123 protein-coding genes and 2 pseudogenes (2 of these 125 cut by a window edge) are annotated in these 109380 nt (G+C 67.9%); 58 read left to right on the top strand and 67 right to left on the bottom strand.

Features of this window, described 5'->3' with window-relative positions; genetic code table 11:
- A protein-coding gene (locus ABZ412_RS15915) for a nitroreductase family deazaflavin-dependent oxidoreductase (RefSeq protein WP_357281293.1) crosses the window boundary here: on the top strand, nt 1-401 show its 3' portion. Its footprint begins 208 nt before the window's first position; the window shows 401 of its 609 coding nt (coding positions 209-609); the start codon falls outside the window, past its left edge; the stop codon is at nt 399-401.
- 713 nt (nt 402-1114) lie between these two features.
- Nucleotides 1115-2623, top strand: a complete 1509-nt coding sequence (locus ABZ412_RS15910; protein ID WP_357281290.1) for an MATE family efflux transporter — start codon at nt 1115-1117, stop codon at nt 2621-2623.
- Between the two features lie 18 nt (nt 2624-2641).
- Here the strand turns inward: ABZ412_RS15910 and ABZ412_RS15905 are convergent, their stop codons facing one another.
- Both ABZ412_RS15905 and grpE read right to left on the bottom strand, forming a co-directional pair.
- Nucleotides 2642-3787 (bottom strand): Rieske 2Fe-2S domain-containing protein, encoded by a 1146-nt coding sequence (locus ABZ412_RS15905; protein ID WP_357281287.1) that lies wholly within the window; start codon nt 3785-3787, stop codon nt 2642-2644.
- A gap of 71 nt (nt 3788-3858) precedes the next feature.
- Entirely contained in the window at nt 3859-4377 is a 519-nt protein-coding gene (gene grpE, locus ABZ412_RS15900) for a nucleotide exchange factor GrpE (protein ID WP_357281285.1), read from the bottom strand.
- 49 nt (nt 4378-4426) lie between these two features.
- Between grpE and ABZ412_RS15895 the strand changes: the two genes are divergently transcribed.
- The 10 genes from ABZ412_RS15895 (at nt 4427) to ABZ412_RS15850 (ending at nt 15136) form a co-directional block, all read left to right on the top strand.
- Entirely contained in the window at nt 4427-6109 is a 1683-nt protein-coding gene (locus ABZ412_RS15895; protein WP_357281283.1) for an Hsp70 family protein, read from the top strand.
- A 27-nt stretch (nt 6110-6136) separates the two neighbouring features.
- Nucleotides 6137-8518, top strand: a complete 2382-nt coding sequence (locus ABZ412_RS15890; protein ID WP_357281280.1) for an Ig-like domain repeat protein — start codon at nt 6137-6139, stop codon at nt 8516-8518.
- Nucleotides 8519-8602: 84 nt separating this feature from the next.
- Nucleotides 8603-9559 carry a metallophosphoesterase gene (locus ABZ412_RS15885; RefSeq protein ID WP_357281277.1) on the top strand — a complete coding sequence of 319 codons (957 nt, stop codon included), beginning with the start codon at nt 8603-8605 and terminating at the stop codon, nt 9557-9559.
- A gap of 151 nt (nt 9560-9710) precedes the next feature.
- A complete protein-coding gene (gene npt, locus ABZ412_RS15880; protein ID WP_357281635.1) occupies nt 9711-10385 on the top strand; it encodes a 4'-phosphopantetheinyl transferase Npt in 675 nt (224 codons plus the stop codon).
- Nucleotides 10385-11518 carry a tRNA pseudouridine(55) synthase TruB gene (truB, locus tag ABZ412_RS15875; protein WP_357281275.1) on the top strand — a complete coding sequence of 378 codons (1134 nt, stop codon included), beginning with the start codon at nt 10385-10387 and terminating at the stop codon, nt 11516-11518. The genes npt and truB overlap by 1 nt, the downstream gene beginning before the upstream one ends.
- Before the next feature lie 100 nt (nt 11519-11618).
- Nucleotides 11619-12014, top strand: coding sequence for an ester cyclase (locus tag ABZ412_RS15870; RefSeq protein WP_357281272.1), 396 nt, complete (start codon nt 11619-11621; stop codon nt 12012-12014).
- A 98-nt stretch (nt 12015-12112) separates the two neighbouring features.
- Entirely contained in the window at nt 12113-13030 is a 918-nt protein-coding gene (locus tag ABZ412_RS15865) for a LysR family transcriptional regulator (RefSeq protein WP_357281269.1), read from the top strand.
- Between the two features lie 86 nt (nt 13031-13116).
- A complete protein-coding gene (locus tag ABZ412_RS15860) occupies nt 13117-13743 on the top strand; it encodes a TetR/AcrR family transcriptional regulator (RefSeq protein WP_357281267.1) in 627 nt (208 codons plus the stop codon).
- A gap of 8 nt (nt 13744-13751) precedes the next feature.
- Complete coding sequence (locus tag ABZ412_RS15855; protein WP_357281264.1) at nt 13752-14534, top strand: maleylpyruvate isomerase family mycothiol-dependent enzyme; 783 nt, start codon at nt 13752-13754, stop codon at nt 14532-14534.
- Nucleotides 14535-14719: 185 nt separating this feature from the next.
- Complete coding sequence (locus tag ABZ412_RS15850) at nt 14720-15136, top strand: hypothetical protein (protein ID WP_357281261.1); 417 nt, start codon at nt 14720-14722, stop codon at nt 15134-15136.
- Nucleotides 15137-15837: 701 nt separating this feature from the next.
- On the opposite strand, the gene ABZ412_RS15845 is transcribed toward ABZ412_RS15850, so the two are convergent.
- The 4 genes from ABZ412_RS15845 to ABZ412_RS15830 all read right to left on the bottom strand — a co-directional run bounded on the left by ABZ412_RS15845 (nt 15838) and on the right by ABZ412_RS15830 (nt 18002).
- Entirely contained in the window at nt 15838-16134 is a 297-nt protein-coding gene (locus tag ABZ412_RS15845) for a helix-turn-helix domain-containing protein (RefSeq protein ID WP_357281259.1), read from the bottom strand.
- A gap of 65 nt (nt 16135-16199) precedes the next feature.
- On the bottom strand, nt 16200-16583 hold the full coding sequence (locus ABZ412_RS15840) for a hypothetical protein (RefSeq protein WP_357281256.1): 384 nt from the start codon (nt 16581-16583) through the stop codon (nt 16200-16202).
- A gap of 40 nt (nt 16584-16623) precedes the next feature.
- Nucleotides 16624-17523: a class I SAM-dependent methyltransferase gene (locus tag ABZ412_RS15835; protein ID WP_357281254.1), complete on the bottom strand. Its 900-nt coding sequence runs from the start codon at nt 17521-17523 to the stop codon at nt 16624-16626.
- A 161-nt stretch (nt 17524-17684) separates the two neighbouring features.
- Nucleotides 17685-18002 (bottom strand): DUF222 domain-containing protein, encoded by a 318-nt coding sequence (locus tag ABZ412_RS15830; RefSeq protein WP_357281251.1) that lies wholly within the window; start codon nt 18000-18002, stop codon nt 17685-17687.
- 282 nt (nt 18003-18284) lie between these two features.
- Here ABZ412_RS15830 and ABZ412_RS15825 point away from each other — a divergent pair, with 282 nt between their 5' ends.
- Both ABZ412_RS15825 and ABZ412_RS15820 read left to right on the top strand, forming a co-directional pair.
- Nucleotides 18285-18716, top strand: coding sequence for a nitroreductase/quinone reductase family protein (locus ABZ412_RS15825; protein WP_357281249.1), 432 nt, complete (start codon nt 18285-18287; stop codon nt 18714-18716).
- A 682-nt stretch (nt 18717-19398) separates the two neighbouring features.
- Nucleotides 19399-19608 (top strand): hypothetical protein, encoded by a 210-nt coding sequence (locus ABZ412_RS15820; protein ID WP_357281246.1) that lies wholly within the window; start codon nt 19399-19401, stop codon nt 19606-19608.
- 41 nt (nt 19609-19649) lie between these two features.
- On the opposite strand, the gene ABZ412_RS15815 is transcribed toward ABZ412_RS15820, so the two are convergent.
- The gene (locus ABZ412_RS15815; RefSeq protein ID WP_357281244.1) at nt 19650-19958 is read right to left on the bottom strand and encodes a putative quinol monooxygenase; all 309 of its coding nucleotides are present in this window, start codon (nt 19956-19958) and stop codon (nt 19650-19652) included.
- 132 nt (nt 19959-20090) lie between these two features.
- On the opposite strand from ABZ412_RS15815, the gene ABZ412_RS15810 reads away from it, so the two are divergent.
- Together ABZ412_RS15810 and ABZ412_RS15805 are read left to right on the top strand one after the other, a co-directional pair.
- Nucleotides 20091-20759 (top strand): hypothetical protein, encoded by a 669-nt coding sequence (locus ABZ412_RS15810; RefSeq protein WP_357281241.1) that lies wholly within the window; start codon nt 20091-20093, stop codon nt 20757-20759.
- 187 nt (nt 20760-20946) lie between these two features.
- On the top strand, nt 20947-22254 hold the full coding sequence (locus ABZ412_RS15805; protein ID WP_357281239.1) for a nitric oxide synthase oxygenase: 1308 nt from the start codon (nt 20947-20949) through the stop codon (nt 22252-22254).
- 235 nt (nt 22255-22489) lie between these two features.
- Here ABZ412_RS15805 and ABZ412_RS15800 read toward each other — a convergent pair whose 3' ends face one another.
- Nucleotides 22490-23074 carry a hypothetical protein gene (locus ABZ412_RS15800; protein ID WP_357281236.1) on the bottom strand — a complete coding sequence of 195 codons (585 nt, stop codon included), beginning with the start codon at nt 23072-23074 and terminating at the stop codon, nt 22490-22492.
- 345 nt (nt 23075-23419) lie between these two features.
- On the opposite strand from ABZ412_RS15800, the gene ABZ412_RS15795 reads away from it, so the two are divergent.
- The 3 genes from ABZ412_RS15795 to ABZ412_RS15785 all read left to right on the top strand — a co-directional run bounded on the left by ABZ412_RS15795 (nt 23420) and on the right by ABZ412_RS15785 (nt 25497).
- A complete protein-coding gene (locus ABZ412_RS15795; protein ID WP_357281233.1) occupies nt 23420-23839 on the top strand; it encodes a DUF6463 family protein in 420 nt (139 codons plus the stop codon).
- A 712-nt stretch (nt 23840-24551) separates the two neighbouring features.
- On the top strand, nt 24552-25013 hold the full coding sequence (locus tag ABZ412_RS15790; RefSeq protein WP_357281231.1) for a nitroreductase/quinone reductase family protein: 462 nt from the start codon (nt 24552-24554) through the stop codon (nt 25011-25013).
- Between the two features lie 52 nt (nt 25014-25065).
- Nucleotides 25066-25497 (top strand): PPOX class F420-dependent oxidoreductase, encoded by a 432-nt coding sequence (locus tag ABZ412_RS15785; RefSeq protein ID WP_357281229.1) that lies wholly within the window; start codon nt 25066-25068, stop codon nt 25495-25497.
- A gap of 434 nt (nt 25498-25931) precedes the next feature.
- Here the strand turns inward: ABZ412_RS15785 and ABZ412_RS15780 are convergent, their stop codons facing one another.
- Nucleotides 25932-26321 (bottom strand): hypothetical protein, encoded by a 390-nt coding sequence (locus ABZ412_RS15780; RefSeq protein ID WP_357281227.1) that lies wholly within the window; start codon nt 26319-26321, stop codon nt 25932-25934.
- A gap of 478 nt (nt 26322-26799) precedes the next feature.
- Between ABZ412_RS15780 and ABZ412_RS15775 the strand changes: the two genes are divergently transcribed.
- Nucleotides 26800-27738, top strand: a complete 939-nt coding sequence (locus tag ABZ412_RS15775; protein ID WP_357281225.1) for a hypothetical protein — start codon at nt 26800-26802, stop codon at nt 27736-27738.
- Between the two features lie 85 nt (nt 27739-27823).
- Here ABZ412_RS15775 and ABZ412_RS15770 read toward each other — a convergent pair whose 3' ends face one another.
- From ABZ412_RS15770 to ABZ412_RS15735, 8 genes and pseudogenes are all read right to left on the bottom strand, one after another.
- Entirely contained in the window at nt 27824-28519 is a 696-nt protein-coding gene (locus ABZ412_RS15770) for a PAS and ANTAR domain-containing protein (protein ID WP_357281223.1), read from the bottom strand.
- A 1021-nt stretch (nt 28520-29540) separates the two neighbouring features.
- Nucleotides 29541-29804: a hypothetical protein gene (locus ABZ412_RS15765; protein WP_357281633.1), complete on the bottom strand. Its 264-nt coding sequence runs from the start codon at nt 29802-29804 to the stop codon at nt 29541-29543.
- Between the two features lie 127 nt (nt 29805-29931).
- Nucleotides 29932-30483 (bottom strand): annotated as a pseudogene (locus ABZ412_RS15760) (RNA ligase family protein); the annotation flags it as partial.
- Between the two features lie 131 nt (nt 30484-30614).
- Nucleotides 30615-30836, bottom strand: a complete 222-nt coding sequence (locus ABZ412_RS15755) for a hypothetical protein (RefSeq protein WP_357281222.1) — start codon at nt 30834-30836, stop codon at nt 30615-30617.
- 169 nt (nt 30837-31005) lie between these two features.
- A complete protein-coding gene (locus ABZ412_RS15750; RefSeq protein ID WP_357281220.1) occupies nt 31006-31419 on the bottom strand; it encodes an STAS domain-containing protein in 414 nt (137 codons plus the stop codon).
- Between the two features lie 343 nt (nt 31420-31762).
- Nucleotides 31763-32059, bottom strand: coding sequence for a hypothetical protein (locus ABZ412_RS15745; protein ID WP_357281218.1), 297 nt, complete (start codon nt 32057-32059; stop codon nt 31763-31765).
- A gap of 210 nt (nt 32060-32269) precedes the next feature.
- On the bottom strand, nt 32270-32683 hold the full coding sequence (locus tag ABZ412_RS15740) for a hypothetical protein (RefSeq protein ID WP_357281216.1): 414 nt from the start codon (nt 32681-32683) through the stop codon (nt 32270-32272).
- Nucleotides 32684-32867: 184 nt separating this feature from the next.
- Nucleotides 32868-33293: a hypothetical protein gene (locus ABZ412_RS15735; RefSeq protein ID WP_357281214.1), complete on the bottom strand. Its 426-nt coding sequence runs from the start codon at nt 33291-33293 to the stop codon at nt 32868-32870.
- Nucleotides 33294-33612: 319 nt separating this feature from the next.
- On the opposite strand from ABZ412_RS15735, the gene ABZ412_RS15730 reads away from it, so the two are divergent.
- Nucleotides 33613-33786 carry a hypothetical protein gene (locus tag ABZ412_RS15730; protein ID WP_357281212.1) on the top strand — a complete coding sequence of 58 codons (174 nt, stop codon included), beginning with the start codon at nt 33613-33615 and terminating at the stop codon, nt 33784-33786.
- A 102-nt stretch (nt 33787-33888) separates the two neighbouring features.
- On the opposite strand, the gene ABZ412_RS15725 is transcribed toward ABZ412_RS15730, so the two are convergent.
- Both ABZ412_RS15725 and ABZ412_RS15720 read right to left on the bottom strand, forming a co-directional pair.
- Complete coding sequence (locus ABZ412_RS15725; RefSeq protein WP_357281210.1) at nt 33889-34422, bottom strand: dihydrofolate reductase family protein; 534 nt, start codon at nt 34420-34422, stop codon at nt 33889-33891.
- A gap of 1 nt (nt 34423) precedes the next feature.
- Nucleotides 34424-35347: a helix-turn-helix domain-containing protein gene (locus ABZ412_RS15720; RefSeq protein ID WP_357281208.1), complete on the bottom strand. Its 924-nt coding sequence runs from the start codon at nt 35345-35347 to the stop codon at nt 34424-34426.
- Between the two features lie 181 nt (nt 35348-35528).
- Between ABZ412_RS15720 and ABZ412_RS15715 the strand changes: the two genes are divergently transcribed.
- Entirely contained in the window at nt 35529-35807 is a 279-nt protein-coding gene (locus ABZ412_RS15715; RefSeq protein ID WP_357281206.1) for a hypothetical protein, read from the top strand.
- Between the two features lie 86 nt (nt 35808-35893).
- Here the strand turns inward: ABZ412_RS15715 and ABZ412_RS15710 are convergent, their stop codons facing one another.
- Nucleotides 35894-36538: a hypothetical protein gene (locus tag ABZ412_RS15710; protein WP_357281204.1), complete on the bottom strand. Its 645-nt coding sequence runs from the start codon at nt 36536-36538 to the stop codon at nt 35894-35896.
- Between the two features lie 812 nt (nt 36539-37350).
- On the bottom strand, nt 37351-37665 hold the full coding sequence (locus ABZ412_RS15705) for a hypothetical protein (RefSeq protein WP_357281202.1): 315 nt from the start codon (nt 37663-37665) through the stop codon (nt 37351-37353).
- A gap of 147 nt (nt 37666-37812) precedes the next feature.
- On the opposite strand from ABZ412_RS15705, the gene ABZ412_RS15700 reads away from it, so the two are divergent.
- Nucleotides 37813-38115 (top strand): hypothetical protein, encoded by a 303-nt coding sequence (locus ABZ412_RS15700; RefSeq protein ID WP_357281200.1) that lies wholly within the window; start codon nt 37813-37815, stop codon nt 38113-38115.
- 95 nt (nt 38116-38210) lie between these two features.
- Here ABZ412_RS15700 and ABZ412_RS15695 read toward each other — a convergent pair whose 3' ends face one another.
- From ABZ412_RS15695 to ABZ412_RS15680, 4 genes are all read right to left on the bottom strand, one after another.
- Entirely contained in the window at nt 38211-38519 is a 309-nt protein-coding gene (locus tag ABZ412_RS15695) for a hypothetical protein (RefSeq protein ID WP_357281198.1), read from the bottom strand.
- 1258 nt (nt 38520-39777) lie between these two features.
- Nucleotides 39778-40251, bottom strand: coding sequence for a hypothetical protein (locus tag ABZ412_RS15690; RefSeq protein ID WP_357281195.1), 474 nt, complete (start codon nt 40249-40251; stop codon nt 39778-39780).
- Nucleotides 40252-40625: 374 nt separating this feature from the next.
- The gene (locus ABZ412_RS15685) at nt 40626-41000 is read right to left on the bottom strand and encodes an STAS domain-containing protein (protein ID WP_357281631.1); all 375 of its coding nucleotides are present in this window, start codon (nt 40998-41000) and stop codon (nt 40626-40628) included.
- 230 nt (nt 41001-41230) lie between these two features.
- On the bottom strand, nt 41231-41587 hold the full coding sequence (locus ABZ412_RS15680) for a MerR family transcriptional regulator (protein ID WP_357281193.1): 357 nt from the start codon (nt 41585-41587) through the stop codon (nt 41231-41233).
- Nucleotides 41588-41733: 146 nt separating this feature from the next.
- Between ABZ412_RS15680 and ABZ412_RS15675 the strand changes: the two genes are divergently transcribed.
- From ABZ412_RS15675 to ABZ412_RS15655, 5 genes are all read left to right on the top strand, one after another.
- Nucleotides 41734-42156: an HSP20 family small heat-shock protein gene (locus ABZ412_RS15675; RefSeq protein ID WP_357281191.1), complete on the top strand. Its 423-nt coding sequence runs from the start codon at nt 41734-41736 to the stop codon at nt 42154-42156.
- A 630-nt stretch (nt 42157-42786) separates the two neighbouring features.
- The gene (locus ABZ412_RS15670; protein WP_357281189.1) at nt 42787-43008 is read left to right on the top strand and encodes a hypothetical protein; all 222 of its coding nucleotides are present in this window, start codon (nt 42787-42789) and stop codon (nt 43006-43008) included.
- Nucleotides 42989-43360: a cold shock domain-containing protein gene (locus tag ABZ412_RS15665; RefSeq protein ID WP_357281187.1), complete on the top strand. Its 372-nt coding sequence runs from the start codon at nt 42989-42991 to the stop codon at nt 43358-43360. The genes ABZ412_RS15670 and ABZ412_RS15665 overlap by 20 nt, the downstream gene beginning before the upstream one ends.
- 62 nt (nt 43361-43422) lie before the next feature.
- Nucleotides 43423-43608, top strand: coding sequence for a hypothetical protein (locus ABZ412_RS15660; protein WP_357281185.1), 186 nt, complete (start codon nt 43423-43425; stop codon nt 43606-43608).
- Nucleotides 43605-44339, top strand: a complete 735-nt coding sequence (locus ABZ412_RS15655) for a PAS and ANTAR domain-containing protein (RefSeq protein WP_357281183.1) — start codon at nt 43605-43607, stop codon at nt 44337-44339. The genes ABZ412_RS15660 and ABZ412_RS15655 overlap by 4 nt, the downstream gene beginning before the upstream one ends.
- Nucleotides 44340-44775: 436 nt before the next feature.
- Here the strand turns inward: ABZ412_RS15655 and ABZ412_RS15650 are convergent, their stop codons facing one another.
- On the bottom strand, nt 44776-45228 hold the full coding sequence (locus ABZ412_RS15650; protein WP_357281180.1) for a hypothetical protein: 453 nt from the start codon (nt 45226-45228) through the stop codon (nt 44776-44778).
- A 147-nt stretch (nt 45229-45375) separates the two neighbouring features.
- Here ABZ412_RS15650 and ABZ412_RS15645 point away from each other — a divergent pair, with 147 nt between their 5' ends.
- Complete coding sequence (locus tag ABZ412_RS15645) at nt 45376-45855, top strand: hypothetical protein (protein WP_357281178.1); 480 nt, start codon at nt 45376-45378, stop codon at nt 45853-45855.
- Nucleotides 45856-46346: 491 nt separating this feature from the next.
- On the opposite strand, the gene ABZ412_RS15640 is transcribed toward ABZ412_RS15645, so the two are convergent.
- The 4 genes from ABZ412_RS15640 to ABZ412_RS15625 form a co-directional block, all read right to left on the bottom strand.
- On the bottom strand, nt 46347-47585 hold the full coding sequence (locus ABZ412_RS15640) for a thiolase family protein (RefSeq protein ID WP_357281175.1): 1239 nt from the start codon (nt 47583-47585) through the stop codon (nt 46347-46349).
- 131 nt (nt 47586-47716) lie between these two features.
- A complete protein-coding gene (locus ABZ412_RS15635) occupies nt 47717-48382 on the bottom strand; it encodes an isochorismatase family protein (protein WP_357281172.1) in 666 nt (221 codons plus the stop codon).
- A 63-nt stretch (nt 48383-48445) separates the two neighbouring features.
- Entirely contained in the window at nt 48446-49270 is an 825-nt protein-coding gene (locus ABZ412_RS15630) for an alpha/beta hydrolase (RefSeq protein WP_357281170.1), read from the bottom strand.
- A 203-nt stretch (nt 49271-49473) separates the two neighbouring features.
- Entirely contained in the window at nt 49474-50223 is a 750-nt protein-coding gene (locus tag ABZ412_RS15625; RefSeq protein WP_357281167.1) for an SDR family oxidoreductase, read from the bottom strand.
- Between ABZ412_RS15625 and ABZ412_RS15620 the strand changes: the two genes are divergently transcribed.
- Entirely contained in the window at nt 50113-50691 is a 579-nt protein-coding gene (locus ABZ412_RS15620) for a TetR/AcrR family transcriptional regulator (RefSeq protein WP_357281165.1), read from the top strand. The two genes, ABZ412_RS15625 and ABZ412_RS15620, sit on opposite strands and share 111 nt — an antisense overlap.
- A gap of 14 nt (nt 50692-50705) precedes the next feature.
- Here the strand turns inward: ABZ412_RS15620 and ABZ412_RS15615 are convergent, their stop codons facing one another.
- From ABZ412_RS15615 to ABZ412_RS15605, 3 genes are all read right to left on the bottom strand, one after another.
- Nucleotides 50706-51152: a response regulator gene (locus tag ABZ412_RS15615; protein WP_357281162.1), complete on the bottom strand. Its 447-nt coding sequence runs from the start codon at nt 51150-51152 to the stop codon at nt 50706-50708.
- A gap of 380 nt (nt 51153-51532) precedes the next feature.
- Nucleotides 51533-51763, bottom strand: a complete 231-nt coding sequence (locus tag ABZ412_RS15610) for a hypothetical protein (protein WP_357281160.1) — start codon at nt 51761-51763, stop codon at nt 51533-51535.
- Between the two features lie 60 nt (nt 51764-51823).
- Nucleotides 51824-52843 (bottom strand): alpha/beta hydrolase, encoded by a 1020-nt coding sequence (locus ABZ412_RS15605; RefSeq protein ID WP_357281158.1) that lies wholly within the window; start codon nt 52841-52843, stop codon nt 51824-51826.
- Nucleotides 52844-52906: 63 nt separating this feature from the next.
- Here ABZ412_RS15605 and ABZ412_RS15600 point away from each other — a divergent pair, with 63 nt between their 5' ends.
- Both ABZ412_RS15600 and ABZ412_RS15595 read left to right on the top strand, forming a co-directional pair.
- The gene (locus ABZ412_RS15600) at nt 52907-53086 is read left to right on the top strand and encodes a hypothetical protein (protein ID WP_357281155.1); all 180 of its coding nucleotides are present in this window, start codon (nt 52907-52909) and stop codon (nt 53084-53086) included.
- A 93-nt stretch (nt 53087-53179) separates the two neighbouring features.
- Complete coding sequence (locus ABZ412_RS15595) at nt 53180-53401, top strand: hypothetical protein (protein WP_357281153.1); 222 nt, start codon at nt 53180-53182, stop codon at nt 53399-53401.
- Between the two features lie 314 nt (nt 53402-53715).
- Here ABZ412_RS15595 and ABZ412_RS15590 read toward each other — a convergent pair whose 3' ends face one another.
- Complete coding sequence (locus tag ABZ412_RS15590) at nt 53716-54228, bottom strand: alpha/beta hydrolase (protein WP_357281151.1); 513 nt, start codon at nt 54226-54228, stop codon at nt 53716-53718.
- Between the two features lie 158 nt (nt 54229-54386).
- A complete protein-coding gene (locus ABZ412_RS15585; protein ID WP_357281148.1) occupies nt 54387-55082 on the bottom strand; it encodes an alpha/beta hydrolase in 696 nt (231 codons plus the stop codon).
- A gap of 228 nt (nt 55083-55310) precedes the next feature.
- On the opposite strand from ABZ412_RS15585, the gene ABZ412_RS15580 reads away from it, so the two are divergent.
- Both ABZ412_RS15580 and ABZ412_RS15575 read left to right on the top strand, forming a co-directional pair.
- The gene (locus ABZ412_RS15580; protein ID WP_357281146.1) at nt 55311-55733 is read left to right on the top strand and encodes a VOC family protein; all 423 of its coding nucleotides are present in this window, start codon (nt 55311-55313) and stop codon (nt 55731-55733) included.
- A 99-nt stretch (nt 55734-55832) separates the two neighbouring features.
- The gene (locus ABZ412_RS15575) at nt 55833-56204 is read left to right on the top strand and encodes a nuclear transport factor 2 family protein (RefSeq protein ID WP_357281143.1); all 372 of its coding nucleotides are present in this window, start codon (nt 55833-55835) and stop codon (nt 56202-56204) included.
- A gap of 46 nt (nt 56205-56250) precedes the next feature.
- On the opposite strand, the gene ABZ412_RS15570 is transcribed toward ABZ412_RS15575, so the two are convergent.
- Nucleotides 56251-57915 (bottom strand): FAD-dependent oxidoreductase, encoded by a 1665-nt coding sequence (locus tag ABZ412_RS15570; RefSeq protein WP_357281141.1) that lies wholly within the window; start codon nt 57913-57915, stop codon nt 56251-56253.
- A gap of 719 nt (nt 57916-58634) precedes the next feature.
- Nucleotides 58635-59480, bottom strand: coding sequence for a hypothetical protein (locus ABZ412_RS15565; RefSeq protein WP_357281139.1), 846 nt, complete (start codon nt 59478-59480; stop codon nt 58635-58637).
- Between the two features lie 87 nt (nt 59481-59567).
- On the opposite strand from ABZ412_RS15565, the gene ABZ412_RS15560 reads away from it, so the two are divergent.
- Entirely contained in the window at nt 59568-60695 is a 1128-nt protein-coding gene (locus tag ABZ412_RS15560) for a serine/threonine protein phosphatase (RefSeq protein ID WP_357281136.1), read from the top strand.
- Here the strand turns inward: ABZ412_RS15560 and ABZ412_RS15555 are convergent.
- Nucleotides 60634-61638, bottom strand: coding sequence for a carotenoid oxygenase family protein (locus ABZ412_RS15555; RefSeq protein WP_357281134.1), 1005 nt, complete (start codon nt 61636-61638; stop codon nt 60634-60636). The two genes, ABZ412_RS15560 and ABZ412_RS15555, sit on opposite strands and share 62 nt — an antisense overlap.
- A gap of 90 nt (nt 61639-61728) precedes the next feature.
- On the opposite strand from ABZ412_RS15555, the gene ABZ412_RS15550 reads away from it, so the two are divergent.
- Nucleotides 61729-62358, top strand: a complete 630-nt coding sequence (locus ABZ412_RS15550; protein WP_357281132.1) for a TetR/AcrR family transcriptional regulator — start codon at nt 61729-61731, stop codon at nt 62356-62358.
- A 243-nt stretch (nt 62359-62601) separates the two neighbouring features.
- Here ABZ412_RS15550 and ABZ412_RS15545 read toward each other — a convergent pair whose 3' ends face one another.
- The 6 genes from ABZ412_RS15545 to ABZ412_RS15520 form a co-directional block, all read right to left on the bottom strand.
- The gene (locus tag ABZ412_RS15545; protein WP_357281129.1) at nt 62602-62802 is read right to left on the bottom strand and encodes a DUF5988 family protein; all 201 of its coding nucleotides are present in this window, start codon (nt 62800-62802) and stop codon (nt 62602-62604) included.
- Nucleotides 62803-62848: 46 nt separating this feature from the next.
- Nucleotides 62849-63043, bottom strand: a complete 195-nt coding sequence (locus tag ABZ412_RS15540; RefSeq protein ID WP_357281127.1) for a DUF1918 domain-containing protein — start codon at nt 63041-63043, stop codon at nt 62849-62851.
- A 134-nt stretch (nt 63044-63177) separates the two neighbouring features.
- Nucleotides 63178-64104, bottom strand: a complete 927-nt coding sequence (locus ABZ412_RS15535; protein ID WP_357281125.1) for a DUF808 domain-containing protein — start codon at nt 64102-64104, stop codon at nt 63178-63180.
- Between the two features lie 99 nt (nt 64105-64203).
- Nucleotides 64204-65265 carry a patatin-like phospholipase family protein gene (locus ABZ412_RS15530; protein ID WP_357281123.1) on the bottom strand — a complete coding sequence of 354 codons (1062 nt, stop codon included), beginning with the start codon at nt 65263-65265 and terminating at the stop codon, nt 64204-64206.
- Nucleotides 65266-65336: 71 nt separating this feature from the next.
- Nucleotides 65337-66269 carry an alpha/beta fold hydrolase gene (locus tag ABZ412_RS15525; protein ID WP_357281120.1) on the bottom strand — a complete coding sequence of 311 codons (933 nt, stop codon included), beginning with the start codon at nt 66267-66269 and terminating at the stop codon, nt 65337-65339.
- The gene (locus ABZ412_RS15520; protein ID WP_357281118.1) at nt 66269-67048 is read right to left on the bottom strand and encodes a saccharopine dehydrogenase; all 780 of its coding nucleotides are present in this window, start codon (nt 67046-67048) and stop codon (nt 66269-66271) included. The genes ABZ412_RS15525 and ABZ412_RS15520 overlap by 1 nt, the downstream gene beginning before the upstream one ends.
- A 3-nt stretch (nt 67049-67051) precedes the next feature.
- Here ABZ412_RS15520 and ABZ412_RS15515 point away from each other — a divergent pair, with 3 nt between their 5' ends.
- Nucleotides 67052-67363: a hypothetical protein gene (locus ABZ412_RS15515; protein ID WP_357281115.1), complete on the top strand. Its 312-nt coding sequence runs from the start codon at nt 67052-67054 to the stop codon at nt 67361-67363.
- 40 nt (nt 67364-67403) lie between these two features.
- Nucleotides 67404-68012 carry a TetR/AcrR family transcriptional regulator gene (locus ABZ412_RS15510; protein WP_357281113.1) on the top strand — a complete coding sequence of 203 codons (609 nt, stop codon included), beginning with the start codon at nt 67404-67406 and terminating at the stop codon, nt 68010-68012.
- 167 nt (nt 68013-68179) lie between these two features.
- On the opposite strand, the gene ABZ412_RS15505 is transcribed toward ABZ412_RS15510, so the two are convergent.
- Complete coding sequence (locus ABZ412_RS15505; RefSeq protein WP_357281630.1) at nt 68180-69049, bottom strand: SAM-dependent methyltransferase; 870 nt, start codon at nt 69047-69049, stop codon at nt 68180-68182.
- Nucleotides 69050-69329: 280 nt separating this feature from the next.
- Entirely contained in the window at nt 69330-70067 is a 738-nt protein-coding gene (locus tag ABZ412_RS15500; protein WP_357281110.1) for a nuclear transport factor 2 family protein, read from the bottom strand.
- Between the two features lie 60 nt (nt 70068-70127).
- On the opposite strand from ABZ412_RS15500, the gene ABZ412_RS15495 reads away from it, so the two are divergent.
- Nucleotides 70128-70727, top strand: a complete 600-nt coding sequence (locus ABZ412_RS15495; protein ID WP_357281107.1) for a TetR family transcriptional regulator — start codon at nt 70128-70130, stop codon at nt 70725-70727.
- An 8-nt stretch (nt 70728-70735) separates the two neighbouring features.
- Here ABZ412_RS15495 and ABZ412_RS15490 read toward each other — a convergent pair.
- Nucleotides 70736-71880 (bottom strand): annotated as a pseudogene (locus ABZ412_RS15490) (DUF6596 domain-containing protein).
- A complete protein-coding gene (locus tag ABZ412_RS15485) occupies nt 71877-72284 on the bottom strand; it encodes a YciI family protein (protein ID WP_357281105.1) in 408 nt (135 codons plus the stop codon). Before ABZ412_RS15485 ends, ABZ412_RS15490 begins: the two are co-directional and overlap by 4 nt.
- A 251-nt stretch (nt 72285-72535) precedes the next feature.
- Between ABZ412_RS15485 and ABZ412_RS15480 the strand changes: the two genes are divergently transcribed.
- The 4 genes from ABZ412_RS15480 to ABZ412_RS15465 all read left to right on the top strand — a co-directional run bounded on the left by ABZ412_RS15480 (nt 72536) and on the right by ABZ412_RS15465 (nt 74823).
- Nucleotides 72536-72940 (top strand): hypothetical protein, encoded by a 405-nt coding sequence (locus tag ABZ412_RS15480; protein WP_357281102.1) that lies wholly within the window; start codon nt 72536-72538, stop codon nt 72938-72940.
- A 127-nt stretch (nt 72941-73067) separates the two neighbouring features.
- Nucleotides 73068-73367 (top strand): hypothetical protein, encoded by a 300-nt coding sequence (locus ABZ412_RS15475; RefSeq protein WP_357281100.1) that lies wholly within the window; start codon nt 73068-73070, stop codon nt 73365-73367.
- Nucleotides 73368-73435: 68 nt separating this feature from the next.
- A complete protein-coding gene (locus ABZ412_RS15470; protein ID WP_357281098.1) occupies nt 73436-74170 on the top strand; it encodes an SDR family oxidoreductase in 735 nt (244 codons plus the stop codon).
- A gap of 191 nt (nt 74171-74361) precedes the next feature.
- Nucleotides 74362-74823, top strand: a complete 462-nt coding sequence (locus tag ABZ412_RS15465) for a phage tail protein (RefSeq protein ID WP_357281095.1) — start codon at nt 74362-74364, stop codon at nt 74821-74823.
- Between the two features lie 20 nt (nt 74824-74843).
- On the opposite strand, the gene ABZ412_RS15460 is transcribed toward ABZ412_RS15465, so the two are convergent.
- Nucleotides 74844-75617 carry a metal-dependent transcriptional regulator gene (locus ABZ412_RS15460; RefSeq protein WP_357281093.1) on the bottom strand — a complete coding sequence of 258 codons (774 nt, stop codon included), beginning with the start codon at nt 75615-75617 and terminating at the stop codon, nt 74844-74846.
- A gap of 174 nt (nt 75618-75791) precedes the next feature.
- Here ABZ412_RS15460 and ABZ412_RS15455 point away from each other — a divergent pair, with 174 nt between their 5' ends.
- The 5 genes from ABZ412_RS15455 (at nt 75792) to ABZ412_RS15435 (ending at nt 83553) form a co-directional block, all read left to right on the top strand.
- A complete protein-coding gene (locus ABZ412_RS15455) occupies nt 75792-76751 on the top strand; it encodes a bifunctional riboflavin kinase/FAD synthetase (protein ID WP_357281091.1) in 960 nt (319 codons plus the stop codon).
- 173 nt (nt 76752-76924) lie between these two features.
- Entirely contained in the window at nt 76925-77194 is a 270-nt protein-coding gene (rpsO, locus tag ABZ412_RS15450; RefSeq protein ID WP_213556830.1) for a 30S ribosomal protein S15, read from the top strand.
- A gap of 424 nt (nt 77195-77618) precedes the next feature.
- Complete coding sequence (locus ABZ412_RS15445; RefSeq protein ID WP_357093352.1) at nt 77619-79880, top strand: polyribonucleotide nucleotidyltransferase; 2262 nt, start codon at nt 77619-77621, stop codon at nt 79878-79880.
- Between the two features lie 148 nt (nt 79881-80028).
- Nucleotides 80029-81318: a pitrilysin family protein gene (locus ABZ412_RS15440; RefSeq protein ID WP_357281628.1), complete on the top strand. Its 1290-nt coding sequence runs from the start codon at nt 80029-80031 to the stop codon at nt 81316-81318.
- Nucleotides 81319-81402: 84 nt separating this feature from the next.
- Nucleotides 81403-83553: a protein kinase gene (locus ABZ412_RS15435; protein WP_357281089.1), complete on the top strand. Its 2151-nt coding sequence runs from the start codon at nt 81403-81405 to the stop codon at nt 83551-83553.
- 264 nt (nt 83554-83817) lie between these two features.
- On the opposite strand, the gene ABZ412_RS15430 is transcribed toward ABZ412_RS15435, so the two are convergent.
- Nucleotides 83818-84138, bottom strand: coding sequence for a helix-turn-helix transcriptional regulator (locus tag ABZ412_RS15430; protein WP_357281086.1), 321 nt, complete (start codon nt 84136-84138; stop codon nt 83818-83820).
- Nucleotides 84139-84229: 91 nt separating this feature from the next.
- Here ABZ412_RS15430 and ABZ412_RS15425 point away from each other — a divergent pair, with 91 nt between their 5' ends.
- The 3 genes from ABZ412_RS15425 to ABZ412_RS15415 all read left to right on the top strand — a co-directional run bounded on the left by ABZ412_RS15425 (nt 84230) and on the right by ABZ412_RS15415 (nt 87912).
- Complete coding sequence (locus ABZ412_RS15425; RefSeq protein WP_357281084.1) at nt 84230-85468, top strand: MFS transporter; 1239 nt, start codon at nt 84230-84232, stop codon at nt 85466-85468.
- A gap of 214 nt (nt 85469-85682) precedes the next feature.
- Entirely contained in the window at nt 85683-87092 is a 1410-nt protein-coding gene (locus tag ABZ412_RS15420; RefSeq protein WP_357281082.1) for a pentapeptide repeat-containing protein, read from the top strand.
- A gap of 82 nt (nt 87093-87174) precedes the next feature.
- Nucleotides 87175-87912 (top strand): hypothetical protein, encoded by a 738-nt coding sequence (locus ABZ412_RS15415; protein ID WP_357281080.1) that lies wholly within the window; start codon nt 87175-87177, stop codon nt 87910-87912.
- A gap of 3 nt (nt 87913-87915) precedes the next feature.
- Here the strand turns inward: ABZ412_RS15415 and ABZ412_RS15410 are convergent, their stop codons facing one another.
- Nucleotides 87916-88569 (bottom strand): methyltransferase domain-containing protein, encoded by a 654-nt coding sequence (locus ABZ412_RS15410; protein ID WP_357281077.1) that lies wholly within the window; start codon nt 88567-88569, stop codon nt 87916-87918.
- A 74-nt stretch (nt 88570-88643) separates the two neighbouring features.
- Here ABZ412_RS15410 and ABZ412_RS15405 point away from each other — a divergent pair, with 74 nt between their 5' ends.
- Both ABZ412_RS15405 and ABZ412_RS15400 read left to right on the top strand, forming a co-directional pair.
- Nucleotides 88644-89759: an alcohol dehydrogenase catalytic domain-containing protein gene (locus ABZ412_RS15405; RefSeq protein ID WP_357281075.1), complete on the top strand. Its 1116-nt coding sequence runs from the start codon at nt 88644-88646 to the stop codon at nt 89757-89759.
- Nucleotides 89760-89998: 239 nt separating this feature from the next.
- Nucleotides 89999-91150, top strand: a complete 1152-nt coding sequence (locus tag ABZ412_RS15400) for a serine hydrolase domain-containing protein (RefSeq protein ID WP_357281072.1) — start codon at nt 89999-90001, stop codon at nt 91148-91150.
- 50 nt (nt 91151-91200) lie between these two features.
- On the opposite strand, the gene ABZ412_RS15395 is transcribed toward ABZ412_RS15400, so the two are convergent.
- The 3 genes from ABZ412_RS15395 to ABZ412_RS15385 all read right to left on the bottom strand — a co-directional run bounded on the left by ABZ412_RS15395 (nt 91201) and on the right by ABZ412_RS15385 (nt 94391).
- The gene (locus ABZ412_RS15395) at nt 91201-92769 is read right to left on the bottom strand and encodes an esterase-like activity of phytase family protein (protein ID WP_357281070.1); all 1569 of its coding nucleotides are present in this window, start codon (nt 92767-92769) and stop codon (nt 91201-91203) included.
- A gap of 82 nt (nt 92770-92851) precedes the next feature.
- Nucleotides 92852-93709 carry a sterol desaturase family protein gene (locus ABZ412_RS15390; RefSeq protein ID WP_357281067.1) on the bottom strand — a complete coding sequence of 286 codons (858 nt, stop codon included), beginning with the start codon at nt 93707-93709 and terminating at the stop codon, nt 92852-92854.
- Nucleotides 93710-93797: 88 nt separating this feature from the next.
- A complete protein-coding gene (locus tag ABZ412_RS15385) occupies nt 93798-94391 on the bottom strand; it encodes a TetR/AcrR family transcriptional regulator (RefSeq protein ID WP_357281065.1) in 594 nt (197 codons plus the stop codon).
- Between the two features lie 135 nt (nt 94392-94526).
- Here ABZ412_RS15385 and dapB point away from each other — a divergent pair, with 135 nt between their 5' ends.
- From dapB to ABZ412_RS15370, 3 genes are read left to right on the top strand one after another with little or no spacing between them, the layout of a single operon-like run.
- Nucleotides 94527-95267 carry a 4-hydroxy-tetrahydrodipicolinate reductase gene (dapB, locus tag ABZ412_RS15380; protein WP_357281627.1) on the top strand — a complete coding sequence of 247 codons (741 nt, stop codon included), beginning with the start codon at nt 94527-94529 and terminating at the stop codon, nt 95265-95267.
- On the top strand, nt 95264-95758 hold the full coding sequence (locus ABZ412_RS15375) for a hypothetical protein (RefSeq protein WP_357281062.1): 495 nt from the start codon (nt 95264-95266) through the stop codon (nt 95756-95758). The genes dapB and ABZ412_RS15375 overlap by 4 nt, the downstream gene beginning before the upstream one ends.
- Nucleotides 95759-95813: 55 nt before the next feature.
- Entirely contained in the window at nt 95814-96461 is a 648-nt protein-coding gene (locus ABZ412_RS15370; protein WP_357281059.1) for a hypothetical protein, read from the top strand.
- Between the two features lie 69 nt (nt 96462-96530).
- Here ABZ412_RS15370 and puuE read toward each other — a convergent pair whose 3' ends face one another.
- The 7 genes from puuE to ABZ412_RS15335 all read right to left on the bottom strand — a co-directional run bounded on the left by puuE (nt 96531) and on the right by ABZ412_RS15335 (nt 103327).
- Complete coding sequence (gene puuE, locus ABZ412_RS15365) at nt 96531-97448, bottom strand: allantoinase PuuE (protein WP_357281057.1); 918 nt, start codon at nt 97446-97448, stop codon at nt 96531-96533.
- A complete protein-coding gene (gene alc / locus ABZ412_RS15360) occupies nt 97445-98476 on the bottom strand; it encodes an allantoicase (protein ID WP_357281054.1) in 1032 nt (343 codons plus the stop codon). Before alc ends, puuE begins: the two co-directional genes overlap by 4 nt.
- Entirely contained in the window at nt 98473-99687 is a 1215-nt protein-coding gene (locus tag ABZ412_RS15355; protein WP_357281052.1) for an aldolase, read from the bottom strand. The genes alc and ABZ412_RS15355 overlap by 4 nt, the downstream gene beginning before the upstream one ends.
- Complete coding sequence (locus ABZ412_RS15350) at nt 99684-100430, bottom strand: aspartate/glutamate racemase family protein (RefSeq protein WP_357281049.1); 747 nt, start codon at nt 100428-100430, stop codon at nt 99684-99686. The genes ABZ412_RS15355 and ABZ412_RS15350 overlap by 4 nt, the downstream gene beginning before the upstream one ends.
- Before the next feature lie 5 nt (nt 100431-100435).
- On the bottom strand, nt 100436-101983 hold the full coding sequence (locus tag ABZ412_RS15345) for an NCS1 family nucleobase:cation symporter-1 (RefSeq protein ID WP_357281047.1): 1548 nt from the start codon (nt 101981-101983) through the stop codon (nt 100436-100438).
- Nucleotides 101984-102104: 121 nt separating this feature from the next.
- Nucleotides 102105-102812: a GntR family transcriptional regulator gene (locus tag ABZ412_RS15340; protein WP_357281625.1), complete on the bottom strand. Its 708-nt coding sequence runs from the start codon at nt 102810-102812 to the stop codon at nt 102105-102107.
- A 68-nt stretch (nt 102813-102880) separates the two neighbouring features.
- A complete protein-coding gene (locus ABZ412_RS15335) occupies nt 102881-103327 on the bottom strand; it encodes a MarR family transcriptional regulator (RefSeq protein WP_357281045.1) in 447 nt (148 codons plus the stop codon).
- Between the two features lie 86 nt (nt 103328-103413).
- On the opposite strand from ABZ412_RS15335, the gene ABZ412_RS15330 reads away from it, so the two are divergent.
- Complete coding sequence (locus ABZ412_RS15330; protein WP_357281042.1) at nt 103414-104856, top strand: DHA2 family efflux MFS transporter permease subunit; 1443 nt, start codon at nt 103414-103416, stop codon at nt 104854-104856.
- Nucleotides 104857-105073: 217 nt separating this feature from the next.
- Here the strand turns inward: ABZ412_RS15330 and ABZ412_RS15325 are convergent, their stop codons facing one another.
- From ABZ412_RS15325 to ABZ412_RS15315, 3 genes are read right to left on the bottom strand one after another with little or no spacing between them, the layout of a single operon-like run.
- Nucleotides 105074-106078, bottom strand: a complete 1005-nt coding sequence (locus tag ABZ412_RS15325; RefSeq protein WP_357281039.1) for a PHP domain-containing protein — start codon at nt 106076-106078, stop codon at nt 105074-105076.
- A 55-nt stretch (nt 106079-106133) separates the two neighbouring features.
- Nucleotides 106134-106403, bottom strand: coding sequence for a hypothetical protein (locus ABZ412_RS15320; RefSeq protein WP_357281036.1), 270 nt, complete (start codon nt 106401-106403; stop codon nt 106134-106136).
- Complete coding sequence (locus ABZ412_RS15315; protein ID WP_357281033.1) at nt 106403-107059, bottom strand: helix-turn-helix domain-containing protein; 657 nt, start codon at nt 107057-107059, stop codon at nt 106403-106405. The genes ABZ412_RS15320 and ABZ412_RS15315 overlap by 1 nt, the downstream gene beginning before the upstream one ends.
- A 70-nt stretch (nt 107060-107129) precedes the next feature.
- On the opposite strand from ABZ412_RS15315, the gene ABZ412_RS15310 reads away from it, so the two are divergent.
- Nucleotides 107130-107618: a VOC family protein gene (locus ABZ412_RS15310; RefSeq protein WP_357281031.1), complete on the top strand. Its 489-nt coding sequence runs from the start codon at nt 107130-107132 to the stop codon at nt 107616-107618.
- A gap of 15 nt (nt 107619-107633) precedes the next feature.
- Here the strand turns inward: ABZ412_RS15310 and ABZ412_RS15305 are convergent, their stop codons facing one another.
- The 3 genes in view from ABZ412_RS15305 to ABZ412_RS15295 are tightly spaced (each overlapping or abutting the next) and all read right to left on the bottom strand, a layout consistent with a single transcriptional unit that may run on beyond the window.
- Nucleotides 107634-107864: a hypothetical protein gene (locus ABZ412_RS15305; protein ID WP_357281029.1), complete on the bottom strand. Its 231-nt coding sequence runs from the start codon at nt 107862-107864 to the stop codon at nt 107634-107636.
- Nucleotides 107861-108955: a saccharopine dehydrogenase NADP-binding domain-containing protein gene (locus tag ABZ412_RS15300; protein WP_357281027.1), complete on the bottom strand. Its 1095-nt coding sequence runs from the start codon at nt 108953-108955 to the stop codon at nt 107861-107863. The genes ABZ412_RS15305 and ABZ412_RS15300 overlap by 4 nt, the downstream gene beginning before the upstream one ends.
- Nucleotides 108952-109380, bottom strand: partial view of an alpha/beta fold hydrolase gene (locus ABZ412_RS15295; protein ID WP_357281024.1) — the 3' portion only. 510 nt of this gene lie beyond the right edge of the window; 429 of the gene's 939 nt are visible here — the last part of the coding sequence; the start codon falls outside the window, past its right edge; the stop codon is at nt 108952-108954. The genes ABZ412_RS15300 and ABZ412_RS15295 overlap by 4 nt, the downstream gene beginning before the upstream one ends.

Below are 109380 nucleotides of genomic sequence, written 5' to 3'. Positions count from 1 at the left end.
TCTACGTCCCCAATGGCGACAGCATCCTGCTCATCGGATCCAACTGGGGCAGCCCCGAACACCCGTCCTGGTCGGCGAACCTGCGTGCCGCGACCGTCGCCACCGTCCACGTCGGCGGCCAGCGTTTCCCGGTCACCGTCACCCAGATCACCGGCGTGGAACGAAAACGCGCTTGGGACACCGCCGTCGAATTCTGGCCCGGCTACGAAATGGAGCATGAGCTCTCCGGCGGCCGCACCTTCCGCGTCTTCGAACTCCGCCCCATGACCCCGACCCCGCTGCGCATGGCCGCCATCCGCGGCGCCACATCGCCCCGCCCTCGATCCCCGTACACCCGCCCGGCGCTCGCGGCCGCCGCTGTCACCGTCGCGGCATTGTGGTGGGCCTCCCGCCGCGAATGAAACCGCCTGCCTCCGGCCCTGTTCCGGGGGGGCGGCCGCGGTTATCGCGAGGCGAGTCCGCTTCCGGACGGTGGGTCGAGGTTGACGCCGGGCAGCACGCAAACCGCGATCGTGCGCGATATCTTCACGGTGCCAGCAGATTCGGGTAGTTGCAGACCTGGACCTCGATCAGGTGGGCGGACCAAGATGTGGATGCCGGCCGCGGGCATCCACATCGGTGGCTACGTCAGTCGGCCCACCGTGAACGTCACGTTCGAGCCCTCCGGGCGGCGCTGGGATGGCTGTCATCGATCGTCTGCGATCGGAACGCATGCGCAAATGCGGACATGCGCATCTAACCGTGCTTTCCGGCGCGCCGGACGATCGACGTGCGAGCCTGATCCAAGAGCCGGCCCCGGGCTGGGCCCCAGCGCACGGGTGATCGAGTCCGCCAGCGCCTGGTGAGGGCGTGCGTCGTCGAGAGCGGTCGGCCTGCTCGCCGGAGCCGCTGGCAACCCGTGCCGACGCCGGGTCGCTCGCCTCGGGGTACCCGTCGCCGATCAAGGCCGCGGCTTCCATTGCGAGCCGTAGCAACCGCGTCGGCGTGCGCCGTGCAGCGCGACAGCTCGGGAGTGAACCGGCAGTCGGTGGGCGCCTGGACTCGAACCATATATTTGCCCGCTCACGGCCGTCGGCGGGCGGTTCGGCCCGCGCCGGTATGGGAGGGTGGGCGGATGAGCGGTGCGGAGATCGTGGCGGACGGCGGGGAGGACCCGGGATCCCCGGCAGGGGCCGGAACTGGCCGTGCTGCGGCGAACTCGGCCGGGGGTGAGCGGGCGGCCGGCAATGATCCGCGGCTTCCGGGCGGAGCAGAGCAGGCGGCCAGGAGCGAGCGGGTGGCGGCGCGGGGTGCGGAGGCGGCGGCCGCGGGGCCGCGGCGGATTCTCGGGATCGCGGTGCCGACCCTCGGTGTGCTGGTCGCCGAGCCGATCTATCTGCTGTTCGACATGGCCGTGGTGGGGCGGCTCGGGGCTTTGGCGCTGGCGGGGCTGGCGGTCGGGGGTTTGATTCTGGCGCAGGTCAGTTCGCAGCTGACGTTCTTGAGTTATGGGACGACGGCGCGCGCGGCGCGGCGGCACGGGGCCGGCGATGAGCCCGGGGCGGTCGTCGAGGGCGTGCAGGCCAGTTGGATCGCCGTGGCGGCGGGGGTGGCGATCGTGCTGGTGGTGCAGGTATTCGCGGGACCGATCACGCGGGCCATCGCCGGTGGATCCGATATCGCCGATGCGGCGGAGTCGTGGGTGCGGATCGCCTTGTTCGGGGTGCCGTTGATCCTGTTGTCGATGGCGGGGAACGGGTGGATGCGCGGGGTGCAGCAGACTCGGCGGCCGCTGATGTATGTGGTTGCGGGGCTGGTGGTTTCGGGGGTGTTGTGCCCGACGCTGGTGCACGGTCTGCTGGGCGCGCCGCGGCTGGGGCTGGAGGGGTCGGCGGTCGCGAATCTGGCCGGGCAGGCGGTGTCCGGCGCGTTGTTCGTGCGCGCGTTGTGGCTGGCGCATGTGCCGATCGCGCCGCACCTGGAGATCATGAAGGCGCAGCTGGTGCTGGGCCGCGACCTGATCGTGCGCAGTCTCGCCTTCCAGGCGTCGTTCGTGTCGGCGGCGGCGGTGGCTTCACGGTTCGGCGCCGCGTCGGTGGCGGCGCACCAGCTGGTGTTGCAGCTGTGGAACTTCATCGCACTGACGCTGGATTCGCTGGCCATCGCGGCGCAGACGCTGGTCGGTGCGGCGCTCGGGGCCGGAAACGCACGTGGGGCACAGGGTTTGGCCCGGCGGGTCACGGCCTGGTCGACCGTGTTCGCGACGGTGCTGGCGATGTTCTTCGCCGCGGGGCACTCGCTGATTCCGCGCCTGTTCACCGATGACCCCGCGGTGCTGGACCGCACCAATGTGGTCTGGTGGTTCTTCGTCGCGATCATCCCGATCGGCGGTGTGGTGTTCGCCCTCGACGGCGTCCTGCTCGGCGCGGGTGACGCCGCCTTCCTGCGCAACGCCACCCTCGGTTCGGCGCTGCTCGGATTTCTTCCGATGATCTGGCTGTCGCTCGAATTCGACTGGGGCATCGGCGGAATCTGGACCGGTCTGGTCGCCTTCCTGGTCCTGCGCCTGATCACGGTGTCGTGGCGGGCGTTGTCGGGCCGCTGGGCCCGCGTCGGTGCGGAGGTGCCGGGACGGATGTCGTGATCCGTCCCGGCGCAGTCGCTAGTCGCCGGCGCCGTTCGCCCGGGCGGCCGCTTGCTTCTCGAGGTTCTGCGCCACCTCGGCCTGCCAGTTCTCGTTGGCGTGGGTGGTGTCGACCTCGTATTCGAACCGGGCCGTCATTTCCGGCGTGATATCGGCGACGTCGACGTAGAACTGTTCGTACCAGCGGCGATGCTGGTAGACGGGTCCGTCTTCCTGGGTGAGCAGCGGATTGTCGATACGGGTCTTGTGTTTCCAGATCTCGACGTCCTGGAGGAAGCCGACGCCGAAGCTCTTGCCGAAGGACTTGGCGAGTTTCTCGGACTTCTCCGGCGGCAGGCCCTCGATGCGCTGCACGCTCACGCCCCACTGCAGCATGAAGGAGTTGTGGGTGACGGGGTAGTGGCAGTTGATGAGCGCCACCTCGACGGTGTTGTCGCCGAAGTCGTTGTGCAGGTAGTTGATCATGTACGACGGCCCGAAATAGGAGGCCTCCGAACGCAGCAACGACATTTCCTGCGAGTAGTTGGACTTGGCGTGAATGTTCTGACGGCCCTTGGAGTGCAGGAACTGGGTCGCCACATGCCCTTCGAACACATTCTTGAAGTACACGGGGTACGCGAAGTGAATGTAGAAGAAGTGCGCCATGTCGACGTTGTTGTCGATGATCTCGCGGCAGTGTGAGCCCTCGATGAGCACCGAATTCCAGTCCCAGTCGCTCCACCGGTCGGTTTCGATGCCCTCGATGTGCGGAATCGCGACCTCGGGCGGCGGGGGATTGCCCTCGGGGTCGTTCCAGACGAAGAACTGCCCGTTCTCCTCGCAGGTGATCCAGGACCTGGTGCGCGCCAACGGCGGAACGCGCCGCGCATAGGGGATGGCGGCGCATTTGCCGTCGCCGCGCCACCGCCAATCGTGGAAGGGGCAGGCGATATTGTCGTCCTTGACGCTGCCGTAGGCGAGGTCCGCGCCCATATGCCGACAGTAGCCGTCGAGCGCGTGCAATTCGCCCTTGCTGTCGGACCAGATCACCAGTTTGGTGCCGAAGGCGTTGACCGAATGTGGCTGTCCGTCACGGAAGCTCTCGGCGAGCCCGAGGCAATGCCACCCCCGGGCGAACCGCGTCATCGGTTCGCCGACATCGATGCTGCGATAGTGCTGACTCATCTGCGTCCTCCGCGATCGATCAGTCCATGCACCCGCAGCCTACTAGAACACGTGTCAGTTTTGGTCCGGAATCAGGCTCCTCGATACCGCCGCACAACGACTTTCGCGGGCCGGATGGAGCGATCCCCTATGGTCAGGCCCGGCTGGATGACCGACTCCACGGTCTTGTCGGCCTCCGGATCGTCGGTGCCCGCGACCTCGGCGGCCTCCATGGTCTCCGGATCGAACGCCGTGCCCCGGAACGGCGTCACCAGCTCGCCGCCGCGCTCGGCCAGCATGCGCTCGACCCGGCGATTGATGGCCTCGAAGCCCTGACGGTCCGGTTCCGAATTCGAGGTGGAGACGAAGGTTTGCGCCAGCCCGTGCAGGGCGAACAGATCACGCAGCAGGGGCGCGTCGGCCTCGGCGCGCTCGTCGCGGATCTTCAGTTTGGCGGCGTCGGCTAGTCGCTCGATGGTGGCGGCCTGCCGGGCGATGACCCGGGCGAGGTCGTCGATGCGTTCGGTGATGCGGTCGAGAGTCGGGGCGGACTCCTCCGCGGTCGGTGCGGGCGCCTGGGGAATCGTGGCCGCCGGGGCTGGATCGGTCATGCACGAACGATAGACCCCGCTGTCGTCGACGACTGCTACCATCGCCGCCATGGGGGTCTATGGAATCGATCTGGGCACAACGAATTCGGCAATTGCGGCAATTGACGCAGATGGCCGGCCGCAGGTGCTGGTCGGATTGAAGGGGGAACCGACCGTTCCCTCCGTTGTGCTGTTCGCCTCCGCGACCGACCATGTGGTCGGCGAGGGGGCGCGCCGGCAGGCCCGGCTCGACCCCGACAATGTGTGCACCCTGGTGAAACGCCGCATGGGCGACGCCGAATGGCGGTTCGGCGCGCACGGGCAGCTGTGGTCCGCGCCCGCGGTGTCGGCGCTCATCCTGAAAAGCCTTGCCGCCGATGCCGAGTTCTCCGGTGGCGAACCGGTGCGGCGCGCGGTCATCACGGTGCCCGCCTACTTCGGTGACGAGGAGCGCCGCGCCACCATCCAGGCGGGAACCTACGCCGGATTCGATGTGGCGGGCGTGCTCTCGGAGCCGATCGCGGCCGCGCTGTCCTACGGTTTCGGGCGCCTGGACGGCGGCATCGAACTCGGCAAGGAACCCGCGCGCGAGACGGTGCTGGTCTACGACCTCGGCGGCGGCACCTTCGACGCCACCGTCATCGAACTGGCCGACCGCCGCATCTCGGTGCTCGCCGTGGAGGGCGACCATCAGCTCGGCGGCGCGGACTGGGACGAACGACTGGCGCTGTATCTCTCGCAGCAGTTCTGTACGGCCAACCCGGATGCCGAAGACCCTCTCGACGATTCGGTCGGCTCCCAGCTGCTGGTGCTGGCCGCCGAACAGGCCAAACAGGAGCTCACCGCCGCCGAGGACACCGAGGTGGTGATCGCGCACGACGGCGCGCGGGCGGTGATCCCGCTGACCCGCTCCGATCTGGAATCGCTGACCGCCTCGCTCATGCGGCGCACCCTGGACCTGACCAAGGCCGTGCTGGCCGCCGCCGAGAAGCGCGGAGTGCGGCGGGTGGACCGGCTGCTGCTGGTCGGCGGCTCCTCGCGCATGCCGATGGTGGCCGAGCAGCTGCAGAAGGAATTCGGGCTCACCGGTGAGCTCCGCGACCCCGACCTGTCGGTGGCGCGCGGCGCCGCGCTGTACGGCGAGAAGCTGGAGATGGAGCGGCTGGTGGCCGCGGACCTGGTGACCCGCGGGCGGCTCCGCGACGGCGCCCCGCTCGGTGACGCCGATCCCGGCGACCTGGAGGGCTCGCTGGTGCGGGTGGCCGCGTCCTTCGGCCAGCCGGTGAGCCTGGTGCGCCGCATGATCGAGATCCAGGTGGACACCGTGGTGTCGCGCGGGTTCGGGGTGCTGGCGCTGGATCCGTTCAACGGGCTGGCGGCGAGCTGGCTGGTGCATCGCAATCAGACGTTGCCGATCAAGGTGCGGCGCTCCTACGGCACGGTGCGCGCGAACCAGGAGCAGATCGAGCTGACCATCGTCGAGCAGCAGGGACAGGCGGCCTCGACCCGGCCCGAGGACACGAAGGTGCTGGTGGAGGGCAGGATTCGCGATATTCCGCCGGGGTATCCGGAGGGTAGTGAAGTCCGGGTGACCTTCGAGATGGGATTCGACGGTGTGCTGCACGTGACGGCCTACCATGTGGACGCCGATCTGCCGCTGACCTTGTCGGTGCAGACCGGGGCCACCCTGTCGCAGGCGGATGTGGAGCGCGAGCTGGATCAGCTGCAGCGCACCCGCCGCCGCAATTCCTGACCGGTATACGCTGTCCGACGAAAAGCCATGCACGCCTTCGATCCCAATGACTATCGCAAACGCGTCCTCGCCGCCGTCGAACGCCGCGGCGGCCTCGCGGAGTCGGATGCCTTCGAGCTGTACGACATTCCGCTCGCCGACGCGCCCCGGCTGAGTGACGCCGACGTCGCCGCGCGGGTCGAGCAGGTGTGGGCGCTGTGGCAGAAGCTGCGCGACCACCCCAAGTTCCGGGTGCTGGCCGGGCTGTTGGTCGAGGCGCATCAGGAGCTGTCCGAGCCGCTGCTGCATACCGGTTCCCGGCTGCTCGAGGCCGACCGGGTCAAGCAGTTGCGCGACCGTCGCGACGCCGAACGCTACGAGATGCTCGATGCCGCCATCGAGCGACTGATCCAGCGGCACAACGGCATTCCCGCCGGGAAGATCGCGGGCCTCGAGGACATCGGCCGCCTGGGCGGCCTGACGGTCGCCGAGGTCGCCGCCCGGGTGCGCCGCCACCGCATCATCGACGAGGCCCCGGCCGCGCCGCCGCCCCCGGCCGCGCCCGCGCTGAGTACCGAGCGCCGCCGCCAGATCCGGTCGCTGCTGGCCGAATACGAGCGGCTCATCGCCGGTGACCCGGTGCCCACCCTGCTATCGCTGCTCGACATGGACTTCTCGGCGGCGCACCGCAGCAACGAGATCCGCCTGCGCGCCGAGGCCCTGCGCGCCCGTACCCGCGAACTCCCGCCCGGCCGTCTGCGTGTGGTCCTCGACGAGCTCCTCATCCACATCGGCGATCTCCTCGAGCCCGGCGGCCCGCTGGTCGACGCCTACCTGCTGACCATCACCGAATCGGTCACCGACCAGCTGCGCCCCCAGGTCCGCGCGGCCGTACTCGTCGAAGACCTCCTGGTGGCACCGGATTTCGACTACCTGCTCGGCGTGGCCATCGCCGGCGGTCTCGACCGCGCCAATGCCGAACGCGTCCTGATCGCCCTCGCCGATGAACTCGGCACGACTGTCGAGGGCCACGAACACCGGGCCGCCCGGCACCGGCCGACCGGCTCGACGCACACGGGCTCCGCCACACCATCGTCGAACCACACGAGCGGCGCGGCACGAACCCCGGCGGACGGTGCTGGTGCCGCGCGAACCGGTGGTCGCGCCGCCGGAACTCCGGCCGGTACCGGAACCGCTGGTGGTGCGGCCGGAACCGGTGGCGGACAGCGGTCTTCGGAAGGCGCGGCGCCACCGCAGGGCGGGGCGGATGCGCCCGGTGCGCCCGAGCCGGATCAGTGGCAGCGGACGCCCTATGACGGCACGACCCAGTCAGGGCGGCCGTGGGAGGCCGCGTTGCGGGCGGCGCGGGCATCACTGCGGGCCGGAAAGCCCAAGGAGGCGGCGGCTTTCATCGCCGACGCCCGGCGGCTGGTCGGCGATGACGCGGCGGCGGCGCGCTCGGTGCGCGCGGTGGGGGAGGACGTCGAGCGAGTGCTCGCCGAGGCGGTCGTGCACTGGCGCGCCGCCGTGTCCTGCTGTGCGGGGCGGCGATTCGTGGAGGCTCTGGCCGAGCACCTGGACTTCCTGGATCGACGAGCCGCCGATGTCGCGAATCCGGACCCGCGTGGGGCGAGCCGGGAACTGCTGATCGGGCGTGCGCGGGCCGCCGTGATCGAGGCGGGCCGCTTGTTCGAGGCCCTCCCCGCCGATCCCGGCCTGCGCATGCAGGCGGTGCGCGAAGTCCTCGAGGTCTGTGCCGACCACGCCGAGGCCCGAGCGGCCCTGGCCGAACTCCGTGTCGCCGCGCCCGAGCACGTCACCGTCAGCCGGAAACCGGACGGCACGGTGGTGATCACCTGGACCCCGTCCACCACCGACCAGGCCGAGTACCGAATCACCCGACTGCTCGCGGACGGTTCCTGGCGCGTGGTCGGCCGCACCCGCGGCGTGGCGATGGAGGACGGCGGCGCACCCGCCGGACCGGTGCCGGTGTACGGCGTGGTCGCCTCGATCTCGGGCCGCGCCTCGGACATGACCCGCTCGGACCGGACTGCCGCCGGCACCGGACCCTCGGCGTCCGACGGCCGGCCAGGCGGTCCCGCGGCTCCCGAACCCGAGCCCAGCGGCCTGCCGACGGTGCGCGGCCTCGCCGAGCGCAATGGCCTGCTCGTCTTCCAATGGCCGACCGGCATCACCGAGGTCATGGTGGTGGCCCGTGCCGACGCCCCGCCGATCGACCCCGATGACCCTCGGGCGCAGCGCTGGAAGGTCACCAATATGCGCTACGAGATCGAGGGCGGCGTCCGCATCCCCGCCGAGATCCCGCGCCCCTGCCATGTGGCGGTGGCGTCGTGTCGCCGGGAGCCGTCCGGAACCCTCACCGTCGCGGCCGGATTCGGCGCCGCGGCTCGTCTTCGCTGGGTGCGGTGACGCCGGTTTCTCCCTCGCATGGGAATCTGGTGGAGGCCGGGATGGTTGCTGCCAGGACGGTCGTGAACAGGAAGGCGGAACCGGGTGATTCCGAAGTTGATGGCGGTGAGCGACATCCATGTCGGTCATCAGGGCAACAAGCCGGTGGTGGAGGCGATCCACGCGGATTCCCCCGAGGACTGGCTGATCCTGGCCGGTGACGTCGGCGAGAAGACCGATGACATCCGCTGGGCCCTGCAGACGCTGCGCGGCCGCTTCGCCAAGGTCATCTGGGTGCCCGGCAATCACGAATTGTGGACCACCGCAAAGGATCCCGTGCAGATGCACGGCGCGGCCCGCTACGACTACCTGGTGTCGCTGTGCCGCGATCTGGACGTCGTCACGCCGGAGGACCCGTTCCCGGTGTGGGAGGGCGCGGGCGCGGAGGAGTTCGGCGGCGCGGTCACCCTGGCCCCGCTGTTCATGCTCTACGACTACTCGTGGCTGCCGGAGGGCGCGAAGACCAAGGCCGAGGGGCTGGCCATCGCCCGTGACCGCAATGTGGTGGCGACCGACGAGTTCCTGCTGTCGGCCGAGCCGTACCTCACTCGCGACGCCTGGTGTCACGCCCGCGTCCAGTACACCCAGCGCCGCCTCGACGCGCTGCCCGCCGACACTCCGCTGGTCCTGATCAATCACTTCCCGTTGCTGCGCAAGCCGGTCGACATGATGTGGTACCCGGAGTTCTCCCTGTGGTGCGGCACCGACCTGACCGCGGACTGGCACACCAGCTACAACGTGGTCTGCGCCGTCTACGGCCACCTCCACATTCCGCGCACCACCTGGTACGACGGCGTCCGCTTCGAGGAGGTGTCGCTCGGCTACCCGCGGGAGTGGCAGCGCCGCGGCCTGCCGGACAAGCTGCTGCGCCAGATCCTGCCGGTCCCCGACTACGGCGACACCCTCAACGAGTGGGGCGGCCACTTCAAGATCACCCCGGAGATGCAGGCGGCCGCCGTGAAGATGAAGGAGCAGGCCGAACGCCGTCGCGGCCTGGTCTGATCCGTCGCGGCAAGGCCGGGCCGGGCCGCGCACGTCCGCGCGAAGCGGTCCGTGACCGGCCTGCCCGGTAGGCTCGATTCGGCAGTTGGTGGAAGCGAGCAGGAGGCGGGTCATCGAGGAGCGGGCAGTCGCGGCGACGGAGTCGGCGCGCATACTCGGCAGAATTCTCCCGAGCGGGGTCGCGGCGGCCGAGCTGACGGCCTACCCGGAGGATCTGAAACCGCATCCCGGCGAGGAGCATCTGATCGCCCGCGCGGTCGAGAAGCGCCGCCGTGATTTCATCGGCGCCCGCTACTGCGCCCGGCAGGCCCTGACCCAGCTGGGGGAGCCCTCGGTCGCCATCGGCAAGGGCGGCACCGGCGAACCGGTGTTCCCGCGCGGCATCGTCGGCAGCCTCACCCATTGCGACGGTTATCGCGCCGCGGCCCTGGGCCACAAGCTCCGCTTCCGCTCGATCGGCATCGACGCCGAACCGCACGGTCAACTCCCGGACGGAGTCCTGGAGTCGGTCAGCCTCGAGCCCGAACGCGCGTGGCTCTCCGCGGTGCTCCCCGCCACCGGCCTGCACCTGGACCGGCTCCTGTTCTGCGCCAAGGAGGCCACCTACAAAGCGTGGTTCCCCCTCACCGGCCTGTGGCTCGGGTTCGAGGACGCCCACATCACCTTCACCGTGGACGAGGAGTCCGCGGACGGCGGCGCGGGTACCTTCCACAGCGACCTCCTGATCCCCGGCCCCGTCACCGACGGCGGTACTCCGCTGACGTCCTTCGACGGCCGTTGGGTCGTCAGCGACGGGCTCATCCTCACCGCGATCGTGACGGCCTGATGGGCGAGGAATCGATCGCGGGAGACGCCGCGGCACCGACGGAATCCGGGTCGGCGGCAGCGGCATCCGGCGTGGCAGGTGGCGAGGTCTCCTCGGGGGTGGCGACAACCGACATGGCCGCCCCAGCAGCCGGCTCGGCGGACACCGAGCGCGGCGCCGGGCGCGGCGGTGCGAAGCGTCGCGGCCAGGCCGGTCCCAAGCGGGAGAAGCTGCCGCCCCTGGTGGACGCCTTCGGCGGCCTGCTGATCGTCGACAAGGAGGGCGGCTGGACCAGCCACGACGTGGTCGCCAAGAGCCGAAGGCTGTTGCGCACCAAGAAGGTCGGCCACGCGGGCACCCTCGACCCGATGGCCACCGGCGTGCTGGTGCTGGGCGTGGAGCGTGCCACCAAGCTGCTCGGTCAGCTCATCCTGACCACGAAGTCGTATACGGCCACCATCCGCCTGGGACAGGCCACCATCACCGACGACGCCGAGGGCGAGGTCACCGCCACCACGTCGGCCGGGCACCTCACCGACGCCGAGATCGCCGCGCGTGTAGCCGAATTGACCGGCGACATCCAGCAGGTCCCCGCCACCGTCAGCGCCATCAAGGTCAACGGTGAGCGCGCCTACGCCCGCGCCCGCGCCGGGGAGGACGTGGAACTGGCGGCCCGCCCCGTCACCGTCAGCCGCTTCGACATCCTGGCCCGCCGCGACATCGACACCGGCGATAACCATTTCGTAGACGTCGATGTCGCCGTGGACTGTTCCTCGGGCACCTACATTCGCGCCCTGGCCCGCGATCTCGGCGAAAAGCTCGGCGTCGGAGGCCATCTCACGGCCCTGCGCCGCACCGCGGTCGGCCCCTTCACCCTCGATCACGCTCGCAGCCTGGCCCAGGTCGAGGCCGCCGCCGAGGCGGGTGAACCGGTCCTGAACCTGGACATCGACACCGCGGTCCGCACCGCCTTCCCGGTGCGCGACATCACCGACGCCCAGGCGAACGACCTCCGCAACGGCCGTTGGCTCGAACCGGTCGGTATCCCAGGCGTTTACGCGGCCCTGGACCCCGCCGGCCACGCCATCGCCCTCCTTCAGGAGTCCGGCAAACGCGCCTCGTCCGTGATGGTCGTCCGACCGGCCAACCTCTGATACTGCCCAATCTCTGACCTGTTGCCGCCCAATCGCTTACCCGCGTGAGCGATCGGGCGGCACCATGGAATGGTCGTCCGGCCGTGCAGAGGAGGCGAACATGCCCACCGACCTCTCCCTCGATTCCATGAAGCAGTTCGTGGCGGACCATTTCGAGGAATTCGTCAACCGGCGCAATGCCGCCGTCATCCACCGCAACATGACCCCCGACTTCCTCGATCACGACGGCCCCGGTGGGAAACCGACCGACCTGATCGGCGACGAGAAGATGATGCTCGGCATGTACGAGGCGTTGCCGGGTCTGCATGTCACCGTGGTGGAGATGCTGGCCGAGGGGGACAAGGTCATGTGCCGCAATATCTGGCGCTGGACCGACCGGAAGACCGGTCAGCCCATGACCTTTCAGGGCTTCGTGCTCTGGCGCTTCCAAGGTCGCCGCATCGCCGAGCGGTGGGCCACCGTCACCCAGCCCGCACCGCATCCGGGCTGGGCGTAATCGGCGGGCTGTCCAGTCCGCCCCCACGCCGGTCGCGATATCGCGAACCCGTGCCCCGTCGCGGTCCCGTGCGCGGTGTGGACGCCTACAGTTCAATGGTGGAATTGCGGCAGTTGCGGTACTTCGTGGCGGTGGCCGAGGAGCTGCATTTTCGGCGGGCGGCTGAGCGCTTGTTCATCTCGACGCCGACATTGAGCCAGCAGATCCGGGCCATCGAGCGGGAGGTGGGCGGCCCGCTGCTGATCCGTGGGAATCACGGGGTGGAGTTGACCGCGGCGGGGGAGGTGTTGCTGAAGACGGCGCGAAATGTGCTGGAGGCGGCCGAGATCGCGGTGCGGGAGACGCGGGCGGTGGCGCAGCCGGGCAACGCGGTGTTCCGGCTCGGCATCGTGAACGGCGCGCCGCCCTGGCTGCCCGGCCGGATCGAGGCGCTGGTGAAAGCTCGCCAGCCCGGCGTCCGGGTCGCCCTGACCACCGGCACCAGCGGCGATCAGGCGCGGCTGCTCGATCGAAACGAGGTGGATCTCGCGGTTCTGCGGCTGCCGGTCCGCCTGGCCGACCATCTCACCTGCACGCCCGTCGCCGACGAGGAGCTCGGCATCGTCATGTCCCGGGAAAACCCGCTCGCCGCGGCGGTTTCGGTGGAACCGGCGTGCATCGGGGAGCAGGAGCTCATCATGTTCGCGCGTGACGCCGCCCCGGAAGTCCACGATTCGGTGCTGGCCCAGCTGCGTGAGCGGGGCGCGTCGGTGGTGTTGAGCGACAGCGCCATGAGTCACGCCCAGATGCTGCAATTGCTGCCCCTGCGGCCGCAGTCGATCGGGGTCGGCTCGTCCCGCACGGCCTCGGTCCCCGGCCTGGTGTGGCGTCCCCTCCACCCGCGCCCCTTGGTCATCACCTACGCCGCCGCCTGGCGCACCGCCACCCGGAGCCCCCTGCTGCACACCATGGCGGACGCCCTCTCCGGCGGCCTCCGCCTCACCTCGGCGCGCTCGGAGGGCTGCGCGCCGGACTGAGTCCGGCCGATCTCGATACCGCGCCGGCCGCCGATCATGTCGTCCGGCTATTGACTTCTGCCGTGACCCGGCTCACACTCCTAACTGTGTTAGGTGAAACTACGCGCGATAGGAAAGCCGAACGTCGTGAGGCGACTCGGCGGGAGATTCTCGATGTCGCGTGGTCGGTGGCCCGCGAGCACGGGCTGGCGCAGCTCACGCTGCGAGCCGTGGCCGATCGGGTCGGGATGCGCGCGCCCTCGCTGTATACGCATTTCGCCTCCAAGAACGCCATCTACGACGCCATGTTCGGTTCGGCCTGGCTGGAGTACGAGGAGGTGTCCGGGCGGGAACTGCGGAACCTGCCGGACTCCCCGCGGGGCCGGGTCCGGGTCATGGCGCGATCGTTCTTCGAGTTCTCGGTGGCGGACCTGGCCCGCTACCAGCTGATGAATCAGCGCACGATCCCCGGCTTCGTTCCGTCCGAGGAGGCGTTCGCGGCCTCGGTGCGGACCGTCCAGCAGGCGATCGACCTGCTGGGCTCGGCCGGGGTCGCGGACCGCGACGACGTGGAGATCCTCTTCGCCATCATCGGTGGCCTGGTGGATCAGCAGCTGGCCAATGATCCCGGCGGCGACACCCGCCGCCGCCTGCTGGATCGGGCCGTGGAGATGTGGGCCGACGGCGTGGGCCTGCCGCCGGACTCCGAAACATCGGGGCCCGAACCGCATTAGGGGAAGCCATGCGTGACAACCAGACCACAGTGCGCGGCGCCATCGCGACGCCGCTCCAGCCCGGAATCGCCCGCCCGGACGCCATGCGCCTCGCGGCCGACGAATACACCCGCGTCGCCGACGCGGTCGCCGCCCTCGCCCCAGGCGACTGGGAACGACCCACCGAATGCACGGAATGGACGGTGCACCAACTCGTCTCGCACGTGGTGGGCATGGCCACGATGGCCTCATCACCCTTCGAGAGCCGCCGCCAGATGCGCATCGCGGAAAAACGGCTCGGAGGGGAAGCCGAGATGGTCGACGCGCTCACCGCCCTCCAGGTCCGCGAATTCGGCAGGCACACACCGGCCGAACTGGTCGCCGACCTCTACCGGATCGGCCCGAAGGCCGCCAAGGGCCGCCGCCGCACCCCCGGATTCCTGCGCCGCCGCCCGATGGCGGGCTCGGAATTGGTCAACGGCGAGCGTGAACATTGGACCCTCGGCTACCTCATCGACGTCGTCCTCACCCGCGACCCGTGGATGCACCGCATCGACCTCAGCCGCGCCACCGGCCGCCCCCTCGCCCTGACCGCCGACCACGACGGCCGCATCATCGACGACGTGGTCCGCGAATGGGCGGCCCGCCACGACAAGCCCTACCGCCTCACCCTCACCGGCCCCGCCGGCGGCGCCTGGACCTCCCCGGACCCCGACGGCGAAGCCTTCGAACTCGACGCCATCGAATTCTGCCGAGCCCTCTCCGGCCGAGGAACCACCCCCGCCCCGCTCGGCACCCAGGTCCCGTTCTGACCCTCCGGCAGCGGGATTCGGCCCGGCCTGACCGCCGCGTCGTCGGCGACGCGGCGGTGTCAGCGGCCGCGTCAGTCCGTCATCAGCACCCTGTCAGCGGTCCCGGACAAAGTACTCCCATCGAGCAAGACGGCCCCGACCCACCGACCGGCTCAGGGCCACAACACCTTCCGAAGGAGCACTCCATGTCCGCCGCCACCGCCACCCTCGCCCTGACCGATCAGTCGAAGGCCACCCTCCGCACCGCCGCTTACGGCGCGGTCTCCCTGCTCGCCGTCGCCTCCGACAAGCCCGGCGAGGCCGCCACCGCCGGCACCACCGCCCTGCTGTCGGCGACCGGCGAGATCGGCCACGTCCTGAATGCCAAGTCCAAGGACATCCGTCTGACCGGCAAGACCGTCGCCGCCCTGGCCGACCAGGTCCTCCCCGCCCTCACCGCCGCCGCGACCCTCCTCGACACCCAGAACCCCGCCGAGGCCACCAACTTCCGCACCACCGTCCTGATCGCCGTCGAAGCCGCCGCCGCGACGAGCCGCCCCGGTCAGCCGGTCGTCGCCGACATGACCCGCAAGATCGCCGCCGCCCTGCGCACCGGCAATTGACAACGGCCATTGATGAATTGCGCCCAAATAGCTGTTTCCCTTCCGCCCACCCGATCTCTACCGTTTTCCATGCGAGTGACCCCCCAACTCCCGCTCGCATCGCCTCACCCCGAATGAGGCACCCGGGCGCCGCCGACCAACGGGCCCGACCCCCACGGTCGGCGGCACCCACCCGAATACCCCCACTGCCGCATGCTGATTGAGCTCGGCGCGCGGACAGCGGCAGTGAGGTAACCGGATCGGCCAGTATTCACCCCGGGCACTGGCCGATCCCCACCTCCGCCTCCACCCGCGACCCGGCCGAACCTCCCCTTGGTCCGAACTGTGATCCCCTGGCGGGGCGCACCGGAATCGGCAGAATAGTGCTATTGCTGCCCGAGTTCGGTCGCTCGCCGGTGTGCGCGGCGGTCGCGACCGGCGCGATCTTGGTCGTCGGTTCTGGTATCCATCCCGATCGGGGGATGTACTCTGACGGCGTTTAGGGGGGTCCGCGGGAGTCGGTCCCCTCCAGGGAGGGGATTCCGAATGATGGGCAGTGTCGTATCAGCCTGTGGTGCACCGGGTTCAGTGGTGAAGCGCGGTCAGCTGCGCTCGGTTGTGATCGCAGTTTCGGCCGTGTTGTGCTGTGCCGGTACTTCCATGGCGGTCGGCAGTGCGGATCCGCTGCCGACTCCGCAGAACGACCCGTTCGGCGCGTTGGGCTACCGCCCAGCGCGGGGTGTCGACTCATCCATCGTCGTTTGCCATTCCTGCGCCCACTGCGTCAGCGGTGTGAGCCGCTCGACGAGTGCACGCCCGGCGCTGGTCAGTCGGTAGCCCGCCTCGTGTTCGACGAGCCGCGCTTCGACGAGCTCGGCCAGCCGGCGGGTCAGCACGCTCGAGGAGAGGTCGCCGCAGGCGGTGCGCAACTCGCGGAAGGTGAGGGGGTTTGGGGCTCGATCGAGTTCCCAGATCACCCGTAGCGCCCAGCGCCGTCCGATCAGGTCGAACAGGGCCATGATCGGGCGTCCGGTGGTCGACCCGCGCACCGGGCTTCCCGGGCGTGGCGTTCCGGCCGCCACGATCACATCTCCTGCGGCGCGGGTGAATTCTCGAGTCGCCGCGCCATTTCCGCGATGGCCGCGCGCAGGGCCCGATACGGGCGGAGGAACAACGTCACGTGGGTCAGATAGCCGTCCTCGGAGAGTTCTTCCCGCAGCACTCCCTGGAGTTCCTGGTCGGCGAATCGTGCGGTGAAAGCGAACATCCCCTCCCGGCCGTCGGTCCACTGCCGGGTCTGGTGCACCGAGTCGAGCACCGTCGCGATCGTGGCGAGCAGGTGCGCCGCGGGGGCCCGGCCGTGGTAATCGGCGACCGGACTCGAGAACGTCGCCTCCTCGGCGAGCAGGTCCGGCAGCCGCGTGGGGTTTTTCGATTGCCACACCGGCAGTATGAGACTTTCGGTCATGCCTCTATTTTAGAGGCAAAGCCCGGACCGATCGGCCGGATCAGGCGTGGATGCGGCTCGCCCGCAGTAACCGGACCGGGCGCAGTGCCTGGGGTGGTTCGCCCTCGAATTCCGTGGATCCATCGAGGTATCCGGCGATGAGGTCCGTGGCGGAGTGGTCTTCGACGTCGGTGAAGCCCATCGCGCGCAACTGTGCGGCGAGGTCGTCGGGAGTGAAATAGCTGAGCCAGGGTTCGCCGACAGCTGCCGCTCGATGCCCGCGCGCCCGCAGCTTCGCGCGATCCTCCTCGGTGTCCGCGGCCTGCAGGTAGTCGAAGATCACCTCGACCGGCTCCGATTGGCCGGCGATGTATTCGAGGGTGGTGCGGGCGGCATCGGGAGTCAGATAGAAGACGACACCGAGCCACACGAACACGGCCGGATCGGTCCGGACGAATCCGGCGGTTTCCAATCGTGTTGCCAGTGAGTCGGTTTCGAAGTCGACCGGCACGAAAGTCAACGGCTCGGGCAGGGCGATGCTGGAGGCGGCGAGGCGTTGGCGTTTCCAGGCTTGGGTAGCGGGATGATCGACCTCGAAGACACGCAGGCCGGGGTACGGGTTGCGGTAGGCGAAGGTGTCGAGTCCCGCGCCGAGGATCACGACCTGTCGCACCCCGCCAGCGACGGCCTCGGCCACACGATCCTCGGCGAAACGGGAACGAGCGGCAAAGAACAAGCGGCGCGGCCGATCACTGACCCCCAGCCGCAGAATTCCCGAGTCCGCATCAGTCCCGGGGCAATCCTGTGCGGGCTGCCCGAATTCGGTCAGTTCGTCCACACTGACACCCACCAGCCGCGCCGCCAGTGGATCGGTGAGAATCCTTGGCCGGTCAACGATTTGATGATAGGCGCGTGCGTAAGCAGTCACGAGCGCCGTCCGGCTGGGTCCCTCGTTGTCCATACCCGAGAAACTACTCACGAACACTGCGCGAGCACCCGCGAACTCGCCCACATCAGCCACACCGGGCCGATTGAGTCCTGGCATCGCGGTGGTAGTGCGTTATTGGTGGGGGAGTCGCGGACCGCGCCGCCGACTCCTCGGCAAGGCTCTCCAGGCCGACATCACCCTGCCGCAGTCAACGCCCTCCACGCCTTTCTGGAACGTGAGCGGACCTGCGGTGCGGCGTATTCGATCCGCCTCCGCGCCTCGGAGGCGCTGATCCGCAGCAGATCACTCAGTAGCTCCGCGGTGTCGCGGTAGCCGGTATCGGCGGCGAGGCCACGGCGCTCGGCCTCGGCGACGGCCGCGACCATGGCCGCACCCAGTCGACGCCGGTGGCGTTCGGTCTCGACGAGGGTGCGCAGCAAGTCGACATCGGCCAGTTCCGACCATCCCCGCGCCGGAGCACCCTGGGCCAGTGCAGTCGAAGGTGTCTTCACGCGAAGCAGGGTATCTCACCGTCGAACATATGTTCTAGTTTTCGTTGGGTTCGGGTACATCGTGTCCGGGCAGCGCTACGACAGAGTGCTGGTGATGCCTGTGCCGAAGTGTCTCGCCCAGCAGACCGGGGGATCGAGCGTCCGAGTCCAGGCTGTCGCGTTTATCCAAGACCGCGACTCGGCCGGCCTGGTTGCCTTGTCCGGTGCGCTCGACCGCCTGCAAATACTCGATTCTCACGGGCCGAGCTCGCCAACCGGCCGAATCCCGACACAGGAGACCCCTTGCCACCCAACCTGGCCTTGAAGGCAATGAACATCGCGCACCGCGGCTTGCTCCGGGCGAGCGGCGGGAAGTTGGGCAACTCCTTCAGTGGCATGCCGTCACTGGAATTGACCACGGTCGGACGGAAGTCGGGACGATCGCACACGGTGATGCTCACCGCCCCGCTGGTCGACGGCGACACGATCGTCGTGGTGGCGTCCCGCGGTGGTGGCCCGGCCCATCCGGCGTGGTATCTGAATCTGCGGGACCAGCCCGAGGTCGACGTGTCGTTCCGCAGCGGCCCCCGTCGACGTATGACCGCCCGGACGGCGACCGCGGAGGAACGGGCCGAGCTCTGGCCGAAGGTGATCGCGAGATATGACGGCTACGCCGCCTATCAGCAGCACACCACTCGCGAAATTCCGCTGGTCCTGCTGACCCCGCGCGACTGAACATCGCGACATATCTCGCTCCGCGAACCCTTGCTGCCTCCCGAATGGAGCGAGAGCTCGCGTGATCGCGGCTTCCACCTCATCGAGCGCATCTGGCGGCAGGCGGATCGTCACCCGGCGTCGTGCCGAAGGCCGCGCTACGAGATTACGGACCCATCTCCTCCCGTGTAGCAGCCAGGAGAAGGCGGGAGGATGCACGCGAGGAGATTGCTGAGGAACTGCAGGGCCGAGACCATCCCTGCCGAGCCGGTGGATGAGCCGGTCGCTGCGACCGGGGTGGCCGGAGTGTCGAGGCCGGGGAGTGGCGCGGCCACCGCCTGTCCGGCTCCGACGGTCAATGCCGTGGCAATGCCAACCGCCGCAATGAGAGTGCGCATGCAGGAAACCCTTCGATCGAGCGCGCGGCCGAACCGCTCGGCCCAGCGCCCCAGAGAGTTAATCAGTTCCATTTCAAAGTAGTTCGGGAAATCTGTGCACCCGAGTGCCCCGAATTCCATGGGCTCAGCCGATCCCGGGTTGGCCAAATCCCGATGTCCGAGCAGGTCCAGTTGCGGAAGATCGCTGCCCTGAGGGTTAATTGATGTTGAAGCATTCCGGTTCCGCCGAGTCGACGTGTCCAGTGGTCCGAGCGCAATCGAGCGCGCTGGGCGAGGTCGCCCGATGCTACGACAGCGAGGTTGTCATGACCGAGAAATCGAGTGCGCTGGCAACAGCCCTGGCGATTGCCTGCATCACCACCGCCGGTGCGGGCGCGGCCACAGCCGACCCGGCGCCTGCCCTCGGAACGGAGCAACGGACCGAAGCCATGGCCGGCTTCTCCGCCCTACCCTGCCTACCCTGGATCCTCCCGCCCGCCGTCAACGTCAGAGAGTTCCTGATCTGCCTCGCGTAAATCGCCCCTCGCTCCGACGACAAGCCGACCATCACACGACATCAGAGCGGGTCGGGAACCTCGAAGACCTGTTCCTGGGGCGGTCCGGCCAACAACTCGGTGCCCGCCGCAAAGGCTTGCTGCAGGTGCGGGCTGCTCAGATGTGACTCGAAAGCCGCACGGCTGTCCCAGGTTTCGATCACGACCCAGCTCCCAGGTCGCGTCGGGTGCTGGTAGGGCTGGTAACCCAAGCATCCGGGTTCGGCCAACGACGGTTCGATCAACGACAACGCCTGCGCCCGCACCAGATCTTCCTTACCGGGTCGAGCTTGCAGGGTGGATATCGCGGTGACAGTCATGGGCGTGGTCAACCCCGCACGATGGGAATCTCTTCCCACCGCTACGACGCCACGGTTTCCACCACCGCCCAACCGTTCTCGGTAGGCCGAGCGCGCCAGCTTCTACCAACGTATTGGTTCGCTCCACCGGATAAGCTCGCCCCGGTGATCGTCCGTCCCGTCGAAGGTATTCCCGATGGCTTGACCTCGCGAGCCCGATCGTATGTCAGCACACACGGCGTCAAAGTCGAGGTCCGGCCGGTGGAAGACCATCGGCAATGGTGGCTCGAGGGAGGCATTCCCGCAGATGTGATCGACCGGATGACGGCCTACCAGAAGAAGTGGGGCGGGCTGCATTTGCCACCCGCGCCGCAGTACGACGGCGGCCCGCGCTACTTCTATCCGGATTCGCCCGAATCAGACACTGCGGGATGGTGGTTCGAAGCCGGCCCGCAGCGAACCGCGGTGCCCTTCGCGTTCATGATCGGCCCGTCCGGCGAGTTCGGAATCCAAGCTGACAGGGCGGGGTGGGTGCCTTTGCACTCGACCGTCGAGGGCTGGGTGGAATCGCTCGCTTTGGCCGACCACGCGTCGATGTGGGCGCGGCAGATCACCAGGCTCGTCGGCGATGAGCTCGACGGTATCGACTTGGGCGACTATGAACCGGTGCGCGAGGTGATGGGCCTCGCGGACACCTGGTGGAGAGGCTCGGACTCACTGGTGGCGCTGTACACCGGGGAGGCCGAGGGCATGGATTTCCCCAGAGCACGTGTTGCGCTGATCTACTCGGGTCTCGATAAGTGGGGGCTGCACGGCGGCGTCAGAGCCGAGTAGCCGAGATCATTCGGGATGTGCCCGGTCGGTGCTCCCGATCGGCTGCACCCGCACGTGATCTCCAACGCGGCAAACCGCGGCAACTCGCGGGCGAAGTGTGCGATATTCAGCGGCGGGAAAGGAAGTCAGGAAGGGGCTGAGGCTGGATATCAGGCGAGATTGAATCGAGCACGAAGGCGACAACTTCATGACGATCTCCACCGCAGTATCTGGATCACGGCGGAGCGGAACGCCCGCGACCGGTCAGCAGCACGAGGAGGCGGCGGTCGGTCACGCCGACACACCACCCGCTACCGGCGCGGATGGTGAGCGGCTGCGTGAGTGCGCGGAGTTCTTCGCTCACCCTGAACTGGCGCACCTGCCCTCCGACCGGGTGACGACCGCATTGCGCGAGTTCCGGAGTACCGGCACCTACCGGCACACTGTCGACGAACTCGGCGTCGGCGCCCGGCTGGCTTGGCGCAACCACGATCGATGCGTCGGCCGAAAGCATTGGCGCGCACTGGAAGTCCTCGATGCGCGTAGCGCGCGCACCGCGGCCGACATCGCGCAGGCATGCTGGCAGCATCTGCGCCGCGCCACCAATGGCGGCGCGGTCCGCTGTTTCATCACCATCGGGCCGCCCGCCGATCCCGAAGGACGGGCGTTCCGAATTCTCAACGCCCAGCTCATCCGCTATGCGGGGTATCGAGTTCCCGGCGGCCTGCTCGGTGATCCCGCGAATGTCGAACTCACCGATCTCGCTATGGCCAAGGGATGGCGGCCTCGCAGCAAGGGCCGTTTCGATGTGCTCCCGCTGCTCATCCAGTCGCCCGATGGGCAAGTGCACTTGTTCCCGGTGCCCGCGGATCTCATCCTCGAGGTTCCGCTGACTCATCCCGACCACGCCTGGTTCGGCGACCTCGGCTTGAAGTGGCATGCGGTGCCCGCGGTGTCGAACATGGACCTGGAGATCGGCGGCATCAGCTATCCGTGTGCGCCGTTCAACGGCTGGTACGTCTCCTCGGAGATCGGTCGCAACCTCGGCGATTCCGACCGCTACGACATGCTTCCGAGGATCGCCGAGCACGCGCGAATGGACTGCTCGAGCGAGCGGACACTCTGGCGCGACCGCGCTCTGGTCGAGCTCAGTCGTGCAATCCTGCACAGCTACAAGCAGTCTCGCGTCCATCTGGTCGACCACCACACGGTCGCCAAGCAGTTCATCGACCACGTCGAGCGCGAGGCGGATGCGGGCCGAGCATGCCCGGCCGATTGGAGCTGGATCAATCCGCCGCTGTCGGCGAGTCTGACCCCGACCTTCCACCGGTACTACGATCCGCCGGACCCCGGGCTGCGGCCGGCCTTCGTGCGGCGAGCGCCGCTGGACGCGAATGCCCCGGCAGCAGGGTCCGGGTGCCCCTTCGCATCGGCCGAATCCGCAGCGACGGACGAGCGTTCGGATGAGGATCCGAAACGTTCGTGGGTGCGGAAGCTGGTGTCATTACGGCCCTGACGTCGGAGACGTACCTCCCGCTGTGGTGATCACCCGGAACGGTGACTCTCGCGCGGGAGAGTGGCTGGTCGTCTCGACTGGTGTCCGACCCGCGCTGGCCGGTTCGGTCAGCGCGGTATGCGCCATGCCCGGATGATCTCGAAGCCGAGACGAAGAATGCGGGCTGAGGTGCAGCCGTATTCCGTGCGACCGGACTGCGTACACCATTCGTTTCCTCGGATTCATCCGCCCACCGTCAGGCGAGGAGCTCCGCCTTCAGGCCCGGCTGGTCCCGCTCCTCCGCGAATTCCAGTGCGCGCCCGTACAATAGGTCGACGAAATACGCATACGGCGCATCGTCGGCTTCTACGGCCATCATGAACAGCGGCACCAGAAGATCGTTCGCGGATTCTTGCGACCACCTGTAGCCGATCGCCGGGCCGAACCCGTCGAGGATCGGCACCCCGTTCCCCGGCGAGTTGAACCAAACCCCCTCGATCCGCCGCACCATCCACTCACCGACATAGGTGATGAATTGCTCAGCGAGATAGCCGTTTTCGACTCCGTAACGCCCATCCTCGTCCAGCACAGCGACTTCGATCAGTGAAACGACCCAGTCGAACGCAGCGGCGCTGAACCGGTCGTCCAGGGCCGGACGACCATCGGTGCCCCGCACCGCTTCCAGTCTCGGCAACGTCTCGCCGAACAACGACTCGAGCCGGCCATCGATCGCGGCCTGGTCGCTCCACGCGAGCCACTCCGCGGACTGCTGCGCGTCATCGTCGAAGAATCCTGGATCCAAATCCCCGTCGGCCGGAGTAGCCCGCCTCGCCTCGCTCACCACGTTCCCTCGCATGCATGCTGTTGATGGTGAGTCGGACAATAGCCGATCTTGTTCTGCCGCAACGACCGAGCGGTTGCGGGTTCGGTCAAGCGAGCTTGCGAAGGCCGACGTCCGATGGTGAGCCCGGGACGACGCTGTAGGTGAAAAGCAGTTCACCGAGATTCCGATCAAGGATCTGCCGCTCTACAACCACGACTACTCGTTCACACTCAAGCCGTCCGCCGTCATCGGCGCCTCTCGGTGTATGAGCCCCGTGTCACGCCCCAAGCATCTATACGGAACCGTATATCACGGTCTAAGCTCAGCGTTATACGCTACCGTATAACGTCTGGAGGGGTCGCAATGGAGCAGGCCAGTGCACATCGGATGATCGAATGGGCGGGCCGCGTTCTCGCGGTCGTGGGTGGCGGGCACCTCACCGTCGGGCTGTTGATCAGTTCGGCCCATTTCGGGGACTGGTTTACGTTGCGGCTTTGGGGGCACTGGTGGGAGGACACCGGGCCGGCAAACGCCTTCTGGGCGAACCCAGCCGGTTTCGGCCTGCCGTTGTTGCTCGTCGGCTTACTCGTGGTGTGGATGGCCCGGCACGCCATAGTGCCGCCGATCTTCTTGGCCTGGACGGTGCTGGCCTGGGGCGCCCTGTGCGCTGTCATCGTCGAGCCGACCCCGGGCCCGGTGGTGGTGATCACGGCCGTCCTGCTCCTGCGCGGCATCCGCCGCGCAACCGAGCGTGTCGAACCACACCGGATCGTGCCGGTGTGAGGGGGCCGGATTCGCCAGCACGCATGACGCCAGCGACCGGTCGCCGCCACCGCCACCTCGTCAGGCACCCTCACCGTTCGTAAAACGATCGGTTGGTTTCCGTCCGAATGGTCTCTCCCGCGCAGATTTGCCGAGTTGGTGTTCCTGATGGTGTGCGCGGCCGCTCGCGGTCGTCGTCCTCACCGCCATCGCCGCGGCGTGCGCGGTGGAGGCTGAGGCATGGCTGTACCGCATGCAGGAGGTGGGGCTGTGACGGTTCTCGGCGACCCCTCCAGTGCCGACGGGTCTGCGCCATCGTGAAGAGGGCCGACTTGCCTCGAGGTAGGCGTTCAAGGTCAACGGCAGGCCACAGCCAACTACGCGGCGAACCACCGCCCCCTTGCCGCCTCGGCGTAAGGCGGCATCCGCGAGTAGGTCACGCGAACCCGGTGACGTCGTTCGGAAGACGATGACGGTGACCGGCTGGATCACGTGGTGCCCGCGTGTCCTGGTGAAATTCCCCGGTACCCGCAGCTCAGCCGCTATAGCGTCGTCGTGTGCCTGGAGAGTGGAAGACGGTGACCGCGTCGGCCAACGCAGACCTGCACCCGAGTCCTGGCTTCGATCGTGATTCGATGCGGGGCCGAAAGCTCTGGCTCGGCGTCGGGGCCCGCAAGATCGGCGTAAGCGGGTGGGCACGGACTGCTACGAACCCCACTATCGAGAGGCCGCGATGACTTTCGACACCCCCAACGGCACCACCGGCGCCCGCCAGCCCACGGCCGGACCTCTGATGCGATGGCTGAACCGCTTCGCCGCCAAACGAATCCGCAAGGGCGGCACCTTTTTCGGCGGCATGAACGCTCTCGTGCTGACCACCGTCGGCCGCAAAACCGGCACCGAACGCCGCACCCCCGTGGGCTGGTTTCCCGGCGAGGACGGCAGCTGGCTCATCGTCGCCTCCGCCGCAGGCGCACCGAAGAACCCTGCCTGGTATTACAACATCGCCGCCAACCCTGACAAGATCCGCATCGAACTGGCCGGGCGCACCCACGACGTCACCGCCGAACAGCTCCACGGCACGGACCATGACCGCGCGTGGCAGCAGATCACCACCGCCGCACCACGATTCGCTGAATACCAGCGCAAAACTGACCGGCAACTGCCCGTCATCCGTCTCACACCCCGGCACTGACACGCCAGGACCGGCGCACCCGCGATCCACATCCTCGAGGAGTGATCCCGCCATGGTTTTTACCGACGCCGAACTGCACTACCTGGCCAGCCAGCCCCTCGGACGGCTGGCCACCTCCCAACCCGACGGCACCTTGCAGGTCAGCCCTGTCGGATTCCACTACAACTCCCGCACCGGCACCATCGACATCGCTGGACACAGCATGGCCACCAGCCGCAAATTCCGCAACGTAGCCGACAACGGGCGCGTCGCCTTCGTCGTCGACGACCTGGCCTCGGTCACCCCCTGGCGGCCCCGGATGCTCGAAATCCGCGGCCACGCCGAAGCCCTCACCACCCCGACCGACTCCGTCTACGTCGACCCCAGCAGCGGCTTCGACGGCGCGATCATCCGCATCCACCCGCACCGGGTCATCAGCTTCGCTGTCAACGACCCCACCGGTGACGTTCAAAGCCTGAAAATCCACACCCGCGACGTCGGCTGACCCTGATCCGAATGTGACCCGGCAGTGGGTGTCCACGCCCCGCACGTGTGGTGACCAGATGGCCCCAGGACGACTGAGCTACACCGAGCATGCTCCCCCGCACGCGATCGGAGCTGTGGGTAGCGGCCCGGCCTGGTCGGGCGGCGGCGGTAACCCCTGCCTGTTATTCACCGCGGAGACTGCCGCCGCACGCCGTACCCCATGAGCTGCAGTACGACCCCGAGGGCCAACACGATCGGGCCCGTTGCCCGCCCGAATTTCGGCCGCTGCTGCGGCGACCCCGATCGTGGCGGAGTTGACCGGCAGGGATGAACACAGTGGTTCCAGCCGCGGCGGTCAGCCCGCCCCATCCGCATAGCTCACACACCACCGGATACTGCCACTGCTCCAGACCCATCAGGGCCTGCGCGAAGGTTCACCCTGACGAGCCGAAGTCAGGTAGTCAATCGTGATGGTTCGGGAGCGGTGTGGCCCGTGGGGAGGTTCCCGGTGAACATGAACTCCTCCAGGGCTGTCACGAGCCCGGTCCGGCTCCTGGTGGTCCAGGTGCCGAGAGGGGTGGGCTCGCGGGTGCTGCGTCCCTTTCGTCCGAATCCGGCGAGCCGGAGGAAGTCGACGCCGTAGGCCCCTTCGGGATCGCCCTCCGGCTCCCAGCGCGCGTCGAAGCAGAGCCCGTCGTGCACCCGGTGGCCGCTCACCAGCGCGGAGCCGTAGAACCACTCGATGGTCTCCGGTGAAGGGTCCACGGCGTAGAGGCTGTTGATGTCGATCCGCCAGCCGGGTGCCACGCGCAGGGGCTGCAGCCCTCGCCAGACCTCGCTCATGCCGTCCGCCATCCGTTCGCCCGTCCGGCGGCGCGTTTGCGGGCGTCCGCCGTGATCGTCCCGTCCACGGGGACCACCCTCGCATAGTAGGACGACTTCGGGCTCACTCACCCGCAGTCGTGGCGCGACCTCCGGTGCCATGACTTCCCGCTCGAACAGCTCGGCCGCCTGCGCATGCACCGCCGAACATGACGGACCTCCACCAGTCGGGGTTCCGGACTGGCAGGCACCGGAATGGGTCGACCTGAACCCTTACTCCGCTTCCGGAAAACGATGGCCTGCGCCTGCAGAGGACGCCACGGTCAACCGCATCACCGTCCGATTCGGGCCCGACCTGAGCAGCGGGGTTCCCTCCTTAGCCGGTCACACAGCTGAAAGCCTGGCGAGTGTGTTGGAACAGCATGAGCGGCAGTATGACCCCGGGGGCAGACACGATCGGGCACGTTCAGGTGACCACTGTGCTCGATACAGTGATCGAATGCTCAACTCCGCTAACGTGATCGACGTCCTGGACCCGATGTCGGGTCTCGTTCTTGCTGGCGAGGCTGGCGGGCGTCCGACGTTCGCGCTGTGGCGAGACGGTGCAGTGCGCCTTCTCGACGACAGACTCGCGGAGAACTCGCGGCGAGAGCTACCTCTGGACGATGACGTTCGCGTCCTTGCGGCGTCCGGCCTCGATCTGCTCATCCTCGCTTCCTCCGGCGGGCTCGTCATCGCCGGAGAGGAAGTGGTCACGGTGCCAGGACTACCCGCCGACGCGGCTGCGCTCCTGGGCGGTCTACTTGTCGTCGCCGTCCCGGACGGCGAGAGGCACCGGCTGCTCGCACTCGATTCCGCGACCGGGGCGATCCTCGACGACCAGGCGGTCGACGCCGCCGATGCTGGCGCCTTCCTGCATCGGCATCCTGCCGGAGACACGGCGATTCTCAAGCTCGCCATGGGGCAGGACGGCGTCCTCGCCTTCCGCGTCGATGTCGAGGGATCGCGCCTACATCTGACCGAGATACTCGCAGGAGATGATCCCGTGATCGCGGGCTTCAGTCCGTCGGGCGCGAGGCTGCTCGTCACCCCGTATCCGAGCGATCCGGAGACCGTACGGATGCTGTCGTGGCCGGATCTGCGGGAGATCTCACGGCTCGACGCGAGTGACGTCGACGCCGAGTACGGTTTCGGGCTCGCCGGATGCTGGATCGACGACGACCGGGTCGCCGTGCACGCGACCGAGGACGCATTGATCGTCACCGACGAGAACTTCGACTCGTCCGAACGCGTCGCACTGCCGATCGATCTCGGCGACGAGGGAGATATCGAGACCCTCACCCATCTGGGTTCGGGGAGCGTCGCCGTCGGTGCGTGGACGCCAGCCGGGCGGGTCACCCTCGTCGTGCGCCTCATCGAAGGAAAGGGCTGCGACTGACAACGCCTTTGTCCACGCGACGACGGCGTCGAGGACGACCGCGGTGTGGCGCCGATTCGGCTGTTCGGAAAACGATGGCCAGCGGCTACGAGATCGAGCCCGGCTCGGGCGGTAGGACGCGGTTGTGAGCGGTGAGCAGGATGTTGTCGAACGCGTTCACAGTGGCGGGCTCGGGTTGGGCGCGGCCGAGTTCGAGCAGGATCTGCTCGGCCAGGGCGCGCAGTTTGACGTTGGTGTCCTGCGAGCGCCAGGCCAATACCTTGAACGCCTGCTCGGCGCTGATGCGGTAGACGTACATCAACACCCCTTTGACCTGCTCGATCGCCGCGCGCTCTTCGATCATCTCCGGCATCCGCTCCTCGACCATGTGCTGTTCGGCCTCGGCCAGCCGGTCGGACAGATCGATGTAGAACCCGGACGTGCCGACAGGGCGGCCGGCCGCGTCGAAGATCCGGTCGGCGACCACCATGACCGCGTGCTCGCCACCGGCGGTGTCGAGGAAACGGTGACGGCTCGAGAACGGCTCACCGTGGCGGATCGAGCGGGTGATGGCCTCGGCGACGTGGTTGCGATCGTCGGGATGGTTGTGCTCGAGCACCAGCTCGGTGGTCGGTTCGACCTGGCCGGGGGTGTAGCCGTGCATGACGTACACCTCCGGCGACCATTCCCACCGGCCGGTGGTGAACCAGAACCGGAAGCTCCCGACCATCGGCCGGACCCCGGGGACCTGTACCCACTCCGGAACGTAGCCGTTGTTGTCCTGATCCCGTGATTCGCTCACGATCCGATTATTTCGCACGCCACCCAGACCGCGCCGCATCGATCTGATACACGTACCGCACCCCTGACCAGGCATTGAACCGGATCCGCCACGTGCTCCTGCCGCCATCCGGCGGGATGGACAAGGGTCTCGCCCCCAACGTCCTATAGGTACATGTGGGGCGAGACCCTCGTATCGGCTCAGCGGTCAGGGTTTGTGTGCTGCGCCGACACTTCAGCGCATACCAAGGGGTCGGTCTTCTGAACCGGTCGGTGCGCGATCGTGGCCGACAGATGATGGGGTCGTTACCGAAGCCGGTGGCTCAGGAGCCGAAGCTGCCGGTGGGGCTGTTGGCGCCGCAGCTGGTCTGAGCCGGGATCGGAGTACCGGGCGGGGCGGCCCCGACGGTGACCGTCAGTGTCTTCACGGAGGAGCTGTGCCTGACCTGCAGTGTGTGCGTGCCGGCGGTCGTCGGTGTCCAGTCCATCGCCTTGATGCCGGTGCCGTTCATCCCGATGAGGTCGTAGTGGACACATCGGCCGTTGTCGTAGAGGTAGATCCACGGGGGGGCCGCCGAGCAGGTTCGATGAACCGGCGCTTGTCGTGGCTCCCGACGTGTTCAGTAGATCGTCCACCACTTGGTAGGTGCTGCCCACCTGCACAGGCATCGGACTGCCTTGGATCGTCAAGCTCGGCGAGTCCGCCGCCGCAGCCGAGCCCACCGACCCGAGGACGGTCGCACCCGCGACCGCCAATCCACCTGCAGCCCAGCCGATTCGTCCCAGAATATGGCTCGATGCCATGTGCCCTCCCCAGGTGTTCGTAGCGCTCCCGCTGGACCCCGAATGATGCGGGAAGCCGGTCGGGCGCGGTGAATACTAGCCGTGCCGAATTCCGGAGTGGCCCGTTTCAGATCGGCGCGGGTGCCCCAACTTCCGGGGCGAAGGCCAGACCGAGATGGCCGCCGAACGCGACGCCGTGAGCGTCTGCCGCCCACTCCGCGGCGTTCGGAAAACGATGGCCGGGTGCACGCTGTGGGAGATCAGTTGCGCTCGGGGATCGAGACTTCCGCTGGTGAGAGGTCGAATCGCAGGCCACGCCACGATGGGTGGCGCAGGCCGGTGGTGGTGCGTTCGCGGTAGGCGACATCGCCGACGAGGTGTGGGGCGACCCAGTGCGCGGTGGCCGTGATCGAGCGCGGGATCTCCCCGGCGACCGGCGGCGCGGCAACCGCCAAGGCGTGCAGCTCGCGCTGCAGGGAGTGGCGGGTGAGGTCGCTGAATCCGGTGCCGACCGCGCCGAGCAGCGTCAGGTGCCCGTTCTCGTCGTGGGCGGCGACGAGCAGGGATCCGAATACCTCGGTGCTGGTGTGGCCCGGCCAGCCAGCCGACGACCACGACCTGGGCGGAGCGGCGCAGCGGGAGTTTGCGCCATGCCTGGGACCGCCCGGCCCGGTAGGTGCTGTCGACGCGCTTGCCGATCACGCCCTCGATGTCGTGTTCGGCGGCGACTTCCAGCATCCGCGAGACCGGGATATCGCGGTAGGACGGCGACAGCAGGACCGGGCCATGGGGCAGGCCCAGCTGTTCGAGGTGCTCGCGGCGCTGCAGGTAGGGCAGTGTGCGCAGGTCGCGGTTACCGAACCGCAGCAGGTCGAACACGTACAGGCATGCCGGCACGGTGCGGATCAGCGACCGGCTCGGCCGCGCGACGCCCAGGCGGCGCCCGATCCGGTCGAACCGCGGCACGCCACCACGGTCGGGGGCCACGAGCTCCCCGTCGAGGGTCATCTCCCGGCCCGCCGCCAGCGCCGTCAAGGCCTGGGCGATCTCAGGGAAGGCCGCGTTGAGGGAGTTGCCGTTGCGGCTGACCATGTGGCACACGCCGTCGGAAATCCATGCTAGGCAGCGGATTCCGTCGTACTTCCATTCGTAGGCGTACCGGGTGTCCTCGTCGGCGGGAACGGGCCCGGGCGTGGCGAACATCGGCGCCGGAAGGCGCACCATGACCAGCAGCGTACCCACTGAACAAACCGACAGGTCTCAATTGGTTGCCGTCCGAGGGGCCACCGCCAGACGCCTGGACCACCCGAATCCGGGGCGGCGCGCCGGCGGTGCTACACGTTGCCGCCGTCCGTGGGTACGTTGCAACCGGTAGGTGTGAATATGCACGCCAGGAAGGCGACGACGGGGGCGAGGAGACCGACCGACCCGCTGGAGGAACCGGTCTCCGCGACCGGGGCTGGCGCGTCGGCGAAGGTCGGCGGCGCGGCCACCGCCTGCCCGGCTCCGACGGTCAGCGCGGTGGCAATGCCGACTGCCGCAAGGAAAGTGCGCATGCAGGAGAACCCTTCGATCGAGCGCGGGCCCGAACCGCTCGGCCCCGTCGGCGAAGAGTTAATCATTTCCATTTCAAAACATCCGGCGGATTCGGTGCGCCGAGAGCCCCGAATTCCATGGGGTTGGGCGGCGATTTGTGTGGCGGTCGGGCTGTTCGGAAAACGATGGTCAGCAGCCCGCGTCAGGATGCAGTGTGTGCTGGTGCCCTTCGAGGGCCGAGACCCACAGGTTGGGGCCGCGGACCTCGTCGATGGTGTCGACCGTGATCAGGTGGTTAGGGCCGCAGACTTCGACCATGCGGTTCACGCAGCGTGGTCCGGTGACCACGCATCGAGCGCGGTAGTGCTCACGGGCGTGGTCATCGGCGTCGATGAGGGCTTCGATTCCGGAGACGCTGAGGAAGGTCACGCCCGACAGGTCCACCACGACCAGCCGACCGGTGGTGGCGATCGCGTCGGAGAGGTGTTCGCGCAGTACGTCGATGGTGGTGGCGTCGACCTCGCCGACGACGTTCAGGATCACGATCGACGGCGACGGCCTGCTGCGGGTAATGTGCAGCAGCATGCCTCGCGGGTTCGACACTCCAGCCGAACCACCCGTGTTGAGGAACTGATCCGACACCCAGCATCAGATCCCTTACCCGACCGCAGGGACACGACACCGCAAGTTACGGCCCTTGCCGGAAAGACGCAGGCAGGGCCGCTTTTTCAGCCGTGATCGTTGTACGCCCGCAAGCAGATCCCAACTCCCCGCCGCGGGCGTTCTCACCGCGTGGACCCCCGCCCGTCAGCGGATCTGCCGGAACCGGGCCGGGCGGGGGCGGGCAATCTCCACAGCGGTCACCGGGACGTGGCCCGACCCGATAACCGCTGAACATCGTAGGTGCACTCAGGCGTGTGGCAGGAGCACCACGCCCACGCGGTGCCTACAGGCACAGCTCGGTGTCCGGGAGGTCGCGGTCGGCGCGATGCGACAACTGCTGCGCGAAGGATTCCGTCCACGCAGCCGATTCCGATTCCTCGCTGGTTCGTTCTGCCGGCTGAATCGGCCGTCCGGGAGCGGCTCCACGCTGTTTGTCGGTCTTGGCGCGGGCCTGCAGCGCCATCAGGCGTACGCCCCAGGACACGTAGGCCTGCACGCTCATCCCCGCGCACTCGGCGGCATCGCCGAGCATCAGCAAGTCGTCCTCGCCGACCGTCACCACGATGTCCCTGCTCGCCATCCGATCCACGCTAGACCTCGAACGACAGGCCGCCATGCCTACCAGGTCGGGAAGGCGATCAGCCCGGTCCGGTCCGGGGCTGACAGCGGGCGGGACTGATAAGCCATCATCGCCAAAGCCATCGACATGAGTACTCCACCCGGACAAGGAAACCCGCCACACCGCAGCTGACACGGGCCGCTCCTACACCGTCTACCGGTCCGGCGCGCGTCAGAGCTTCGCGATCAGCAACCCCGCCAGTCCGATGATCAGTCCCAGCCAGTAGGTCCAGTGGTGCATGACTCGCCGTTGAAAAGTGAAAGCCTTATCTTCGAAGGTCGCCATCACGTTCTGGTCCCAGGCGACGTTGATGAACCGCCCCATGAAACGCGACGCGTGCAGTCCTGCGCCGAGATAGATGACCATCATCGTTGCAAGGCCGACCTGGAACGAGGGCTTGTCGGCGACGGCGAAGGTGCTGCCGAGAAGCCCGATCGCGGCGGGCGTGGCGAGGTACAGGCCGATATGGAACTTGATGTAGTCGTACATGAGTTTGGCTTGTTCACGGCGACTCGCATCGTCGACGCCCTCGGGCCATGCGCTGCCGTCGAGGAAAGTCCGTACCGACTGTCTCAGGTGTTGCATGGTTCGATGCCTCCCAGTCCAGTGGTCCTGAACGAGATACCTGCCCCCGACAGCCTAAGAGCAGCAGTCGATCCGGGATGCTGAACGAGCCCCGATTCGAGCCCGCGCCATGCGCCAGCCAGCACAGTCCGACAGCTGTTCGGAAACGATGGTCAGCCGACCATCCTCGCGTATTCGGCCGTTCTCATTCTTCGCGCCGCAGTAGTGAGGCAAGGATCCTCTGAGCTTCATCGCGGACACCGGGGTCGTCGTCTGATGTCAGCTTTCGCAGCTGCTTGATCAGTCGGTCGGCACCCTCAGCCGTCATCCAGTCCGGGTAGCAGTCAAGAGCAGCCTGGATCTCGTCCGCGGTCGAGGTCTCGGCGGCGTAGCTCCTGGCCAGCAGTACACAGCGCAGGCCAACGATGTCTTTGTGTGCAAGCAGGGCCACGGCAGTCTCTTGCGTGACTGCGGTGTCCTGGTCCAGGAGAAGACGATGGAGGACGTCCGCCACCTCGTCCACCCTGGCTGATATCGCGAGCCGCCGTCCAGCTGCGGCGCGAACCGACCAGGCCGGGGAATCGGCGTCCCTGATCGCGATGCTCTGCTCTGCCCCACCGGAAGACTTCATACGCCCAGCTTGCCAGCGGGCAGCCCGTGGGTTCCGCGAGCCGGTGTCGGCCACCGGCCGCGGGCGCCACCGCGGCCGGGCGCTCGACGGTGGGTGTGTCCAGCAGAGCGTGCAGACGGGCGATGAAGACGTCGATGCTGCCGTAGCGCGCGAGGACCTGTGCGAGCAGTTGGTGCGCGGTCGATCCCTGTCGGAGGTTAGGTTTGTGGCGACGCGGGTGTTCGGTAAGCGGACCGTGTGGGGCGCGGCCGTGCGGATCCGGTGCACAGCCCGCCATCGGCTCAAGGCCGGCCGTGGAGTTCGCTAGAGCCAGCTGGCCATGAGCCTCAGTCGGTTCTGGAGACGGTTGCCCGACCGCGGGCGATATCAGCAGATCCCCGGCATCTCGCCGTCGAGCAGAACCTGGATGAAGCACTGGATGTTCGAGCTGCCCATGGTCGGAGCGGGAGCCGGGTCCGCGCTCGCCGCCGCGCTCATCATGGCAGATGATTGATCCGTCACCGGCCAACCCGGCTCCGCTGGACCCGGTATTGCCAGACCCGATCGGGAACGCCGCACCCGGAACCGCTGTCGGAATGAATGGGATGGCGCGGCATCAGCGCACGACCGAGTAACGCACGCAGGCGAATTCGCCGTTGTGGGCGACTTCCGTGGCCTTCAGTTCGAGACGGCGGGGAAGCAGGGGTGCGCCCGCGCCCAGCGTGACGGGGGCGATGGAGACGATGATTTCGTCCAGCAGCCCGTGATCGGCGAATTGGCCGACCAACTCGCCGCCGCCCATCAGCCAGAGGTCTTTGCCATCAGCGGCCACGGCCATCTCCTTGTGCACGACCTCCACCGGCTTCGAGGTCAACCGGACGTCGCGGCCGTCGTCGAAGGCCGGGAACTCGCGATGGGTGAACACCCAGGTCGGCATGTTGTAAGGCCAGGGCTCGGTGGAATTCTCATTGATCCATTGATAGGTGCTGGCGCCCATGGCGATCGCGCCCGCACCAGCCGCGAACCGGTTCAGTCCCAGCGGGCCGTCCCAGTCGACCTGCCGAGACAGCAGCCAATCCAGGTTGTGGTCGGGGGTCGCCAGGAATCCGTCCAAGCTGGTAGCGGTGTGGTAGACAGTCTTGAAGGTCATGTCATCCTCTCTGGTGTAGCCATTCGATGGGATCGCCGTCTCCGATTTCGGTTCCGGCGATGGATAACTCGGTTCGCAGCCAATGCCGTACGAGATACCTGCGGTGGGTGGAGTAGCTGAGGATGTGGGCGATCACGCTGCCGATGACGAAGCTCTGCGGCGGCTCGCACAGTGCATCGATCAGGGTGTCGCCCCAGCCGCCACGCTGGGTGAGATCGCGGATGGTATCCAGCCACCGAACCGCTACGCGCTCGTGGCGTTTCACCAATTCCGGGAGGGCGTCGTCGGCGGCCGTCGGGATATCCTCGCCGTCGATCGCGGCCAGCCACACCTCCTTCGATTCGATGAGATGGGCGAGCACGGTGGCAATGGATTCTTCGGGCCCCCGGAACGATTCCACTAGCAGGCCCGGAATTCGCACCTGCCGGTACTGCGATTCGTCGAGTTGCGCTGCCATGCCGAAGAGTTCGCGGGTGTCCTCGATATCGTGATGGATCAGCAGGGTCGTGGGATCCAGCACGGCCTGTTCTTTCGGCGCGCTCGTCACCCACAGCGACATGGGCGGGTGAAAGTGGATGCCATTGCTCGTGGGCAACCACCGTCGGCGCTCGTCCGCGGGAGTCAGGCTCGGCGGATGCCCGAACGCGGCGCTGAACGCGCGGCTGAAACCCTCCACCGAGTCGTACCCGGCCGCGAACGCAACGTCGGTCACCGACTTACCCGTCGACAGCTCCCACACCGCCCGCTCCAGCAGCACCCGCCGCTTCAGCGCCACCGGCGGCTCGCCGGTACCACGCGAGAACTGCCGGGTGAAATGGAACGGCGAAACGAAGGCATCAGCCGCCATCGCACCGAGCGTGGTGTTGTTCTCGTCCAGCACCGCGTCGAGCAGTTCGCGTAGTCGATCTCGTCCGGTCTTGGCCACACGACGAGTCTGCCAACGCGGCCCCGAAACCCGCTTGACCGATCTTGCTCAGCCTCCGACTCCACCTCGGCGTACGGGTTCAGGCCGTACTCACACTGCAAAATGACGCATCCCGCCAGCGACGGATCAGCAGGGCCAGTTGACCTTCGCCTGCCTACTGCTGGTGGCTGGATGACAGTCGGTGTTCGAGGTCCGAGAGATCGACGGCGACCACGCCGTCGTCGAATCCGCCGAGGCTGATGCCCCGGCCGCTACCCGTTCCCACGCGGCCGGCCAACCTGGTGCCCACCGCCAACTCCTCGACGCCGACATCTACAGTCGCACCGCCGATTTCACCACCATCCCCGATCGGATCCGCCGGCGCTGGCGCGCCACCGCGGACGACCTGCTCCCGCGCGCCTACCTGCGCTATCAGTGCGTCGCGATCGTGCCCGCGGCGCACGAGCCCCAGGTCTGGTAGCCCAGATACGCCGCCTCCCACCTCGATTCGTGTGACTGGCAGCGGTAGATGATGGCGGTGCCCCCCAGCCTCAGGTGGCGCGTGTCCTACAGGTCGATGGTCTCTTCGATGATGTTGGTGCCCAGTTCTTCGGGGAACAGCGGGTTCCGGTCGGCTGCCGCGCCGAGGATGAGGCCGTCGAAGTCTCTGTTCTCGTAGTCGAAGCCCTCCGCCGTGTCGCCCGGGCCCGCGACCTGGAGTCTGCGGGGTCGAACCGGCCAGGAACCGACGCTGTTGAGCGCGGCGGCCTCTGCGGGGGTCGGGGCAGGGCTGGCGTAGGACACGAACTCCCAGGTCCGGTGGTCGATGAGGTCGCACTCGCACCAGGCCAGGGTGTAGCGCAGCTGCAAGGCACCGCGCCCGATCCCGCACACCGTGCGCGGATTCAAGCCCGAGCGCTCACCGTTCACGCGGAGCAAGACCTCCAGCACGCTGTTGTGGGCGTCGCCGTCGAGGGTCTCGCATGTGCCCAGCGACACCAGGATCAAATCGGCGCCGGCGGCGCGTAGCGCTGCCCGGAACGAGTACCCCGGGCTGTCGAGTTGCCGCGCGAAGGCGCCGGGATCGGCGGCGGTGATGTCGGAGTCGCCGACCAGAATGAACGGTGCGCTCAGACCGCTGTCCAGGGCGGGAAACACCGCTGCGCTGCCGAGCATGAGAGGCCAGGTACTGGCCGGTGCCACAGACGTCATCGTCGAACTCCTCACGTGGTCGAAAAGATCCGGAGAAGAACCGAACTTGCAGCAGACACCCGCAGCGCGACGCCGTGCGAAATGCGCACATCACATGCGGGGCGCAGCCCATGCTACCTGCAGCTACCTGCGCCGATGGCTCCCGGACACGCCTGGCCACCCGGCCCAGTAGAGGAACCCGACGTCAGGTTTGTCACGTTCACCAACGAAAACCGTGGCGGGGCAGCGGCTCATCGCGCTCAGGGAGCGGATCCGCAGCCGTGCCGGCATGTCCTCGATCCGGCAGACCCGGTCCATGGCCCCGCCCGGCCTCCGGGAGAAGAACCGGGCGGGTGGTCATGCATTCCCACAGATGGCCACCGAAGGGGAGGTGGCCGAGAAATATCGTAGGCGCGGGCGGCCCGATCAGGCCCTCTCACCACGCCGCCGCCGAGGGTGGTGGCCCGCCTCGAACCGGATTGGGACAATGATGTCCGATGAACGAGGGTCTCGCCCCAGCGTCGCTGTAGTGCACGTAGGGCGAGACCCTCGTATCGGCTCAGCGGTCAGGGTTGTTGTGTGCTGCGCCGACACTTCAGCGCATACCAATGGGTCGGTCTTCTCAACCGGTCGGTGCGTGATCGTGGCCGACAGATGATGAGGTCGTTACCGGCTCTCCGGAACCCCGAGATACCGACGAATGACCCTGAACGAACGGGCCGCGCGGATCGCACGGTTGTGTTCGCATGGTTGCGTTGCAGTGATGTCGACACCGAAGCCGCGGTGAACTCATGCCCATGCTCGCGTTCGGCAAACAATGGTCTTGGGCGAATTCAGTTGGTCTCGGGGATGGTGATGTCTTCGGGTGCGCGGTCGAATCGCAGTCCGCGCCAGGATGGATGGCGCAGGCCGGTGGCGGTGCGTTCGCGGTAGGCGGTATCGCCGACCAGCCGCGACGTGACCCAGTGCGCGGTGACCGCGATCGACGACGGCACCGTGCCGGCGACCGGCGGCGTCGCGGTGGACAGTGCCAGCAGCTCGAGGAGCAGGGAGCGGCGGGCGGCGTCGGTGAACCCGGTCCTGACCGCGCCGAGGAGCACCAGCTGCCCGTCTTGGTCGTGGGCGGCGATGAGCAGGGATCCGAACACCTCGCCGCCGGCGTGGCCGGGCAGCCAGCCGACGACGACCGCTTCGGTCGCGCGCCGCAGCGGGAGTTTCCGCCAGGCCTGAGACCTTCCGGCCCGGTATGTGGAGACGCGTACACCGCCTACTGCCGCGCCAAGCTGGCGATGATCATGGCAACCATCGACTATGTCGAGGAACTCGACGGAACCGGTGTCACCGTGAATGCCCTGCACCCCGCAACCCTCATGCCGACGACCATGGTGCGCGAAGCCGGTGTCACACCGATCAGCACCGTCGCCGAAGGCGCAAACGCCACTCTCCGCCTGATCTGCGATCCAAGCCTGGCCCAGACAACAGGCAGGTATTTCAACGGCACCCGACAGAGCCATCCGCACACACAGGCAGACGATCCGGCGACACGCCGACGGCTACGCGAAATCAGCGACACAGCAATCGGTTTGGTCGTGACATGAGCACTTGGTGGGCCGGGAGGTCGCGCACCCCTCCCGGCCCACCATCATGCCGAAGGGTGCGTCGGATACCTCAGAGCCGGGCATCGCACCCCGAATCAGGAGCCGGACTTGGACTGGCCCGCGGTGCCGTTGATCAGACTGAGGATGTTGATGATGGCGTGGCTGCCGTTGTCGAGTGCCGAGCTGCCGGAGTCGAGCATGGCAGAACCGGAGGACGAGCCGGCGGAACCGGAGGACGAGCCTGCCGAACCCGAGGACGAGCCGGCGTCAGCCGAACCAGAGGACGAGCCTGCCGTACCCGCGCCGGTGGCGGGAGAGCCGGCAGCGGAGGCCGCCGCGACCGGGCCGAGGAACAGGGCGGCGGCCGAGAGGGTCGCGGCGGCAACAATCTTGCGAGAGAACATGTAGGGAGCTTCCTTTCACAGTCCAGATAACGACGCCATCACGACGCACACCAAAATGTTATGAAGAAGAAACCCGCAAAACCACTCCTGATTCTGTGTGAATAATCATCGTTAACAATGGGCAAACAGCGGACTTTGCCGAGGTAAAGCTATTTGATCTTCATTCCGCCCCCGAATTCGATGATCGAATTCGATTGCTTTTTCTACGGATCCGCGTATCGGGCTGCGGCGGAGGAGATTTCGTATCGGACCTCCGATCCCGGCTCGGCGCGACCTCGAGCTGAACGACCCGCTCGGGGACCGGTTGATATGGCGGCGATCCGCCGTTCCCGAGTGAACGCGAGGGCGCGACATACTCAGAGGACGATGCCGTCCTCGACATCTCTCCCATCCTGTGCTAGTCGGGGCCAGCGGCTCGGCGCAGCGCGTACCGCACCCCTGACCAGGCATTGAACCGGATCCGCCATGTGCTCCTGCCGCCATCCGGCGGGATGGACAAGGGTCTCGCCCCCAACGTCCTATAGGTGCATGTGGGGCGAGACCCTCGTATCGGCTCAGCGGTCAGGGTTTGTGTGCTGCGCCGACACTTCAGCGCATACCAAGGGGTCGGTCTTCTGAACCGGTCGGTGCGCGATCGTGGCCGACAGATGATGGGGTCGTTACCGAAGCCGGTGGCTCAGGAGCCGAAGGCTGCGGTGATCAGGATCAGTTGCTCTGCGCGACGAGGTGGCGGCGGATCGTGTCCTGCAGGCCCCGGACCGCGGCGGCAGGCCAATCGGCACCGTAACTCAGACCCGGGAAGTTGTCGGTGCAGGCGACGAACTGCTGCTGGGCCGGAGACCACCGAATCCGATACGGAGCGTCATGGACCCTCCGCTCGATCTCACACATGGCCGTCTCGATTCTGTGGTGCCGCGCCGATGCCTTCAGCGTGGCACCGGCACATCCGCACCAGTAGTGACCTTGGCCCCGGAACGAGCGAACCGAACGGCACCGATCACGAGGCCACCAGCGGGGCCGGGTGAGCAGCCGCGCCCGCGATGCCGGACGTATCCCCATAGTTTTCTCACGGTTCGAACAGCAGAATTCGGTTCGTGAGGTCGAATGACCAACTGTGCTAGGAAATGCCATCCCGTGCCCGTTCCCTTCGGTCGGACCCGTTCGGAAAACGATGGCGAGAACGCTCAAGCCGCCAATCGCTGCGTCGGCTGTGCGGGCCGGGAGTCGGTTCGAAGCCGGGTCCTGGCCCGCGGGTGGTTCAGGAGCCGAAGCTACCGGTAGGGCCGTTGGCGCCGCAGGTGGTCTGAGCCGGGACCGGAGTACCAGGCGGGGCGGGTACGACGGTGACCGTCATAGTTTTCCCACGCCAGGCCATACTGGTCTGCAGTGTGTGCGTGCCGGCGGTCGTCGGTGTCCAGTTGATCATCTTGATGCCGGTGCCGTTCATCCCGATGATGTCGGCGACGACGCACCGGCCGTTGTCGAAGAGGTAGATCGTAGAGCCCTTGAACGGGTTCGATGAACCGGTGAACGTTTCGCCCGAAGTGACCGTCAGATCGTCTACCACTTGGTAGGTACTGCCCACCTGCACCGGCATCGGACTGCCTTGGATCGTCAAGCCCGGCGAGTCCGCCGCGGCAGCGGAGCCCACCGACCCGATGACGGTCGCGCTCGCGACCGCCAATCCACCTGCAGCCCAGCCGATTCGTCCCAGAATATGGCGCGGTGTCATTTGCCCTCCCCGTTTGTTCGTAGCGCGCCCGTCGGACCCCGGATGGTGCAGGCGGCCGGTCGGGCGCGGTGAATACTAGCGGTGCCGAATTGTGGAGCGGCCCGATTCCGGTCGGCGGGGGTGCCCCGACTTCCTGGGGCGAAGAACCCGCCCGGGATGGCCGCCGGACGTGACGCCGTGAGCACCTGCTGCACGTTCAGCGGCGTTCGGAAAACGATCGTCTGCCGAGCACGAACACCTCGCCGGATCCGGATCCGTTTCCGCAGGCCGACCACTCGAAGCGCCCCCGAATTCCATGGGGCTCAACTGGTCTAGGGCTCGGGGGTTGGATGTTGGACTCAACCGTGCCGCAGCGCGACACGGGGGGGCTGAGCTCAGGATGAGGTGTGCAGGCGCCTGTAGCTGGTCGTGATCCAGGGGTTCGGCCCGCAGGCCTCAGCGACGGAGTCGACGGTGATCAGGTCCAGGGGGCCGCAGACTTCGAGTAGGCGGTTCACGCACCGCGGTCCGGTGACGACGCACAGCGCGCGGTAGTGCTCGCGGGCGTGGGTGTCGGCGTCGAGGAGGGCCTGTAAGCCCGGGAGACCGAGAAAGGCCAGCCGCGACAGGTCCACCACGACCAGTCTGCCGGTGGTGGCGAGCGACACTCGCAGGTGTTGGCGCAGTTCGCCGACGGTGGTGCAGTCGATCTCTCCGGTAATGGTCACGATCGTGATCGACGGGGAGGGTCGACTGTGGGTGATGTGCATCAGGGTGCGCGTCCGGTTCGGCGTGACTCCAGCCGATCCTGGCGAGGTGATGAATGAATCCGGCATCAGGATCAAATCCCTTGTCCGACTGCGGGTGACGCCCCCGAGGGCCACCGCAAACGAATCGCCATTGCCGTAAAGGCGCAGGCTGGGCTGTTTGTTTCAACCGAGGTCAGTGTATTCCGGACCGCGGGATGCTCGGAACAGATCGGCGGCGGAGTCGGTGGTGGTCACGAGCAGCCGCGGTGGTCGCTACGGAGCTGGTCGCGTTCGGCGGTGAGCGCGGCGTTGGTGTCGCGCAGCGCGGTGTTGGCGTCCTCGAGGTCGAGGATCCGCGCGATCGCGACCAGGTTGATTCCCTGCACGCTCAGGGCGGCGATCCGCGCGAGCCGCGCCAGGTCGTCGTCGCTGTAGCGGCGGGTGCCCCCCGAGCTGCGGGCCGGGGTCACCAGCCCGTGTTGCTCGTAGAGGCGCAGCGAATGCGCTCCCATTCCGGCCAGCTCGGCGGCCACCGAGATCCCGTACACCGCCTGCCCCGGGCCGGGTCGGCGGCCGGGCGGGTGATGGTCGTGTCGATCCGGCAGCATCCGGACTCCTCTCTCGCAGACTCCAGATTACCTCACCACGATGCTTGCACTCTTCTCATCAGAGTGCTAAAACAAATCTACGTCAGATGACACAAGTTATCTGAGTTCCCTTCGATCGAGAATGGAGTGAATGGGAGGTGGCGACCATGCTGATGCGTACCGATCCCTTCCGTGACCTGGATCGCCTCACGCAGGCGGTGTTCGGCACCCCGGCCCGGCCGGCGGTGATGCCGATGGACGCCTGGCGCGAAGGCGACGAGTTCTTCGCCGAGTTCGACCTGCCGGGCATCGACCCGGACTCTCTGGACCTGGATGTCGAACGCAATGTGGTGACGGTGAAGGCCTCGCGCCCGGATCTGGATCCGGGCCGGTCGATGATCGCCGCGGAACGCACCCGCGGGGTGTTCTCCCGCCAGCTGTTCCTGGGTGAGAATCTCGACACCGACGCCATCCGCGCCGACTACCGCGACGGGGTACTGCGCCTGTCGATCCCGGTCGCGGAGAAGGCCAAACCCCGCAAGATCGAGATCACCCGGGCCGAGCCCGACCGTCAGGCCATCAACGCCTGATCCCGGGTCTGTCTCATGGCGACGACGGGGGTCAGGTGATGACCGCACCGACTGGTACCAGTGCCACGCAACTCCTGTGGCTCGATGCACGGCTGCTCGCGCTGGATCCCGACATCGAGGAACTGTTCGCCGAGGTCGACGACATCCTGCGCGGTGCCGCGCCCCGCGCCCCGCGGCCGGGCCCGAACCCGGTGCCGGCGCCGTGGTCGCGCCGGTCCGGGCGGGCGCGCGTCGGACCGTACGCCCGCCTGTGCCCCCGCGGCCACAATCCGGGCCCGGTTCCACCGGTTCCGCGCGGTCCTCCGAGTCCGGGTGGCATGGCGGCCCGAATTCGACATCGTGAACGTTGCAGGAGGTGATGCCTATCGCCCGACAGCTCAATCGATCCGCGTGGGAGGCGGGCCGCGTCGACCCCGGAGCCTGCACCCGGCACCGATCCCCGACCCGACACGGGTGTGCACAGCCACTCGAGGTGGCATCGCAGGCACGGCGCGTCGCTCCCGCCCCCATGCGGCCCTTCACAACACGACGTCAGATTCCTTCCACCCACGGGTGAGCCCGGTCAGCTCGAGCTTCCGGGCTCACCCGGCCCTTTCACCGAATCGACTCCCACCCGAGGAGGAGACCGCCATGACCACCACCGCGACCTTCGCCCCGGCAGGCAGCGACCTCGACCGCGCCCAGCACATCGACGACAGCGACCGCGGCGCCGGCCTGGACACCGCCGCGCTGCAGCCGCCGCACGAACGGGTGCGCGCCGCCATCGACACCGCCACGCTCGCCGACCGTTTCGACCAAGCCTGGATCACCCCACTGGATCTCGATGACGACTATGACTACGCCCGCGACTGACACCACCCCCACCGACACCACCCGCTGCGACCCACACACCAGCGGCGGGAAGGGATCGCGGTGCTGGCGGCACGGCCAGGTCGCCTGGTTCAACACCGGAAAGGGCTTCGGGTTCCTGACTCCCGATACCGGTCCTGCGGTGTTCGTCGACTACCAGGCGATCGACGTCCCCGGCTTCAAAACCTTGCACGCCGGGCAGCCGGTGGTGTTCACCGCCGCCGACACCCCCCGCGGGCCCGAAGCCACCCGCGTCGTGCCCTACACCCGCACCCATACCACCGCACCCACCCCGTCGCACCGCCCCCACCAGGCACGACAACACCGATCGCGCTGCCGACACCACATGTCATGACACGGTCCCCAGCCCACAACCTCCGTCCGGACACGACCACCACGCCAGCACGAGGAATCATCATGACCTCCCGACCGCATCCGCATACCCGCACCGACCATCGCCGCGACATCGGCCACACGCCCACCACCGCCCCCGATTCCGGTGACGCACCGGTGGTGCACTGGCCCGAACCCAGCCCCCTGCGATCCTGGTGGAACACCATCATGGCTGCCGCCCAGCCGCCGGGTGCGACACTGAGGCCATGACCGAGGACGACCGCGGCACCGCTGAGGTGGTGGCCTCGGTGGAGAAGGTGGTCGCCGCCGGCAACGCACTGCAAGCGGGCTGGTTCCGGTTCCACTTCGCCGACCAACGCTGGGAGTGGTCCGACGAGGTGGCCCACATGCACGGCTACACGCCCGGCGAAGTGACCCCGACCACCGAGCTGTTGCTGTCGCACAAACATCCCGATGACCGCGACCGGGTGGAAGCGGCCTTGGTCTCCTCGGTGCACGACCACGCGCCCTTCTCCAGCCGCCACCGCATCATCGACACCCACGGCATCGAGCACCATGTCGTGGTGGTGTCGGACTCGGTCACCGACGACGCCGGCACCGTGGTCGGCACCGAGGGCTACTACATCGACCTGACCGACCGCGACCCCGCACAGACCCACGCAATCCTCGACGACCTGCTACCGCGGATACTCCAACATCGGGTAGTGATCGAGCAGGCCAAAGGAGCGCTGATGCTCGTCTACGGCATCAGCGCCGAGCAAGCATTCCGAGTACTGGTGTGGCGCTCACAGGAAACCAACATCCGCCTGCGAGATCTCGCGGCCCGGCTGATCACCGAAATCGCCGCCATCCAGATCACACCGGCGACACGCTCGCAATTCGATCACCTGCTGCTAACCCTGCACCAGCACGCCCCTCCCACGCCGGTCGACCAAGGGCCTCACACCTCGAAAACTCACCCAGGGACTGAACGGCGCTGATTGCGCAAGGCTCCGGAGTTGGTGAGCCGTCGGCAAACGCTGACCCCTGCCCTTCCTGGCCGTGTAGCGCACATCCGATGGGCAGGTAGACCGCACGCCAGGCGCGCCTCAGGACCTGGCTATATGGCTCGGCGTGCCTACCCCATCGGGAAAACGACAGGGCGATCGGTCCACTGACCAACTGTGCCGCAGGGATGTCATCCCATGCTGTCTCCCACGGTGGCCGTACTGCGCTGGACTGCGGCGATCGGATCAGTTGCTCTGAGCGAGGAGGTGTCGGCGGATCGTGTCCTGCAAGCCGCGGACGCTTCCAGCCGCACTTCGCAATTCGGGAGATTGCCGATTCTGCTGACGGCTGGAGTACTAGGGCGTGTCTCCTGAAGCCGGTGATGGTTCGCGCGATGATTCTCGAGTGAGTCGCGAGTGAGGACACACCCTAGAGTCCCCGGAGCCCGAGCAGCCGACTCGCTAGGCGAGGTGGTCGATCCCCTCGCCCCCTCAGTCGATCTACGAGCTCAGGCGTGTGGGGTGGGAACGAGTCGAGGATCTCAGCGGGCCCGAACGCGATGGGTTCGCCTCGTTTCGCACGGTCTCGAGCATCCGTCCAATCCGTGATGAGGAGATACCATCCCGCTTCCGCGACTACTGGCGAGTCTGAGGTCAAGACCGCTTCGATCTCCACGACGCCGTCGCTGAGCGTGGCGACATCCTCGACCGTCCGAGATATCGACACGATCTTCGCCGATGGATCGCTGTTCCAGACGGTCGCGTTGGCCCACCGCTTGAAGAGCTCGGTCTCCTTGCGTTCTCTGGCATCTTGACGCCACCAGAATGCGAGGAGCCCCGCCACGATGAGTCCAGTGGAGCCCCAGAGAACGAACTCGAACATGCCCACACATCATAGGGATCGAGACGCCAGCCTCTCCGAGAGGCGGGCGTATCCGAGGAGAGCGTGCAGAGGCCAGGCGGGCTTGACCGACCTCGCGGCTCAGGTGAGCGGGTGTGCTCGTCGTCGGTAGTGGCTGAGGCGGACTTGGTGTTGTCGGCGATGCGCCCGGAACTGGCCAGCGTCAAAGACCTGACCGCGATGGAACGGCAGCGACGACCCACCGCGCGGCAGCGACCAAATTTGCTGCCAGGATCACCGATCGACCCTGTCTCTAAAACGGTCGATTTACAACACCATCGACACCTCGGCGCGGTGTGGTTCGCAGTCCCAGGTCACCCGAACCGGCCATGTATCGAGAAAACGTGTCGAAAAGTATTGGTGTCCAACAAGCTCGGCAGCCTGCAGATGACAGATCGCCATGGCGAACACCTGGGCCCACTGTGCCTGTGCGATCCGCCGGGCCGGGTCCTCGCGCAGGAGTTCCTCGCGCCGAAGCTGGCGGGCCATCTCCTCTTCCTCACGCACCCGGTCGTCGCGGGTCTCCCGCAGTTCGGCAATTGTGCGGGGCATCGCCAATTCTCGGCGGCGGGAATGACCGGGACATCCAGGATGGCGGTGTCGGGCTGAGCGCCGGGCCGGCAGACCATCCGTCGAGCGGCGACATACTGGTCGGGTTCGATCGCGACGTCGGTCGGCCAGCTCGTCGGCCCTGGGAGCAGCAGGTTGTTGCTGTCGACACAGATTCCGAGGTCACCGTCAAGGGTGAAGATCAGATCACCGATATGGTGGCGCAGCTTCGAGAGTTTGTACGTTAGACAAGCAATGCTCCTGTGGTGCATCACATTGATCGACAGGTGCGTGGCGCCTGGGCGCGGAAGTTGTTCTCAGGTATCGAGATTCATGGTGGGGAGGCCGATCGGCGCGGGTGTTCGGTGTCGATCGCGGTGACGATTGCGGAGGGCTATTCGGGTATCGCGCTGAGCTGGTAGAAGGCGATCAATCCGCAGTGCGGTTGGCGACCACGCCGGGATTCGTCTTCGACAACGCACCGGCGAGCTCATCGAGGTCGTCTCCTGACCTCACGGGGAACCCCGTACGTCGTTCCCTCGGTAGATTTCTCAGGCGGCGGACGGGTTTTCGAGGACGATTGCGACTCCTTGACCGGATCCGATGCAGACTCCGATCGCGCCGTAGCGCGCATTGCGTTCCCGCAGTTCGGTGGCCAAGGTCAGGACGTAGCGGGCGCCGGTAGCGCCGAACGGATGACCGATCGCCACCGCGCCGCCGTTCGGTGTCAGCTTCTCGTCGGGGATGACGAAGCCGTCCAGCTGGTTGGGCAGTTCACGCAGTACGCCCAGGGCTTGGGCGCTGAATGCCTCGTGTACTTCCCACACGTCGATCTGCTCGGGTGTCAGGCCGGCGCGTTGGATCGCCAGCGGCAGCGCCCACGCCGGGGCCAGACCCATGTAGAGCGGATCGATCCCGTACACCGCCGAGGACACCACCCGAGCCAGCGGTTCTACTCCGAGTTCGGCCGCTCGTTCCCCCGAAGCCAGGACCAATGCGCTGGCCCCGTCTGTGAGGGGTGTCGAGTTCCCCGCCGTCATCTGCGTAGTCCCCGGCTGCGGGGTCAGCGCCGCCAGCCTTTCGGCGGTGGTGTCGTCGCGGATGAATTCGTCGTGCTCGAACAGGCGGGCGGGAGTCTTCCTCGTCGCGGCGATCTCCACCGGCATGATCTCCTTGGCCAGCCGCCCGGAATCCCTGGCCGCCTTGGCATTTCGCTGCGTCCGCAGCGCGAACGCGTCGATTTCCTCCCGGGTCAACCCGTAGCGGTCGGCGACGTTCTGCGCTGTCTCGATCATTCCGATGTAAGCATTGCGCGCCAGCAGCGCCGGATTGGCGGGACCGCCCGCACCCGCCCACATGGTGTCGAGCAGGATGACCGGGCCGCGGGGGCCGAACGGGCTGTCGCCCTTCATGAAGGCCCATCCCGACCGCGACATCGACTCGACACCACAGGCGATCCCGACGCCCAGATCCCCCGCTCTGATCGCGTGCGCGACATTGACGGTTGCGCTCAGGGACGAGCCGCAGAACCGGTTGATCGTCGCCCCGGCCACCGTGTCGGGGAATCCCGCCGCCAGCGCCGCCCACCGCGCGACATCACCCATACCTTCGTGGGCCGGATTGACGCAGCCCGCGACAATGTCCTCGATCTGATCGAGACCCACGCCGACGCGTTCGCACGCACCCTTCATGGTCATCCCCAGCAGGTCGTCGGCCCGAAGGTGTGACAGCGAACCCCCGTACCGGGCGAAGGGGGTCCGAACACCACCGAGCACGAACGCTTCCGCCATTACGATCTCCTTCGACAGTGTTCTCAGGGTCTCAACGAGCGAGCCGTCGCCGACGCTTCCGATCTTGCCTCGATTCCGAGGAAATCCGCCACACCAGCGCCGACCGACGGCCCGAACTGGTAGACAGTGAGCTATCCGACCGCCCGATGCAGTGGATTCTCCCTGTTGGTTCCGACGACCCGTTTGCGTCGGAAGTAGTCGTTGATGATCACTCGATACAGGTCCGAATCGGAGCGTGCCCAGTTGCGCATCAGCTCGCAACCCAGGGCCAGCGAAGTGATCGGCTGGGCACCCGCCTGCACCATGCGAGTGATCGCCACGTCGTGCGTCACTGCCGACACGCCGCCGACAGCGTCGACGACGGGGTAGATCTCATAGCCTTCGCGCAGCATGTCGAGTGTCGGAAACGCAAGGCACACCTCGGTCCACAGTCCGGCCATGATGATCTTTCGCCGGCCGGTGGCCTCGACCGCCGCCCGGAAATCGGCATCCTCCCAAGCGTTGACCCCGGTACGGTCGATCTCCGTGGTACCGGGGAGTTCGTCGAGTAGCCCGGGGTTGGTCGGCTCGTTGACGCCCATGTCCACCGCGACGGTCGTCACGACTGTCGGAATCGCGTAGGCGTGTGCGAGTTTGGCGAGGGTCACCGCACCGAGGTCGATCTCCTCGGCTGTGGCTGATCCGACCGTGGCGTACTGGCCCGGTTGGAAGTCGATGAGGACGATCGCGCAGTTCTGGGGTGTGAGCAGGTGATCTGCCCTCGGGTCGCGGACACGCTCGGGTCGTGTTTTCGGCATGGGTCCTCGTCGATGAGTTCGGTAAGTCGTTACCCGCCTCGGGATTCGAGGCGGAGTCGTTGCTCAGGAGCGAATGAATGCGAGCAGGTCGGCGTTGATCGTCGTGGCCTCGGTGGTCGGCATGCCGTGCGGGAAGCCCGGATAGGTTTTCAGCGTGCTGTTGGGCAACAGTTCGGCCGAGCGGACGCCGGTGTTTTCGATGGGGACCACCTGGTCGTCTTCCCCGTGCATGACGAGGGTGGGGATGGTGATCTTCGCAAGGTCATCGGTGAAGTCGGTCTGGGAGAAGGCGACGACGCCGTCGTAGTGTGCCTTGGCGCCGCCGGCCATGCCCTGCCGCCACCAGTTGGCGATCACACCTTCGGAGGGGTTTGCACCGGGCCGGTTGTAGCCGTAGAACGGTCCTTCGGCGAACGAGCGGAAGAAGTCGGACCGTCGGGTGGCGACCTGCTCCTGGATGCCGTCGAAGACCGACTTGTCCAATCCACCCGGATTGTCCGCGGTCTTCACCATGATCGGCGGCACCGCGCTGATCAGAACGGCTTTGGCCGCCCGATCCTGTCCGTGCCGGGTGAGGTACCGCACGACCTCCCCGCCGCCGGTGGAATGGCCGACGTGAACCGCGTCGGACAAATTGAGATGGTTGACGACGGCAGCCAGGTCATCGGCGTAGTGGTCCATATCGTGTCCCTCGGCGACCTGGGCGGAACGACCATGGCCACGCCGGTCGTGAGCGACCACCCGGAAACCGTGGGACACAAAGAACATCAGCTGTGCGTCCCAGTCGTCCGAGGACAAGGGCCAGCCGTGACTGAAGACAATGGGCTGTCCGCTGCCCCAATCCTTGTAGTAGATATCGACGCCGTCGGGTGTGGTGACGACAGGCATAGGGGACTCCTTGTGATTGCGTACTCGAATCGCCCAAGGTCGTGGTTGAGACAATTGGAACTGGCTGGGCGACAACGCTTCGGATTGATCGGCGCCGGATCAGTCTGCGTGATGCCGGAAGAGTCGCGCCCCGCTCAACGCGCCATGAAAACCTCATTTTCGGCCATGCGCCAACTTCTTCGGTGGCCTCGTCGCGGAACGCTTCACACGTGGGCTATGCCACCGTCGACGAATAGTTCGGCACCGGTGATGAAGCTCGACGCCTCGCTGGACAGGAACACCGCGGCCTTCCCGATCTCCCGGGGATCGGCGATGCGACCGGTCGGATTGCCCTCGCCCATCTGCCGCACAGCCTCGGCCACCTGCTCCGGTGTGCGCACCATTCCCAATGCGCCGCGCAGGGATTCGGTGTCGACGGCGCCCGGGCTGAGGACGTTCATCCGGATGCCCGAGCCCTTCACGTCTTGAATCCAGGCTCGGACGAAGCAGCGGATCGCCGCCTTGGCCCCGCCGTACATGCTCATCCCGGTGGGCGGCTCGATGGAGGCGGTCGAGGCGATGACGACCACGGCCCCACCCTTGGGTAGCAGCCGAAGTGCTGGTTGCACGGTGAACAGCACGCCTTTGGCGTTGACGTCGAAGGTCCGATCGAACTGTTCCTCGGTGATCTCGCCGAGCACGGCGTGCGCGCCGATGCCGGCGTTCGCGACGACAATGTCGAGTCGCCCGTGCCGTGACTCGATCTCGCGGTACACCGCTTCCATATCAGCCGAACGCGTGACGTCGGCGACGATGCCGGTGCAGTCGCCGCCGATCCTTTTCACCGCGTCGTCGAGTGCCTGTTGTTCCAGGTCGGTAATGACCACCGTGGCACCTTCATCGATGAATTCCTGGGCTATGCCCAAGCCGACCCCGGAGGCACCGCCGGTGATGACGGCGACTTTTCCATCCATCTCGAACGGATCGCGAAGGAGGCCGGGGTCGGTTCCGGGACGCTCTACCGGAACTTCCCGACGCGCGAGGTGCTGATCGAGGCCGCCTACCGCAACGAGCTGTCCAGACTGTGCGACGCGGCTCCACAGCTGCTCGAGTCGATGCCCCCGGAGCGGGCGCTGCGCGAGTGGATGGGCCGCTTCATCGATTACGCGACCGCGAAACTCGGCATGGCCGACGCGCTGCGCGCCCTGGTGGAATCCGGCGCCGACCCTTACGCCCGCAGTAAGGAGATGATGCTCGACGCACTGACCGCGCTGCTCGAGACCGCGGTACGGACGGGCGCCATTCGGCCCGACATCAGCGCGACAGACATGTTCGCCGCACTCACCGGAATCGCCCTGGCCTCAGGGAAGCCTGAGCAACGCGAGCAGGCCGAGCGGCTGCTGGACTTGACGATGGACGGATTACGCCGTCCGCCCCGCTGAACGGGTTTCGTCTTCTAGGCGGCAGCGTCGCCTCGAACCGCCTGCGGTGCCGCGAGATGGACTCGGATGCGGTCGAGCAGTTCACCGCTTCGCAGCGGTTTGGGAAGGTAGTCACACGCACCGGCCATGTAGGCGTCGTCGATGGCATCCGGGTCGCCATCGAGGGAGGTCGCGATGATCGGAATGGGTGACCGCTTCCGCAGCTGCCGGCACACATACGCGCCTGGCCGGTCCGGCAGGGCCAGCTCGACCAGTACCACGTCCGGCTTCCATCGCTGTGCGACCGTCACGGCGCGCTGCGCGCTGCTGGCCGAGATCACCTCATAGCCGGCGTTGGCCAGCACCAGTACCGCAATCTCCGCCGTCGCCGGGTTGCTCTCGACGACAAGGACCTTGCTGGGCTGAGCCGCAGCGATCGGCGGCAGTGTGAATTCTGTTGCAGAATACGGTAATTGACTCATGGTGGGTCCTACGCTGACGGGTTCCCGACCGTCGAATTCGCAGCGTGGTGAAGCTGAATGGAAACCGGCGCTCCACTGGAAATGGCAGCGTCGCGATCGACGTTCTTCGACACTATGTCAAGCAGCAATCTCTCGGCAATGAATTTGTCGGTTGTTTTCATGGCGTTCACAAACCCGCGATTCCTACGCTGACCTCCCATGACCGGTGATGCGGAGACCGTGAGCGCCGAATCATGTCGATCGAGCAGCCGCGTATTCGGCGGATCTGCCATCGAATTACTTTGCACGCGTGCGATATAGGCGCTGTCGGGATGGCGCCGATCGTGGCATACTGCCCCAATCGAATTCACGGCGGCTGACCGTGTGCAGGGGTGCGGCGATCATGAACTATGGCAGCAAATGATGAGGATCAGCAGATCAGAGAACTCGTCGGGCGGCTTACCGACAAGTTCGAGCACCGTCGCCACATCCAGCGTGTCGGCCACCTCGACAATGGCGGCCACGGACTGCGCGACTGTGGTGTTCCATGGCTGCGCCGCTCGATCGAAATCGGAGTCGCCGGGCAGAATCACGCCGCCGCGGACCGCGGTGCGCAAGTTCTCGAAAGACACTCTCAATCCTCATTCGTCATGGTTGTACGGAGTTTGTCTCTTGATCGACAGCGGGTCGGTCTATTGGTTTCGGGTGTTGCTCGGCTCGAGGTCGAGGGTGGGTCGGACGTGAGTGAGCAGGAGGTCGAGGAAACGGTCGGGCCGGCGGAAGGCCGCGAAATGGCTCGCGTTCTCGATGAGGGCGAATTCCTTGATCGGGGCGGTGACGTCGTCGAAGAACCGCTTGGCCGATTGCGCCGGGGTGATGACGTCGTGTTCGCCGTGGAAGAGGAAGAACGGGATCGAGAAGTCGGTGCCCTCGGCCCATTCGTCGATCGTGACCGATTGCGGGGCACGGCATTCGGAGAAGCCCATGGCCTTCATGTAGGTGCGGACCTCGCCGAGGGAATGCAGCGGTGAGGTCAGCAGCGAACCCATGACGACCTTCTTGACGGTGTCGAAGGTGAGAGGGTCCGAGCCGACGGTGTGTTTGTTGTATTGCGACCACTGCTCGGTCGTCCACGCCGAACGGTCTGCGCCCATGGCGGTGACAGCGGCGAGGTCCTTGTTCTTGCCGGATTCGTCCAGGCGCCGCAGCAGTCCGCGGTAGGCGGTGTGGTCGCGCCCGCGGTCGCTGATGTTCTGATCGGTGCCGACATAGGCGGAGAACAACTCCGGGTTGCCGCGGGCGACGCGCAGCGCGATGAACGAACCGAACGAACAGCCCATCAGGACGACCCGGTCGACACCGAGCCGAGAGCGCACGTGCGCGGTGACCTCGAGGGTGTCCAGCTCCAGTCGCCGCAGACTCATCTCGCCCTGCCCGGTGGGCCCGGTCCGGCCGAAAGTCTTTCCCGCGCCGCGCATGTCCCAGCGCACGACAGTGAAGTGACGCTCCCATTCGCGGGTACGCCCGGTGTAGATGAGATTGGAAGCACCCGGGCCGCCGTGGATTTCGAGCAACACCGGATTGCCGCGGTCCTCGCCGCGGATCGAGATCCACTGCTCGATCCCGCCGATACGCACGAACCCGGCTTCGTCGATGCCGTTCTCGGTGGTGATGCGCAGTCGCTGAGCGTACTTCGAGCCCGGGATCCGCATGATGACTCCTCAAACTGTGTATGACGTAAACATTTGTGTTTAAGGTATAAACAGTTCTGGAGGATGTCAACAGAGGACGGCATCGCCGCCGCGGTCGCTCGCGCCGATGCTGAAGGGCTCGAGGCTGTTTCGATGAACCAGGTGGCCGTCGAATTGGCGGGTGGCGTGCACTCGGTCCGCGCGGGGCAGATCACGGGCTCCGCCCCGGGTGAGTGCTGCTTCGGCGCGCGAGGATCGATCTGAGAGGCTGAACAGTTGGCAAACCTCAGGTTGACAGCCCGTGGTTCAATGATTGCCCCCGCGTGACGCTCCCGCCGATGCGTGCACCCTGCCGATATGAGAACAATGCCCGAAGACCCCGAACTCGCCCAAGCCCGAAGCTTCCTGCGGGAGCTCACCGAGCACGCGCAAACGCTGGTCCGGCGCCGTGAATCCCTCCCGATCGGAGCTGGGACCTCACGGCACGACGATGAACTCGCCGCCGTTCGCCGTCAGATCGAACAGCTGCACAAGCGGTTTCCCGGCGTGCAGGCTGTACCGGCAATCCGGGGCGCCTGACCGCATCTCGGGGATCCGGGCCACCGGCGGTCGGTATCTCAAGCCAAGCGCTCAGCCTGGCCAGGACTTGACATGGGCGCCGGGGCGGCGCGGGGTACCCGCCCGCGGCCGCTCGTGGACACGCTGATGATGAGCGAGCAGCCGTTGTCGCCGTGGGTGTCGCCGGATCCCCTTCCCGGCGGCATCATCTCCGATCAGCTTGATCCCGAACATGATTGTCGAGAAACGGCCGTGAACACGGCGCTCGCTGCGAACGAAGTCTGTCGGCCCCACGCCCGGGTGAGGCCGGCGGCACGTCATCGCCGACCGCTGAGTCAGACGGCTTCGGCCGCGGTGCGGATGATGGCGGCGACCGCTGCAGGGCGGGACACGTAAATGGCATGGCTGCCAGGCGTTTCGGCCACCGTCGCGCCGATGCGTTCGGCCATGGACACCTGTGCCGCGGGCGGAATCATCTTGTCCTCGCTGACGTGCAGGTACCACCTGGGCTTGGACCTCCACGCGGCCTCATTGATGGCCCCACCGAGCGCTTCCACACCCCACGGCACCTGTGAATCGGCCAGGAACTTGGCATCCTGTGCGGCGAGGTCGCCGGCGAAGGAGTCCGGGAACTTGGCCCGGTCCAGGAACAGGTATCCCTGCACCGGCGGCAGGATCGGCGGCTGCGGGCCGTCCTGCGGGAATGTGCCGAGCAGCGTGTTCACCGATTCACCCTTGTCCGGCGCGAATGCGGTGATGTACACGAGCGCGGCCACCTTCTCGTGCGTCCCCGCCTCGGTGATGACCGCGCCACCGTTCGAACTCTCCCTCTGCGAGTGAATTGCCATACGGCACAATCGAATATAGGGCGCAGAACAGCCAAGGCATCCGTCATTTGACGTAGATCAGTCGAGCAGCGATCGATCGATCACGCTTCTGCCAAATCGAACCCTGACCGAGCCGTCCTGGTTCGGCGTTCGGCATTGGTGGCGGTCCGCCGGCTCGGCTACTCGCTCCGAATGGACGCCGCGGCGTCACGGATGACGTCGAGGACGAACTCGGGATGCGACAGCATCGGGACGTGACTGCTGTCGATGTCGTAGGTCTTGGCGCCCATGCGTTTGGCCGCGGCACGTTCCAGTTCGGGATTCACGGTGCGGTCGTTGTTGGCGACGATGTACCAGCTCGGCTTGGTCTTCCAGGCGGTGCCCGGCACCTGCTGGTTGAACAGGTCGGCGTCCGGCACGGCGCCGGTGGCAAGGACGAGCCGCTGCTCGGCCGCCGGTAGGTCGCCGCAGAAGTCCGGGACGCCCGAGGGCTTCAGCCAGATGCGCCCGCCGCCGACTTCGATGTGATCGAACAGCGGGGTGCGGGCGAACTGGTTCTGCTGGTCCTGGGACGTCTCGTTCTCGTCGGGAGCGAGCGCCGCGATGAATACCAGCGCACGGACGCGGTCGTGCATGCCCGCCTTGGTGACCAGGGTTCCGCCGTACGAATGGCCGACGAGCACGACCGGGCCGGGTACGTGGTCGATCGTGAAGTTGACGCACGCGACGTCGCTCTCGAGCGAATTGAGGCCGTGCTGCGAGGCGAACACCTCGTGCCCCTCCGCCTGCAGCGAGGGGATGAGCTTGCTGAAGCATGATCCGTCGGCCCACAACCCGTGGGCGAATACGATGCTCGGCTTGGTCTGCGATGACATGCGCTGCTCCTTTGACGAAGGCCGGCCTTGGTCAGCCGTGAGCGACCTACCCGGCCGGCACCGATTCGCTTACATTCCGCAACACCATCCTGGGACAGAATAGACCGTCCAATCCCTCACATATTTCGGTGATAACCAGCCTCAGGTCGAGCAGATCACCGGCCGCCCCGCACGAACCTTCGACGAGTTCGCCCAGGTCAACGCCTTCGCGTGGAAAGAGGATGTTCAGTGATCGATCACGTCTACATCTCCGTCACCGATATCGAGCAGGCGCTGGCCTTCTACCTCGAGGCTCTCGCCCCGGCGGGCTGGCGCGCTTTCGGTAACTACAACGCATCCTCCGGGCCGGAGAACGTGCCCGACCTGTTCGGCATCGGCGACGCCGACTACATCTCCGGCGCGCGGGTCGGCTCGAGCATTTGGCTGCGACAGCGCGAGTCCGGCGAGACGGGCCTCTACCTCGGAATCGTCTGCGACAGCGATGAAATGGTCGACGCCGCTTATGCCGCGGCTATCAGGGCAGGCGGAATCGACGAAGGCGAACCGGCGGACCGAACCTACTTCGCACCCGGTTACTACTCTGCCAATGTGCGCGACATCGACGGTAACCGCATCGAGTTCGTCCACAAAGCCTGGAGCGCGGCACGCTAGGAGTACACGAGGCGTGGAACCGACATGGTCGTTGGCCGTGCCGACTCTGTGATGGATGATCGGCAGCGACGCTGACACCGGGATAGGAAAGGATTCGACATGACCAGTTCGCCCCCCGAGCTCATGCGACGCAACCTGCTCGATGTCTTCAACGAACCCGACCCCGATCGCCGGGCCGCCGTGATCGCCGAGACCTACACCCGCGATGTGGTGTGGCATGAACCGGACCGGATCAATCAGGGCCGTGCCGAGTTCGAGCGTAGGGCCGCGGAGATGCTGGTGGAGAACCCCGACTGGGTCTTCTGGCCCGCGGGCCCGGCGTCCGGGCTCGACGACATCGGTCACCTCGGCTTCCATTACGGGCCGCCCGACCGGCCTCCGATGGTCAGCGGGATGGACATCGCCCGGGTCGAAGACGGCCGCATCGCCGAGCTCTACACCATCGTCACCGAGATCCGGCCGCCGCTCTGACGGCTCGGTACGGGGGCCTGAACAGCCGGCCGGAGAGGCTGGCGTATCAGCTTGTGAGGCCGAGGTATTGGTGGATGGAACGCACGCAGCTCGCGCCGTCGCCGACAGCGGCGGCGACACGCTTCATGGATCCGGCTCGGACGTCTCCGATCGCGAAGATCCCGGGCTCACTGGTCTCGAAGGGCAGTGGGACACGGTCGACCGGGTTCCAGCCGGCACTGTTCTCGCGCGCGAGCAGCGCGGAGTCGGTCAGGATGAATCCCTCGGCATCGAGTTGGATGCCATCGAGCCAGGAACTTGCCGGGTCCGCGCCGATGAAACAGAACAGAGCCGAACAGTCCAGCGCGTCAACATGGTTGGTTCGGTGGTCGGTCACGGCGATCCCCGCGAGGTTGCGGTCCCCGGTCAGCGCGGTGACTTCGGACTCGAGCCGGACCTGGATGCGGGAGTCTGCTTCGATGCGGTGTGCGAGATAGGCCGACATCCCGCCATAGAGGTCGTTCGATCGCACGACCAGGGCGACCGGGCAGCCGTGGTTGGCCAGGAATAACGCTGCCTGTCCGGCGGAGTTGGCGCCGCCTACGACGGCGACGGGCCCACCCTCACACAGCCGCGCTTCGGCCTCGGTGGCCGCGTAGAAGATCCCACGGCCTTCGAGCTCGTGCCAGCGTGGCAGGTTCAGGGTTCGGAAGCGGGCCCCAGTCGCGACGACAACAGTGCGGGCGCGGACCGTGGTGTGATCGGACAGCGAGACCTCGAAGGTTCCGTCGATGGGGTGCACCGATTCCACGATGCACGGGCTGGCGATGCGCGCACCGAACTTCTGGGCTTGCACCATCGCGCGCCCGGTCAATTCCGTTCCGCTGATGCCGGATTCGAATCCCAGGTAGTTCTCGATACGAGAGCTCGCACTGGCCTGCCCGCCCACGGCGACCGCCTCGAACACCATCGTTCGCAAGCCCTCGGAGGCGCCGTAGACCGCGGCTGCCAGCCCCGCGGGACCCGCCCCGACCACCACGATGTCGACGATGCTCTCCGTGCTCGCCGGGGCGCTCGGCGCATAGGTCAAGTTCATGGCTTGCGCGAGCAGTGCCGTCGTCGCGTTCGAAATGAGACCGGTGTGTGTCGCGACGATCGGAAGCTGGCCGGGTGAGATATCGAGCGACTGCGCGAGGGTGCGCCCGGATTCGGAGTCGATGTCGATCCACGTGTGCGCGATCCTGGAGCGCACGGCCCATGTTCGCAGCGCCAGCGATTCTCGCGACTGACCGCTGCCCAGTATCCGCACGCTGAGCGCGCCTTCCCCGGTCTGCAATTCGTGGCGGCGCTGGAGAAATGTGCGCAGGATGAGGTCGGACAGTGCTGTGTCCTCTGCCATCAGTCGGCGGAAGTTCGCGGGATCGATGCGGATGATCTCGCCGTCGGCGGTGGCGCGCGTGGTGAGATACACCGCCTGTCCGGTGATCAGGTTGAGTTCACCGAGGAAGCGCCGGGGTGGTACCTGGGCCACGACCGCTTCGGCCTGGTCGTCGTCGGCCTCGCGCACGATTTCGGCCGAGGCCGTATCGAGGACGAGGAAGTCGTAGACCAACTGGCCTGTGGAGACCAGAACCTCGCCGCCGCGGACCTTCTCGCTGATGCCGTAGCCGCGCAGCCGATCCATCTGCTCGGCATTCAGCTCGGGGAACGCCGCCACCTGGGTATCCGACATCGCATCTGGCCTTCGTCGTGGGATCTGCTTCGGCTCGTCCTCTGTGTTGGCGCGCTGGTGCCGACATCACATGAATGGGTGATGTTCGTGTCTCGGCGGTGTGCGCGATGCTGATCTCCCTCGTTGCCGAGGTGGCGGCGAGAACGCCGCCATCGGGGTGCTCCGCCTGCGGTGGAGCTCGGTGTGCAGTTCATCGAGACCGCGGACTCGGACGGGCCCGGGGTGGTCGAAGACCTCATCCGCGACTCGATGGAAAGCCTTGGAGCGGTGATCGAATCTGCACTATTGGTATAGCAGGTGTTGAGGTCGTCCGTGACCGGCCGACACCGGTCGGGCTCGGTTCAGCGACGGTCGAACCGGAGGAGGCGCGATGCGATCGGGATCGTTGTGGGGACGGACCGAACCGATGGCCCGCGCACTCGCTGTCGTCCGTAGTGCCCGTCGGCACGAGCTGGGCGCAGTGGTGACGATCGGCGGGCCGGCCGGGATCCGCTGATCAGCCGCGCAGCTGACAGGTGCGGCGCACGAGCCGCCGCTCGCGGCCGATCAGCAACCGCCCCTGCGGGAATATGCGGCACCGATCTGCCCGCGGTCGAGCCGGAGACCTTCCTGACAGCCTTCGAGCGACCATCCCGAGTACCAGGGCGCGGGCACGGTCGGCCCCGACTGCCAGCCGCTCCCGCCCGGATTCCCGAGAGCCTGAGAGCGCTCCGCATGGCTCACCAGCTGCCGTTGAAGAAGGCGGACAGCGCAGTCGTGGAGTTCATCGCCGCCGAGGTGTTCGCTGCCAGCAGGAGGGTCGAGGCCAGCGACAGCAAGGCGGTGACGATCCCGGACGCGCACCGGAGACGCCTGCTTCGGGTGTCCGAGGACCGCACGAACCTTCTCCATGACACCGCGGTGAGGCCGAGCGCGGTGATCGCGAGAATCGCGGCGATGACGGCCACGGTGACGTGGTAACGCGCGAAATCGCCGACCATGTCGTCAACGGGCGGTGTGGTGCCGGTGGATTCGGTCAGCTGCTGCCGGATCTGGTCAAAGGCGGTGGTCAGCTGGGGGTCGTTCGCGCCGGACGGCAGCATCGGCAGCAAAGAGGAGAAAGGCGCCACCGCCCCTTGGATGTTCGCGATCACCACCAGAAGTGCCCCGAAAGCGAACATACTGATCACCGCACCCGCCGTCGCCAGCGCGGACCGCTGCCCTGCGCTGAACCCGCCGGCGCGCAGGTACGCCTTCCAGAGCAGCGCCGCCAGAGCGACGAGCGTGACGAGCAATAGCACCGCGATCACGCCCTTGGCCACATGAAAGCGGAACCAATAGTCGATGACGCTGGTCAGAGCCGGCGGCCGAGTCGAGCCACCGGAATTCCAGTACGCCACAAAGCCATCACGCAAGGCCTGCCGCAGCTCGTTCTGATCAGCGAAGCCGCGGTTCCCCGTGTCGGCCAGTGGAGGAGGAGCCAGAACGAGCGCCGTGACGAGGAGCAACACGAGAGCGGTCAGCGCCCCCAATGCGCGACCAGGAACGATCTTGTCGGAGCGCGCCGGAGCCGCCGAGCTGACCATGGATATTCCTTTCCACTCGGATCCGGCAACCCTCCCATTCTGTGTGCGATCCACAGTCCCCGCCACGACCGGTGGCAGACTTGTCCGGTGACGGCCCCCAGAACAGAGCGGCACCAACGACTCTCGGATCAGCTGGGAAACCACAGCGACCACGAGCTCGCCAAGCTCCTGGACAACGGCCGGACCGTCGGCGTGGGGGTGGGCGGTAGCACCGCGGTCCTCGACGTCGACGGCGTACAGGTGTTCGTCAAACGCATCCCGCTGTCCGAGCGGGAGCTGGCCCACCCGGCCTCCACGGCGAACCTCTTCGATCTCCCGCTGCACTGCCAATACGGAATCGGCGGGCCGAGCTTCAACACGTGGCGTGAGCTCGCCGCGAACAACGTCGTCACCAACGCGATCCTGGCCGGCGAGACCGAGTCATTCCCCATGCTCTACCACTGGAGGGTGCTGCCGGGCCGCCCGCCGATCGCGGCCGAGCACGCCGACATCGACAAGGTCGTCGCCGCCCAAGGCGGGTCGCGAGCGGTTCGGACCCGCCTGGAAGCGCTGGCCGCAGCCCCGTCCTCGCTGCTCCTGTTCTCCGAATACATCCCCCACGCGGCGGCGAATATGTTGCGCGACAACCCGGTCGACAAGGCCGCGACGATCGAGCACCAGCTCGCCGAGATCGTGACCTTCCTGCGAGATCACCAGCTGCTGCACATGGACGCCCACTGGGGCAACATTCGCACCGACGGTGAGCGGCTCTATCTCACCGACTTCGGCCTGGCCACCTCACCGCACTTCGACTTGTCACCCGACGAACGCGACTTCGTCGAACGCCACACCACCCACGACGCCGCCTACGTCGCCATGCGCCTGGTCAACTGGCTGGTGACCGACGTCTGCGGAATCCCGATGCCCGCCACCGGCGGCCCGGTAGCCCGCAACGAATACGTGATCCACTGCGCCGCCGGTCATATCCCGTCCGACGTCCCGCCCGTAGTGGCCGAAATCCTGTCCCGCCACGCCTCTGCCGCCGCAACCATGAACGCCTTCCTCTGGAAGCTGTTCGACGGCGAACTCCAGACGGATTACATCGCCGGCCGAATCGACCCGGCGTTCTCTCGCCGCGGTATCCCGCCGGACGAGTGCGTTTGCGGGGGAGTGCTCAGGGGCGGACGGGTGCGTCCGGTTGGGCGAGGCGGTGGGTGTCGGGGGTATCGAGGTTGACCATGCCGGTCATGGCGCGGAAGCGCTCCCACTCGGTATCCAGACGCACCAGCTCGATGACGACGTCGTCCCCGTCGTCGTAGGCGTTGGTCAGGTGCACGTGCAGCAGGGCTTCGTGCTCGACGATGCGTGGACGGCCCCCGCGTTTGGGGACGAGCAGGAACCGAGTGGCCTTGGCGGGCTTGAATTCCAGGGAATCGATGAACGAGTCGGTGGCCAGTGCGATCTTGGGGATGTTCGGGAGCACGGGGTCGAGCACGAACACCATGGCGGAGTCGGTGAGCGCGAAGTCGTGATTCCAGGGCAGATCCCACAGGGGGATCGTCGCCAGCCGGTGACACCGTCCCGCGCGGTCGATGCGGTAGGTGCGCAGGCGGGGCGTGGGGAGCAGGTCGAGTCCGAAGTTGTACATGTCGCCGGTGGCCGGATCCCACTTCGGGTGCGCGGAGAACGCGCCGAGGAATCCGAGCCGACCACCGAAGTCGGTGGGGCCCAAGGTTTCCAGGGAGTCGGGGTCGATGCGGTGCGGGTTGCCCATCTCCCACAGGGCCAGTAGCCCACCGGCGTAGTTGACGATATTGGTGTTGGCCACGTTCGCGGGGAGTCGTCCGATATTGGCGAGCGGGCCGCCGGGGATCTGGTCACCGACACCGCGGTAGCGCACCCGGTCGCTGGTCCGCCCGTGCTCGAAGTGACGGGTGCGTACGTAGCGGTTGCGGAAACGCACCGACGAACCGTCGAGCACGAACTGCGAGATCATGCCGTCACCGTCGAACACGTTGTGCAGCAGGGATTTACCGACCTGGAACTTGCCCGGTCCGATGCGGTACAGGGTGCCGGTCAGCTCGCGGGGCAGTCGTCCGTCGATCTGCTCGACCGTGTAGTCGTGCTCGTCGAGCAGGGGTGCGGTGGTGGCGCGATACGCGGTGAGGCTGGCGGTCATCGCGGATTCTCCTTTGAATCGCTAATCTGATGACAACTGTCATCTGATGACGTATGTCTGCCAATGTAGGGAGGGGTTAGAGTGCTGTCAATGGCCAGATCAGCAACCGCTCGCAGCTACGGCGGCATCAGCGCCGAGGACCGTCGCGCCGAACGCCGTACCCGGCTGCTCGCCGCGGCGCGAGAAGTCTGGGGCGAGTCCGGACTGTCCGCGGTGACCGTGCGCGGGGTGTGCAAGCAGGCCGGGCTGATCGACCGCTACTTCTACGAGCACTTCGCCGGCCGCGACGAACTCCTCGCCGCCGTGGCCGACCAGCTGCGCGAGGAATTGCTGTCCGTTCTGGTGCAATCCGGTCTGACCGCGGACGGGACCGCCGAGGACAGGCTCCGCGCGGCGTTGGGTGCGTTCTTGCAGGCCATCGCCGACGACCGGCGCATCCACCGCATCATCGCCAGTGATTTCCAGGCCGTGCCGGTCCTGGCTCAACGCCGCCGCGAAGTCCTGGCCACCATCACCGACCTCGTCGTTCAGAATGTCCCCGACGCCCTGCCCGGCGACTACGACCCCGAAGCGCTACGCCGCGCAGCCCTGTTCATCACCGGCGGCGTCAACCAGCTCATCGAGACCTGGCTCGACCACGCCACGGACCTGACCGCCGACCAGCTCGCCGCTACCTGCGCCCGCATGTGCGTCAGTGTCGTCGAACAGGCGCGACGCTGATCGCATCGCTACCGGTCGGTTCCTCTTCTTCTCGACAGTTGTACTGCCCCGAGCGAGGTGGATGTCAAAGCGGCCGAGGGCATCAAGACCCGCGAATCGGGATCACCCCGCAAATGGGAGTGAAAGCCACTGCCGCCGACCGAGATCTGGGCAATCAGCAGAAAGTCAGCTTCCGGGTCTTTCTTCAGCCTGTAGCCGCCGACAGGAAATACCTCGTGGAACCGATGGTCGCGGATCTTCTCGTTACTCCGCGATCTCGGTTCGTCGGCACCACAGGTATACGGGCAGCCGGCCTTCGGGAGTCTCGATATGTCCAGGCGAGTTCTCGAAATGCTCATAACCACCGCGATGCTGGATCTTCACCTCTTCACCCGGTGGCGGGAGCGGAACGATTCGAGAAGGAAGGTCGGCCGGTCCGCCTTCGAGGAATGCCATCGGGTCCATCACACGCTCCTTCGGTGCTCGACCAGGTCGGCGTCATTCCGTCGGTTCAGTCTCCGGTGCCGACGTGCCGGACGGTGGTGTCGGGCCCGGGACTCATGATCGTCTCGTGCCCGTCGTCATATCGGACGCGGTACAGCGGAGCGGCTTCCTCTCCCATTACCTCGATAACCTCGGCCGTATGGTCGGATTGTCCGACAGTCCGGCCGTGGACCAGAAGCTGGTCACCTACGCTGGCTTTCATAACGAACCCCTTTTCGGCGAGTGCTGATCCAGGTGATTGCTTACCCGATCCGGCCGCAAAGATTCTGGCGAAAACGGCTATACCTGGAGACTACCGCCGGCTGGTCCTCGAAGACCCGTCAAGGCGCACCCGAATCAGTGCTTCTTCGTGAACGGCAGCGCCTGAACGACCAGCACCACGATGGTGCCGACGACGAATCCGATGACCGCCGAAGCGGCCGTGTTCGTCAGCCACCCCATCAGTCCGCCGACGCCGGCGACGGCATCGCGGACCGCCTCCTCGGCGTGGTGCACCCACGCGTACGGCGTGTGCCAGCCGAGCGTGTCGGTGCCGCTGAGCAGAATGTGCCCGCCGACCCAGAGCATCGCGACCGTGCCGATGATCGACAGCGCCGCCAGCAGTCGCGGCATTCCCGTCACCAGTCCGCGGCCAACGGCCCGCACGAACGTCGAGGAGCGCTGGGCCAGTGCCAGCCCGGCATCGTCCATCTTCACGATGACGCCGACGACGCCGTACACCGCGGCGGTGATGACCACGGCGACGATGGCCAGAATGATCAGCCGCGGGAAGAACGACTGGTGGGCAACCTCGTTGAGGGCGATCACCATGATCTCAGCGGACAGGATGAAGTCGGTGCGGATGGCGCCCGCGGTCATCGCCTTCTCGTCGGCGACACCCTCGGATTCGGGGTCATGGCTGTCGTGGTGCAGGAACCGGCCCAGCACCTTCTCGGCGCCTTCGAAGCACAGGTAGGCAGCACCGACCATCAGGATCGGCGTGAGCAGCCACGGCGCGAACTGGCTGAGGATCAGGGCGGCCGGAAGAATGAAGACCAGCTTGTTGCGCAGCGATCCGATCGCGATCCGCTTGATCATCGGAAGTTCGCGGTCGGCCGTGATGCCCTGCACGTACTGCGGTGTCACGGCGGTGTCGTCGATGACCACACCGGCGGCCTTGGCGGTCGCCCGCCCGGTGGCCGCGCCGATGTCGTCGAGGGAAGCAGCCGCGAGCCGGGCCAGCACGGCCACGTCATCGAGGAGTCCGAACAGGCCTGCACTCATGCCTGGCAGGTTACCGGCCGACCGGCTGGGAGCGGCTATTCGGACATCCACGGCAACTCCGCCCCCCGCCCGCCGCCGATTGTGGTGCTCGATCGCGCATCAGGGCTTCGGTGGTGACCAGCCCGCGTCGAGCAACCGCTGTGCCAGTTCGTCCGCCTGCCGGATGCCCGCCTGGAACGCCGCGGGCCAGCTCGTGACGACGTCCGGATCGGTTTCGAACCCGTCGATGATGCCGAGTGTGGCCGCGTCGGGGCTGAAACGGACCACGGTGTCGGCCACGGTGGCCGCGAGTTCGGCCTGAATCAGTTGCGGCGGAAATCGGTGTGCCAACGGTTCGATCAGGAGAAGGATGTCCGAGTCCGCGGCGAGGTCGGCATTGGTGGGCGACCACACCCCGCCGTCGATGTAGTAGCGGTCTCCGACGACGACGGGCGGGAAGGTGCCGGGAAAGGAACGGCTCGCCGCGACAGCGGTGGCCAGCGGTACATCGCTGCCGCTGTCCCAGACCCGGCGCTCGCCGGTGGCCGCGTCCAGGACCGCGATCCGGAGCCGGTGATCCGGCCAGTCGTTGCCGCCGACCAGCCACTCCATCGGTGCGATATGCGCCGGCTGGGCGGGCTCCACGGTCATCGCCAGCCGCCCCACCTCGCGCCGCACCGTCGCACGATCCGCCGTCCGGTCCGCGATCACCGAGAAGACCTTGGCGAGGAGCTCCGGTATCACCGCCCTCGGCGATTCCGCGCTCCCGGGACGGCGTGGATCGTCGGCGAACGAATCCAGATCCCGCCCCACGATCAGTGCGGCCCCGACGATCGCACCCGCGGACGTGCCGACGATCGAGTCGGCCGACCCCAAATCGATTCCCCGGCGGCGCAATTCAGCGGCCAGACCCGCCATCCACGCCGAACCCAGGACGCCGCCGCCACCCAGAACAATCGAACGCCGCACGGCCCCAACGGACATGTGATCGACACTGTGACTCCCCATCCTAACGACGTTCGCCGTCGTCGCGGGGCGTTGAGCGAAGTCGGCTGCGTCGGCATGGAGAGTCGGATCACGCTCGGCCGGTGTCGATGTGGCTGACCTGCCGTCGGGGCCGACCGTGAATTGCCGGCGGGTGCGCATCCGGCCCCACGTGTCGTTCCGGTGGCTGGCGACCACGGTCGGGGCGTTGTCCGATGCGGAGATGAAGCCTGCGGGCTACGCGCTGCCGCGACCGGAAGTCGAGCCGCTCACGCGTCAGTGGCGTGGCCCGCTCGTGCGCGGTCGCCGGCGTGTCGGTTGAGAAATTCCAATTCGACGCGCAGCACATCGGTGTGGTCGAGACCGCCCGCGTAGACGTCGTAGTGCCCGCCGCGGCTGCGGTAGAGCTCGCCCCGGGGCGCTCGGGCGGCGGCCCGGGTGGCCGGTCCGGTCGGAGCCATCGAGTCGGTTTCGGCGACGACCATCAGCAGGGGGCAACGGATTCGACCGGCCGCCAGGACCGGACGGTGCACGGCGATGTCGAGCAACGAACGCGCGGTGATCCGATTGGGCCACGGCTCGCCGTCCGCCGGGGTGAGCCGATCCAGTCCATCGAGCGCGTCATTCGTGGCGATCACGCCGTGGCTGCCGGGTCCGACGCTGACCGGCAAGTACTTCGGCGACTTGCCCGCGATGCCCGCGAACAGGTCGGCGACCGCGGTGGCGGTGAGCCGCAGTGCGCGAGCCGGGGGCACCTTCGCCATCCCGGCCGGGCCGTCGACGAGGGGACATTGCGCAATGGCGCCCGCCAACCCGGGATCGTGGGCGGCGACATCGAGGATGTGCATGCCGGCGAAAGACGTTCCCCAGATGAACAATCGGTCGTTGTCGATCGCATCATGGCGGCGCGCCCACGACAGCGCGGTGCGGTAGTCCTCCCGCTGCCGGCGGATCGACAGGAGTTCGCGCGGTGTGCCGCCGGATCGACCCCAGTGCCGGTAGTCGAACACGAGGGCGGCAAAGCCGTTGTCGGCGAAGACTTCCGCGAACGGCGCCAGCCCGGCCGCTTTGACTCCGCCGATACCGTGGGCCATCACCACCGCCGGATGCGGTCCCGGTGTCGACGGCAGGTACAGCCAGCAGTCCAGTTCGGTGTCCGCGCCCGCCGGGATACGTACGTGCTCTCGGGTGAAGTCGGTCATCACAGCTCCTCGGCCGTCGAATCGATAGTGATCGTGCCGCCCGCGGATCGGGCGAGATCGGCGCCGAACAGTGCGCCGGGAGTGAACGCGCCGGGGCGGCCGTCGCCGTCGGCCAGCCGGGCCGCGACCCGGGCCGCCACGCGGCTGGTGAACGCGTAACCCTCGCCGGTGCGCAACCACGCCTGGCGGGTCTCTCCGCCTTCCCATTCCGCGTACGCGTATGCCCACGATGTGTCGCCCGGCGCGCTCGGCGGTGTCAGTCCGAAGCGATCGATGAGCCGGATCACGCTGCGCCGCACCGCATCGACCCGCAGGATCGCGCCCACGACCGGCAGCACGGCTCGGGTCGCGCGGCCGGTGGGCACCTCGCTGGAGGTCGCGATCACGTCACCGGCGCCGGAGGCGCGGACCGCGGCCTCCAACTCGCCGGTCGGTACCGCCACCGTGGGGCGTGTCGTCCCGTCGGGCAACGGGATGTGTTGCAGGTGCGCCCCGAGCCGCGTCCGTTCGAGGCGGCCGCCGCGGTAGATCAGCCCGCCGGTCGCCGCAGCGTCCACGACACTGGCCAGCACCGCCGGTCCCAGGCCGTCGACGACGGGCATCGCCGCGACCCGGACCCGGGTCGGGGCCGGGCGTCCCGCGCACAGCTCGTATACCAGCGCCTCATTGGCCAGGACGCCGAATCCCGCACCGGTCACCAGCGTCGACCCTGCGGCTCGGGCCGCCGAATCCAACTCCAGCAACGAACGCACAGGCTCGAATTCGTTGGCCAGATCCACGTAATGACTGCCCGCGGCCACGCACGCCCGCGCGGTCGGGACGGTCGTCGCACCGAATGGCCCGACCGTATTGACGACGACATCCGGCGTGTCCGCGGTGATGCGGCCCGCCGGATCGTCGGTGACCAGCGTCCGCGGCGGGGCCCGCCCGGCGCTTCGACCGCGGCGGCGGCCGCGGCCAGCCGTTCCGCATTGCGGCCGACCAGCACGATCTGGTGGCCGCCGGTGGTCAACTCGGCAGTGATGCTGCGTCCGGCGCGGCCGGTCGCGCCGATGATCCAGATTTCGCCCATGGACATACGCTACAACTTGTAGCGTATGTCTGGCAAGGGTCATTCGCTACACTTCGTAGCGTATGTCTGAGAAGAAGAAATCCGCCGCCATGGGCCGCCCTCGAAACGCGGCCCTGGATGCCGCCATCGCCGCCGCCGTCGAACAGTTGCTGCTGTCCGACGGCTACAACGCGGTGACCGTCGACCGGGTCGCCACCCTCGCCGGTACCACCCGCACCGCGCTGTACCGCCGCTTCCCGGGACGCGTCGCACTGCTCACCAGCGCCATCGCCGCGCACTTCGGCACCGACCCCGCGCCCGACACCGGCAACCTGCGCGACGACCTGATCGAGCTGCAACGCCGGCAGGTCGAGTTCTTCCAAACCCCGGTCGTCGCAGCGGGTATCGCCGGACTGCTCGGCGATCTCGGCAGCGACCCCCGGTGGAGCGCGCTGTTCCACGAAGGCTTCATGGCGCCGCGCCGCCGCTCGACCGAGGCGATGTTCCAACGCGCCGTCGACCGCGGCGAAATCCCACCCTTCGCCCACCCCGCCCTCGTTTCCGACATCCTGACCGGGCCGCTGCTGCTGCACGCCATGCTTCCGGCCACCGGACCGCTCGACGACGCCCTCATCACAGCCACCGTCGACGCTGCCCTGCACCTACTGAACAAGGGCCTGAGCGACACGTAATCCACTGTGCCGCAGCGGTCTCGGACGATCGGATTCCGGCGGCGAGCCGGTCGCCCAGCATGTTCGCGGTCGTCGGCCGCGTGCGGTGCCACCGTCGAGAACGGTGGCACCGCAACCAAGTCGGCGACCGCGAACGCCGAATTCGCGCCCGTGGCGGAGTTCCGCCGCTAGCGCGCGCGGTCGCCGGGTCGAGTGGGAGTCAGGCGGACGACACCGCTGTAGGGCTGGTCGCCGGGCGCCCGCGGGTCCGGCTGCTGGGCTTCGAGTTCTTCGGGGGAGACGGGGAGCGCGAGCCGATCGAAGCGAGCGGCGGCGACGACGATCGATTCGAGGTAGGTGGCGTCCCAGCCGAGGTGTTCGAAATAGGCGACGCCCTCGGCGGGCAGGAAGGTCCACGGTGCGCGCCGCAGCAGGCCCTCGTTGCGGTCGGTCATCAGGTGCGCGACACCGGCCGAACTGACATCGAGACACCATCCGGCGATCTCGGGCCGGGTCAGCGCCGCGGACAATGCGGCCACGTCGGTCTCCCGCAGGTACATCACCAATCCTTCGGAGATCACCAAAGCCTTGCGAACTCCGGTGAGCACCGAGTCGAGATACGTTGTGACAGCTGCGAAATCGGTGACGTCCAGGGCCGTTCTGGTCAGGCGGCACCGCGGTGTCTCTTCGGCGAGCACCGCGTTCTTCTCGGCGATCAGGCCGGGCAGGTCGGCTTCGATCCACCGCAGCTCGGCCGGTAGATCCATCCGATACGGCCGGGCGTCCAGTCCCGCGCCGAGATTCAGCACGAGATCGCAATCGGCCGCGACCGCCTCGGCGATCTGGTCGTCGATCAGCCGGGTGCGGGTGACCAGGAACCAGTCGTCCGCCATCGACTGCCCGGCGGCCGCCGCGATCTCGCGGCCGCGCGGACCGGCCAGACGGTCGGCCAGCGGGTCGCGGAACAACGCGTCCGGCCGAGCGGATTCGATCGCGCGGTGCGCGGCCACCCACCGCGCGGTATCGGACACATGAGTGACCAGTGGTTGCAACGACATTCGGCTCAACTCCTTCGCCCGCCCGATCCGCATCGGGTGCCCTCTACATTTATAGAGGATCGAGGTGGGTGATCGGGTGTGGGTTGTGCCACGCGGGGTCATGGCACCCGCGAGTGTCTGCTGCCGGTCGGGTGCGGTCGTGAAGGCCCGCACAGCGATCACGGTCGCGGCGGCCGACATCGATGGCGTCGACCAGGGCGGGGAGACCTTGTGCGCGCCCGCGCTGGTCGCCATGCGCAATCTCGAACTCCCCGCCGCTGGGAGCGTGTCGAGCCGAGAGTCAGCGGGCGGTGCGGCCGAAAGCCGTTGCCGCCCGCGTCGCGAGGGCCGCGCCGCGCATCATCCACCGGAAGGAGCCGGTCCGGGGGCCCGGCAGCAATCCGGCCGTCTGTACGGCGTCGACCAGGTCGTAGAGGGTCTCGCCCTCGTACATGAGGCGGTCGGTGTTGAAGTGGTAGCGGTCCACGGCGGTGCACTGGACGAAGGCGCCGTTGCCGGGGATGGAGACGGCGTCGTCGCCGTACGGGTGCAGTTTCAAGGGGCCGCGCAGGTGGCCGCTGCCGTAGTAGCGCACCACTATTCGCACCTCGCCACCGGGCGTGATGTCGACGAAGGACTGGCCGGGGATGGGGTCGTAACGCCAGTCGGGGATGGCGTCGAAGAAGGCGAAGTTGTAGGCGACGAACTCGTCCAGGCCGACGATGGTGGCGCCCAGAGTGGTGACGTCCTTGTAGCGGAGGTCGGGGGTGTAGAGCTCGTGGTTGTAGCTCATGTCGCGGGCTTGCCAGCTCCACCAGTACTTCTTGGCCCAGTCCAGGGTCCAGGCGATGTCCAGGCCGTGCCCGGCGTAGAACGCGATCTTCTGCTCGTATTCGTCGAACCATGCGGTGGTCATGGCGGTCAGGGCCTGCTCGTCGAGGACTTCGACCGGGGCGGCTCGGTTGCTCAGGATCTTCGGGATCGGTTGGGCCAGGCGGGATTGTGCGAGGGCCTGCTGGAACTGGTGGTCGGTGAACATCGCGACTCCATCGGGAAGCAACTGCTTTCTGAAGCAGATGCTTCCTGATATCGTCTCGGTGTGTCAAGGAGCTATGGCGGGCGCAGCACCGACGACCGGGTGGCGGACCGGCGCGTCCGGCTCGTCGAGGCCGGGACCGCGATCGCCGGAACGGAAGGTGTTGCCGCGCTGGGCATGCGGGCCGTGTGCCGTGAGGCGGGATTGAGCCAGAAGTTCTTCTACGAGAGCTTCGCCGACATCGACGACCTGCTGCACGCGGTGTACATGGCGGCGCTCGTGCAACTCGAGGAGGCCATCCGGCCCGCCATGGGGGCCCGCGATCTGGCCGGCCTGTTCGACGCGGCCGCCCGGTTGCTGGAGTCCGACCCGCGCATCTGCCGAATCCTGCTGATGGAACCCGTCGCCGACGCCCGCCTGCGCCGGTACGTCCGCGACACCATTCCGGCCATCACCACCGCCGCGCTCGGCGACCTCGTCGCCGGATCGCCCGACGACCCGGCGATCCGGATGCGGTTCTCCGCGCTGTTCGGGGCGATCATCTCCTTGTTCGTGGAGTGGACCGAAGGCAGTCTCGGCACCGACCGGGCCGCCTTCGTCAAGCATGTCTCCACTGTCGCAACACAACTCGTGCCACAGCTCGGTGCGGTCACCCGGTCCTGATCACGGGCTCAGGAACGCAGTGCCTGCCGAACCCGCGCAGCTTCCCGGGTGAGGTGGTCACGCTCGGGCACGGTGGCGGCCACGCGGGATGCCTCCGCATAGAGGTCCGCGGCCTGCCCGAGGTCCCCGGAACGTTCGTGGAGGTAGGCGCGGGCCGCGGTGTGGCGCGGCAGATTCGGGTCCAGATCGGCCAACTCCGCCAGCCCGGCTCGCGGCCCGTCCGCCTCACCGACCGCCACCGCGCGATTCAGCCGCACCACGGAGTGTCGGTGAGCTGGAGCAGTTCGTCGTACCACTCGACGATCTGCACCCAATCCGTCTCCGCGGTGCTCGGGGCATCCGCGTGCAGCGCGGCGATGGCGGCCTGGGCCTGGTACTCGCCCAGCCGGTCGCGGGCGAGCGCGGCTTGTAGTATCGCCACGCCCTCGGCGATCAGGACTGTGTCCCAATGGGATCGGTCCTGCTGCGCCAGCGGCACCAGGCGACCGTCCGCCCCGGTGCGGGACGCGCGGCGCGCGTGATGCAGCAGCATCAACGCGAGCAGGCCCGACACCTCGGGCTCCTCGGTCGCGGCGACCAGCTGGCGCGTGAGCCGGATGGCCTCGGCCGCCAGGTCGACATCCCCGCTGTAGCCCTCGTTGAACACCAGATACAGCACCCGCAGCACCGTCCCCGGATCCCCGGGCCGATCCAGCGGCTGCCCGGTGATCCGCCGCTTGGCCCGGCTGATCCGTTGCGCCATGGTCGCTTCCGGCACCAGGTAGGCCGCCGCGATCTGCCGAGTCGTCAACCCGCCGACCGCCCGCAGCGTCAATGCCACCGCCGATCCTGGCGACAGCGAGGGATGCGCGCACAGGAAGTACAACCACAGCGAGTCATCGGTCGCGGACACCGGGCCCGCCGCGGGCTCCTCCTCGACGGCGAGTTCCCGTCCCCGCCGCGAGGTCTCGGCCCGCGCGGCATCCAGGAACTTCCGCCACGCGACCGCGACCAGCCACCCTTTCGGATCCCGCGGCGGATCGGCCTCCCACGTCTCCAACGCCCGGATCAGCGCCTCCTGCACCGCGTCCTCGGCGGCCGCGAACTCGGCCCCGCGGCGCACGAGCACGCCGATCACCGCGGGGACGAGCTCACGCAGCAGCGCCTCGTTCACTCGGTCGCCGCCGCCGACTCGCTCAGGAACGGCCGCAGCTCGAGCCACTCGTGAATCGGCTTCCCGCCCGCCCCCGGCGCCGCCGACAGCTCCCCGGCCAACTCGATCGCCCGCTCGTAGGAGTCCACGTCGATCACCATCCACCCGGCGATCAGATCCTTCGTCTCCGCGAACGGCCCGTCCGTCACCGGCGGCTGTCCCTCCCCGTCGTACCGCACCCATGTCCCGGTCTGCGCCAGCGCCTGCCCGTCCACGAACTCCCCGCTCCGCTCCAGGCGATCCGCGAAGTCCCGCATGTATTGCACATGCGCGGTCACCTCCTCCGGCGTCCACCGGTCCATCGGCACGTCATTGACCGCCGCCGGTGCACCCCGATAGTGCTTGAGCAGCAGATACTTGGCCATGATGTCTCCCTAGGTTCGCTCCGACCATCCAGGTCGAATGTGTCTGTCACCCCTGGGACGGAGACACCCGCCCATTCTCGACACCCACCGCCGACAAATTTCGGAACCAACCGACATGCGTGTCAGCGACCGCGTCAGCCCGCCATCAGTGCGCTGTCAGCGACGCCGGACAAAGTACTCCCATCGAACGAGAACGGCCCCGACCCAGACCGGATCGGGAGCCACCACAACAACTTTCGAAGGAACCCACCATGTCCGCCACCCTCAACCTCACCGCCCAGGACCAGGCCACCATCCGCTCGGCCGCCTATGGCGCCGTCTCCCTGCTGGCCGCCGCCTCCGCCAAGCCCAGCAAGGCCGCCACCGTCGGCTCCCTCGCCCTGCTCTCCGCCACCGGCCCCATCGGCCACCTCCTGAACGCCAAGTCCAAGGACATCCACCTCCCCGGCAAGACCGTCGCCCAGCTCGCCGACCAGGTCCTCCCCGCCCTCACCACCGCCACCACCCTCCTCACCCACCAGGACCCCGCCGAAGCCGACAACTTCCGCACCACCGTCCTGACCGCCCTCGAAGCCGCCGCCGCAACCACCCCCGCCCCCCAGCCCGCCGTCACCGAAATGACCCGCAAGATCACCGAGGCCCTCCACACCGCCTGACCCAACTCCCCACGCCCGCGCCGACTTCCGAGTCGGCGCGGGCGTTCTATTGCCCCGAGTTTCGGGGTCGTGCTGGGGTGGAAGGGATCTGGCCCAATGGGGTTCTCGACGGTAAGGGGGGTTGATCATGGTGGTCGGGGTGGAAATCGAATTCGATGGGGTGACCATCGAGCAGTACGCGCGCGTGCTGGAGATGGTGGGGGCGCCTGCCGGCGGGCCGATGCCCGATGGGGGGTTGTTCGGGTGGGTCGTGGCCACGGAGAACGGGATTCGGGTTGCCGAGGTGTGGGAGTCGGAGGAGGCGTTTCGGCGGTTCGTTGCCGAGCGGCTCATTCCGGCGGCCCGGCGGATCGGGATTGTGGGGGAGCCTCGGGTCACCTTTCGTGATGTGCTCGGATCTCCGAGACCTGGTGGCCTCGGGTGTTAGTGCGGGGCTAACGCGGGTTCGGTGCTGCGTCGTGGACCGGGGCCATTCGGGGCGGTTGGCTGAATGGCATGACGGACAACGGGATTGGGCGGCGGGCTGGGCGTGCGGTTGTGGTGGGAGGTGGGTCGGGGATGGGGTTCGCCATTGCCGATTCGCTGCTTTCGGAGGGGTATGAGGTGGTGATCGTCGGGCGGTCGGAAGAACGGCTGGCCGATGCGGTGCGGGAGTTGGGGGACGGGAAGGTCAGTGCGGTCGCGGCGGATGTCTCTGATGAGGGGCAGGTCTCGCGGGTGTTCGAGACGGTGGGGGTTGTCGACCATGTGATCAGTACCGCGGCGGATGTGGCGGGGACCTATGGGCCGATCGCCACGTTCGATTTCGAGAAAGGGCGGGGGTTCATCGAGACGAAATTGATCGGGTCGATGTTGTTGGCCAAACACGCGCGGCTCAGCGAGAACGGGTCGCTCACCTTTGTTTCCGGGATCGCGGCGTATCGGCCGGCGGCGGGTGGGGCGATGGTGGCGGCGGTGAACGCGGCATTGGAGGGGTTGGTGCGGGCGCTCGCGGTGGAGTTGGCGCCGGTGCGGGTGAACGCGGTGTCGCCGGGGTGGGTGATGACCGGGATCTGGGAGGCGATGCCGTGGCCGGACAAGGAGGAGCGGTGGCGGGCGATGGCGGAGAAGCTGCCCGCGCGGCGGCTGGGGCAGCCGGAAGATATTGCGGTGGCGGTGGTTTCGCTGCTGAAGAGCGCGTTCGTGACCGGGACCGTGGCGCACGTGGACGGCGGGCACCGGCTGGTGTGAGCCGGTGCCGGGTGCTGGTCGGAGGGTGATGTGGGTGCAGTCCACCGACGGCCCGCACGCCACCGCGGCGGGGGAGAACGGACGTCCCCGGGCGCGGGTTGACCGGGACAGCCGTCCGAGGAAGTTAGGATTGCGCAGAATTCGAGAGCAGGGTCCGGCACGAAACGACCGACACGTTCAGGAGATTCGGCATGTCCTATGCGGTGGATTTCACCACGGTCTCGACCGTCGGCCTGGAGTCGTCCCCGGTCGCACCCGCCCTGGCGGGCCTGCGGGCCAATGAGGCCCGCTACTTCAAGAACAAGTACGACCACGTCTTCACGGTCGAGCCCGCGAGCAAGGCGAAGAAGACCATTGCGTGGGTAAGCAAGATCCTCGCCGATGAGCGCCGGATCGTCATCGAGTCGAAGCCGCTCGAGGCAACGGAATTCGAGGTCGAGGGCATTCGCATGGCCTATGTCTTCTACGAGAGCGGCCTGTCGATCAACGTGATGTACACCCTCGAGGACTCCGGCAAGCGCGCCGTCGGATTCAAACTCTCCGACGGCATGGAAATCCCCGAGGAGCTGGACTCGTTCAAATTCGCCCGGCAGAAATCGAAGCTGGCGGGCACCATTCGAGGGTCCTTCTTCGTCATCAAGGGCGAGTACTGACCCCGACCGGCGTTCTCGGCCTAGTGAGCTTCGCTGAGCCAGATGGCCTCGGCGGCGATGCTGCCCAGATCGATGGTCCGCTCCTGCACCCGCACCGCGATGGTCCCCGCGAAGTCGCGCCGCTCGACCACCGCGATCGGCGTATCCAACGCGATCCCCAGCGAATCGAAGTACCGCAGCATCGCCGGATCGGAATCGGAAATCCGTGCCACCCGCCCGGATTCACCCGCCCCGAAATCGCTGAGCTGCCGCGCCGGGGGAGTCGGCACCGCCCCGTCCACCGACGGGATCGGGTCGCCGTGCGGATCCCGGTCGGGATGCCCGAGTTTGGCGTCGATCCGCTCCATCAAGGTCTCCGACACCGCGTGCTCGAGCACCTCGGCCTCGTCGTGCACCTCGTCCCACCCGTAGCCGAGCTCGTTGACCAGGAACGTCTCGATCAGCCGGTGCCGGCGCACCATGGCGACGGCGGCCCGCCGCCCGTCCTCGGTCAAGGTGATGGCCCCGTACCGGGCGTGTTCGACCAGACCCTGATCGGCCAGCTTGCGGACCGCCTCGGACACCGTCGACGCCGACACGCCGATCTTCTCGGCCAGCAGCTTCGTCGACACCTTCTCCTGCGACCACTCCTGCGCGGTCCAGATCACTTTCAGATAATCCTGGGCCACCGACGACAGCACCGGCGCGACGCTGGACGCCCCGCTCGCGGCGGTGAGGGTGGTCCCGTGAGGTTCGGAAGGTGCGGACGGATCGGCCAGCTCGCGGCGGGTGGCGATGTCTCGTTTTCCGGGCACGTAACCGAGCTTAGGCACATGCCGCGCGGTTTCACACATCGGCGCGCTCGCTGGTAGAGGCACCCGCCGCCGAGCGCCCCGGACCGGTGAACACACGGTGACGGGCATGCTTCCGGCCGTGGACTTCCGCACGGCGGAATATTGTCCGAGACGCGCTTTGCGTAGGCTTCCGGTGTGCAGAGATGGCGAAGCCTCGAGGAGATGCCCGCGGACTGGGGCCGGTGTGTCCTCACCATCGGGGTGTTCGACGGCGTGCACCGCGGGCATACCCAGCTGATCAGCCGCGCGGTGAAATCCGCTGCGGTGCGCGGCGTTCCGTCGGTGCTGATGACCTTCGACCCGCATCCGGTGGACGTGGTGCGCCCGGGAACGCATCCGCCGCAGCTGTCCACCCTGGACCGGCGCGCGGAACTGGTCGAGGAACTCGGCATCGACGTGTTCGTGGTGATGCCGTTCACCCGTGACTTCATGAAGCTCACCCCCGAGGAGTACGTCGAGGAACTGCTGGTGGACCGCCTGCACGTGTCCGAGGTCGTGGTGGGTGACAACTTCACCTTCGGCAAGCAGGCCGCCGGCACCCTCGACACCATGCGGGAGCTGGGCAACCGCTACGGCTTCGAGGTCGACGGCGTGCAGCTGCTGGGTGAGCACGCGGTCACCTTCTCCTCCACCTACATCCGCGGCTGCCTGTCCGAGGGCAATGTGGGCGCCGCCGCCGAGGCGCTGGGCCGCCCGCACCGCGTCGAGGGCGTGGTCGTGCACGGCGACGGCCGCGGCAAGGGCCTGGGCTTCCCGACCGCCAACGTGGCCCCCACCATGCATGCCGCCATCCCCGCCGACGGCGTGTACGCGGGCTGGTTCACCGTCCTCGAGAGCGGCGACCCGCTGGCGGGCACCCGCCACATGACCGCCATCTCGGTCGGCACCAACCCGACCTTCGACGGCCGCAACCGCACCGTCGAGCCGCATATCCTCGACTTCGACGCCGACCTCTATGGCAAGCACGTGGCCGTCGACTTCGTCGAGCAGCTGCGCGGCATGCGCAAGTTCGAGTCGATCGAGGAACTGGTCGAGGCCATCCGCCGCGACTGCGATCAGGCCCGCAAGGTGCTGGGCGGCGACACCGAGGAGTAGCCCGCGCCGGGGCCGATTTCCGCGACCACGCGGCACTCCGGTAGGCTGGCCCATCGGGTTTGCTGCGGTCCGCGGCGGCGCCCACCCCGATTCTCACGCAGGTTTCAGCGGCTTGCCTCTGAGAGTGCCGAGAACCGGGTCCTTCCGAGCGCGGTCTGAAACAAGGAGTATCTGTGGCTCTCACCACCGAGCAGAAGTCGGCCATCCTCGCCGAGTACGGCGTCCACGAGAAGGACACCGGTTCCCCGGAGGCGCAGATCGCGCTGCTGTCGAAGCGGATCGCCGACATCACCGAGCACCTCAAGAAGCACAAGCACGACCACCACACCCGCCACGGTCTGATGGCGCTGATCGGTCGTCGCAAGCGGCTGTCGAAGTACCTGCAGGACAAGGACATCAACCGCTACCGTTCGCTGATCGAGCGTCTCGGCCTGCGTCGCTGATTCCAGCCGCGGACCCCTCTGCCCACGAGGTGACACACCTGGTGAGCGGAGGTAGTTGACGAACCGGCCAACGAGGAGGCATAGAATCCTTCTCGTTGGCCTTTCGTATATGTGGCCGGAGGTTCCCCACGAGGGGGGACACGGCCGGATATACGCCGACACGAGCCGTATGCACCCGTCGCGTGGCGTCGGTCTTCGGTAGTGGCTTTTCGGGGCGCGAAGTATGAGATGAACCATGCGCGCCCGGAGGGCTTCGATCGATGACCGCCTCCGCGTCGCCGTATCCAAGGGGATACCGGCCGGGTGTGCGTTGCGGCAGCCACGAGGGCTGCCGCGCGCCCATGCCGGGTACGGCCGCCTGCCGGTGGGCACGTGAACGAACACGTGCCGGATCCGGCGAAGACGAGAGGTTGAGATAACAAAGATGTCCGACACCCAGACCAGTTCCGCCGCCGAGGTCGAGCCCGGCGTTTTCGAGTCCGTCGCCCTGATCGACAACGGCGCCTTCGGTACTCGCACCATCCGTTTCGAGACCGGCCGCCTGGCCAAGCAGGCCGCGGGTTCCGTGGTCGCCTACCTCGACGACGAGACCATGCTGCTCTCGGCCACCACGGCCTCCAAGCAGCCCAAGGATCAGTTCGACTTCTTCCCGCTGACGGTGGACGTCGAGGAGCGCATGTACGCCGCGGGCCGCATCCCCGGCTCGTTCTTCCGTCGTGAGGGCCGTCCCTCCACCGACGCGATCCTGACCTGCCGCCTGATCGACCGGCCGCTGCGCCCGTCGTTCGTCGACGGCCTGCGCAACGAGATCCAGGTCGTCGTGACCGTCATGTCGCTGGATCCGAAGGATCTGTACGACGTGGTCGCGATCAACGCCGCCTCGGCGTCCACCCAGATCGCGGGCCTGCCCTTCTCCGGCCCGGTCGGCGGCGTGCGCGTCGCCCTGATCGAAGGCCAGTGGGTCGCGTTCCCGACCGTCGAGCAGCTCGAGAACGCCGTGTTCGACATGGTCGTCGCCGGCCGCGTGGTCGACGGTGACGTCGCCATCATGATGGTCGAGGCCGAGGCCACCGACAACGTGCTGGCCCTGATCGCCGACGGCGCCTCCGCCCCGACGGAAATCGTTGTGGCCGAAGGCCTCGAGGCCGCCAAGCCGTTCATCGCCCGCCTGTGCAAGGCGCAGGCCGACCTGGCCGCCCTGGCGGCCAAGCCGACCGAAGAGTTCCCGATCTTCCTGCCGTACCAGCCCGACGCCTACGAGGCCGTCGAGGGCACCGCCAAGCGTGAGCTGAACGAGGCGCTGTCCATCGCGGGCAAGCAGGAGCGCGACGAGCGCACCGACGAGATCAAGCTGGCCGTGCTCTCCGAGCTGGCCGAGTCCTTCGCCGGTCGTGAGAAGGAGCTGGGCGCGGCCTTCCGCTCGGTCACCAAGAAGCTGGTCCGCCAGCGCATCCTGACCGACAGCTTCCGCATCGACGGTCGTGGCCTCGCGGACATCCGCGCGCTCTCGGCCGAGGTCGCCGTGGTGCCGCGCGCCCACGGTTCGGCGCTGTTCGAGCGTGGCGAGACCCAGATCCTGGGCGTCACCACCCTCGACATGGTGAAGATGGCGCAGCAGGTCGACTCGCTCGGCCCGGAGACCTCCAAGCGCTACATGCACCACTACAACTTCCCGCCGTTCTCCACCGGTGAGACCGGTCGCGTGGGTTCGCCCAAGCGTCGCGAGATCGGCCACGGCGCTCTCGCCGAGCGCGCCCTGATGCCGGTGCTGCCCTCGCAGGAGGAGTTCCCCTACGCCATCCGTCAGGTGTCGGAGGCGCTGGGCTCCAACGGCTCCACCTCGATGGGCTCGGTCTGCGCCTCGACCCTGTCGCTGCTGAACGCCGGTGTGCCGCTGAAGGCCCCCGTCGCCGGTATCGCGATGGGCCTGGTGTCGGACACCGTGAAGAACGACAAGGGTGAGGACGAGGTCCGCTACGTGGCCCTCACCGACATCCTGGGCGCCGAGGATGCCTTCGGCGACATGGACTTCAAGGTCGCCGGTACCCGCGAGTTCGTCACCGCCCTGCAGCTGGACACCAAGCTCGACGGCATCCCGTCGCAGGTGCTGGCCGGCGCGCTGAACCAGGCCAAGGACGCCCGCGACACCATCCTGGACGTGATGGCCGAGGCCATCGCCACCCCGGACGAGATGAGCCCCTACGCTCCGCGCGTCACCGCCATCAAGATCCCGGTCGACAAGATCGGCGAGGTGATCGGACCCAAGGGCAAGGTGATCAACCAGATCACCGAGGACACCGGCGCCAACATCTCCATCGAGGATGACGGCACCGTGTTCGTCGGTGCGACCGACGGCCCGTCGGCGCAGGCCGCGATCGACGCGATCAACGCCATCGCCAACCCGCAGCTGCCGAAGGTCGGCGAGCGCTTCCTGGGCACGGTCGTCAAGACCACCGCCTTCGGCGCGTTCGTGTCGCTGCTCCCGGGCCGCGACGGTCTGGTCCACATCTCGAAGCTGGGCAACGGCAAGCGCGTCGCCAAGGTCGAGGACGTGGTCAACGTGGGTGACAAGATCCGCGTCGAGATCGCCGACATCGACAACCGCGGCAAGATCTCGCTGGTTCCGATCGACGAGGATTCGGACAACTCCGCGACCTCGGCTGCGGTCGACGCGAACGCAGAGTAATCATTTCTCTGTGACGAAGAAGCAGTCCGCGGTGCGCGCGGGTTCCGCGCGCACCGCGAAGGACTCCGTGCAGAACAACGCCCCCTTGCTCCGCAACCTGGAGCAGGGGGGTTCTGCGCTGGCGATCGACCGGAACGAGTCTCCCGCAATGGATATCGGAGTGCGCCGGACCGTCCTGCCCGGCGGCCTGCGGGTCGTGACCGAGCATGTGCCGGGCGTGCGCTCGGCCTCGATCGGCGTATGGGTCGGTGTCGGTTCGCGCGACGAGGGCCCGACCGTGGCCGGCGCCGCGCATTTCCTCGAGCATCTGCTCTTCAAGGCCACGCCCTCGCGCTCGGCCCTGGACATCGCCGAGGCCATGGACGCGGTCGGCGGCGAGCTCAACGCGTTCACCGCGAAGGAACAGACCTGCTACTACGCCCATGTGCTCGACGAGGACCTGCCGCTGGCGGTGGACCTGGTCAGCGACGTGGTGCTCAACGGGCTGTGCCGCGCCGAGGACGTGAGCGTGGAACGGCAGGTGGTGCTGGAGGAGATCTCCATGCGCGACGACGATCCCGAGGACTTGGTCGGCGACGCGTTCCTGACCGCGCTGTTCGGCGACCACCCCATCGGACGTCCGGTGATCGGCAGTGTCGAGACCATCGAGGCCATGGGCGCGCACCAGCTGCGCTCGTTCCACCTGCGCCGCTACCGGCCCGACCGGATGGTGGTGGCGGTCGCGGGCAATATCGAGCACGAGCACGTCGTCGAATTGGTGTTCCGCGCCTTCGAGAATCGGCTCGAGACCGGACTGGAACCGGCGCCGCGCCGCGAGGGGAAGTTCCGCCCGCGCGGCAATCCGGAACTGATCCGCATCAACCGCGACAGCGAGCAGGCGCACCTGGTGTTCGGCACCCGCGCCTTCGGGCGGCACGAGGGTGAGAAGCGCTGGCCGCTGTCGGTGCTCAACACCGTACTCGGCGGCGGCCTGAGTTCGCGGCTGTTCCAGCGCATTCGGGAGGAGCGCGGGCTGGCGTACTCGGTGTACTCCAGTGTCGACACCTTCGCCGACACCGGCGCGTTCTCGGTGTACCTGGGCTGCCAGCCCGAAAACCTCGGTCGCGTAGCCGCTCTGGCGCACGGCGTGCTCGAGGAGGTGGCGGCCAACGGCATCACCGACGCCGAATGCGCTCGCGCCAAGGGTTCGCTGCGCGGGGGACTGGTGCTGGGGCTCGAGGACTCCGGATCGCGGATGAACCGCATCGGGCGCTCGGAGCTCAGCTACGGCAATCACCGCAGTGTGTCCGAAACCCTCGCTCGCATCGACGAAGTCACCACCGAGGAGGTGTCCTCGATCGCGACGAGCCTGTTGGCGCGACCGTTCGGGGCGGCGGTGGCCGGACCGTATCGGCGCACCCGCGACCTGCCCTCGGCCGTCCGGAATCTGGTCGGCTGAAATACTTACTCGGCGGTAATCTCCAGCCGCCGGTGAGGTATGCCCGTTTGTGGCTATGATCACCTCGCCGGAATGGGAGGGGTCGTGGTCGAACCAGGTGAGAACTTCGCCGGGTATGTCATCGAACGTGAGCTCGGACGCGGCGGGATGGGTGCGGTGTACCTGGCACGCCATCCGCGCCTGCCGCGTTGGATCGCACTGAAGCTGTTGAACGCGGAGTACCACGGCGACAGCGAGACTCACGCTCGCTTCGAACGCGAGGCCGACCTCGCGGCCCGGCTGAATCACCCCGGTGTGGTGACCGTCTACGACCGCGGCGTCGAGGACGGGCGACTGTGGATCGCCATGCAGTACGTCGACGGCATCGAAGCCGAATCGGTCACCGACATGACCGCCGAGCGCGCCGTCGAGATCGTCGCCGCCACCGCCGACGCCCTCGACTACGCGCATCGAGTCGGCGTGCTGCACCGAGATGTCAAGCCCGCCAACATCATGCTGGCCCGGGAGACCCGCGAACAGCAGGCGGGGGTGCTGCTCACCGACTTCGGCATCGCCCGGCTACAGGAGGACACCGGCCGCCTCACCGGCTCCGGCTCGGTCATGGCGACCCTGGCCTACGCCTCCCCGGAACAGTTGCAGAACCAGCCGGTCGACCACCGCGCCGACCAATACTCCTTGGCCTGCACCCTGTTCCGATTGCTGACCGGGGTTCCGCTCTTCCGCGCGAACGACCTCGGGGCGATCGTCAAAGCCCACCTGTACGACAACCCGCCGCCGATCGCCAGCCTGCGACCCGACCTCCCCGCGACCCTGGATCCGGTCCTGGCCCGCGCATTGGCCAAGAACCCCGACGACCGGTACCCGACCTGTTCGGACTTCGCGGCGGCCGCGCAACGCGCACTGGCCGAGGGCGTCGCGGTCGAGAGTGCCCACGCGCCGCCGCGCCGCCGCGCCGCGGATCCGTCCGCCCGACGGCTCGCCGCGCCGTCCACCGGCCGCCGGGGGACCCGCAACGCGCCGGGTTCGCGAGCGGCGCAAGCGGATTCACCGGCCGGTCGATGGCAGCAATCGGACCCCAACGCGGTGCGGCGGGGACAACAGTCCGATACGCCGCCACCCTGGCCCGGGCAGCAGCCCGACTCCTCGGGGACGCGGCGGGGCCAGCAGTCGAACACACCGGCGGCCCGGCCCGGGCAGCAGTTCGACACGTCGGGGATGCGTCGGGCGCAGCAGCCGGACGCACCCGCGGTCTGGCCGGGACAGCAGTCCGAGGCGTCAGGGGCGCGACGCGGTTCGCAGCCGGATTCCGCTGCGCGCCGAAGACATCCGTCGGAGACCACCGGCGCGCGGCGGGTGCACCCGTCGGAGACCACCGGCGCGCGACGTGTTCCACCCTCGGAGACCACGGGCGCGCGGCGAGTCCATCCCTCGGAGATCACCGGAGCCCGGCGCGCGCACCAGCCGGACGCCACCGGGGGGCGTCGGACCTCGCCGTCGGAAACGACCGGGGCGCGGCGGATTCCGCCATCGACGGCGGTGCGTTCGGGCCGGCTGACCGACATTCCCGCCCTGTTCGGGCCGCGCACGGACCGGCATCAGTCGCCGCCACAGCGTATGACCGCTCCGGGTACGGGCCGGTGGCTGAGCGGCCTGCGCATGCTGGTGGTGATGAGCGTGGGCCTGGCGGTCGCGCTCGGTGTGGTGGTGTTCGTCATGAGTCCCTCCGGCCGCGGCGCCAAGCCGAAGGCGGCCGCCGCCGAGATCGCCCAGATCAGTGCGGCCTTCCCGGGACTGGTGCCGCGTTCTCCGGAGCTGGGCTCGGGATTCAATTCGGCCAGCTGCCGCGTGGTCGACCACGACACCAAGGATTTCCTGCCGCCCTTCGCCTTCGAGGGCTGGGCCGCGGCCTGGGACTGCCAGTACTCCGCCGACCACGAAGTCCGCGAGTACATCGTCTTCGCCTACGATTCCGCCGCGGTGGCGCGTTCGGCGGCCCGCCGGATCCGTCCGGCCGGAAGCGCCCTGGAGGATCTGACCTTCAAGGAGTTCTGCGGCGCGAAGCAGTACGTCAACCACCGTTTCGACGCCACCGCCGACGTCCCGTCCACGGTCTTCGCCACCTCGTTCTTCGACGACCCCAAGCGCGAGAAGTTCCTCATGTACACCCGCGGCATCCCCACCACCCCGAGCGGTGTCGTCGACTGGTGGAAGTCGCTCCCGCTCACCCAGTCCTGACCGGTCGCGGGCACGAGGCCCGAACGCGACCCGCGCCACCGCTGTGGCGCGTGGTCGGAACCTCGACGGGCACGGCCGGTTCCCGGTCGCTTCCACGCGTCCGGGACGTTGGCAGCTGTCTTTCGCCGCCGCGCCGGTGTACGGGCACCGGTCCGCTTCCGGGGTGGCCCAGCATCCTGGGGGAGGTCGGGCCGGACCCGCACCCTGTCCTTCGCCGAGGAGGATCGAGCGCGCGGTTGATCGCCTCGCGTGCTGGCCGGGCCGCTACTCCGGTGTGTGTTCGCGGTTCGCGGCGGCGAGGACGGCGGGGAGCAGGCCGGGGAGGGCGACGTCGAGGTCGTCCGCGCGCAGGCGTAGGTGGGTGTTGCCGTCGATGGTGACGCGTTCGGTGACGCCCGCTTCGCGCAGGATCTTGAAGTGGTGGGCGGCGGTGGATTTGCTGACGCCGTCGTAGGTGAGGCTGCAGCGGATGGGGGCGCCGGCTTCGGCCAGGCGGCGGACGATTTCCAGGCGGACCGGGTCCTGGAGCGCGCCGAGCACCGCGGGGAGCGGGGCCACGGCGGGCAGCGCGTCGGTGTCGGTCATGACCTACCTCACGGGAAAACTAGTTTGATAACTGTCGAACCTTGGCTACGGTGAGTTCGATAAGGTTCAAACTTACCTGATGGAGGCTGGGATGGCATCGGCAACGGCGGTGGAGACCAGCGCGGAACAGGGCGCTCAGAGCTGGGCGTACGCGCTCGTGCTCGCGGCCAGTGGTGTCGCGCTCGGCGTCTCGGGGGCACCGGCCCCGCTGTACGGGCTCTATCAACGCAGCTGGCATTTCTCTCCGCTCACCACGACGTTCGTCTTCGCCGTCTACGCGGTGGCCGCCCTGGGCGCGGTCCTGGTGTCGGGCCGGATCTCGGATGTGGTGGGCCGCAAGCCGGTCCTGCTCGGCGCGTTCGCGACCATGATCGTCGGTCTGGTGGTGTTCCTGTTCGCCGACAATGTGGCCATGCTGCTGCTGGCGCGGGCCCTGCACGGGGCCGCGGTCGGCGCGATCGTGGTGGCGGGCGCGGCGGCGCTGCTGGACCTGCGCCCGCAGGCGGGCGCGCGGTCGGGACAGCTGTCCGGGGTGGCCTTCAATGTCGGTATGGCCGTGGCGATCCTGGGGTCGGCGGTGCTGGCCCAGTACGCGCCGCATCCCCTGCGGACGCCGTATGTGGTGATCACGCTGGTGTGCCTGTTGATCGCCGCGGGCGTAATGGCGCTGCGGGAACCGCACGCGGCGCGGCAGAAGCAGCGCATCACCATCGCCAAACCGGCTGTGCCGCAGGAGATCCGCGCTGATTTCTGGTTCTCCGCGCTCGGCGTGATGGCGGCCTGGTCGGTGCTGGGCGTGCTGCTGTCGCTGTACCCCTCGCTGGCCTCGGCCGAGACCGGCATCCACAATCTGGTGTTCGGCGGCGCGGTGGTGGCTTCCACGGCGACCGCGGGCGCACTCGCCCAGGCCGTCGCGGGCGGCATCCCGGCGCGCCGCGCGGCCATCGCCGGCGATGTCGGGATGGCGATCGCGCTGCTGCTCACCGTTCCGGCGCTGAACACCCACAACTGGGTGCTGGTGCTGCTGGCCGGACTCGCGCTGGGCGGCACCTTCGGCCTGGGCTTCGGCGGATCGCTGCGGCACCTGTCCAACGTTGTGCCGCAACACAAGCGGGGCGAGACCATGTCGGCCTACTACCTGCTGGCCTACTCGGCCATGGCGGTGCCGACGGTGCTGGCGGGCTGGGCGGCCACCACGTGGGGGCTGAGCACGGTCTTCCCGTGGTTCGTCGCGGTGGTCGCGCTGGCCTGCCTGGGCGCGGCCGGGATCGGCCTGCGCCGCAACGCCGAGGCCGCGGCAGCCGTGGTGGCCACCGCGATTGTCGACTGACTGCCGCGCCGCCGTCCAGGTTCTCGGAACAACCCGCCCGCGTCCGCCCCGGTGACCCCACGTCGCCGGGGCGGACGCGGCATTCCGGGCGAAACAATTTGCGATGCCCGGTTTTTCGGGTGCGCGAAGTCGGGGTGGAATTGCCGCATCCGATGCGTGAGGCGTCCCGGATCGCTATTCTTCGGCTATGCGGCGGTGGAGGTTCGGTGGGGTGGTGAGCCGGACGGTACACCGGTCGGGTCTATTGGTGTCGGTGCTGGTCGCCGTGACGGGCGGGCTCGCCATCGCGGGCCTTACCTGGTGGGGGCTGTGGCGCTTCCTCGGCGCCAAGGCCGAGACGCCGAATCAGCTGGATCTGAGCCGGATTTCGCTCGCGGTGGCGGCGGGCATCGGCGGCGCGGTCGCGCTGGTGGTGGCCTACCGCAAGCAGCGCGACGCCGAGCGCGGACGTTTCGCCGAGGTCTTCGGGGCCGCCGCCGGTCAGCTCGGCGACCCGGATGTGGCGGTGCGCATCGCCGGGGTCTACGCCATGGCCGGGGTCGCCGACGAGTTCTCCGCGCGCTGGCGGCGCCAGCAGTGCGTCGACGTGCTGTGCGGCTACCTGCGGCTGCCGTACCAGCCGGAGGAGGGCGCCAGCCACCTGGTCTCCAAATCCCAGCGCATCGAGGACCACGGCACCGCCGTCGAACGGGTGTACACCTACCGCCAGAACGACCGGCAGGTCCGCGACACCATCGTCCGGGTGATCGCCGAACACCTGCGCCCCTCCGCCGAGACCCGCTGGAGCTCCTGCGATTTCGACTTCACCGACGCCGTCTTCGAGAACGCCGACTTCCGCTACGCCGTCTTCGCGGGCCGCAATACCCGCTTCACCAACGCCATGTTCCTGAGCGGCCGCACGGTCACCTTCGAGCAGGCGCGGTTCCTCGGCAAACGGGTCACCTTCCGCGGGGCCATCTTCCGCAGCGCCGCCGTGTTCGACCGGGCCGTCTTCGCCCACACCGCCGTGGACCGCGCCGACCGTGACGACACCGCCGCCACCTTCGCCGAGGCCACCTTCGGCAGCGGCGGCAGCTTCGAGGGCGCCGAATTCCGGGGCACGCGAACCGCGTTCGACCGCACCACGTTCGCGGGGGAGCGGACCAGCTTCGCCAACGCCGTCTTCGCCGCCGACCAGACCACCTTCGAGCGCGCGGTGTTCGACGGCGAGCGCATCACCTTCACGGGTGCGGAATTCATCGGCGCGCGAGTCACCTTCGCCGATTCCCGCTTCTACACCGAGTCCAGCTCCTTCGACTGCGCCCGCCTGGGCACGCAGATCCGCTGGCGCACCGGCCGCACCCAGGAAGTGTCGTTCGCGCGCACCGAGTACCACGGCACGGTCTCCTTCGCCGACACCGTCTTCGGGGGCCGCAAGGTGGTCTTCGCCGGGGGTGACTTCTTCGGCGACATCTCCTTCCGCCGCGCCGCCTTCGATGCGCGCGAGGTCAGTTTCGACCGCCCGAAGGCGTGGGTCGGTGTCCACTTCGACTGGGACGAGAGCCCCGCGACCAAGCCGTCCCATATCTCCCCGACCCCGTGGCCGCCGGTGCTGGCCGAATCCGCCTCCGAACTCGCCTCCTGAACCAGCCGGGCGCATCGCCCGTTTTGCCCGGAACTCCGCCGTGGGATAGCTTGCAGACGAGCGGAGTTGAAGGGGTTGGGTGGTGGGGAGCCACGGCGTCGGCTGGGTTGCCGCGGTAGCGGTTCCACTGTTCTGCCTGGCGGCGGCCCTCGCGAGCCGGACCGGAGCGGCATCGAAGCGGCGGCGGGTGAGCGCCCTGGCATTCGCGGCGACCGGCTGGATCCTCGTGTTCGCCGTGGTGACGGCCACCCTCTCACCCATGACCCGGGAAACCGTCGCGGGCAAGCCCATCGGCGCGCCACCCGAACTCGTGCAGGCCGGGCAGCCGACCACCTCGGCCAAACCCGCCGCCCCCGATCCCATGGCGTCCCTGAAGCCGGGGGACTGCGTCGAGGTCCCCATCGAGCGAGCCAGGGACGCCTCGGGCGCCCCGACCTGGAAAGCGGGCACACCCGAACCGTCGGACTGCAATTCGGTGGACGCGAACTACCGGGTGCTGCAGAACGGCCCCGACCCGTGCACCGGCCCGCTCTACACGCTCGATTCCGCCCCCAAGGACAAGACCGGCAAGCCGCGCTACCACCTGTGCCTGACCTTTGACTGGCGCACCGGCGTCTGCTACGACACCACCGCCATGGAGACCCCGTCGAAGGTCGACTGCGCGACGCCCGGCGAGCACATCGTCCAGGCCACCGCCGTGCTGGCCGACGCCACCTCCGGCGCGTCCTGTCCCCGGGACGGCCGCGGCGCGGTCTGGGTGATCTGGCGCAAGCTCGAACTCACCGTGTGTTTCCGCGGCGGCGACAACCCGGGGACGTGACGGTCAGCGCCGCTTGCCGACGGTGATGACGTCCGGGATCAGCCACGACGGCAGCGGCCGCGCGACCTTGCGCTGATCGACGACCTCGAAACCGGCGTCGGTCAGCAGTGTGCGGGTCTCGCGCGGCGACGGCGCGTGCGCGGGGAAGCGCGGGCTGCGGGTCAGCCGTTGGATCGGGCGCGACGCCGCACCGGAGGGATGCATGGTCGCGATGGCCACCAGGCCGCCGGGCGTCAGCACCCGATGGAATTCGCGCAGCGCCGCCGGATGGTCGAAGAAGTGGAACGCGCTGGTGGTGACGACCGCGTCCAGTGCGCCGTCGTCGAAGGGGAGATGCTCGGCGGCGGAATGCCGCCACTGGACCTCGGCCGAGCGGGCGCGGGCCTGCTCCAGCATGCCCGCCGAGGCGTCCACGCCGTAGACGGCGTCGGGCCGCAGTTCGCGTTGGATGCGGGTGGTGAGAATGCCGGTGCCGCAGCCGATGTCGGCGATCCGCCGGGATCCGGCGGCGCGCAGTTCGGCGACCATCTGGTCCTGCGGCGGGCGGTAGACGAAGTGTTGCAGGGCGGCGGTGTCGTAGGCGCGGGCGACATTGCCCCAGAACCGCGTCACCACATGGTTGAAGGCGCGGTTGCCGGTGGTCAGCGAAGTGGTCATGTGTGCTCCTGTCCCGCTCCATGGAATCAGATTCCGGACTGTCTGGGAAGGTGCGATGGAGTAGCGTCGGGCGCATGAGGATTCGTGGTGCCGTCCTGGAACAGATCGGGGCGTCGACGCCCTTCGCCGATTCGAAGCCGATCACCATCAGCGAGCTGGACCTGGGCGAACCCGGCCCGGGTGAGCTGCTGGTCCGGATCGAGGCCGCGGGCCTGTGCCATTCCGACCTGTCCGTGGTGGACGGCAACCGCGTCCGCCCGGTCCCCATGCTGCTGGGCCACGAGGCCGCGGGCCGCGTCGAGGCGCTCGGCCCCGGCGACTCCGACCTGCGTGTCGGCCAGCGCGTCATCATGACCTTCCTGCCCCGCTGCGGCTCCTGCGCGGGCTGCGCCACCGACGGCCGTACCCCCTGCGAGCCCGGAAGTCTCGCCAACAACGCGGGCGAGCTCCTCGCGGGCGGACGGCGTTTGCTCCGTGACGGTGTCGAGGTCCACCACCACCTGGGCGTCTCGGGCTTCGCCACCCATGCCGTCGTCGACCGTCATTCGGTGGTCCCCGTCGACGACGACGTGCCCGCGGAGGTGGCCGCCGTCCTCGGCTGCGCCGTCCTCACCGGTGGTGGCGCACTGCTGAATTCGGCCAAGCCCGGTCCGCGGGACCGCATCATGGTGGTCGGTCTCGGCGGTGTCGGCATGGCCGCGGTGCTGGTGGCCGCCTCCCTGCGCGCGAGCACCGGCCAGGAGGTCATCGCGGTGGACACCGTCCCCGAGAAGCTGAAGACCGCACTGGAACTCGGCGCGACCGCCGCCTACACCCCGCAGCAGATCGCCGCCGACAACATCCAGGCCGACGTCGTCGTCGAGGCCGCCGGCAATATCCGCGCCTTCGAAACCGCCGTCGCCGCAACGGCTCCCGGCGGCACCACGGTCACCGTCGGCCTGCCCGCCCCCGACGCCCGCGCTGCCATCTCCCCGCTGGCCCTGGTGGCGCAGGGTCGCACCATCATCGGCAGCTATCTCGGCTCCGCCGTCCCCGCCCGCGACATCCCCGAATTCGTCCGCATGTGGCGCGAAGGCACCCTCCCGGTCGAGCGCCTCGTCTCCTCCCGCATCCGCCTCGACGACATCAACCACGCCATGGACGAATTGGCCGCCGGCCACACCCTGCGCCAGGTCATCATCTTCGACTGAGGCGCAGGCGGCCCGCCGCGGGCCGGTGGTCGGCGGCGGGCCGATCAATGTGGGGCGACCGCGAGGTGGCGAGCTTCCCGCCCACGCGGCGGATCCGGTTGCGTGATCTCGGGAACGGCACGATGCGAACGGTTCTCGTGCAGACCGGCGTGGTGAACACCGGCGCGCATCCCGGCTGGCTGGTCTCGCAATTGCTGATACCGGTTCCGTCCTGAACTAGAACGTGTTCTAATTTGGCCATGAGCGGATTCGCGGACGGCCAGGTCGACCCGGCATTCCGGGCGGTGCGGGATGTGTTCGAGGCGAGCTTCGCGGACGGGGGGAACGCGGGCGCGGCCGTGGCCGTCTTCGTCGACGGCCGTCCGGTCGTCGACCTGTGGGGCGGCCTCGCCGACACCCGGGCGAACCGGCCCTGGGTGCGCGACACCCCCGTGGTCACCTACTCGTGCACGAAGGGTGTCACCGCCACCGCCGCACTACTGGTCGCGCATGAGCGCGGCGTCGGCCTGGACGATCCGGTCACCGACTGGTGGCCGGAATACGGTGTCGGAGGCAAGGATTCGACGACACTGGCCGATCTGCTCACCCATCGAGCGGGTCTGCCGGTCTTCGAGCGTCCCGTCTCCGCCGCCGACGCCGCGGACCAGCGGGCGATGGCGGCCCGGCTGGCCGAACAACACCCGGTGTGGAAACCCGGCACCGAACACGGCTATCACGCCCTGACCTTCGGCTGGCTGCTCGGCGAATTCGTCCGCCGTCACACGGGATTCACGGTCGGCGAGTATGTGCGCCGGAACTTCGGCGACCAGCTGTGGATCGGCGCGCCGCCCGAGGTCGCGGAGCAGGCCGCCCGCGTGGGTGCTCCGCCCGCCGCCGACCAGGCGTGGACCGACCCCGCCCCGCTCAGTGCCGCGACGGTGGCCGAGATGGCGCGCGCCTTCCAGGACCCCCGATCGCTGGCCTTGCGTGCCTCCACCAATCCCCTGGGCTCCTACAACAATCCGGAGGTGCTGGCCGGCGGCTGGCCCTCGACCGGACTGGTCACCACCGCCCGTGCCCTGGCCCGCTTCTACGCCGACCTGGCGGGCGGCGACCTCCTGCCCCCGGACGTCCTCGCCGACGCCGTCCGCGAGCGCGTGCGCGGCCGCGACGCCGTGCTGACCCTGGAGAGCGCGTTCGGCCTGGGCTACATGCTGCCCTCGGAGAACATGATCCTGCCCGAGACGGCCCGCCCCACGGCCTTCGGCCATCCCGGCGCGGGCGGCGCGATCGGCCTGGGCGACACCGCGAATCGGCTCGCGATCGCCTTCACCCCGAACCTGCGCCGCGACTGGGTCTCCGGCGACCGCCGGGCCTACCACCTGATCGACGCGGCCTACGGCGCGCTCTGAGCGCCGTGGACCGCGTCGAATCCCGGTGGAACCGGCTGAATCCCGGTGATCTACTTGACCGTCAGCGTGACCTTCTTGGTCTCGGTCTTGGCGGGCAGCTTGGTGGTGTCCACCGCCAGGATCTCGCCGGTGTCCTGAACGCCGTTGGGCAAAATCTTGGCCTTGAGCCCGAACGGCGGCTGGTCGCCGGTGACGGCCTCGATGCCGAAGTCGCTGTCGTTGGAGATGTAGAGGGTCTTGCCGTGGTCGTTGGTGGCCACGCCCTCGATCTTGTCGTGGCCGAAGAACTTGCCGTCGGCATTGAGGCCGTCCAGCAGCCCGCCCAGGTCGAGGTTGCCGGTCTTGGCGACCGGCGTGATGCCCGCCTTCCTCAGCGCGGCGATGCCGTCGGCGGTGCTGACGGTGCCGACGTAGACCTCGACCGGCTTGCCATCGATCAGCAGGCCCTTCTCCGGGTCGTACTGCGCGCCGGGGACTTTGGCGTCCGGGCCGATGTCGGTGGCGCCGGCGATGTCGACGGTCCACAGCTTCTTGTTGGCCTTGGGCGCCTTGTTACCGTCGCGCTCGTCCACCAGGAAGGTGGTGTTGGACAGCGCGGTGATCTCGGAGACCGCCAGCTTCTCCTTGGGCGACTCGAGCGGCAGCGCGAACTCCTTGACCGCCTTGGTCTTCAGGTCCACGGTGACGATGCGGGTCATCGGGGTCTCACGGGCATTGGTGACGCCCGGCTCGTTGAGCGCGCTCTGGACGACACCGACCAGGGTGCTGCCGTCGGGGGTGACGGTCAGGCCCTCCATGCCCTGGTTCGGGGTGCGGAACGCGAGTTCCTTGGGCAGTCCGCGGCCCGGCGCGAGCCGCTCCAGCTCCGCGCCCTTGGCGTCGAAATGCACCAGGAACGGGCCGTATTCGTCGGAGATCCAGAAGGTGCCGTCGGCGAGCGCGACCAGGCCCTCGCTGTCGATGCCGTGATCGGTGGGCGGCAGCGCCTTGCCGGTGAGGTCCTTGATGGTCTCGCCGGTGGTGGCGGAGGCGTCGACCAGGCCGTTGAAGGGCTGCCCGGCCGGATTCTTCAGCAGGATGGTGGATTCCACCACGGCCTTGTTGCCGACCAGCTTGAACTTGGCGATCTGCGGGGTGAAGTCCGGGACCGGCGCGATCTTCTCGTTCTTGCCCTTGCCGTCCACGTTCGGGCCGCGGTCGGTGAGCCCGTAGAACTCGTCGGTGGAGCCCGGGACCGGGGTGAAGGCGGAGCCGTAGGCACTGGCCTGCACCGGAACTCCGCCGAATTCCCCGATCGGCGGGATGTCGGTGGTGAACAGGCGGACCGCGTCGGTGGTGGTGACGGTGATGGAGTCCGAGCCGGTGTACCCGGCCGCGGGGGTGTACACCAGCGCGCCGTCCAGCCGCCGGCTCAGGGTGCCGTGCTGCGGGTCGGCGACCGCGACGGCGGCGTGGCCCCCGGTCTTGTCCAGCAGCTGGTCCAGCGAGATCACCAGCGGCTGGCCTGCCGCGGCGGTGAAGTCGGCGGAGTCGGATCCGGAGGAGCAGGCGGCGGTGACGGCGGCTGCGCCGACGACGACGGCGACGGCAACCCGGCGGGAAACGGGACGAATTCTCACGAGAGATGCCTATACGTCCGATCCGTCGCCGGGTTGGCCGTTGCCTGAACACCTTCCGCCGAGCTCGTGAACCGGCCGCGCGTCAGGATCGGGTCTGCTCGGGCTCCCAGCCCGGCGGGGCGAAGATGTAGCCGAGTTTGTCGCGCCAGTTCGTGGTGCTCCGCACGTCGCGCACGATCTTGGCGTATTCGCCGTACTGCAGCGTCAGCAGATTGTAGGTGCCCACCGGCTTGGTGAGACCGTAGGTGGGACGCTGGATCTCGGGTTCGAAGGTGCCGAACACGCGGTCCCAGATGATGAGCATCCCGGCGTAGTTCTTGTCCAGGTACTGCGCGTCGCTGCCGTGGTGGACCCGGTGGTGCGACGGGGTGTTGAAGAGGAATTCCACCGGGCCCCAGAGCTTTCCGACGGACTCGGTGTGGGTGAAGAACTGGTAGATCAGGTTGATCGTGAAGGCGATGTAGATCGTCCAGGGCGTGAAGCCCAGCAGCGGCAGCGGCGCCCAGAAGACGGCCTCGGTCCACGGATTCCACTTCTGCCGCAGGGCGGTTCCGAAGTTGAAGTACTCGCTGGAGTGATGCGCCTGATGCGCCGCCCAGCCGATCCGCACCCGGTGGACGAAGCGGTGGTTCCAGTAGAACGCGAAGTCGAGGACGAGCAGCAGCAGCGCCCAGCTCCACCACACATTAGTGGGGATGTGCCAGGGCGCGACGTAGGTCCACAGGAAGACGAACAACACCAGCGACCCCGCCTTGAAGATCGCGCTCGACACCAGCGAGCCGACGCCCATGCTCAGGCTCGTCCGGGTGTCGCGGGCCAGGTACCCGGTGGCGTCGTGATCGTCGCGCAGGGCCAGCGCCTCGGCGCCGATGGACAGTAGAAAGACCGGGACCGCGTACAGCAGCGGTGTATTGATCTCATGCCAGACCTGCGAAAACATCGGACCTCCTCGAATTGCCCAATTCGTAAGTTACCAATTGGTCAATTCAGGGACAAGAGGCCGATTCGGACATTCGAGGTTGCCTGGGTCAGGTGAGGGCGGCGAACAGCCGGCTGCTGCGGGCGACCATGGCCTCGGCCGTCTCGTCCGGATGGCTCAGCCACCAGTCCACGAGCGCGGCGACCACGCCCGTCCAGACCGCGCGCAGTGCCGACAGATCGTGCGGATCGGTCAGTCCGTGCAGCGACACGAACGCCGACACACCCCGATCGGCCTGCGCCGAGATGCGGGCGCGCGCGGCCAGCGCCGCCTCGGCCGCGGGCCCCTCGTCCGGATGCGACTGGTCCTGCACGACCTTCCAGTCGTGCGGGCGCGGTTCCAGGACCGTGAAGATCGCGGCGAGCGTGCGTTCAGCCATATCGAGCGAGGCCGGCCCGGCGAAGGCCGCGTCGATGGCGTCCCCGAGCACCGCCGAGGCCCGCTGCACGCAGGCCACGTACAGCCCGTCCTTGGAGCCGAAGTAGCCGTACACCAAGGGTTTCGACACCCCGGCCGCCGCCGCCACCGTCGCGGGGGACAGACCCGCGTAACCGACCCGGGCGATCTCCGCGGCGGCCACGTCGAGAATCTGCGCCTCGCGTTCGGCGCGCGGGACGCCCTTGGTTCCGGCTGTGGATCGCACCCTCGAAAGTTACCACTCGGTCAATTCGGCAGGCCCGTGGTCACCGGCCTGTGGTCGGAGGCGTTTCGCCGACCCGATAGGCTCGACGGGTTCCAGATCGGTCATAGCGAAGGAGACCAGGTGGCCACGAACCGGATCCGGGTGGGTGTGCTCGGGGCGCGCGGCAAGGTCGGGCAGTCCATCTGCGCGGGCGTCGAGGCGGCCGCGGATCTGGAGCTGGTGGCGCAGGTCGACAAGGACGACTCGCTGGAGGCGTTCACCGCCGCCGGGACCGAGGTCGTGGTCGACTTCACCCATCCCGACGTGGTGATGCCGAATCTGAAGTGGCTGGTGGAGAACGGCATTCACGCCGTCGTCGGCACCACCGGCTTCGACGCCGAGCGGCTCGAGCAGGTCAAGGGCTGGCTCGCCGCCAAGCCCGAGGTCGGCGTGCTGATCGCCCCCAACTTCGCCATCGGCGCCGTGCTGAGCATGCGGTTCGCCGAGCAGGCCGCCCGCTTCTTCGACTCGGTCGAGGTCATCGAGCTGCACCACCCGAACAAGGCCGACGCGCCCTCGGGCACCGCCTTCCGGACCGCCGCGCTCATCGCCGCCGCCCGCGAGAAGGCCGGTGTCGGCCGCAGCCCCGACGCCACCAGCCAGGAGCTGGAGGGCGCGCGCGGCGCGGACGTGGACGGCGTGCGGGTGCACTCGGTGCGGCTGGCCGGGCTGGTCGCCCACCAGGAGGTGCTGTTCGGCACCCAGGGCGAGACGCTCACCATCCGCCACGACTCGCTCGACCGCACCTCCTTCGTGCCGGGCGTGCTGCTGGGCGTGCGCAAGACCCCGCTGCGCCCCGGGCTGACCGTGGGCATCGACCCGCTGCTCGACCTGTGAGCGCTCCGGCGGCGAACAACGGCCGCGAGGTCTTCAAGCGGGTCGGCTTCATCGCCGCCCTGGTGCTGGTCCTCGGGTTCTATTTCGTGCTGCTGGGCCGGATCGCGTTCAGCCTCATCGGTTCCGGCAAGCCCGCCGCCATCGGCCTCGGCCTGGGCGTGCTCATCCTGCCGCTGCTGGGGGTATGGATCGTGGGGACCAGCGTCCGCGCCGCGTTCGCCCACCAGCATCTGGCCAGGCGCATGCACGAGGAGGGCGGTGAGCTCGACGTCTCCGAGCTGCCGCGCCGCCCCTCCGGCCGTATCGAGAAGGCCGCCGCCGATGAGCTTTTCGAGCAGGTGAAGGCCGAATTCGAAGCGGACCCGCAGAACTGGCGCACCAGCTACCGCGCGGCCCGCGCCTACGACTATGCCGGGGACCGCACCCGGGCGCGCGAAATGATGAAGCGCGCAGTCGATTTGGAGCGCGCCGAGCGTTCCGGCTCTCGGTAGCCGGCGTTTCGCAGGAAACCTGCCGGTAGGTTGCGACCGGAGTAAAGTCCGCCGGGTGAGGTTCACGGTGGGTTATGCGCTGGCCATCGCCTGCGCGACGATGGGGTCGCCTGCGGCGGTATCGGCGGTGGCGCGCGCGGACACCGCGCCGTCCTGTATCGAGTCGGAGAATGACTACAAACTCGAATGGCAGCTCAGCTGGTCGATCTACGAGGCCGAGCAGCGCAATCCGGCCGACGCGCGGGCGGTGCGCGAGGTGGATCTGCCGATCACCATCGACGCCCCGCTGGACAAGGTGTGGTCGGTGTACACCGACTTCCGCAACGGCCTGGGCCGCCACTCCTTCCTCAAGGACATCATCGTCCACCGCACCTGCGACGAGGACGGCGTGCGCGTCACCGATTTCACGGCGCTGGAAGACATTCCGATGGGGCCGATCACCTTCCCCGGCCACACCCAGGCCGAGCAGCGCCTGTATCCGGACCAGAACTACTACACCTCCGACACCTGGGACATCCCCAATGTCACCACCCATCAGGTGGTCACCTTCACCGACAACGGTGACGGCACCACCACGGTCAACGAGCACCTGACCTTCGTCGCCGATCAGCCGCTCATCGATTTCACCGCGGACAACGGCGTGGCCGCGCACCTCGCCTCCCAGGAAGCGGTGAAGGCCGATATCGAGAACGGCACGCTCTGAGCGGTTTCGCGTGACGAACCGAACGCGGCCCGGAACCTGGTGGTTCCGGGCCGCGTTCCTGTCTCGCGTTCAGGAGGCGGGGTGTACCCGCTGCCAGTGCTCGGCGATGTCGATGCGCCGGGCCAGCCACACCTTGTCGTGCGATCGCACGTAATCGACGAAGCGCTCCAACGCCTTCGCCCGCGCGGGCTTGCCCGCGATGCGGCAGTGCAGGCCGATCGAGAGCATCTTCGGCGCGCCCGCCTCGCCTTCGGCGTAGAGCACGTCGAAGGCGTCCTTCAGATAGGTGAAGAACTCCTCGCCGTTGGCGAATCCGGCGGGGGAGGAGAACCGCATGTCGTTGGTTTCGAGAGTGTACGGCAGCACCAGGTGGTCCCGGTCGCCGACCTTCACCCAGTAGGGCAGGTCGTCGGCGTAGGAGTCGGAGTCGTAGACGAATCCGCCGTGCTCCACCACCAGTTCGCGGGTCCGCGGCGAGTCGCGGCCGGTGTACCAGCCCTTGGGCGCCTCACCGAAGAGCTTGGTGATGATCCGCACCGCCTCGTCCAGATGCGCGCGCTCGGTCTCGACGTCGACGCTCTGGTAGGAGAGCCAGCGCAGGCCGTGCGAGCAGATGTCGTAACCGAGCCGCTTGAACGCCGCGACCGCTTCGGGGTTGCGTTCCAGCGCCCGTGCCACCCCGAAGATGGTCAGCGGCACGCCGCGGCTCTCGAACAGCCGCAGCACCCGCCACAGTCCGGCCCGCGAGCCGTACTCGTAGATGGTCTCCATCGACATGTGCCGGTCCGGGAACGACGCCGCCGGAACGATATCCGACAGGAACGTCTCCGAGCCCTCGTCGCCGTCGAGCACATTGTTCTCGCCGCCCTCCTCGTAGTTGAGGACGAAGTTGACGGCGATGTTCGCATTGCCAGGCCATTGCGGATGTGGCGGGTGGGGGCCGTAGCCGACCATGTCCCGCGGGTAGTTCAGGTCGAAATCGCTCATGCGCGTTCATTGTCCAGCTCGGCACGCAATCGTGCGCGGGCTCCGTCGGTGAGCGTGCCGTAGAGCCGCAACCGGGCCAGGCCGCCGTCGGGGTAGGCGTCCAGGCGGACCGAGAGCACCGGGTCGGCGGCGTCGATCAGGAAGCGGTGGCGGGTGTCGGGCTGCAAGCGGGTGCGCCCCAGCAGTTCGACCTCGGTGCCGTCGGCGCGGATGCCGGTGAGCGAGCCCGCGCCCGGGCTGTTGAACAGGAAGTACGAGGTGTCGATCTCGGCGGCGGTGATCACGCCTTCCTCGGCGAGCCGCACCAGCACCCAGTCGTTGGTGTTCTTGTCGCGGCGGCGCGCGGTCTCCCAGCCGTCGCCCATGCTGCGGGCGCGACCGGGCATGAGCACGTTCTGCGGGTGCGAGTAGAAGCGGTTCGAGCAGTCGACGACCAGGCCGCCGTTCTCGATCGCGGCCAGATCGAACGGGCCCGCTTCGAGCCAGGCCGGATCCGGCTTGGCGACGCCGTGCACGCGCAGGCGGGCGATGCCGCCGTCGGGGAACATGCGCAGGCGCACATGGGTGAAGCGCTGGGAGGAGTCGACCCCGAACGGGTTCTCCGAATCACCGTCGACCTTGGCACGGTCCACCAGGGTGGTCCAGCCCTCGGCGGCGACCAGCTCGTCGACCGACGGATGGCCCGGCACCGCGATGGCGTCCACCGACACCTCGGGCGGGTAGTTGCCCTTGAACCACGCGGTGTCCACCACGACGCCCTTGATCACGCCGGGGACGCCCAGTCGGATGATCGCGGTGTGGCAGGCGTCGATGGGCGGGTGGCCGCCGTCCTCGCCGCGCTGGCGCAGCGTCTCCCAGCCGTCGTAGACCTGGCCCTTGTGGCCGAAGGTGGCGGGGGAGTAGGTGGCCGCCTCGGGCCGGATCAGGTTCTCCCGCTCGGCGAAGGACTCGTCGTCGGCCCACAGCACGGCACCGCCCAGGGTGCGCACGGCCAGATCGGGAAGCAGCGTGAAATCAGCGTCGCTCATAGCGCCGGGATCTTCCTTTCTCGCAATTGATGCAATACCTCGACAGAGGCTTCGGGGGCGATCGCGATCACGTCGGCGGGATCGAAAGCGCCGCACTCCAGTCCGCGCAGCACCACTGTCGCCAGCGCCTGTGCGGTGGCCGGTTCGTCCATCACCGCGCCGCCCTGGCGGTCCAGGTAGCGGCCGATGCGCGGGGCGGCGATGCCCAGGCCCTCGCGGAAGAACGCGAAGGTGGCCAGCCAGCGGGTGACCAGGTGGCCCGCGCCCATGTCCCAGCCCTGGTAGTAGCCGCGCTCGAGCGAGCGGCTGACCAGGCGGAAGTGCCGCGACACCGCCGTGCGCACCTCGGCGTCGGTGCCGATGGGCAGCACCTGGGTGGAACCGTCGCACACCCATACGCCGGTGGTGGCCGCGGCGGCCTGCATGACCGCCTTGGCGTGGTCGGCGACCGGGTGCTCGAGCGACTGGAACTTGGGTGCGATCCCGCAGGCTGCGCTGTAATCGTAAGTGCCGTAGTGCAATCCGGTGCAGCGTCCGGCCGAGCGCTGGATCAGCTGGGCGACCGGGGAGGCGCCGTCGGCGGCGATGATGGCCTGCGGGCTCTCGATCTGCAGCTCGAACTTCAGCGATCCGGCGGCGAGGCCGTGCGCGGCTTCGACGGCCTCGCACAGGTCCACGGTGATGTCGGCCTGCTCGACGTGGCGGATCTTGGGGACGGTGAACACGAAGCCCTCGGGCACCCCGCCCGCGCCCTCGAGGACCTTCTCCAGGGTGCGCACGGCGCGCGCCCACTCCAGGGAGGTCAAGCCCTTCATGCGGATGCCGCGCGAGATGACCTCGGGGGCAAGGGCTTTCAGCACCGCACCGGCGTGCAGGGCGTCGCGGTCCTCGACCTCGTCGCCGCGGGTGCCGTAGCCGTCCTCGAAATCGAAACGCAGGTCCTGGATGGGCCGCTCGCGAAGAACCGAGAAGACCCGCTCGGTGACGTCGGCGCCGGCCAGCTCGACCAGCAGATCGCGCTGGGTCTCGGCGAGTTCGATGGCGGCCGCGCCCCACTGGCCGGGCAGATCGATCGAGGCGTCGGCGCCGGAGGCGTACGCGGTGTGCACCGGCTGTCCCGGGCGATCACCCGGATAGCGCCGCAGCAGCTCCGAATCCACGTCCCGCACACGGGATTCGATCCCGTTCAATGTCTCCGGTGGCACCCTCACGCACGGGCCTCCTTCTCCTCGATGCCGAAATCGGCGAGCAATCCCACATACCGCTTCGGCAGTGGGGCCGCGAATTCCCCGCGGCCGGACTTACGCAGCTTCATGGTGACCAGCGACTGCACGGTCAGCGTGGCGGCGGCGACGCCGTCGATGACGGGCACCCCGACCTCGTCGGTCAGGTACTCGCACAGATCCGCCATGCCCGCGCAGCCGAGCACGATGGCGTCGGAGCCGTCGGCGGCCACGGCGTCACGGCAGGCGTCGGCGATGACCTTGCGCGCCTTGGGATCCTCGAGTTCGAGCACCGGGATCTCACAGGCGTGCACGTTCGCGCAGAACCGTTCCATCCCATAGCGTTCGGCCAGATCCCAGGCCCGGCCAGCGGTGCGGCCCAGTGTGGTGACCACGCTGAACTTGCGCCCGAGATGGCTGGCGTACTGCATGGCGGCCTCGGCGATGCCGATCACCGGGCCGCGCGCGAGCTCGCGGGCGGCGTCCAGGCCCGGATCGCCGAAGCAGGCGATGATGTAGCCGTCCACGCCCTCGGCCTCGCCGCGCGCGATCTCGGCCAGCAGGCCCGGCACGGCCAGCGCCTCGTCGTAGTGGCTCTCGATGGAGGCCGGGCCCATGGTCGGGTTCACGCCCTCGACGAGGGTGCCGGGTGCGGCCACCAGCTTGGCGCTGGCCTCGATCAGGCTGGTCATGGCCGCGGTGGTATTGGGATTGATGACTCGAATGCGCATGGAAATCACCGGTTCTCGAAGGACGGGACGTGGCGGGAGGCGTCGATCTGCAGCGGTCCGCGCAACGCCAGCACGCGGTAGGCGACCAGGGCCAGGGCGCAGCCGATGAACCAGCTGTACTGGGCGGCGGTGTACATGCCGGGCACGTCGCCGGCGGTCAGCACCGGGATCACCGCCGCGATCGCGCCGAGCGCGGTGGCCACGATGGCGGCCGGGTTGTAGCCCTTGCGATACCAGTAGGTGCCCTGCTCGGACATGGTGAACAGCTCGTCGACGAACACCCGCTGGCGGCGCACCAGGTAGTAGTCGGCGATGAGCACGCCGAACAGCGGTCCGATGAACGCGCCCAGCACTTCCAGGGTGTAGTGGATGACGTCCGGGTTGTTGTACAGGTTCCAGGGGGTGATCAGCACCGACCCGACCGCGGCGATCATGCCGCCGGTGCGCCAGCTGATCTTCTGCGGGTTCACGTTCGAGAAGTCGAAGGCGGGGGAGATGAAGTTCGCGACGATATTGATGCCGATGGTCGCGACGGTGAAGGTGAGCGCGCCCAGCACGATCGCGAAGGTGTTGTCGATGCGCGCCACCGTGGCGACCGGATCGGTGATGAGCTCGCCGTACACCGGAATCGTCAGCGAGGCAGTCACCACGACCAGCAGCGAGAACACCAGGAAGTTGACCGGCAGGCCCAGGAAGTTGCCCTTCTTCACCGCCGCGAAACTGCGCCCGTAGCGGGAGAAGTCACCGAAGTTGAGCATCGGGCCCGAGAAGTACGACACCACCAGCGCGATCGCGCCCAGCATGACCGGCACCGCCGACCAGCCGGTGTGGGTGGCCGCCTTGCCCATGTTCAGGTCGATGCCGTGCCAGCCCGCCTTGTGGATCAGGTAGCCGCACAGCACGAACATGACCACGTAGACCGCGGGACCGCAGAAGTCGATGAACCTGCGGATGGACTCCATGCCGCGCCAGAACACCGCGGCCTGCAGCACCCACAGGATCAGGTAGGAGGACCAGCCCAGCGCGGACAGGCCCAGGAAGCCGTGGTCGGCCTCGACCGCGTAGGGGGCCAGGCCCGGAAAGAGCTTGATCAGCACCACATCCAGGGCCGCCGAGGCCAGGAAGGTCTGAATGCCGTACCAGGCCACCGCGATCAAGCCGCGGATGATGGCCGGGACGTTCGCGCCGAGCACACCGAAGGCGCTGCGACAGATCACCGGATACGGGACGCCGGTGGCCTGGCTGGGCTTGGCGACGAGGTTGCAGAGGCCGTACACGATGGTGATGCCGACGACCAGGGCGACGAGCACCTGCCAGCTGTGCAGCCCGAGCGCGAACAGCGAGCCCGCGGTGACGTACCCGCCGACGCTGTGCACGTCCGACATCCAGAACGCGAAGATGTTGTACGTGCCCCAGGTCTGCTTCCGCAGCGGCGCCAGGTCCTCGTTGACCAGCCGGGGGGCGTACGCGGGGGCGGGCGAGGCCGGGGGCTCCGGCGCGGGCGGGACCGGGGCGAGCGAACTCCCGGCCGCCGGCGCAACGGTATCGGGCATTTCGCACATCCCATCGTGTCGTGGTGTCCCGTTGATTGAGACGAGTGTGCGAAGGCTATCCAACAGGCATTGCCCGATTATTGCCTGAACGATATATGTTCCGTAACCCCTGGTTCAGGGCCTATATATCTTCTTCACCTGCTGGTTCGGCGAAAAGTCCGGTGTCCTTCGGGAGATGCGCGAGCACACCGTTCAATCGTGCATGATGCCCTTCGGTCGCCGCTAGCAACGCTTCAGCATCTCTTGCGAGGAAGGCTTGCAACTGCTTGGAGTGATCGGCGTGCAGCACCACGCGGTCCATCGTCGTCACGTGCACCATGGGCTGCACGGGCTCGGTGATGTTCCAGGCGTATTCCAGCATGTGCACCACCCGCGGCATACCCGACGGACGTACCAGCGCCAGATGGAAATTGCGGGTCTCGCGGTGATAGGCCACCGCGTTCTCGGTGAGTACCGCCTGCTCGAGGCGTGCGTGGATCTCGCGGGCCAACTGGTGGTCGGCCTCGGTCGCGTTGTGCACCGCCGCGGCCAGCGCCGCCGACTCCAGCCGCTCGCGCACCACGTACAGCTCGCGCAGCTCGTCAGCGGTCAGCAGGGTCACCTGGTACCCGAAGTTGGGCCGATGCTCGACCAGGCCCTCGCCGATCAGCGTCTGCAGCGACTCACGCACCGGAATCGCGCTCACCTCGAAGGAACGGGCCAGCTCGCCCAGGGGCAGGCCGGTGCCCGGAGGCAGGTTGCCCTCCAGGATCAGACGGCGCATCTCGCCGAGGATCTCCTGCTGGGAGTAGCCGCGACGGACGTCCAGCGGCGGGTTGAGCTGGGGCAAACGGGGTAGGCGGGCGCGAGAAGGCACGCCCCAACCCTAGACCGTCACCGCAAGCCCCCCGGTGTGGGTCAGATCTCGTCGGCGTCGTAGCCCAGCGCCTTGAGTGAAAGCCGGTGCAGCGTTTCCCGTTCCGCCGGGGACAGGCGGGCGAGCAGCACATCGGTCGCCGCGGCGATCCGCGCGTCGGTCTCGGCCCGCACCCGATTCCCGGCCGCGGTGATAGCCAAACGGTATTTCCGACGGTCCTCGGGATCGCGATTGCGGGTGACCAGTCCGGCCTTCTCGAGGCTGTCGATCAGCCGCACCACCTCGCTGCGGTCGATCTCGAGCACATTGGCCATCTCCTGCTGGGACGGTTCGGCGCGCTCGGCGAGGTAGGTGAGCACCCAGTGCTCGCGCAGCGGCGTCCCGAGTTCGGCGTGCATCGCCTTGTGCAGCTTGCCCAGGGCGTAGGTCGGGTGCCGCAGCAGCCCGGCGGGGTGGACGCCCGCGGCGGCGGATGGTTCGTCGGTCACTCGCCGATTCTATCTATTGTTGAGTAGCTCAATCATTGTTACTCTCTGCAATTGAGTTGCTCATCAACAATTGAAGGAGGGGTCCGATGACGCAAACGCGTTCGGACACCGGGACATCCATCGCCACCGACTCCGGCGCCACCCTCGCCGACTCCGGCCAGATCCCCGCGCATGTCTGGCGCACCGCCGGCGTGGTGGTGTTCGGCGCGGTCATGGGGATGCTCGACACCTCGCTGGTCAATATCGGGCTGCACACCATCGGCGCGGACCTCGGCGCGTCGCTGGCCACGATCCAGTGGGTCGCCAGCGGATACCTGCTGGCCCTGGGGGTTTCACTCACCGTCTGCGGCTGGCTCGCGCGGCGCGTCGGCGTCACCCGGCTCTGGCTCTGGGCGTTGATCGCGTTCACCCTCACCTCGACCGCGTGCGCCTTCGCGCCCGACGCGGGCTGGCTGATCGGGCTGCGCATCCTGCAAGGGCTCGCCGCCGGGCTGATGATCCCCGCCGGGCAGACCATCCTGGGCCAGGCTGCCGGGCCGCAGCGCATGGGCCGGGTCATGGGCGTGGTCGGCATCGCCGTCGTGGGCGCGCCCGCGATCGGGCCGACCATCGGCGGGCTCCTGCTGGCGCACTGGAGCTGGGAGTGGTTGTTCCTCATCAACATTCCGTTCGGCCTGATCGGGCTGGCACTGGGCCTGCGCTACCTGCCGCGCAGCAGCGGGACGGCCACGCGGCCGCTGGACGTGCTCGGGCTGGTGCTCGCGGGCGGCGGCGTGTCGGCGGTGGTCTACGGACTGTCCGAGGTCGGCGTGACCGGGTCGGTGACCTCGCTGTCGGTGTGGCTGCCGGTGCTGCTCGGCCTGGCCGGGCTGGCCGGATTCCTGGTGCGCGCGCTGCGGAACACGCTGCCGCTGCTCGACATCCGGTTGTTCGGCAACCCCGGCTTCAGCGCGGCCACCAGCGCCGGGTTCTTCGCCGGGGGCGCCATGTTCGGCGTGATGGTGTTGCTGCCGTTGTACTTCCAGGAACTGCACGGCACCGGGCTGGTCCGCACCGGCGTGAGCCTGCTCGGCTTCGGGCTGGGCGGGGTCATCATGCTGCCCCTGGGTGGCAGGCTGACCGACCGCTTCGGCGGCGGCAGCGTCGCGGTGCTCGGCAACCTGGCCGTGGCCGCCACCGTGCTGCCGCTGGCCTTCCTGCCGGTCGACGCCAACGGATTCCTCGTCCAATCACTGCTGTTCGCGGCGGGATTGGCGACCGCGGTGGGCGCGATGCCACTGGTGTCCGCGGCCTACGCGGCGGTCCGGCGCGAGCAGTTGCCCGACGCCACGGCGCTGGTCAACATCATGCAGCGGGTCGGCGGCGCGGTCGGGGTCGCACTGGTGGCCGTGATCCTGTCCCGCGCAGCGGCTTCGGGGTGGTCACCGGTGTCCGGCTACCACCTCGCCTTCGCCGGGCTCGCCGCCCTCTCGGTGGTCGCGGCGGTGGCCTCGACCGTCCTGCGCCGTCGGCAGCGGGTGACCGCCTAGACACGATGCTCGCCCGCGGCCGGGGTGCTCGCGGGCGCGACATCGCGTGACGGGGCAACTGTCAGGCGCTGGGTATCCTCGCCACGAATCAGCGAGATATCCCGCGCCACACCCGGTTCCGGAAGGCCGTGACCGCGATGGACTGGACACGGCGTCGATCAGCGGCGCGAACCTTCGCATCGATGGCGGCGCGATCCCGACCGTCGACTGAGCGCACTCAGGACGAGGCCCACGCCAGGAGCTTGTCCACCGGCCAGGTATTGATGATCCGGTCGGCGGGGACGCCGTTGTCGAGGGCGCGTTGCGCGCCGTAGCCGAGGAAGTCGAGCTGGCCGGGCGCGTGGGCGTCGGTGTCGATGGAGAAGTGGCAGCCGAGTTCGAGGGCCTGTTTCAGCAGGCGGGTCGGTGGGTCGCGGCGTTCGGGGCGCGAGTTGATCTCGACCGCGACCCCGTGGTCGCGGCAGGCCGAGAAGACCTGCGCGGCATCGAAACTCGACTCGGGCCGGGTGCCGCGATTGCCCTCGACCAGGCGGCCGGTGCAGTGGCCGAGCACGGTGGCGCGGCCGCCCGAGACCGCGCGCACCATACGGCGGGTCATGGCGGCGGCGTCCATCTTCAGCTTGGAATGGACGCTGGCGACCACGATGTCGAGGCGTTCGAGGAGTTCGGGCTCCTGATCGAGGCTGCCGTCGTCGAGGATGTCGACCTCGATGCCGGTCAGGATGACCATGGGGGAGAAGCGGTCCCGCAGTTCGTCGATCACCTCGAGCTGCTGCCGCAACCGGTCCGGCGAGAGGCCGTTGGCCACCGTCAGCCGCGGGGAATGATCGGTCAACGCGCAGTATTCGTGGCCCAGGGCCTGCGCGGTGGCCATCATCTCCACGATCGACGCCGACCCGTCGGACCAGTTCGAGTGCACGTGCAGATCGCCCTTGAGCGCGGCCCGCAGCTCACCGCCGCCGAGATCCTTGGCCGCGGTGCGCAATTGGATCAGCGTGTCCGGCTCGCGACCGGCCCACGCCTGCGCGATCACCGCTGCCGTCTTGGGTCCTACCCCGGCCAGGGACTGCCAATCTCCGGTGCGGCCGAGCCGCTCCCGCTCCGCGTCGTCGAGGGCCTCGACGATGTCGGCGGCATTGCGGTAGGCCATCACCCGCCGCGAATCCTCGCGGGCCCGGTCCTTGAAGAACGCGATCATGCGGAGCGCGACGACAGGATCCATGGCTACCAGTGTGCCCGCCGCGCGACCGCACGGTGTGTACTCGGCGCGCCCGTGCTCAGTCCGCCCGCAGCGTCCGCCGCAGCAGCACCGCCGACCCGGCCGCCACGATCACGCCGCCGACGACCAGGAATCCCGTGATCGAATCGCGCAGGGAGCGTTGCTCGTCGTAGCTCCGCACCACCGGGCGGCCCTTGCTCGTCTCATGGCAGACCTGACCGATGTTCATGGAGTGACCGTCACATTCCACGGGCAGCGACAGCCGGAACAATCCGATCAGTATCAGGGCCAGGCCCACGACGACCCCTATGGTGTGGGCGATCTTCATCAGGCCTCCGCAAGCGTCGAGGGCGTCGTGGCCAGACGCATCCAGGTGCCGTAGAGCCACCGCTGGTAACCGTCCGCATCCAGGCCGAGGGTGCTGACCATGAGGTTATAGGTGTCGGCCTGGGCGAGCGGGCCGACCGTTCCGATGATCCAGTCGAGATCCGCCTCGGGATGCAGCAGTCCGTCGGCGCGCATGCGCTGCCACAGCTCGGCGACATGCTGCTGGGTGGCGGCGCGTCCGGCCCGGGCGGCCTCGGCGATGACCGGTTCGTTGGCCTCGGCGGCGACGGCGGCCGCGATGAGCGGCGCCGCGCGTTCCATGAGCTGCCGCGCGCCCTGGGCGTAGGCGGTGACGCGTTCGCGCAGGGTGGGCGCTGTCCCGGCCCGGATGTGCCAGTCGCGGTGGGCCAGGTCGACGTCCTCGGTGTCGCCGACGATAGCCACGTCGATGGTGCGTTTGAGCAGTTCGGCCTTGGAGCCGAAGCGCAGGTAGACCGTGCGCGAACCCACCTCGGCGGCATCGGCGACCGCGGCCAGCGAGGTCGCCGCGTAGCCGTCGGCGATGAACAGCCGCCGGGCCGCGTCGAGGATCTTGCGCTCGGTCTCGGCCTTGCGGGCATCCCACAGCGGGGACGACTTCTTGACACCCGAACTCAACTGCTGCATCCTAACTGCATCACTACAGTGATACTGCATAAATACATCGATACTGCAAAGGATAGCAGCGATGATCCCCACACTCGCCGGGGTGCATCACCTCAAAGTTCCCGTGTCGGATCTGGCACGGTCCATCGATTGGTACTGCAGCCGCCTCGGCTACACCGTCGGCCTCGAATTCCAGGAGCAGGGCGTCCTGAGGGGTGCCGTCCTGCACCACGCCGCCGGCGGACCGATGCTCGGCCTGCGCCTGCATCCCGAAATGGCCGCCGCCTCCGCGGGATTCGACTTCTTCTCGATCGGCGTCCCGGATCGAGCGGCCCTGGAAACGCTGGCACGGCATTTGAACGGCCTCGGTGAATCCCATGCCGGGGTGCACCGCGCCAGCCTCGGCTGGATCCTGCCCGAACTCCGCGACCCCGACGGTCACGAAGTCCGCTTCTACTCCATGGAATCCCACACCGAACTCGGCGACGAACCCGTCACCATCGACAATCCACGCGCGACCGCGGAAGCCAAGGAACGCGAGATCGCCCTGCAGGGCAACGAGATTCAGTGATTCGATCGGTACGCGTCACGGGCGGCCCGCGTCGTGGAGGTACGAACGCAGGACCGCCCGCGCGTGCCGGCGCATCGGCTCCTCGACGCGGGTGCCCCGGGTGGCCAGGATCCGGCGGACGCGGGCCCGGAACTCGGGCGCGCTGAGCCCGAGCGTGGTGAGGATCTCCCCGGCGGGCGGGCCGCCGAACGGCTGCCAGACCAGGGCGAGATCGATGAGCGCCTGCTCGTCGGGCTCATCGATCACACCGGGGTCAGGCCGATATCTGTGCAGCCGTCGCGCAATCCGTCGAGACCGAAGGCCTCGATCGGGCCGACGATGCCCGCGGTGCGCCCCGCACCGGACGCGAGTTGCTCTGCGGCCCAGGCGATCAGCTCGCCGGTGAGGGTGTAGATGCTCGGACCTTCGAGATGGACCTCGCCCAGCGGGCCGCTCGGGCCCGTGGCGACCGCGACCACATGGGAGCGGGTGCGCTCGCGTTCGGCGGCGTCGGGTCCGCCGGGCGGGCCGATCACCGGCCGCGTGGAGGCATCGATCAGCGTGCGGCCCAAGGGGACTCGAGTCGCCACGGCGGCGAACCTCGACAACAGTGTGGCCGCCCGGCTCAACGCCGGGAACCAGCCGTTGTAGACACTGACGTCCTCGACGGTCGGGAAGGCGGCGGGCAGGTGCAGCACCTCGGTGCCCGAGACCAGAAAGGCGTTCTTGCGACGACCTCGCACCGGGAAGGCATGCACCAGGGATGCCGTGCGTTCCTCCACCAGAACTCCCCGCAGTCGTCGCGCCGAGGGCAACGTCACGCCGTCGCGCATGGTGGTGCGGGTGCCCTGGCTCAGACCCCGCCACAGTGGGCCGGTCGCGAAGTAGCCGATATCGATCGACCGCACGGCGGTCCCGCCTTCGAGCGCGGCCAGCGCCCCGGCGAGCACGCCCGGCACATAGTCGTAGCCGAAGGCGGGCAACATGATCGAGCCGTTGGTCCGCGCGACGCCGTTCAATCGGCCCTGCAACTCGCGGACGAAACCGACCTCGCCGGTGGAATCGATGTAGTGGGCTCCGGCCAGTGCGGCGGCCTCCGCGACCGGGTAGCCGAACCGTTCGAAGGGGCCGACGGTCGTGATGAGCACATCGCCCGGGCTCAGCAGCACGGTGATGCTCGCGGTGTCGGAGGCGTCGGCGACCGCGAATTCCAGGCCGCCCGCCTGTTCGGCGAGCGCCTGCACGGCCGCGCGATGGCGCCCGGCCAGAACCGGTTCGATGCCGCGGCGCAGCAGTGCGTGCAACACCAGGTCGCCGGTGTAGCCCGTCGCGCCCAGCAGCACGATGCGTCCGGTCACGGGGTGTCTCCTTCCGGTGTGATCGGGACATGGCGGCGCAGGAAGGCGAGCTGATCGGTGATCACCCGCTCGAAGGCCGCACCGCGATAGATGTCGAAATGACCGTCCGTGTAGGTGCGGACCTCACCGCGCGGTGCCCGCGCGGCGTAGCGCAGGGTGGGTTTCGCCGGTGCGACGGAATCGGTTTCGCACACCGAGAACAGGATCGGCACCCGGATGCGGCCGGTGTGGCGGCCGGGCCGATCGGTGAGGATGTCGAACACCACCCGGGCCGCGGCCTCGTTGCGGAAGTCGGCGCCGGGCGGAACCAGTGCCAGATAACCGGATTCGGCGTCGGGCGCGGTCATCAGCGCGGTGCCGTTCACGGGCCCGGCGGTGGTGATCATGTGCGGTTCGCGGCCGAGCAGCATGGCCGCGACATCGCG

Origin of the sequence: Nocardia sp. NPDC005746, from assembly GCF_040630785.1 — a bacterium.
Lineage (GTDB): Bacteria > Actinomycetota > Actinomycetes > Mycobacteriales > Mycobacteriaceae > Nocardia.
This window is presented reverse-complemented; position numbering and strand designations above follow the sequence as displayed.

What these genes read in the sequence shown, in the direction of transcription:
- ABZ412_RS15910 (WP_357281290.1), top strand. Translation starts at nt 1,115, where the DNA reads ATGAGCGGTGCGGAGATCGTGGCGGACGGCGGGGAGGACCCGGGATCC.
- ABZ412_RS15905 (WP_357281287.1), bottom strand. Translation starts at nt 3,787, where the DNA reads ATGAGTCAGCACTATCGCAGCATCGATGTCGGCGAACCGATGACGCGG.
- grpE (WP_357281285.1), bottom strand. Translation starts at nt 4,377, where the DNA reads ATGACCGATCCAGCCCCGGCGGCCACGATTCCCCAGGCGCCCGCACCG.
- ABZ412_RS15895 (WP_357281283.1), top strand. Translation starts at nt 4,427, where the DNA reads ATGGGGGTCTATGGAATCGATCTGGGCACAACGAATTCGGCAATTGCG.
- ABZ412_RS15890 (WP_357281280.1), top strand. Translation starts at nt 6,137, where the DNA reads ATGCACGCCTTCGATCCCAATGACTATCGCAAACGCGTCCTCGCCGCC.
- truB (WP_357281275.1), top strand. Translation starts at nt 10,385, where the DNA reads ATGGGCGAGGAATCGATCGCGGGAGACGCCGCGGCACCGACGGAATCC.
- ABZ412_RS15870 (WP_357281272.1), top strand. Translation starts at nt 11,619, where the DNA reads ATGCCCACCGACCTCTCCCTCGATTCCATGAAGCAGTTCGTGGCGGAC.
- ABZ412_RS15855 (WP_357281264.1), top strand. Translation starts at nt 13,752, where the DNA reads ATGCGTGACAACCAGACCACAGTGCGCGGCGCCATCGCGACGCCGCTC.
- ABZ412_RS15850 (WP_357281261.1), top strand. Translation starts at nt 14,720, where the DNA reads ATGTCCGCCGCCACCGCCACCCTCGCCCTGACCGATCAGTCGAAGGCC.
- ABZ412_RS15845 (WP_357281259.1), bottom strand. Translation starts at nt 16,134, where the DNA reads ATGGCCCTGTTCGACCTGATCGGACGGCGCTGGGCGCTACGGGTGATC.
- ABZ412_RS15840 (WP_357281256.1), bottom strand. Translation starts at nt 16,583, where the DNA reads ATGACCGAAAGTCTCATACTGCCGGTGTGGCAATCGAAAAACCCCACG.
- ABZ412_RS15835 (WP_357281254.1), bottom strand. Translation starts at nt 17,523, where the DNA reads ATGGACAACGAGGGACCCAGCCGGACGGCGCTCGTGACTGCTTACGCA.
- ABZ412_RS15820 (WP_357281246.1), top strand. Translation starts at nt 19,399, where the DNA reads ATGACCGAGAAATCGAGTGCGCTGGCAACAGCCCTGGCGATTGCCTGC.
- ABZ412_RS15805 (WP_357281239.1), top strand. Translation starts at nt 20,947, where the DNA reads ATGACGATCTCCACCGCAGTATCTGGATCACGGCGGAGCGGAACGCCC.
- ABZ412_RS15795 (WP_357281233.1), top strand. Translation starts at nt 23,420, where the DNA reads ATGGAGCAGGCCAGTGCACATCGGATGATCGAATGGGCGGGCCGCGTT.
- ABZ412_RS15790 (WP_357281231.1), top strand. Translation starts at nt 24,552, where the DNA reads ATGACTTTCGACACCCCCAACGGCACCACCGGCGCCCGCCAGCCCACG.
- ABZ412_RS15785 (WP_357281229.1), top strand. Translation starts at nt 25,066, where the DNA reads ATGGTTTTTACCGACGCCGAACTGCACTACCTGGCCAGCCAGCCCCTC.
- ABZ412_RS15780 (WP_357281227.1), bottom strand. Translation starts at nt 26,321, where the DNA reads ATGAGCGAGGTCTGGCGAGGGCTGCAGCCCCTGCGCGTGGCACCCGGC.
- ABZ412_RS15775 (WP_357281225.1), top strand. Translation starts at nt 26,800, where the DNA reads ATGCTCAACTCCGCTAACGTGATCGACGTCCTGGACCCGATGTCGGGT.
- ABZ412_RS15755 (WP_357281222.1), bottom strand. Translation starts at nt 30,836, where the DNA reads ATGCGCACTTTCCTTGCGGCAGTCGGCATTGCCACCGCGCTGACCGTC.
- ABZ412_RS15745 (WP_357281218.1), bottom strand. Translation starts at nt 32,059, where the DNA reads ATGGCGAGCAGGGACATCGTGGTGACGGTCGGCGAGGACGACTTGCTG.
- ABZ412_RS15740 (WP_357281216.1), bottom strand. Translation starts at nt 32,683, where the DNA reads ATGCAACACCTGAGACAGTCGGTACGGACTTTCCTCGACGGCAGCGCA.
- ABZ412_RS15735 (WP_357281214.1), bottom strand. Translation starts at nt 33,293, where the DNA reads ATGAAGTCTTCCGGTGGGGCAGAGCAGAGCATCGCGATCAGGGACGCC.
- ABZ412_RS15730 (WP_357281212.1), top strand. Translation starts at nt 33,613, where the DNA reads ATGAGCCTCAGTCGGTTCTGGAGACGGTTGCCCGACCGCGGGCGATAT.
- ABZ412_RS15725 (WP_357281210.1), bottom strand. Translation starts at nt 34,422, where the DNA reads ATGACCTTCAAGACTGTCTACCACACCGCTACCAGCTTGGACGGATTC.
- ABZ412_RS15710 (WP_357281204.1), bottom strand. Translation starts at nt 36,538, where the DNA reads ATGACGTCTGTGGCACCGGCCAGTACCTGGCCTCTCATGCTCGGCAGC.
- ABZ412_RS15700 (WP_357281200.1), top strand. Translation starts at nt 37,813, where the DNA reads ATGGCAACCATCGACTATGTCGAGGAACTCGACGGAACCGGTGTCACC.
- ABZ412_RS15695 (WP_357281198.1), bottom strand. Translation starts at nt 38,519, where the DNA reads ATGTTCTCTCGCAAGATTGTTGCCGCCGCGACCCTCTCGGCCGCCGCC.
- ABZ412_RS15690 (WP_357281195.1), bottom strand. Translation starts at nt 40,251, where the DNA reads ATGACACCGCGCCATATTCTGGGACGAATCGGCTGGGCTGCAGGTGGA.
- ABZ412_RS15685 (WP_357281631.1), bottom strand. Translation starts at nt 41,000, where the DNA reads ATGCACATCACCCACAGTCGACCCTCCCCGTCGATCACGATCGTGACC.
- ABZ412_RS15680 (WP_357281193.1), bottom strand. Translation starts at nt 41,587, where the DNA reads ATGCTGCCGGATCGACACGACCATCACCCGCCCGGCCGCCGACCCGGC.
- ABZ412_RS15675 (WP_357281191.1), top strand. Translation starts at nt 41,734, where the DNA reads ATGCTGATGCGTACCGATCCCTTCCGTGACCTGGATCGCCTCACGCAG.
- ABZ412_RS15670 (WP_357281189.1), top strand. Translation starts at nt 42,787, where the DNA reads ATGACCACCACCGCGACCTTCGCCCCGGCAGGCAGCGACCTCGACCGC.
- ABZ412_RS15665 (WP_357281187.1), top strand. Translation starts at nt 42,989, where the DNA reads ATGACTACGCCCGCGACTGACACCACCCCCACCGACACCACCCGCTGC.
- ABZ412_RS15660 (WP_357281185.1), top strand. Translation starts at nt 43,423, where the DNA reads ATGACCTCCCGACCGCATCCGCATACCCGCACCGACCATCGCCGCGAC.
- ABZ412_RS15655 (WP_357281183.1), top strand. Translation starts at nt 43,605, where the DNA reads ATGACCGAGGACGACCGCGGCACCGCTGAGGTGGTGGCCTCGGTGGAG.
- ABZ412_RS15650 (WP_357281180.1), bottom strand. Translation starts at nt 45,228, where the DNA reads ATGTTCGAGTTCGTTCTCTGGGGCTCCACTGGACTCATCGTGGCGGGG.
- ABZ412_RS15640 (WP_357281175.1), bottom strand. Translation starts at nt 47,585, where the DNA reads ATGGCGGAAGCGTTCGTGCTCGGTGGTGTTCGGACCCCCTTCGCCCGG.
- ABZ412_RS15635 (WP_357281172.1), bottom strand. Translation starts at nt 48,382, where the DNA reads ATGCCGAAAACACGACCCGAGCGTGTCCGCGACCCGAGGGCAGATCAC.
- ABZ412_RS15630 (WP_357281170.1), bottom strand. Translation starts at nt 49,270, where the DNA reads ATGCCTGTCGTCACCACACCCGACGGCGTCGATATCTACTACAAGGAT.
- ABZ412_RS15625 (WP_357281167.1), bottom strand. Translation starts at nt 50,223, where the DNA reads ATGGATGGAAAAGTCGCCGTCATCACCGGCGGTGCCTCCGGGGTCGGC.
- ABZ412_RS15615 (WP_357281162.1), bottom strand. Translation starts at nt 51,152, where the DNA reads ATGAGTCAATTACCGTATTCTGCAACAGAATTCACACTGCCGCCGATC.
- ABZ412_RS15605 (WP_357281158.1), bottom strand. Translation starts at nt 52,843, where the DNA reads ATGCGGATCCCGGGCTCGAAGTACGCTCAGCGACTGCGCATCACCACC.
- ABZ412_RS15600 (WP_357281155.1), top strand. Translation starts at nt 52,907, where the DNA reads ATGTCAACAGAGGACGGCATCGCCGCCGCGGTCGCTCGCGCCGATGCT.
- ABZ412_RS15595 (WP_357281153.1), top strand. Translation starts at nt 53,180, where the DNA reads ATGAGAACAATGCCCGAAGACCCCGAACTCGCCCAAGCCCGAAGCTTC.
- ABZ412_RS15590 (WP_357281151.1), bottom strand. Translation starts at nt 54,228, where the DNA reads ATGGCAATTCACTCGCAGAGGGAGAGTTCGAACGGTGGCGCGGTCATC.
- ABZ412_RS15585 (WP_357281148.1), bottom strand. Translation starts at nt 55,082, where the DNA reads ATGTCATCGCAGACCAAGCCGAGCATCGTATTCGCCCACGGGTTGTGG.
- ABZ412_RS15575 (WP_357281143.1), top strand. Translation starts at nt 55,833, where the DNA reads ATGACCAGTTCGCCCCCCGAGCTCATGCGACGCAACCTGCTCGATGTC.
- ABZ412_RS15570 (WP_357281141.1), bottom strand. Translation starts at nt 57,915, where the DNA reads ATGTCGGATACCCAGGTGGCGGCGTTCCCCGAGCTGAATGCCGAGCAG.
- ABZ412_RS15565 (WP_357281139.1), bottom strand. Translation starts at nt 59,480, where the DNA reads ATGGTCAGCTCGGCGGCTCCGGCGCGCTCCGACAAGATCGTTCCTGGT.
- ABZ412_RS15555 (WP_357281134.1), bottom strand. Translation starts at nt 61,638, where the DNA reads ATGACCGCCAGCCTCACCGCGTATCGCGCCACCACCGCACCCCTGCTC.
- ABZ412_RS15550 (WP_357281132.1), top strand. Translation starts at nt 61,729, where the DNA reads ATGGCCAGATCAGCAACCGCTCGCAGCTACGGCGGCATCAGCGCCGAG.
- ABZ412_RS15545 (WP_357281129.1), bottom strand. Translation starts at nt 62,802, where the DNA reads ATGGACCCGATGGCATTCCTCGAAGGCGGACCGGCCGACCTTCCTTCT.
- ABZ412_RS15540 (WP_357281127.1), bottom strand. Translation starts at nt 63,043, where the DNA reads ATGAAAGCCAGCGTAGGTGACCAGCTTCTGGTCCACGGCCGGACTGTC.
- ABZ412_RS15535 (WP_357281125.1), bottom strand. Translation starts at nt 64,104, where the DNA reads ATGAGTGCAGGCCTGTTCGGACTCCTCGATGACGTGGCCGTGCTGGCC.
- ABZ412_RS15525 (WP_357281120.1), bottom strand. Translation starts at nt 66,269, where the DNA reads ATGACCGACTTCACCCGAGAGCACGTACGTATCCCGGCGGGCGCGGAC.
- ABZ412_RS15515 (WP_357281115.1), top strand. Translation starts at nt 67,052, where the DNA reads ATGACTGCCCGCGGCCACGCACGCCCGCGCGGTCGGGACGGTCGTCGC.
- ABZ412_RS15510 (WP_357281113.1), top strand. Translation starts at nt 67,404, where the DNA reads ATGTCTGAGAAGAAGAAATCCGCCGCCATGGGCCGCCCTCGAAACGCG.
- ABZ412_RS15505 (WP_357281630.1), bottom strand. Translation starts at nt 69,049, where the DNA reads ATGTCGTTGCAACCACTGGTCACTCATGTGTCCGATACCGCGCGGTGG.
- ABZ412_RS15500 (WP_357281110.1), bottom strand. Translation starts at nt 70,067, where the DNA reads ATGTTCACCGACCACCAGTTCCAGCAGGCCCTCGCACAATCCCGCCTG.
- ABZ412_RS15485 (WP_357281105.1), bottom strand. Translation starts at nt 72,284, where the DNA reads ATGGCCAAGTATCTGCTGCTCAAGCACTATCGGGGTGCACCGGCGGCG.
- ABZ412_RS15480 (WP_357281102.1), top strand. Translation starts at nt 72,536, where the DNA reads ATGTCCGCCACCCTCAACCTCACCGCCCAGGACCAGGCCACCATCCGC.
- ABZ412_RS15475 (WP_357281100.1), top strand. Translation starts at nt 73,068, where the DNA reads ATGGTGGTCGGGGTGGAAATCGAATTCGATGGGGTGACCATCGAGCAG.
- ABZ412_RS15470 (WP_357281098.1), top strand. Translation starts at nt 73,436, where the DNA reads ATGACGGACAACGGGATTGGGCGGCGGGCTGGGCGTGCGGTTGTGGTG.
- ABZ412_RS15465 (WP_357281095.1), top strand. Translation starts at nt 74,362, where the DNA reads ATGTCCTATGCGGTGGATTTCACCACGGTCTCGACCGTCGGCCTGGAG.
- ABZ412_RS15445 (WP_357093352.1), top strand. Translation starts at nt 77,619, where the DNA reads ATGTCCGACACCCAGACCAGTTCCGCCGCCGAGGTCGAGCCCGGCGTT.
- ABZ412_RS15440 (WP_357281628.1), top strand. Translation starts at nt 80,029, where the DNA reads ATGGATATCGGAGTGCGCCGGACCGTCCTGCCCGGCGGCCTGCGGGTC.
- ABZ412_RS15430 (WP_357281086.1), bottom strand. Translation starts at nt 84,138, where the DNA reads ATGACCGACACCGACGCGCTGCCCGCCGTGGCCCCGCTCCCCGCGGTG.
- ABZ412_RS15425 (WP_357281084.1), top strand. Translation starts at nt 84,230, where the DNA reads ATGGCATCGGCAACGGCGGTGGAGACCAGCGCGGAACAGGGCGCTCAG.
- ABZ412_RS15410 (WP_357281077.1), bottom strand. Translation starts at nt 88,569, where the DNA reads ATGACCACTTCGCTGACCACCGGCAACCGCGCCTTCAACCATGTGGTG.
- ABZ412_RS15405 (WP_357281075.1), top strand. Translation starts at nt 88,644, where the DNA reads ATGAGGATTCGTGGTGCCGTCCTGGAACAGATCGGGGCGTCGACGCCC.
- ABZ412_RS15400 (WP_357281072.1), top strand. Translation starts at nt 89,999, where the DNA reads ATGAGCGGATTCGCGGACGGCCAGGTCGACCCGGCATTCCGGGCGGTG.
- ABZ412_RS15390 (WP_357281067.1), bottom strand. Translation starts at nt 93,709, where the DNA reads ATGTTTTCGCAGGTCTGGCATGAGATCAATACACCGCTGCTGTACGCG.
- puuE (WP_357281057.1), bottom strand. Translation starts at nt 97,448, where the DNA reads ATGAGCGATTTCGACCTGAACTACCCGCGGGACATGGTCGGCTACGGC.
- alc (WP_357281054.1), bottom strand. Translation starts at nt 98,476, where the DNA reads ATGAGCGACGCTGATTTCACGCTGCTTCCCGATCTGGCCGTGCGCACC.
- ABZ412_RS15350 (WP_357281049.1), bottom strand. Translation starts at nt 100,430, where the DNA reads ATGCGCATTCGAGTCATCAATCCCAATACCACCGCGGCCATGACCAGC.
- ABZ412_RS15345 (WP_357281047.1), bottom strand. Translation starts at nt 101,983, where the DNA reads ATGCCCGATACCGTTGCGCCGGCGGCCGGGAGTTCGCTCGCCCCGGTC.
- ABZ412_RS15330 (WP_357281042.1), top strand. Translation starts at nt 103,414, where the DNA reads ATGACGCAAACGCGTTCGGACACCGGGACATCCATCGCCACCGACTCC.
- ABZ412_RS15325 (WP_357281039.1), bottom strand. Translation starts at nt 106,078, where the DNA reads ATGGATCCTGTCGTCGCGCTCCGCATGATCGCGTTCTTCAAGGACCGG.
- ABZ412_RS15320 (WP_357281036.1), bottom strand. Translation starts at nt 106,403, where the DNA reads ATGAAGATCGCCCACACCATAGGGGTCGTCGTGGGCCTGGCCCTGATA.
- ABZ412_RS15310 (WP_357281031.1), top strand. Translation starts at nt 107,130, where the DNA reads ATGATCCCCACACTCGCCGGGGTGCATCACCTCAAAGTTCCCGTGTCG.